This window comes from Pseudoalteromonas sp. SG43-7 (assembly GCF_014164295.1).
Lineage (GTDB): Bacteria > Pseudomonadota > Gammaproteobacteria > Enterobacterales > Alteromonadaceae > Pseudoalteromonas > Pseudoalteromonas rhizosphaerae.
In genome coordinates, this window is record NZ_JACJEY010000011.1 from 1 (window position 1) to 115,343 (window position 115,343).

At 40.2% G+C, this 115,343-nt stretch carries 90 protein-coding genes and 1 other RNA gene (1 of these 91 running past the window's edge); 29 read left to right on the top strand and 62 right to left on the bottom strand.

Features of this window, described 5'->3' with window-relative positions; all coding sequences use genetic code 11:
• From H5200_RS06800 to H5200_RS06845, 10 genes are all read right to left on the bottom strand, one after another.
• A partial coding sequence (locus tag H5200_RS06800) for an Ig-like domain-containing protein (protein ID WP_182761205.1) occupies positions 1 to 9,368 on the bottom strand: 9,368 nt, incomplete at its 3' end.
• A gap of 5 nt (positions 9,369 to 9,373) precedes the next feature.
• Entirely contained in the window at positions 9,374 to 10,522 is a 1,149-nt protein-coding gene (locus tag H5200_RS06805; RefSeq protein WP_259398577.1) for a TIGR03032 family protein, read from the bottom strand.
• The gene (locus tag H5200_RS06810; protein WP_259398578.1) at positions 10,512 to 11,603 is read right to left on the bottom strand and encodes a S8/S53 family peptidase; all 1,092 of its coding nucleotides are present in this window, start codon (positions 11,601 to 11,603) and stop codon (positions 10,512 to 10,514) included. Before H5200_RS06810 ends, H5200_RS06805 begins: the two co-directional genes overlap by 11 nt.
• A gap of 277 nt (positions 11,604 to 11,880) precedes the next feature.
• On the bottom strand, positions 11,881 to 12,417 hold the full coding sequence (locus H5200_RS06815; RefSeq protein WP_054205193.1) for a phage tail protein: 537 nt from the start codon (positions 12,415 to 12,417) through the stop codon (positions 11,881 to 11,883).
• A gap of 12 nt (positions 12,418 to 12,429) precedes the next feature.
• Positions 12,430 to 12,960: a phage tail protein gene (locus H5200_RS06820; protein WP_054205192.1), complete on the bottom strand. Its 531-nt coding sequence runs from the start codon at positions 12,958 to 12,960 to the stop codon at positions 12,430 to 12,432.
• 14 nt (positions 12,961 to 12,974) lie between these two features.
• A complete protein-coding gene (locus tag H5200_RS06825; RefSeq protein WP_145242941.1) occupies positions 12,975 to 13,520 on the bottom strand; it encodes a phage tail protein in 546 nt (181 codons plus the stop codon).
• Between the two features lie 58 nt (positions 13,521 to 13,578).
• Positions 13,579 to 13,860 (bottom strand): DUF6916 family protein, encoded by a 282-nt coding sequence (locus H5200_RS06830; protein ID WP_054205190.1) that lies wholly within the window; start codon positions 13,858 to 13,860, stop codon positions 13,579 to 13,581.
• Between the two features lie 29 nt (positions 13,861 to 13,889).
• On the bottom strand, positions 13,890 to 14,399 hold the full coding sequence (locus tag H5200_RS06835) for a GNAT family N-acetyltransferase (protein WP_182759879.1): 510 nt from the start codon (positions 14,397 to 14,399) through the stop codon (positions 13,890 to 13,892).
• A gap of 7 nt (positions 14,400 to 14,406) precedes the next feature.
• The gene (locus H5200_RS06840) at positions 14,407 to 15,081 is read right to left on the bottom strand and encodes an aspartyl/asparaginyl beta-hydroxylase domain-containing protein (RefSeq protein ID WP_182761206.1); all 675 of its coding nucleotides are present in this window, start codon (positions 15,079 to 15,081) and stop codon (positions 14,407 to 14,409) included.
• Positions 15,082 to 15,632: 551 nt separating this feature from the next.
• Positions 15,633 to 16,688 (bottom strand): phytanoyl-CoA dioxygenase family protein, encoded by a 1,056-nt coding sequence (locus H5200_RS06845; protein WP_145242935.1) that lies wholly within the window; start codon positions 16,686 to 16,688, stop codon positions 15,633 to 15,635.
• A 137-nt stretch (positions 16,689 to 16,825) separates the two neighbouring features.
• Between H5200_RS06845 and H5200_RS06850 the strand changes: the two genes are divergently transcribed.
• Both H5200_RS06850 and H5200_RS06855 read left to right on the top strand, forming a co-directional pair.
• Positions 16,826 to 17,338 (top strand): hypothetical protein, encoded by a 513-nt coding sequence (locus H5200_RS06850; RefSeq protein ID WP_182761207.1) that lies wholly within the window; start codon positions 16,826 to 16,828, stop codon positions 17,336 to 17,338.
• Positions 17,339 to 17,356: 18 nt separating this feature from the next.
• On the top strand, positions 17,357 to 18,154 hold the full coding sequence (locus H5200_RS06855) for a hypothetical protein (RefSeq protein ID WP_182761208.1): 798 nt from the start codon (positions 17,357 to 17,359) through the stop codon (positions 18,152 to 18,154).
• 127 nt (positions 18,155 to 18,281) lie between these two features.
• On the opposite strand, the gene H5200_RS06860 is transcribed toward H5200_RS06855, so the two are convergent.
• Entirely contained in the window at positions 18,282 to 19,034 is a 753-nt protein-coding gene (locus tag H5200_RS06860; RefSeq protein WP_182734375.1) for a sulfite exporter TauE/SafE family protein, read from the bottom strand.
• A gap of 528 nt (positions 19,035 to 19,562) precedes the next feature.
• Here H5200_RS06860 and H5200_RS06865 point away from each other — a divergent pair.
• The gene (locus tag H5200_RS06865) at positions 19,563 to 20,387 is read left to right on the top strand and encodes a hypothetical protein (protein WP_182758906.1); all 825 of its coding nucleotides are present in this window, start codon (positions 19,563 to 19,565) and stop codon (positions 20,385 to 20,387) included.
• 137 nt (positions 20,388 to 20,524) lie between these two features.
• On the opposite strand, the gene H5200_RS06870 is transcribed toward H5200_RS06865, so the two are convergent.
• The 15 genes from H5200_RS06870 to ssrA form a co-directional block, all read right to left on the bottom strand.
• Positions 20,525 to 21,637, bottom strand: a complete 1,113-nt coding sequence (locus tag H5200_RS06870) for a hypothetical protein (protein WP_182758907.1) — start codon at positions 21,635 to 21,637, stop codon at positions 20,525 to 20,527.
• A gap of 266 nt (positions 21,638 to 21,903) precedes the next feature.
• The gene (locus H5200_RS06875) at positions 21,904 to 23,214 is read right to left on the bottom strand and encodes a hypothetical protein (protein WP_182758908.1); all 1,311 of its coding nucleotides are present in this window, start codon (positions 23,212 to 23,214) and stop codon (positions 21,904 to 21,906) included.
• A gap of 16 nt (positions 23,215 to 23,230) precedes the next feature.
• Positions 23,231 to 26,503 (bottom strand): type I restriction endonuclease subunit R, encoded by a 3,273-nt coding sequence (locus H5200_RS06880; RefSeq protein ID WP_182758909.1) that lies wholly within the window; start codon positions 26,501 to 26,503, stop codon positions 23,231 to 23,233.
• Between the two features lie 18 nt (positions 26,504 to 26,521).
• Entirely contained in the window at positions 26,522 to 27,409 is an 888-nt protein-coding gene (locus H5200_RS06885; RefSeq protein ID WP_182758910.1) for a DUF4145 domain-containing protein, read from the bottom strand.
• A gap of 52 nt (positions 27,410 to 27,461) precedes the next feature.
• A complete protein-coding gene (locus H5200_RS06890; RefSeq protein ID WP_182758911.1) occupies positions 27,462 to 28,469 on the bottom strand; it encodes a virulence RhuM family protein in 1,008 nt (335 codons plus the stop codon).
• Complete coding sequence (locus H5200_RS06895) at positions 28,462 to 29,796, bottom strand: restriction endonuclease subunit S (protein ID WP_182758912.1); 1,335 nt, start codon at positions 29,794 to 29,796, stop codon at positions 28,462 to 28,464. Before H5200_RS06895 ends, H5200_RS06890 begins: the two co-directional genes overlap by 8 nt.
• On the bottom strand, positions 29,789 to 29,989 hold the full coding sequence (locus H5200_RS06900; protein WP_182758913.1) for a hypothetical protein: 201 nt from the start codon (positions 29,987 to 29,989) through the stop codon (positions 29,789 to 29,791). Before H5200_RS06900 ends, H5200_RS06895 begins: the two co-directional genes overlap by 8 nt.
• Positions 29,982 to 31,025, bottom strand: coding sequence for an Abi family protein (locus H5200_RS06905; protein WP_182761209.1), 1,044 nt, complete (start codon positions 31,023 to 31,025; stop codon positions 29,982 to 29,984). Before H5200_RS06905 ends, H5200_RS06900 begins: the two co-directional genes overlap by 8 nt.
• A 286-nt stretch (positions 31,026 to 31,311) precedes the next feature.
• Entirely contained in the window at positions 31,312 to 33,759 is a 2,448-nt protein-coding gene (locus tag H5200_RS06910) for a class I SAM-dependent DNA methyltransferase (RefSeq protein ID WP_182761210.1), read from the bottom strand.
• The gene (locus tag H5200_RS06915; protein WP_182758916.1) at positions 33,756 to 36,650 is read right to left on the bottom strand and encodes an N-6 DNA methylase; all 2,895 of its coding nucleotides are present in this window, start codon (positions 36,648 to 36,650) and stop codon (positions 33,756 to 33,758) included. Before H5200_RS06915 ends, H5200_RS06910 begins: the two co-directional genes overlap by 4 nt.
• A 3-nt stretch (positions 36,651 to 36,653) precedes the next feature.
• Complete coding sequence (locus H5200_RS06920; protein ID WP_259399185.1) at positions 36,654 to 37,601, bottom strand: restriction endonuclease; 948 nt, start codon at positions 37,599 to 37,601, stop codon at positions 36,654 to 36,656.
• 528 nt (positions 37,602 to 38,129) lie between these two features.
• Complete coding sequence (locus H5200_RS06925; RefSeq protein ID WP_182758917.1) at positions 38,130 to 39,161, bottom strand: replication initiation factor domain-containing protein; 1,032 nt, start codon at positions 39,159 to 39,161, stop codon at positions 38,130 to 38,132.
• Positions 39,154 to 39,366, bottom strand: a complete 213-nt coding sequence (locus H5200_RS06930; RefSeq protein ID WP_182758918.1) for an AlpA family transcriptional regulator — start codon at positions 39,364 to 39,366, stop codon at positions 39,154 to 39,156. The genes H5200_RS06925 and H5200_RS06930 overlap by 8 nt, the downstream gene beginning before the upstream one ends.
• A gap of 392 nt (positions 39,367 to 39,758) precedes the next feature.
• On the bottom strand, positions 39,759 to 40,952 hold the full coding sequence (locus H5200_RS06935; RefSeq protein ID WP_182758919.1) for an integrase domain-containing protein: 1,194 nt from the start codon (positions 40,950 to 40,952) through the stop codon (positions 39,759 to 39,761).
• 219 nt (positions 40,953 to 41,171) lie between these two features.
• Positions 41,172 to 41,528, bottom strand: a transfer-messenger RNA (tmRNA) gene (ssrA, locus tag H5200_RS06940).
• Positions 41,529 to 41,833: 305 nt separating this feature from the next.
• On the opposite strand from ssrA, the gene H5200_RS06945 reads away from it, so the two are divergent.
• A complete protein-coding gene (locus H5200_RS06945) occupies positions 41,834 to 43,459 on the top strand; it encodes a DUF342 domain-containing protein (protein WP_182761211.1) in 1,626 nt (541 codons plus the stop codon).
• Here H5200_RS06945 and rnt read toward each other — a convergent pair.
• Positions 43,443 to 44,138, bottom strand: coding sequence for a ribonuclease T (gene rnt / locus H5200_RS06950; protein WP_182761212.1), 696 nt, complete (start codon positions 44,136 to 44,138; stop codon positions 43,443 to 43,445). The two genes, H5200_RS06945 and rnt, sit on opposite strands and share 17 nt — an antisense overlap.
• Positions 44,139 to 44,355: 217 nt before the next feature.
• Here rnt and H5200_RS06955 point away from each other — a divergent pair, with 217 nt between their 5' ends.
• On the top strand, positions 44,356 to 45,234 hold the full coding sequence (locus tag H5200_RS06955) for an OmpA family protein (protein WP_145237165.1): 879 nt from the start codon (positions 44,356 to 44,358) through the stop codon (positions 45,232 to 45,234).
• Positions 45,235 to 45,274: 40 nt separating this feature from the next.
• Here the strand turns inward: H5200_RS06955 and H5200_RS06960 are convergent, their stop codons facing one another.
• Positions 45,275 to 46,177 carry a DMT family transporter gene (locus H5200_RS06960; RefSeq protein WP_145237168.1) on the bottom strand — a complete coding sequence of 301 codons (903 nt, stop codon included), beginning with the start codon at positions 46,175 to 46,177 and terminating at the stop codon, positions 45,275 to 45,277.
• Positions 46,178 to 46,564: 387 nt separating this feature from the next.
• Between H5200_RS06960 and H5200_RS06965 the strand changes: the two genes are divergently transcribed.
• Positions 46,565 to 47,764: an aromatic amino acid transport family protein gene (locus H5200_RS06965; protein WP_145237171.1), complete on the top strand. Its 1,200-nt coding sequence runs from the start codon at positions 46,565 to 46,567 to the stop codon at positions 47,762 to 47,764.
• A gap of 71 nt (positions 47,765 to 47,835) precedes the next feature.
• On the opposite strand, the gene H5200_RS06970 is transcribed toward H5200_RS06965, so the two are convergent.
• The gene (locus H5200_RS06970) at positions 47,836 to 50,826 is read right to left on the bottom strand and encodes an EAL domain-containing protein (protein ID WP_182717095.1); all 2,991 of its coding nucleotides are present in this window, start codon (positions 50,824 to 50,826) and stop codon (positions 47,836 to 47,838) included.
• Positions 50,827 to 51,186: 360 nt separating this feature from the next.
• Here H5200_RS06970 and H5200_RS06975 point away from each other — a divergent pair, with 360 nt between their 5' ends.
• Positions 51,187 to 52,344 carry a chorismate mutase gene (locus H5200_RS06975; RefSeq protein WP_149980790.1) on the top strand — a complete coding sequence of 386 codons (1,158 nt, stop codon included), beginning with the start codon at positions 51,187 to 51,189 and terminating at the stop codon, positions 52,342 to 52,344.
• A 71-nt stretch (positions 52,345 to 52,415) separates the two neighbouring features.
• Here H5200_RS06975 and tyrA read toward each other — a convergent pair whose 3' ends face one another.
• The 6 genes from tyrA to ffh form a co-directional block, all read right to left on the bottom strand.
• Entirely contained in the window at positions 52,416 to 53,549 is a 1,134-nt protein-coding gene (gene tyrA / locus H5200_RS06980; RefSeq protein ID WP_145237181.1) for a bifunctional chorismate mutase/prephenate dehydrogenase, read from the bottom strand.
• Between the two features lie 397 nt (positions 53,550 to 53,946).
• A complete protein-coding gene (gene rplS / locus H5200_RS06985; protein ID WP_002962189.1) occupies positions 53,947 to 54,306 on the bottom strand; it encodes a 50S ribosomal protein L19 in 360 nt (119 codons plus the stop codon).
• Between the two features lie 33 nt (positions 54,307 to 54,339).
• Complete coding sequence (gene trmD, locus H5200_RS06990; protein WP_145237185.1) at positions 54,340 to 55,107, bottom strand: tRNA (guanosine(37)-N1)-methyltransferase TrmD; 768 nt, start codon at positions 55,105 to 55,107, stop codon at positions 54,340 to 54,342.
• On the bottom strand, positions 55,107 to 55,643 hold the full coding sequence (gene rimM, locus H5200_RS06995; RefSeq protein WP_145237188.1) for a ribosome maturation factor RimM: 537 nt from the start codon (positions 55,641 to 55,643) through the stop codon (positions 55,107 to 55,109). The genes trmD and rimM overlap by 1 nt, the downstream gene beginning before the upstream one ends.
• A 17-nt stretch (positions 55,644 to 55,660) precedes the next feature.
• On the bottom strand, positions 55,661 to 55,909 hold the full coding sequence (rpsP, locus tag H5200_RS07000) for a 30S ribosomal protein S16 (RefSeq protein WP_145237191.1): 249 nt from the start codon (positions 55,907 to 55,909) through the stop codon (positions 55,661 to 55,663).
• A 261-nt stretch (positions 55,910 to 56,170) separates the two neighbouring features.
• Positions 56,171 to 57,550 carry a signal recognition particle protein gene (gene ffh / locus H5200_RS07005; protein WP_145237194.1) on the bottom strand — a complete coding sequence of 460 codons (1,380 nt, stop codon included), beginning with the start codon at positions 57,548 to 57,550 and terminating at the stop codon, positions 56,171 to 56,173.
• A 273-nt stretch (positions 57,551 to 57,823) separates the two neighbouring features.
• Between ffh and H5200_RS07010 the strand changes: the two genes are divergently transcribed.
• The 3 genes from H5200_RS07010 to H5200_RS07020 all read left to right on the top strand — a co-directional run bounded on the left by H5200_RS07010 (position 57,824) and on the right by H5200_RS07020 (position 60,933).
• On the top strand, positions 57,824 to 58,630 hold the full coding sequence (locus H5200_RS07010) for an inner membrane protein YpjD (RefSeq protein ID WP_145237197.1): 807 nt from the start codon (positions 57,824 to 57,826) through the stop codon (positions 58,628 to 58,630).
• Positions 58,631 to 58,691: 61 nt separating this feature from the next.
• Positions 58,692 to 59,960 (top strand): HlyC/CorC family transporter, encoded by a 1,269-nt coding sequence (locus H5200_RS07015; protein ID WP_145237200.1) that lies wholly within the window; start codon positions 58,692 to 58,694, stop codon positions 59,958 to 59,960.
• Positions 59,961 to 60,096: 136 nt separating this feature from the next.
• A complete protein-coding gene (locus H5200_RS07020; protein ID WP_145237203.1) occupies positions 60,097 to 60,933 on the top strand; it encodes a mechanosensitive ion channel family protein in 837 nt (278 codons plus the stop codon).
• Between the two features lie 55 nt (positions 60,934 to 60,988).
• On the opposite strand, the gene H5200_RS07025 is transcribed toward H5200_RS07020, so the two are convergent.
• The gene (locus H5200_RS07025; RefSeq protein ID WP_145237206.1) at positions 60,989 to 61,597 is read right to left on the bottom strand and encodes a hypothetical protein; all 609 of its coding nucleotides are present in this window, start codon (positions 61,595 to 61,597) and stop codon (positions 60,989 to 60,991) included.
• A 140-nt stretch (positions 61,598 to 61,737) separates the two neighbouring features.
• Positions 61,738 to 63,315 carry a glutamate--cysteine ligase gene (gshA, locus tag H5200_RS07030; protein ID WP_182761213.1) on the bottom strand — a complete coding sequence of 526 codons (1,578 nt, stop codon included), beginning with the start codon at positions 63,313 to 63,315 and terminating at the stop codon, positions 61,738 to 61,740.
• Between the two features lie 485 nt (positions 63,316 to 63,800).
• On the opposite strand from gshA, the gene H5200_RS07035 reads away from it, so the two are divergent.
• Positions 63,801 to 65,348, top strand: coding sequence for a PAS domain-containing methyl-accepting chemotaxis protein (locus tag H5200_RS07035; RefSeq protein WP_182761214.1), 1,548 nt, complete (start codon positions 63,801 to 63,803; stop codon positions 65,346 to 65,348).
• Between the two features lie 111 nt (positions 65,349 to 65,459).
• Here H5200_RS07035 and clpB read toward each other — a convergent pair whose 3' ends face one another.
• The 3 genes from clpB to rluD form a co-directional block, all read right to left on the bottom strand.
• Positions 65,460 to 68,036 carry an ATP-dependent chaperone ClpB gene (gene clpB, locus H5200_RS07040; protein WP_149980795.1) on the bottom strand — a complete coding sequence of 859 codons (2,577 nt, stop codon included), beginning with the start codon at positions 68,034 to 68,036 and terminating at the stop codon, positions 65,460 to 65,462.
• A gap of 97 nt (positions 68,037 to 68,133) precedes the next feature.
• The gene (gene pgeF / locus H5200_RS07045; protein WP_145237218.1) at positions 68,134 to 68,859 is read right to left on the bottom strand and encodes a peptidoglycan editing factor PgeF; all 726 of its coding nucleotides are present in this window, start codon (positions 68,857 to 68,859) and stop codon (positions 68,134 to 68,136) included.
• A gap of 9 nt (positions 68,860 to 68,868) precedes the next feature.
• The gene (rluD, locus tag H5200_RS07050) at positions 68,869 to 69,846 is read right to left on the bottom strand and encodes a 23S rRNA pseudouridine(1911/1915/1917) synthase RluD (RefSeq protein ID WP_145237221.1); all 978 of its coding nucleotides are present in this window, start codon (positions 69,844 to 69,846) and stop codon (positions 68,869 to 68,871) included.
• A 141-nt stretch (positions 69,847 to 69,987) separates the two neighbouring features.
• Here rluD and H5200_RS07055 point away from each other — a divergent pair, with 141 nt between their 5' ends.
• Positions 69,988 to 70,749 (top strand): outer membrane protein assembly factor BamD, encoded by a 762-nt coding sequence (locus H5200_RS07055; protein WP_149980797.1) that lies wholly within the window; start codon positions 69,988 to 69,990, stop codon positions 70,747 to 70,749.
• A gap of 82 nt (positions 70,750 to 70,831) precedes the next feature.
• Here the strand turns inward: H5200_RS07055 and glnB are convergent, their stop codons facing one another.
• On the bottom strand, positions 70,832 to 71,170 hold the full coding sequence (gene glnB / locus H5200_RS07060; protein ID WP_145237227.1) for a nitrogen regulatory protein P-II: 339 nt from the start codon (positions 71,168 to 71,170) through the stop codon (positions 70,832 to 70,834).
• Positions 71,171 to 71,364: 194 nt separating this feature from the next.
• Between glnB and H5200_RS07065 the strand changes: the two genes are divergently transcribed.
• Complete coding sequence (locus H5200_RS07065; RefSeq protein ID WP_182761215.1) at positions 71,365 to 71,940, top strand: Tfp pilus assembly protein FimT/FimU; 576 nt, start codon at positions 71,365 to 71,367, stop codon at positions 71,938 to 71,940.
• Positions 71,941 to 72,018: 78 nt separating this feature from the next.
• Positions 72,019 to 72,546: a GspH/FimT family pseudopilin gene (locus H5200_RS07070; protein ID WP_182761216.1), complete on the top strand. Its 528-nt coding sequence runs from the start codon at positions 72,019 to 72,021 to the stop codon at positions 72,544 to 72,546.
• A 6-nt stretch (positions 72,547 to 72,552) separates the two neighbouring features.
• On the opposite strand, the gene H5200_RS07075 is transcribed toward H5200_RS07070, so the two are convergent.
• The 13 genes from H5200_RS07075 to murJ all read right to left on the bottom strand — a co-directional run bounded on the left by H5200_RS07075 (position 72,553) and on the right by murJ (position 87,511).
• A complete protein-coding gene (locus H5200_RS07075; protein ID WP_182761217.1) occupies positions 72,553 to 72,978 on the bottom strand; it encodes a type IV pilin protein in 426 nt (141 codons plus the stop codon).
• A 10-nt stretch (positions 72,979 to 72,988) separates the two neighbouring features.
• Positions 72,989 to 76,210, bottom strand: a complete 3,222-nt coding sequence (locus H5200_RS07080) for a PilC/PilY family type IV pilus protein (protein ID WP_182761218.1) — start codon at positions 76,208 to 76,210, stop codon at positions 72,989 to 72,991.
• Position 76,211: 1 nt separating this feature from the next.
• Entirely contained in the window at positions 76,212 to 76,724 is a 513-nt protein-coding gene (locus H5200_RS07085) for a pilus assembly protein PilX (RefSeq protein ID WP_182761219.1), read from the bottom strand.
• A complete protein-coding gene (locus H5200_RS07090; RefSeq protein ID WP_182761220.1) occupies positions 76,712 to 77,731 on the bottom strand; it encodes a PilW family protein in 1,020 nt (339 codons plus the stop codon). The genes H5200_RS07085 and H5200_RS07090 overlap by 13 nt, the downstream gene beginning before the upstream one ends.
• Before the next feature lies 1 nt (position 77,732).
• The gene (gene pilV / locus H5200_RS07095) at positions 77,733 to 78,296 is read right to left on the bottom strand and encodes a type IV pilus modification protein PilV (RefSeq protein ID WP_182761221.1); all 564 of its coding nucleotides are present in this window, start codon (positions 78,294 to 78,296) and stop codon (positions 77,733 to 77,735) included.
• Between the two features lie 133 nt (positions 78,297 to 78,429).
• Complete coding sequence (locus tag H5200_RS07100; RefSeq protein ID WP_182761222.1) at positions 78,430 to 79,131, bottom strand: LytTR family DNA-binding domain-containing protein; 702 nt, start codon at positions 79,129 to 79,131, stop codon at positions 78,430 to 78,432.
• Positions 79,128 to 80,168, bottom strand: coding sequence for a sensor histidine kinase (locus tag H5200_RS07105; protein WP_182717084.1), 1,041 nt, complete (start codon positions 80,166 to 80,168; stop codon positions 79,128 to 79,130). The genes H5200_RS07100 and H5200_RS07105 overlap by 4 nt, the downstream gene beginning before the upstream one ends.
• 38 nt (positions 80,169 to 80,206) lie before the next feature.
• Positions 80,207 to 81,136 carry a 4-hydroxy-3-methylbut-2-enyl diphosphate reductase gene (gene ispH / locus H5200_RS07110; protein WP_182717083.1) on the bottom strand — a complete coding sequence of 310 codons (930 nt, stop codon included), beginning with the start codon at positions 81,134 to 81,136 and terminating at the stop codon, positions 80,207 to 80,209.
• Positions 81,136 to 81,576: an FKBP-type peptidyl-prolyl cis-trans isomerase gene (fkpB, locus tag H5200_RS07115; protein ID WP_145237262.1), complete on the bottom strand. Its 441-nt coding sequence runs from the start codon at positions 81,574 to 81,576 to the stop codon at positions 81,136 to 81,138. The genes ispH and fkpB overlap by 1 nt, the downstream gene beginning before the upstream one ends.
• Entirely contained in the window at positions 81,573 to 82,073 is a 501-nt protein-coding gene (gene lspA / locus H5200_RS07120; RefSeq protein WP_145237265.1) for a signal peptidase II, read from the bottom strand. The genes fkpB and lspA overlap by 4 nt, the downstream gene beginning before the upstream one ends.
• Before the next feature lie 9 nt (positions 82,074 to 82,082).
• Positions 82,083 to 84,911 (bottom strand): isoleucine--tRNA ligase, encoded by a 2,829-nt coding sequence (gene ileS / locus H5200_RS07125; protein ID WP_182761223.1) that lies wholly within the window; start codon positions 84,909 to 84,911, stop codon positions 82,083 to 82,085.
• Positions 84,912 to 84,936: 25 nt separating this feature from the next.
• Positions 84,937 to 85,863 carry a bifunctional riboflavin kinase/FAD synthetase gene (gene ribF, locus H5200_RS07130; RefSeq protein ID WP_182717080.1) on the bottom strand — a complete coding sequence of 309 codons (927 nt, stop codon included), beginning with the start codon at positions 85,861 to 85,863 and terminating at the stop codon, positions 84,937 to 84,939.
• Positions 85,864 to 85,972: 109 nt separating this feature from the next.
• Complete coding sequence (gene murJ / locus H5200_RS07135) at positions 85,973 to 87,511, bottom strand: murein biosynthesis integral membrane protein MurJ (RefSeq protein ID WP_338052649.1); 1,539 nt, start codon at positions 87,509 to 87,511, stop codon at positions 85,973 to 85,975.
• A 297-nt stretch (positions 87,512 to 87,808) separates the two neighbouring features.
• On the opposite strand from murJ, the gene rpsT reads away from it, so the two are divergent.
• Positions 87,809 to 88,069 carry a 30S ribosomal protein S20 gene (rpsT, locus tag H5200_RS07140; RefSeq protein ID WP_145237275.1) on the top strand — a complete coding sequence of 87 codons (261 nt, stop codon included), beginning with the start codon at positions 87,809 to 87,811 and terminating at the stop codon, positions 88,067 to 88,069.
• Between the two features lie 92 nt (positions 88,070 to 88,161).
• Here the strand turns inward: rpsT and H5200_RS07145 are convergent, their stop codons facing one another.
• Positions 88,162 to 88,545, bottom strand: a complete 384-nt coding sequence (locus tag H5200_RS07145) for a response regulator (protein ID WP_145237278.1) — start codon at positions 88,543 to 88,545, stop codon at positions 88,162 to 88,164.
• A 109-nt stretch (positions 88,546 to 88,654) separates the two neighbouring features.
• Between H5200_RS07145 and H5200_RS07150 the strand changes: the two genes are divergently transcribed.
• The 3 genes from H5200_RS07150 (at position 88,655) to smrA (ending at position 90,162) form a co-directional block, all read left to right on the top strand.
• Complete coding sequence (locus H5200_RS07150; RefSeq protein ID WP_182717079.1) at positions 88,655 to 89,104, top strand: hypothetical protein; 450 nt, start codon at positions 88,655 to 88,657, stop codon at positions 89,102 to 89,104.
• 99 nt (positions 89,105 to 89,203) lie between these two features.
• Positions 89,204 to 89,449, top strand: a complete 246-nt coding sequence (locus H5200_RS07155; RefSeq protein WP_145237284.1) for a hypothetical protein — start codon at positions 89,204 to 89,206, stop codon at positions 89,447 to 89,449.
• Positions 89,450 to 89,583: 134 nt separating this feature from the next.
• Positions 89,584 to 90,162: a DNA endonuclease SmrA gene (gene smrA / locus H5200_RS07160; protein WP_182734410.1), complete on the top strand. Its 579-nt coding sequence runs from the start codon at positions 89,584 to 89,586 to the stop codon at positions 90,160 to 90,162.
• A gap of 30 nt (positions 90,163 to 90,192) precedes the next feature.
• Here the strand turns inward: smrA and H5200_RS23940 are convergent, their stop codons facing one another.
• Both H5200_RS23940 and H5200_RS07165 read right to left on the bottom strand, forming a co-directional pair.
• The gene (locus H5200_RS23940) at positions 90,193 to 90,324 is read right to left on the bottom strand and encodes a hypothetical protein (RefSeq protein ID WP_257325490.1); all 132 of its coding nucleotides are present in this window, start codon (positions 90,322 to 90,324) and stop codon (positions 90,193 to 90,195) included.
• Positions 90,325 to 90,422: 98 nt separating this feature from the next.
• Positions 90,423 to 91,343 carry a glyoxylate/hydroxypyruvate reductase A gene (locus H5200_RS07165; protein WP_182761224.1) on the bottom strand — a complete coding sequence of 307 codons (921 nt, stop codon included), beginning with the start codon at positions 91,341 to 91,343 and terminating at the stop codon, positions 90,423 to 90,425.
• A 169-nt stretch (positions 91,344 to 91,512) separates the two neighbouring features.
• Between H5200_RS07165 and H5200_RS07170 the strand changes: the two genes are divergently transcribed.
• The 3 genes from H5200_RS07170 to H5200_RS07180 all read left to right on the top strand — a co-directional run bounded on the left by H5200_RS07170 (position 91,513) and on the right by H5200_RS07180 (position 95,729).
• Positions 91,513 to 93,225 (top strand): lysophospholipid acyltransferase family protein, encoded by a 1,713-nt coding sequence (locus H5200_RS07170; protein ID WP_182717076.1) that lies wholly within the window; start codon positions 91,513 to 91,515, stop codon positions 93,223 to 93,225.
• 163 nt (positions 93,226 to 93,388) lie between these two features.
• Positions 93,389 to 95,002 carry an ATP-binding protein gene (locus H5200_RS07175; RefSeq protein ID WP_182761225.1) on the top strand — a complete coding sequence of 538 codons (1,614 nt, stop codon included), beginning with the start codon at positions 93,389 to 93,391 and terminating at the stop codon, positions 95,000 to 95,002.
• A 19-nt stretch (positions 95,003 to 95,021) separates the two neighbouring features.
• A complete protein-coding gene (locus tag H5200_RS07180; RefSeq protein WP_145237300.1) occupies positions 95,022 to 95,729 on the top strand; it encodes a response regulator transcription factor in 708 nt (235 codons plus the stop codon).
• Positions 95,730 to 95,852: 123 nt separating this feature from the next.
• On the opposite strand, the gene H5200_RS07185 is transcribed toward H5200_RS07180, so the two are convergent.
• From H5200_RS07185 to H5200_RS07195, 3 genes are all read right to left on the bottom strand, one after another.
• Entirely contained in the window at positions 95,853 to 96,524 is a 672-nt protein-coding gene (locus H5200_RS07185) for a hypothetical protein (RefSeq protein WP_182717073.1), read from the bottom strand.
• A 227-nt stretch (positions 96,525 to 96,751) separates the two neighbouring features.
• Positions 96,752 to 97,939, bottom strand: a complete 1,188-nt coding sequence (gene dapE, locus H5200_RS07190; protein WP_182717072.1) for a succinyl-diaminopimelate desuccinylase — start codon at positions 97,937 to 97,939, stop codon at positions 96,752 to 96,754.
• Between the two features lie 281 nt (positions 97,940 to 98,220).
• Positions 98,221 to 99,639 (bottom strand): MATE family efflux transporter, encoded by a 1,419-nt coding sequence (locus tag H5200_RS07195; RefSeq protein WP_182761226.1) that lies wholly within the window; start codon positions 99,637 to 99,639, stop codon positions 98,221 to 98,223.
• 238 nt (positions 99,640 to 99,877) lie between these two features.
• Between H5200_RS07195 and H5200_RS07200 the strand changes: the two genes are divergently transcribed.
• Positions 99,878 to 100,531 carry an OmpW family protein gene (locus tag H5200_RS07200; protein WP_149980817.1) on the top strand — a complete coding sequence of 218 codons (654 nt, stop codon included), beginning with the start codon at positions 99,878 to 99,880 and terminating at the stop codon, positions 100,529 to 100,531.
• 47 nt (positions 100,532 to 100,578) lie between these two features.
• On the opposite strand, the gene H5200_RS07205 is transcribed toward H5200_RS07200, so the two are convergent.
• The gene (locus H5200_RS07205; RefSeq protein WP_182717070.1) at positions 100,579 to 101,115 is read right to left on the bottom strand and encodes a thioesterase family protein; all 537 of its coding nucleotides are present in this window, start codon (positions 101,113 to 101,115) and stop codon (positions 100,579 to 100,581) included.
• Between the two features lie 108 nt (positions 101,116 to 101,223).
• Here H5200_RS07205 and H5200_RS07210 point away from each other — a divergent pair, with 108 nt between their 5' ends.
• Positions 101,224 to 101,715, top strand: a complete 492-nt coding sequence (locus tag H5200_RS07210; protein ID WP_404674458.1) for a hypothetical protein — start codon at positions 101,224 to 101,226, stop codon at positions 101,713 to 101,715.
• A gap of 27 nt (positions 101,716 to 101,742) precedes the next feature.
• On the opposite strand, the gene tyrR is transcribed toward H5200_RS07210, so the two are convergent.
• Entirely contained in the window at positions 101,743 to 103,299 is a 1,557-nt protein-coding gene (tyrR, locus tag H5200_RS07215; protein WP_149980819.1) for a transcriptional regulator TyrR, read from the bottom strand.
• Positions 103,300 to 103,551: 252 nt separating this feature from the next.
• Between tyrR and H5200_RS07220 the strand changes: the two genes are divergently transcribed.
• From H5200_RS07220 to H5200_RS07245, 6 genes are all read left to right on the top strand, one after another.
• Complete coding sequence (locus tag H5200_RS07220) at positions 103,552 to 105,777, top strand: CapA family protein (protein WP_220493209.1); 2,226 nt, start codon at positions 103,552 to 103,554, stop codon at positions 105,775 to 105,777.
• 25 nt (positions 105,778 to 105,802) lie between these two features.
• Complete coding sequence (locus tag H5200_RS07225; RefSeq protein ID WP_182717069.1) at positions 105,803 to 107,794, top strand: hypothetical protein; 1,992 nt, start codon at positions 105,803 to 105,805, stop codon at positions 107,792 to 107,794.
• Positions 107,787 to 110,903 (top strand): poly-gamma-glutamate biosynthesis protein PgsC/CapC, encoded by a 3,117-nt coding sequence (locus H5200_RS07230; protein WP_182761227.1) that lies wholly within the window; start codon positions 107,787 to 107,789, stop codon positions 110,901 to 110,903. Before H5200_RS07225 ends, H5200_RS07230 begins: the two co-directional genes overlap by 8 nt.
• On the top strand, positions 110,890 to 113,163 hold the full coding sequence (locus H5200_RS07235) for a hypothetical protein (protein WP_182761228.1): 2,274 nt from the start codon (positions 110,890 to 110,892) through the stop codon (positions 113,161 to 113,163). The genes H5200_RS07230 and H5200_RS07235 overlap by 14 nt, the downstream gene beginning before the upstream one ends.
• Entirely contained in the window at positions 113,147 to 113,917 is a 771-nt protein-coding gene (locus H5200_RS07240; RefSeq protein WP_145237330.1) for a hypothetical protein, read from the top strand. The genes H5200_RS07235 and H5200_RS07240 overlap by 17 nt, the downstream gene beginning before the upstream one ends.
• A 77-nt stretch (positions 113,918 to 113,994) precedes the next feature.
• Positions 113,995 to 115,343, top strand: the beginning of a protein-coding gene (locus tag H5200_RS07245; protein WP_182761229.1) for a hypothetical protein. Its footprint extends 2,899 nt past the window's final position; only the first 1,349 of its 4,248 coding nucleotides appear in the window; the start codon lies at positions 113,995 to 113,997; its stop codon lies off the right edge, out of view.

Here is a 115,343-nt window from a genome sequence, read left to right on the forward strand (position 1 = left end):
CTACCATCACTGTTTAAGCTGACACTACCAAATTGTGGTTGACTGACCAGCTCTGCGCTGAGTGTGTCGCCTGCATCATCATCGCTGGCGTTACTTAATAACCCGTTTGCAAGTGCCACGGTTAATGTCGCGGCTTCATCGAGGTTAAACGCGAAGTTTTGCCCTACCGGCGCATCGTTGGTGTTGGTGACCTCTAATGTAAATGGCGTTAAACTGGCGCTATCAGTACCATCGTTAACACTGATAGTAATAGCCGCGTAGCTGCCTACATCCTCGTTCTGTGGCGTGCCCGCTAATTCGCCCGTGCTGGTGTCAAAGCTCGCCCAGCTTGGCTTATTAATGATGCTAAAGGTATGGGTATCTTGCGTATCGCTGTCTGTAAGGGTGGGTATAAAACTATACGCTGCATCTTCAGCTGTAGTTGTACTTGGTGAACCACTTAACACCGGTACGACGTTGTATTTTTTAGTTACTGTGGCAGTTACTGCTGCGCTGGCATTGCCTGCGGTGTCTGTAACTATTGCTGAGAACGTTAACACTCCCTCAGCCAATGTTGTAACATCAATACCTGTAATTTGCTGCGTAACAGCACTAATTGTTGCGTTACCAGTAACAGCATTACTGCCATCACTAACCTGATAACTAAGCGAACCACTGCCTTCAAGTCCAGTAAAACTAACACTCATTGCGGATTCGTTATCTGCGTTAATTAAGCTTTGATCAACGCTAACTGCATGCCCAGTTGGGCTGGTATTATCTAAAGTAATAGAGCTGGTCGCCGCTGGTGAAGTATTCCCTGCACTGTCAGTTTGCGTTACCGATACTGTTAAAGTGCCGTTATTAAGTGCACTTATATCTAATTCATTGCCGTTAAGCGTCCAATTACCACCACTACCAGCTGTCACAGTGGCATTTACACCGCCAATATCAACATTAACTGCAGCGCCTGATTCTGCCCCAGAGCCGGTGATCAATACACTATCATCTTCACTAGCGTTAACGATGCCATCGACTTCGATTGGCGTATTAATAGTAACAACTGACGGTGCACTGTTATCCAAGGTTATCGTCGTCGTTGCCGCTGGTGAAATATTACCTGCGCTGTCAGTTTGCGTTGCTGATACCGTTAATGTGCCATTATTTAATGCACTGATATCTAACTCATTACCACTGAGAGTCCAATTACCGTTGCTATCAGCAGTCACGGTGGCATTTACACCGCCAACATCAACCTTAACTGCAGCGCCTGATTCAGCCCCAGATCCTACAATTAATAACGCATTATCTTCAGCAGCATTAACAATGCCATCAACAGCAATCGGCGTTGTAATAACCAATGCATTTGGCGCAACATTATCTAAGGTTATAGTGGTTGTCGTTGCAGATGAAATATTTCCTGCGCTATCGGTTTGCGTTGCAGATACTGTTAATGTGCCATTATTTAGAGCGCTAATGTCTAATTCACTGCCGTTAAGTGTCCAGTTACCGCTGCTATCAGCTACCACAGTGGCATTTACGCCGCTAATACCCACTGTCACTGTTGCGCCAGCTTCTGCTCCTGACCCTGTGATCAACACAGCATTGTCTTCAGCCGCATTTACAATACCATCTACTGCAATCGGCGTTGTAATAGCCACCGCATTTGGTGCGATGTTATCTAATGTAATTGAAGTTGAAGTTGATGCAGCCGTTGAGATATTGCCCGCATCGTCGGTTTGTGTTGCCGAAACTGTCAATATGCCATTATTTAGAGCGCTGATATCCAGCTCATTACCTAATAATGTCCAATTACCACTTGAGTCTGCGGTAGTCGTTTTAGTAACCCCAGCGATACTCACAGTGACTGTTGCACCTGACTCTGCTCCCCCGCCTTGGACTAATACATCATTATCCTCCGCAGCGTTAACTTTACCATCCCCCTCAATAGGCGTAATAAAGGTTGGTGCGTTTGGTGCTTGGTTATCCAACGTTATTGTTGTAGTTGCAGCTATTGAGATATTACCTGCGCTATCGGCCTGAGTTGCCGAGACAGTCAGCGTACCATTATTCAGCGCACTGATATCCAGCTCGTTGCCCGACAATGTCCAATTACCACTTGAATCTGCTGTGGTAGTTTTAGATATACCATCAACATTTACTGTAACTGTTGCACCTGACTCTGCGCCAGATCCTTGCACTAGCACATCGTTATCTTCTACAGCATTAACTTTGCCGTCGCCTTCAATTGGCGTAGTAATCGTCAATGCATTTGGCGCTTGATTATCCAACGTAATTACTGCGGTTGCCGTAGTCGAGGTGTTACCCGCCGCATCACTTTGTGTGGCGCTGACGGTGACGGTGCCATTATTAAAGCTGCTGACATCAAACTCACTACCACTGATAGTCCATGCCCCAGAGCCATCAGCCGTTACGGTACGTGATAAGTTATTCGCGCCATCGCTGATAGTCACACTGACACTGGCATTGGCTTCTGCGCCAGAGCCGGTGATCAATACACTGCCATCTTCTACAGCATTGATCCGGCCATCAACCTCAATTGGGGTGGCAATCGTTAAGGCATTCGGTGCTGTATTATCTAAAACCACCGCGGTGCTGACTGCGCTGGAGGTGTTACCCGCCGCATCAGATTGTGTGGCGCTGACGGTGAGCGTGCCATTATTAAAGCTGCTGACATCAAACTCACTACCACTGATAGTCCATGCCCCAGAGCCATCGGCCGTCACAGTGCGCGATTGGTTATTCCCGCCATCGCTGATGGTTACACTGACACTGGCATTGGCTTCTGCCCCGGAGCCGGTGATCAATACACTGCCATCTTCTACAGCATTGATCCGGCCATCAACCTCAATAGGGGTCGTTATGGTCAAGGCATTCGGTGCTGCGTTATCTAAAATCACTGAGGTGCTGGCTGCACTGGAGGTGTTACCCGCCGCATCACTTTGTGTGGCGCTGAGGGTGAGTGTGCCATTATTAAAGCTGCTGACATCAAACTCACTACCACTGATAGTCCATGCCCCAGAGCCATCGGCCGTCACGGTGTGCGATAAGTTATTCGCGCCATCGCTGATGGTCACACTGACACTGGCATTGGCTTCTGCCCCTGAGCCGGTGATCAATACACTGCCATCTTCTACGGCATTGATCCGGCCATCGCCCTCAATCGGGGTGGCGATCGTCAAGGTATTCGGTGCTGTATTATCTAAAACCACCGAGGTGCTGACTGCGCTGGAGGTGTTACCCGCCGCATCACTTTGTGTGGCGCTGACGGTGAGTGTGCCATTATTAAAGCTGCTGACATCAAACTCACTACCACTGATAGTCCATGTACCTGCGCCATCGGCCGTCACGGTGCGCGATTGGTTATTCGCGCCATCGCTGATAGTCACACTGACACTGGCATTGGCTTCTGCGCCAGAGCCGGTGATCAATACACTGCCATCTTCTACAGCATTGATCCGGCCATCAACCTCAATCGGGGTGCTTATCGTCAAGGCATTCGGTGCTGCGTTATCTAAAATCACTGAGGTGCTGGCTGCACTGGAGGTGTTACCCGCCGCATCACTTTGTGTGGCGCTGACGGTGAGCGTGCCATTATTAAAGCTGCTGACATCAAACTCACTACCACTGATAGTCCATGCCCCAGAGCCATAGGCCGTCACAGTCCGTGATAAGTTATTCGCGCCATCGCTGATGGTCACACTTACACTGGCATTGGCTTCTGCCCCGGAGCCGGTGATCAATATACTGCCATCTTCTACAGCATTGATCCGGCCATCAACCTCAATCGGGGTCGTTATGGTCAAGGCATTCGGTGCTGCGTTATCTAAAATCACTGAGGTGCTAGTTGCACTGGAGGTGTTACCCGCCGCATCAGATTGTGTGGCGCTGACGGTGAGCGTGCCATTATTAAAGCTGCTGACATCAAACTCACTACCACTGATAGTCCATGTACCTGCGCCATCAGCCGTCACGGTCCGCGATTGGTTATTCCCGCCATCGCTGATAGTCACACTGACACTGGCATTGGCTTCTGCGCCAGAGCCGGTGATCAATACACTGCCATCTTCTACAGCATTGATCCGGCCATCAACCTCAATCGGGGTGGCAATCGTTAAGGCATTCGGTGCTGTATTATCTAAAATCACCGCGGTGCTGGCTGCGCTTGAAGTATTACCCGCCGCATCGCTTTGTGTGGCGCTGACGGTGAGCGTGCCATCATTAAAGCTGCTGACATCAAACTCACTACCACTGATAGTCCATGCCCCAGAGCCATCGGCCGTCACAGTCCGTGATAAGTTATTCGAACCATCGCTGATGGTCACATTAACCGTAGCGCCAGAGTCAGCGCCGCTACCTTGTATAAGCACATGCGCATCTTCCACAGCATTGATCCGACCATCTACTTCAATCGGGGTGGTAATACTCGGTGCACTCACGTTAGTATCAATGGTTATTGTAGTACTCGTTCCATTGGTAATATTACCAGCAGAGTCCGTCGCGCGTGCCACAATAGTATGCGAGCCACTCGTCATTGCTGAGCCTACGGTGATACTCCACACCCCACCACTAACAACAGTACTGCCTATTGAGCCATCAACACTTGAAATAAGAGTAATAGTGTCGCCTGTGGTGCCTGTACCTGTAAAAGTAGGTGTTGTATTATTGGTTATATTATCTGTACTCGAAGAGCCACTATCACTGGCTGCAGTTAGATCGGCTGCGCTCGGTGCGCTCGGCGCGGTTGTGTCAATTGTCACTGTAAGTGCGCTTGAGCTACTACTTACATTACTTGCTGAGTCTGTTGCTTTTGCTGAAATAGCATGGTCTAAACCGGCAGTTAAAGTGCTAGTGGTAATTTGCCAATTGCCATCGGTCGCTATGCCAGACCCGATTACAGTTGCTCCAGCACCAACTTGGTCGCTGTAAAGACTAACTGTTGAACCACTCTCAGCAGTGCCACTAAATGTTGGCGTGGTATCGTTGGTAATATTATCCGTAGTAGATAACCCTGAATCAGCAGCCGCATTTAAATCAGGGGTAGATGGCGCACTTGGCGCAACATTATCATTTACCGCTATAGTAAACGCTTTTTGAAAAGTTGTTGTTGCATCGTTACTTTGTACGCACACAATGTAACTTCCTGCACTAAGTGCAGCTTGCGTCTGAATTAAGGTGCCACTGATCTGAAAATTGCTATTGTTTGTATCAGCGCTACATGTACCGTTTACACTTGCGCCTGAGCTTACAAACGTATAACTATGACTGTCGGTGGTATCTACATCTGAGGTAGTGAGCGCCCCTATATTAGCACCAGGTCCAGTTGATGATTGATTTATACTTGCCGATGAAAGTGAAATATCCGTTGGGGCATCATTTTGCCCAGTAATATTCACTATCGCTTGATTTGTACCCGCGCTGTTTGCTATCCCATCATTAAAGACATAATCCAAAGTCACTGATGATGATGGAGATTCGGAACTATTTTGATAGGTAATGCTTTGTAAAACTGAGTCAACAATTGCAGATGTAGCATTAGCATTAAAGGTCAGTACCAAGGTACCTGAGGAGTTAGTCGTTACCGTTCCGACTGTGGTCGAATTATAAGTAAACGTATTGCCCTCAATTAGCGCGCCCAATAAGTTATTGTTCGCAAAAACATCTTCAGTACTTGCCCCACCGTTTCGACTAATAGTAAAACTGGCATTATTATAATTACCAATTGCGCCATTAAGGGCATCGAGCTCAGTATCAGCGATAGTCACATCAGAGTCGATAACAATTGCAGAGCCATTTTCAATGAAGGTTGCACCGCCATTCAAACTACTAAATACGGGGGCGCTATTTGGCTCAACAAAAGTTATTATGGTATCGCTACCACTTTCAGCAACGCTAAAAGCTAAACTTGAGCCTGGTGAATTACTTAATGAGAGCGTAAGCTCAGAAATATTAAAATCGGTGGCATCTGTATCAACTTCTAATGTACTCGTGCCATTAAATCGCACATTTGCACTTGAAAGCCCTGTCACGCCAGTAATCGTTAAGGTATCACCTACGGCTAGATCGGTGATGGTATCCCCTGATAATTGTGATGCACTGCCGACAAAATTATCGTTACCTGCATTGCCCGTCATCGAATCAGTACCACCGCCAGGGCGGATGGTATCTGCGCCGCTACCGCCAACAATAGTATCATCACCATTAAAATCGCTGGCTGTAATTGTCAATATGTCACTGGCAAAGGCTGAAGCATTTATTGATAGGGCTGCTGTAATTTCACCGCCACTCGCATTTGACACTGATACTGCTTGACCATTGGCATTAAAGTTGTCAGTTAAGGTTACTGTGGCATTATTGTCAGTTCCTATTGCCACTCCTTCAACAGCAGACACTGAGGTACTGGTGAAGTCAAACGCCCCACCATCCATAAGTTTCAGTGTCTCAGTGCCCGCACTACCCGTTATAGCAGTGCTAAAATTACCAATATTAGCCGCATCAATAGCCACTGTTGCGCCACTAGCTAACGAAAGAGTGCCTATATTTAAAAATCCACCGCCGCTAATGTCTGCACCATCAGTTACTTGTACTTGGTCGGCAACACTATTCTCGCCAATTAGCGTACCCGTGTATGCACTGTTACCAATTGCAAAAATTATGGCGTCGGTTGACGAATCAGCCGTAACATTAGTGGTCCCTGTTGATACGGTGATTGTTCTGGTATTTGTACTGTCATCAGCTACAGCGTAGCTTTCAATGCCAGTTAACGTTGTAAAATCACCATCACCGGTGATAGTAATAGTTTCTGAACCTGGCGCTGTTATGGTGCCCGTAAAACTACTATGCTGGCTGGCCGTCATCGATACTGACGCACCCGAAGCAAGTGTTAAATTACTTACATTACTAATTGTGGCATTACTAATGTTTGCGCCGCTACTCATAGATAATGTATCAGCAACACTATTTTCGCCAGTAATTGTTCCCGTATAAGCTAGTGTGCCAATATCAAACGTAATGGCATCAGTTACCGAGCTAGCTGTTACTGAGTGCCCCGCGGCGCTAATAGATACTGTACGCGCGTTAGTGCTATCGTCATTTAATGTGTAGCTTTCAATTGCTGATACTGTAGCGAAATTACCATCCCCCAAAATATCCAGCGTCTCATTACCACTGCCTGATACAGTGCCTGAGAACAATGCTAGCTGTGATGCAGCAATACTTGCTGAACCGCCACTTGCTACCGTCAAGTTTTCAAAGCCGCTAACCGTGGCGCCAGAAATACTGCCACCACTACTAATAGATAACGTATCAGTGCCGGTGTTGCCCGCTAAAATACCGGTAGCGCTAAGCGAGCCAACATTGAGAGTATCGTCGCCGGTGCTACCCGTAAAATTTTGCCCCGCAGCGCCAAGGGTGAATGTATTTGGTGCAGATAAAACATACGTTTCAATCGCACTGTTGCCTGTTAGTCCATCCGTTGCTGAGCTAATAGTTATCGTTTCTGCGCCTGGAGCTGTAAACGTTGTAAAACCATCGTGCTGTGCTTCAGTCATCAATACACTCGCACCACTGGCAAGTGTTAATGACTCAAAGGCAGATATTGTTGCACCACTAAGATCAGCACCAGTGCCAGCCTGCAATATATCGGTACCCGCAGCGCCATTCAATGTACCTGTTACCGTGAAGGCATTAATATTAACGGTATCATCTGCGCTGCTGCCAGTTACATTTTGCGCTGCGCTACCAAGCGTAAAGGTCATTGCAGCGCCAAGCACATAGGTTTCAATATCAGTGTCGCCAGTGAGCGTTTGATCGCCATTGGCACTAGCGATAGTAAATTGATTTGTACCTGTACCATTTATAGTAGTGAAACTGTCATGCTGCGTTTCACTTAATGTCAATGAACCATTGTTATAAGGCGTTAAGGTTTCAAAACCCGTTAAGCTTGTGAGCCCAGTTAAGTCTACACCCGACACTACAGACAGTGTATCAGTGCCGCCACCGCCATCGGCTGTTGACCCAGTTACGTGGCTAGTATTAGCAATTGTGAGTGTTTCATTCTCGCTAGTAAAAGTAATGCCTGGAGATAAATTTGTGCCGTTTAAGGTACTAAATCCAGCTGCGGTAGAACTCGCAGAAGTAATATTAGCAACCGAAATAGTCGCTGTACGACTTACACTATTTACAGTGCCATCATTAATAACCACCGTCACCGTTCTAGCAGTTTCATCGGGCATATTTGAAGTATTATCGTAAGTGATATTCTGCAAAAAGGTGGCCACTTCAGCGGCTGATGCTGTTGCACCGGTGATTGAGATGGTATCTTGCAGAGTAATGTCTGAGGCACCGGATATACCACCAAGTGCATTTTGTACAGTCGCTGAAACATTAAGCCCTTCTGAGGCGCCATTTTGATCGTTGGTTAATGCAACGGTTATTGTTGTTATTGTATCGCCATCACTATCCTCTGCACTAGCATCGGGCGCAATATTTACAGCACCACTACCTTCGGTAAATGACACTGAACTCCCTGTACCTGGAATCCCACCATTTAAATCAACAACAGGCGCTGAATTTGTAGAAGTACCTGTGGCACTCAAAGACACATTATACATACTCTCATTTGCATCAGTGTTGCTAATTCTTAAATTACCTGATATCCCACCAACTGTTGTCGTTTGTACAGTTACAAGTATCGTACATTGCATACCTGAGCTTAATGTTTGACCATTCGTAGCACATGTACCGCCTGTAATTGAAAAGTCGCTACTTCCACTTGTTATAGAAACAGCCGTAGTCGTTAAATTACCAGTGCCTTCATTTTTTACCGTAAAGGTTTTTGTTGTAGTTGCTACACCATCCGCTGCAACACTGCCAAAGTCTTCGCTTACAGTTGTCGATCCACTTTCTTCAACATCTATTTCTGGCGATGACCCACAAGCGCCAACACTACCACCTCTCAAAGTACAGCTAGAAGAGCTTACAGTGGTGCACGCCCCGCCTGGTAGGGTGCAGTTTGCACTTGCAAACACCTTTCTTATTAGTAAATCACTTTTTACTTGTGTATTATCGCCCTTAACAATACTTACTTTTTGTTCATTCGTTTCAAGTAATCCCTGCTCTTTTAAAAAGCTTAATGTATTATTTATATCTGGGTTTACTAAGTGTGATTGGGCTTTTTGCCCTCGACTAAATGTCGAAAATGGGCTTTTTGACTCTATACCAACTATTTCATCTTCAGTTTCTAGCGCTAACTTTTTTGAAAATTGTTTTAAATCTACAGCTTCATTTACTGTTTCTGCGTAAGCCCCGCTAGCTATTACTGCAGAAATCGCAACCCCTAAAAAAGTTTTATTTAAGCTTAAACGTTCCATGATACTCATCCTCGACAAAATTCAAAAATATGGCTAGACAACGCGTCTGAGCTTTGAAATAGCTCTGGTTTCCTGCTGTTCGGTACAACAGCAATATCGTAAATCTGTTTTACATCACCCGTAAAAGTCAAATTACCTACCACCTCACCTGTATTTACATTCACTAACCATATTGCGCACACACTTTTCCCATCTAATAATCTTGGGTTTGCTTTAAAGCGAATATGCTCTTCTGATTTACGTAATGTACTCGTACCGACAAGCATCAAGTCACCAAAGAACGTCATTCCCCTTGTAAAACCTTGCAACTCACATAAAACTCTATTAGTACCTGACTTTGGATCGTATACATGAATATCGCCATCTCCAGATGCACAATAATACACCTTGCCTGCGTGGCATCTTGGCGAATGTGGCATTGAAATACCTGATTTGATGACCTTATTTTCAACGACATCAATAAGCACCCCTTTATTCCCTAGCTCTTCACGCCAACCTTGTGCTGTATCTGATTCACTAAAGGCTGTAGCATAACGAGGCACACCATCTAACAACGCCATGCCATTTAAATGGCATCTATTTTCCGGCTTCAGTTCTGAAATAAACGACGGCACCCAAGCAGCGACAAAACTATGGTCAGGACTTAACTTACTTAAACAAGAGAACATCGAGTTAACTACCCACAAACCATCATTACCCCAACAAATATCATGGATGTTGATCATACCTGTTGATAAAGTCGCTCTTTCTATAAACAAACTGTCGGCTGCCTTTACACTTTTGACTTGTTCATCCCACTCTTCACGAAATTTGGGGCTATCTCTGAGTTCATTATCTTGTAATTTTTTTGGCAACTCTTCATAACGATCAAGGTTCCCATTAATAACATCAGCATAACCACTTGGTGTTTTTTGAAAGTCGATTACTTGATTTAGTGTTCCAAGCGTGACCCTATTTTCGTCGGCATAAAGTCCCATTGGTCTTGGAAATGCCTTTAATTTTGTTTCTAGCTTGCCATTATTGGAACGCACTAAAATAACACGTTGTGATTGATAACTTGTCGCAATCAACGATACGCCCAACTGAGCCAATATTTTTGGGAAGTTGTCACTGTGGGTGCTACTAAAATCTAACGGTTCCATTTCAGTGCTCATTAATTTCACTACCTTTTGATCTAATCAAAGTTACACTCTTTATATTATTTTTATTAACTACATGTGCAGGCAAAATATTTTCAACCATCGTTAATTTTGTTAACGGGTATTCAACTCCGCATGCTTTTAGCTGTGCCACAACGCCTGAAACAATAGCGGCTGATGATGAGGTGCCACCAAAATTTACATACCCATTAAGTGACGTTGATGCAATTGAAGAAGGGGCGTAATAATCAACACATTGCCCATAATTAGAAAACTCAGCAACATTCCCATTTTTATTTATTGCCCCTATAACAACCACTGAACTTAATGCCGATAGATGATTGACTTCACAAGCTTTCTTACCCGAATTTCCTGCTGAAACAACGATAATAGGTGCATTTGATGCAGATGCAACATTCTCAATTACCAGTGACGTAATACCCGATAATAACGGTAAAACCCAACTACAGTTGATAACATCCGCTTTCATCAACTTAGCGACCTGAAATGCCAATATTATAGAAGATGACCATGTTGAAACTTGCCTGATAGCTATTATTTCACTAGTCGGTGCGAAACCCTCAACCCCTATATTATCTTGCTTTGCAGCAATAACTCCAACAACACGTGTACCATGGTAATCAGTTGGGTTTTTAGCACTGGTTGCCAGTGTTTTTTCATCAGGATCATATTCAAACAATACTGTTAAATCATCAAACTCTGGGTGAGTAAAATCAAAGCCGTCATCAATAATTGCAACCCGCACAGTATTCTCTGGTTTATCGCATAAAGGAGCATTTTGTGACACAAGCACGCTGCTAGTCTGCCTGCTTGTTCCTGACGTAACTAACTTTGTGACAGGTGCAATATCTGGTTCGATCTCTAGCACATCTTGATGTTTGCTTAACGCTAAATAAACATCAAAAAAATATTCGGGTCTAGGTGTTACCCAGTAAACCAATTCACTTCCTATATTAGCGATTACTTGAACTTGTTTTATTTCATCATGTAGCTGTGAGATCTCATCGACTGATAGCAAAGAGAGTATTATTATTTTTTTGTTAAAAGCGTACATCTTCCCTGCATCATCAATCAAAAAATTACTGTCATGCTTGGCAAATACAACACTACCTTTAGAGCTTTTAAATTGCAGCTTGTCTAAACTCGCCTGAGCAGATACATCTCTTGCAAATAAGCACACAACTATAATTAAACAGCTGAAAACAATATGCCAATTAAGGTATTTCAACATAAGTAAATAACAACCAACAGAGCTCTTTCAAACAACATATAACTTACTTCCTGCACAAACATAATGGTTTTTCATCATATGTAGAATACAGATTTCAAACTAAAATCTGTATTCTCACACATCAATTTCTTGGTGGATAAATTCCATCTAGTGCAATGCAAAAGTTTAACGCTAAGCTAGGTTGCATATTTTCATGCCGCTGACTCTTACCTGACGATGCTAAACTGCTGCTACTCATAGCACTTGTATTACTATCCAGTGGCGCAGTATATCGCAGTGCACCACCTGAGGAGGCAACGTCTATTGCAAGTTGATTATCACTTGGTTGGTCAGTATTACCAGCTTGAAATACACCTGAAATAACATGGTCATGCTTAGGTAGCTGTATGGGGGCCAACGCTACTTGGCTAACACCACCAAAGGTAGAAAATGGCCGAGTCGTTAGTCCTATCCCTGATCCCGCATGCATTGGTGCTCTGCCTTGTAAATCAGGGACTCCAAATGTTGTTCGTCCATCACCACCGAAATTAGTTCCCAGCAAACTAAATAGCGCTGTAGATTGTGAAATACTGAGTATTTGCCCTGCGCATTTAGCCCAAGCTCTAGGACTATACGTAAGACCAAATATTCTAATTTCAGCCATAAATGGTTCAGCCATAATATTTCTCCTTTAATTTCTTGATGGGAAGAGGCCGTTGAGGCAAATAATAAAATGTATAGCCAAATAAGGCATCATATTAGTATGCGGCTCATTAGCACCCACAGTTTCAACTGCAGCGTCATTTAGTTGCTGACTTTCTCCCGTGACAGCGCCTGATATATAAGTTGACTCAGTTGCAGGGCTTCTCGCCAAAACATTACCAATGGCTGTAGATGTAGTTGCACGATTATTATTTGCCTGCAAGCTATGGGTGTGTGCTGGCATCTGCTGTGGTAGAAGCGTCACTTTTTCTACGCCAGCCTGACGCGCTATAGGGTAAGGTTGTAATCCTGGGCCTTGCCCAAAATGTACGGGTACACGCCCTCTTAAATCAGGCAGCATAAATGACGAGCGCCCATCACCGCCATATTGTGCGCCAATCAATGCAAATAACACTTGGTTTTGACTTATTGAAAAAGTAGACCCGCTACAAAATGCCCACTGCCTAGGTGAGAATGTAGTAGCAATCATTTTTATTTCACCGACAAATGACTCAGACATGCTAGTTTCCTTTTTTAATTTCTAGCTGGAAAGGTACCTTCCAGTGCAATACAAAAATTAAGTACGAGTAAAGGTTGAAGATTAGTATGTGGCGACCCACTCCCGCTACTACTAACAACATCCTGAGCAAGTTCTGTCAAATCTAACGATGAACCGTATACGAAAGGTTCAGCTGAGGTACCCTTATTATCCTTTGATTCAGAAAATATACGATCTGTAAACGCGGGGCTATTAGCGGCTATGCTAGCCGTAGCTTTTACTGCATGCGTATGCGCTGGCATTTCATCTAACGTTAACCTAACCGTTTCCTCCCCTGAACTATCTCCAGCATAAAAGGGACGGTTTTCAGTGCTCAAAAACCCACTACCGATAGGCGTGCGCCCCCGTAAGTCCGGTAACTTAAAATCACTTGTTCCGTTACCACCAAACTGAGTCCCTAATAGAGCATACAGTGCCCCATTCTGTGTAATTGCGATCACTCCACCATTACAGAATGCCCAATTTTTTGGGGCAAAATCAAACGCAAATGGTCGTATTTCAGATATAAACGGATCAGCCATATAAATCTCCCTACTCACTTTTATTAAACGAATAATTTAGTCTATTAAACACGAAGTACTATTTTTGTGTCGTGATGTATATCTCATACTCAGTTTCGCTATTTGGTGATAGAAACAGCTCTGCATCATTAAATGCATCGTGTGTGAGTCTATATGTGCCTTGTTCTAAAGGTTCATTTGCAGAGCCTTTAAGCAAAACACGAAATGCATCCCATTGTTCCCCATTCAGTTTTGTTCTATCAACTGATGATACCTTTAACTCTACTTCACCATCTTGACCAGCAACCTTAACAATTGACCCTTGTGCTCTTTCAACATTTTCAAACGTAAACTTTTCCATATTCAACTCCTGTGTTTAACTTCGCTTAGTCACACACCACTCATTAATTTCACTGGGTGTGGGTACCACGCCATAAATTCATATGGCGGGCTAATTGATTCAACTTGAAACCCTAAACGCGCATACAACTGCTTAGCAGCAAAATTATATTGCTCAACGGTCAGTGTTAAAGGTGCACCAGATTGTAATGCAGCACTTTGAAACGATTGGATTATCGCTGAGCCAAAACCATGCCCTCTCGCACTTGGTAAAAAGCCAATATCGACGATGCGAATTTCATTTGGGCCAAAATCAATGGTTGCCTTACCGATTGCTTCATGATGTTTTTCAATAATAAAGTACATTGCATTGGGGAACTTATCTCCATACCCTTGGGTTTGAGCTTTAAACTGCATTTCCACAATTGACTCTACAAAATCTTTTTCGCCATCAATTAACTGTAAGTCTTGTCGCATTAAACTATGCAGCTTTTCTAAAAAAGGCTTATCGTTTGCATTTGACGGTCTTATATTTAAGCCCTTAGGAATATTAAGTTTCATTACCTCTTTAGCTCCTTAGCTTACTTTTTTTACTACAATATGTTTTATCTTTAGAGTTCATAATTAAATCCAACAACCACTCATTAACATTACAGTCTATGACAAGGTTGATTCTTGGTGTATCACCAGTATTTATTACAGAATGTTCCGCATCGGCATTTATATACCAACAGCTGCTCTGACTTATTGGAACTTTTAAATCATCCACTAAAAATTCAACATGTTCAGATGTCTCTAAAGAAATATGAATACGTGCCTGGGCTGATAGCTCAATACTCAATCCAAGGTCACGGTGGGGTTTAATCAAAGAGTTGGGCGAAAGGCGCATAAGCCGTGCAGATAAAATATTACATTTAAATTCTGACAATAACTCACTAATAGAAGGTAAATATTGAAGGTGATCGCCATCAATAAAACTTGAGCTAGACTCAATTGCGAAAGATTGCAGAATCACATGCTTATCAGCATGTTCAACAGGCACTCTTAAAGGCAATACATCCCAATCGCCCTGATAACACTGGGTATTAACATGTCTAACCCATTCTAATTTTTTTGCTACAAGCAAATCGGCAGACATCTTTTTTACATTATAAAAAATTTCAAGCTTGGCAAACGAAATGACTGGAGAGACTATATTCTCACCAGCATTAACAACTTCAGGAATAAGTATGTCATCATTCATTATTTGTTCTCAAACGAAGAGAATGAATGAGCAAGTATTTAATCTTAAAACAAAGTGTATACAGGATGGGGGTGAAATCGATTTCTGTATGTATATTGTTGCGGTATGTTGAGCTACTTTCACTCACTATAACGGCTTTAGCACATGACTCTAATTGCATTTTAAGTAAAGACTTTAAATAACAAATTATTGGTTTTGCGCGCCGTAAACGCTTTGTAAGCTGTGAACTTTGTGCTTCCATACTGAAATATTCCTTTGATATCCAATTATCGTGCTAAATTCTATTAGGGAATTAATGCTACATTCAGTTAAGAGCTTAGTTTAAAAGCTATAGGGTACAACTTTAATTTTCATTTATTTTATATAGCTTTAATTTATTTGACTTATATCAAACATCATAAAAAACCATAAAAAAAATAAAAGGCTTAGTAAATGCAGCTTAATTTAAATTATCTTGAGCATGGCACAGGAGTGTTATAAAAAACATTACACGTTATTACATGGCATCATTTTTATTCTTATAAATAACTGCAGGCTTGATTTGCTTAGCTTTATAATGAGCTCATATTTATATATTGCACAATTCGAGGACTATTCGTCCTATTTGGACAACTACCATGCGGCAGTGTATGTTGCCAAACAATTAAACTGCCCGCTTTTGCAGGCAAAGGCGTACTGTGCCATTGTTGGCAATTAAAATGATGTGGATTGGTGTTTTTAGGTAAGCTAGCAAGCCAGCCGTCTATTTTTTTATGAAAACCAGGAACACAACTAAACGCACCTTGATCAGCGGTAACGTCAGTAAGGTACAGTAACCCTTGCGTTGCAAAGGTGAGCGGTTTATTAAAATTAATATCCCAGTGCAGATTTGGCCCGGGAAACTGCCAACTCAATGTCTCTGGCGGGTTAAAACCAACCCTATCAGTACTTACAGTTAAATTACTTTTACCCCACAGTTGCTCAAAAACATCCCGCACCTGAGGCTGCTTCCGAATAGCTTGCATTGTTATATCATTAAAAATTTGTACCATAACTCCTTGTTTAAGATCATGATTTCGGTACCATGAAGCAGGATTGTGTTTATCCATATTCAAACGTTCATAAATCATATTACAAACGTTTTCACATAGCGTTTTTTCCACCAACTCAGGAATAATAACGTAACCATTATCATCCCAGCTTTGCCACTGCTGTGACGTTAAAACATAATGACGAGGCTGATTTAGTAATATTTTTTGTTGTTTTGGGTCTTTTTGCTGAAAAAATGCTGCTACCTTTTCATTTAACTTACTTTTAACTGTATTTGAAATAGCTATGCCATAACGCTGTTCTACCCAGTTTTCGAACGTTAAAAAACTATCCGATGAAAAAATGAATTCTATCGTCGGTGTGAGCCCTAAGCCTAAAGTATCCATGATCATGACATCAAGCGACCATTCGCCTTCTATTATTTTTTTATCCGCACAGCCTTGTTTTTGTAATTGCGCTTTGTGCCACATTCGTTTTAATTGAAATAGACCTAAGCGCCCAGTTTCTTTATAACAAGGTAGTATGCTCTGCGCTGTTGTGTGCAGAGATGGCACTTTTGCTATCAATTCATTTTGCATAATAACTCCTTTTTCTTGCCTGATTTTAGACAAGCAAAACACCTTAAATTGATTTATTAACGCGAACTAAACTTAGTTAGAATAGAGTGCTATATTACTGTAAGCAACAATTGTAATTGCTAAATACAGGGAGTGGTATGAACACTGAGATTGAAAAAATTCTCGCCTTTGTTACTCATATTGGAATAAAGCACAGGTATCAAACGTTAAACGAAAAGACTTTTTTGCCGGGAATTAAAGTAGCCCAGGGAACTTTACTACTTGATTTAGAAAAATGCCTCTACCCTGGTGACATCCTTCATGAAGCAGGGCATATTGCAGTAACCTCAGAGACAAACAGAACCTGTTTAACCGGCGATATGAAAAACCATGATCACCAAGCCGCTGAAGAAATGACCGCGATTGCATGGTCATGGGCCGCAGCATGTTACTTAAATATTGCACCCGATGTTTTATTTCATCAACACGGTTATAGAGGCAGTTCAGCTAGCTTAATAACCGCTTTTAGCAATAATACTGGCTTTGGCTATCCGCTGTTGTATTCATGGTTTATGTGCGAACAACCTGATCACCCCAACGGTTATCCAAACATGTTGAGGTGGCTTAGAGATGACGCCTACACACAAGCTCAACTAAAAAAATTACAATAAATACGATAAGGAATATACGTGCTTGATAATAACTTTTCCTCAGAGCAGCTTACTTTACTATGTGCTGACTTAGCTCAACTAAGATTAATAGCCGATTTGACACTTGCGCCTACTATGCCGTACTTTGCTGAAAAACCTTATCCAATTGGCCGCTGTAGAGAAATAAGAGACGAGGTATTTACATTACTACAAGCACAACTGCCGCACACAAACAAACCTGGGCTTAGCTTATTAAAAGGTCTTATTGCACAGGGCAATCCTTTACAAAAAGCATGGGGTTCACTGCGGGATGAGTATTTTCAAAACGCATTTATTATTGGTCCTTGGTATATTGATGTTTCTAACGACACCGTGAATGCCAATAAACCCAGAGTAGAGATTTTGCCTTTAGCGACATCAAACTTTACCCCAATTAAAGATTTTACTCAGTTTGTAAAAATAGCCCGTAACTATTGGAAAGTTGAGGTGTATAGAAATGATGTATGCCCAGCACTTGCGCCTTATATGCCACTTTTATGTGTTGGCGATAACGGTACTAGCTGGCTAGGAGCCGCAAACGACGACATGCTAAACATCGCAATACACAGCCAATTTACCCAATCAAAAGCAATATTAAAAGTTCTGCCAAGCCCACCAAAAGAAATAATACAGCGCTGGCAATCGCTGTTATTAAACTTCACTCACGACCCTTTATTGATAACAAAAGGAGATGCAATCATCTTTTGTGATGAATACAGTAAAAAGTTACAGCACCCCGATCTAGCACACAGGGATGCCGCTGTGATTGCCTATTCATCGTTACCAAAGTCAGTGTGATTTAGAATATCAGTGCAACACTCATTGTAATGATGTGTAATAGAAAAGCCTGCCCTTGTCCCTGTACTCCTTAGAATTTATAAAGCGCTATGACACCTAGACTTATAGCGCTTTAACAAATTGTTAGCTAAAACGCTTGTAACCCCTGCCATGCCAATTGCAGCGCAAGTAAGGTTAAAACAACCCGAAAAATACGTTTAAACTTAGCCGCAGAAATCCGCTGTAATAACTGTAAACCAAGCCACGTGCCAAGCGCACCACTGATGATCATTGCCGCAACTAAAGGCAACCACTGCCAAAACGAAAAACCTACAAAGCCATACAAAATAGCTTTAAAAGTATGTTGCACACTCATACAAGCGGAAAAAGTAGCGGTATATCTTAGCTTTTCATAATTATTAACATACAAACAACTGCCCACTAACGGGCCACTTGCGCCAACAAACATCGATAAAAATGTTGTCACAGCACCAGCTGTACTGCGCCATAAAGCTGAGGTTTCACGCAACTTTGGCGTCACTCCCCATAATAAATAAAGTACAAACCCTGCCACGACAATTTTCATCAGTTCAAGTGGAATACGGGTCACAATAGACGACGCAGCAAACGCACCAATAAGCCCACCGAGTGAAAAGTACGCAAACATACTTTTATCAAGGTGTTTAAAAGTCAGCATAAACCTATTGGCATTTGAGCCCAGCTGCACTAACCCATGCACCGGAATAACAATACTCATAGGCAATAACGATGCCATCACCACCAACAACATCAACCCGCCACCAGCACCAAAAGCCGCCGAAATCATCGACGTTACAGCCGATAATATAATAAGCCCAATCACGCTGAGCGGCGTTAATAAATCGCCAGCTAAAAATTCCATATAAGATCACTTGGCAAGTAAAAGAGAATAATGACGTTAACATGAGTAAAAATAAGATGCGAGTACCTAAAGCACCAGTAAAATGAAGCGCTTATTTCAATAAAATAAAAATAAGCGATGAGCTATTAAAACAATAAAACACCTCGCCTTAAACATAAAAAACCCACCAACCTGATTGCTCAAATTGGTGGGTTTTTTAGGGTTTTTAAATCAACGAATTTAAAAACCGATATTGGTGGAGCTGGGGGAAGCCCAATCAACCAAATAACCCTATGTTATTAAAGAGATAACGATATTTTAAATTTCATAATATGGTACTGGCTGTGGTACTACCAATTCGCTGTCGGAAAGGGATATGAACCGCCGTCTGAAGCACTTTAACCAAATGAAAAATAACAAATAATACTTTCAGCAGTTGTATATTATCGTGTATGTTCGAAGATTATAGATGCTGTTCCTATTCAAAGCAATATTTATGCTTTTTACAGCAATTTTAAGCCGTGTATTTTTTCATAATGAGGTGTTTTTATGGCAAGTGATCAACCAACTGCAAATGAAATTGAGAGTATTTATATTGATGGTCAACTCGTTCACCCTTTAGATATAGAAAATCCTGATGCCTTTTTTACAAATTTAGTGCGGGATGAACTTGAAAACTATTTAGTAGAGGAAATACAACAACTCGATAATCTAACAGCAGCAACGAACGTCTTTAATAAAATGGTTGATGAATTCATTAATTACGCTGTAACAACTTATCTTGGGCACGTAGAAACTGATTCAATAGTCGTTGTAAAAGAAGAAAGTACCATACTACAAGTTATAGAAGAGTATCGTGAGGCTGACGCAAAGCTAGGTGCAAATGAACTTAACCATAATAACTTAGACATTTTTGATTATGCGGGTGATTTACTAAGAGGGCTGGGAATTCCAAACTTGGGATTGGCTATAAAAGCAAAACGAATTGAAATTATGATTCGCGAGCAAACACAAATTCAACTTGAAAAAATAGGTGGGCTAAAATATTTAAATGCCCAAGCTATTGAACGCGGCAGACAAGGTGGTCAAAACAAAGCTCTTAAACAAAAAGAGCTTGTGTTTTTTGTTTTAAGGGAATACGAAAATAATTATATGAATTCAAAGCATAGCCAAGCGCGTGCTGCAAAAATGATAAAAGATAAATTAAACGAGCACATACAAAACACATCAAAACTGAGGGCACAAAACCAGCCATTTAGCGAAACCTCTGAAGCAGTTTTGAAATGGATCTCTAACTTCAATAGCTACATGACAAACCAAGTTTGGCCGCCAAAAACCTCATCTGCGGTAAAAGAGTATTATGAGTCGAGGTAACAAGTCTTTGTATGGTTTTGGTATTAATGCCGCCTCTCTTTGCTAAATTGCCAATATTACGAAAGTTGCTCTGGTTGAAAAAGGTACGGCTATAAAGCCGTACCCACTATGCCACTATGATATTTACCCTTGGAAAATTAAAGTTTTGATAAATCCATGAACTTAGCATTTTGAGGATTATTGCAGAACCTATGAATTTCCCTATCAACTAACGCTCCAAAATTCAAATGAACCCTATTAGATAATAAGTGACAAGATGATTCTGCTTCTTGTTGACGAGAAAAGTACTGATTTTTCCTTATTGAATGCCGTAACACATGGAACATCGTACTCATTATATTATATTTAGCAGCCAAATAATGAACGTAAAGCTTACCTTTCTCCTTCAATGTATTATGAATAGTGCCGTTTACATGTTCAATAGCGAAATTTTCAAAGTCCATCAAAATATTGTTATTCTGAGGCATGAGAAAACGGCTCATTGGATATATGTTCATATCAACAAATTGCATAAGACATGAGTCAAAGCTTCCATAATCGTCTTTTTTAAGGATTTGACCATTGATTTCATAATGTAACTTAGCTTTTTCTATAGACTTATAAAATGCTAACTTTTGTGCACCTTCAATATTGTCTGTAATAACTGTTATTTTTGCATTATGGTAAGCTTTTAATGATGAAAAAATAGAGTCAAACAGAACCTCAAATTTTTCAATATTTTTATCTCGCTTATTCCTTGACTTGAAATTATACTTTTTATTTAAAACTGTAGCAGAATGGAAATCAAAATTTAGCTTATGTTTTTCTAATGCCTTTGACCACAATATCCATCTTGTTAATGCCTCCATTTTACTTTCTTTAAATTCTTGATCATCATGTATCCAATTACCGCTTCCTTTAATCAACCATTCCTCAGGCTCAAGTTCTGGCCTGAATTTATATTTAAACTGTTTAACGAAACCTGCAATTGCTGAGACAAAACTATTATCAACAAGGACACCACCAACAAATGTCATACTTTTAATAAAACGCTCATCAATATATAAAGTTACCTCTCTATCTACAGTTATGTCAGTAACCAAATGAACATTTGAATTTTGGTAAACTTCATTTGCAAGCCATAAAGTTTGCTGAGGTCTTATCTCATCATGTCTCGGGATATAGTAATTTAAATCCTCTAACTTTAGTTTGTAAGCCATGGCTATCTCTGCGATTAATCGCTCAATTTTGAAGCGGGAAATTTGATTCAATACGGTTTATTTCTAACTAAGCTTCGATATTTTCCTTTCCAATATCAAAATAATGGAACTCTTATGCTGATGCCCTTACTCAGTAGTTTGTTAAACAGCACTGAGTTTAAATTAATAAAAAGCTCTTACCTTTGTCCATTAAGCACTTTTTATCAGAAATTACAATACCGCGTACTTAGTGTTTAGCAAACTATGGGAAGCCCAGTTTTTAACTACTTAATTCTATACTCTGCCAAGAACTCGAAATATTTATAGATAATATGAATTTACTCTCTCCAACTATCGCTCACAGAGGAGCTTACATTTTCAATCTCTGGTTGAGAATACCCATTTCCACCAATAGTTGGATAAAAAGCTAGGCTAAAAACTACATCTATTGAATCACCAGAAAACATCTTATCCTCATTGCTTGTACCTGAAACTGTTGCGCCCATCTTAATAGATACCTCTCCATCTTGTCTTTCTTCAACCCCAATAACATGAACATCTTCAACAAACTCAAACTCAGCATTAGTTTCTGCCATTGACCCTGTAACAGAATCCTCATGTAATAATAAATCATAATTATCTGAATCACCTGCAAACTCACTTGCTAAATCTTTGAACAAATCATCAGACATAAATCTGACAGTATCCATATTTTCAAACATTTGAACCAAGTGATCAAAAACTTCTTCTGCTGTTACGTTTATTCTTGACTTTTTAATGAGCTCAGAAAGAGCTTTGAGAATTGTTGAATTGCTATATGCAACACATGAAAGCTCCTGTAACTGAGATAATGAAAAATCATCATCTACTAATAGCTCGTCACTATTTCTATAACCGAAGCAAATCACTAAACAATCCATCATAAAATCTATAGGCGCATTTACTTCATCTTCAATAAAAGATTCTGATAAATATTTAAGAAAAACGTAAGCGGTCGGGAACCTTGCGTTTAATATCTCTTGGTGGTGATGGGCTTTTGCTCGTTCTTGAGCCAGCTTTTCTCTTTCATCTCGTCTTCTTAAATCTTTGAGTTTTAATTCTTCCTGCTCAGCTTCTAACTCTAATTTCTTTTGTTCTGCTATAGACGCCTTTTTCTGAGCTTCTAGCTCTTCCAGCTTAACCTTTTTACTGTTAGCCTCAGCTCTTTTTGTATCCGCTCTAGCTTCAAGCTCTTTTAACTCGGCTTCTAACTTTTTCCCTAAGTACGGGTTGGCAGGATCTCCTTTGTATATTACTTCGTTCAATTCCGTTTTTTTCTTAGCCTTTATTATATCAATACCAACAACCTCGCTGTGTCGCCATTCTTCCGCTCTTTTAAGTAATTTATGGCTTAAAACATTCAAATACGGTAAACCAAACGCGTATATCAATGCCACTAGCAAAGGCCACAGCCATACGCTTAAGTTTGAAGGTATAATTATCTCTTCGAAAGCTAAAAGCCTAACTTCAAGGTCTCCTTTTCCCCAAAATAATAAGAGAAAGTATTTCCAATTGAATAAAACCCACGCCCCCACAAAAGCGCCTAAAACAGGGCTTGTGATCTTCACTTTATTATCACTAAACCAGCCTTTAATTAAATCCTGTACCATTTCAACTCCTGAAAGCCTATGATTTTTTAAACCCACTCAACATATCAAATATCACTCGCGCAAATTGTTGGTTTCTTGCTGGATCTGACAGCAGCTGCATCATTTGTTCTTGGTGGGCATCACTGCTTCCTAAAATGGCGTCGTCCATTGCTTGAGGGAAATCACCTAGCATGGCTTGATCTGGGCTGTTGTTTGCAATCTGGCTCATTACAGAGGCGTTTTCGCTTAGTTTATCGCGCACTGTAAAGGCATAATTTAGCATGTCTTTATCTGTTAGGTTATCAGTAATAAAAACCTCATTAAGCTTGTCGATTATTTGCGATAAAAACGCCTCTTTTTTATCTTTCGCTTTGGCACTACCCACGTCATTACTTGGCTCTAGCTTGTAATCAGGATCACCTTCTTTTAACTGAATATCCTGCTGGCGTATTTTTGATAGGCGGTAATGGCTCATTACTACGTTGTCTAAATCAAGTTCATCTTCGGTCACTACTTTTTCACGTAACAGTGGCCGTAAATGGCGGGCGAATAAGCTTAGCTTTTCAAGCTCTTTGTCGTCGTACTCCACCAGCTGCGACATAAACTCGTAAAAGCGGGTAAAGCTGCCTAAATCCTTTTTGAATATCTCTAGGCGGTCTTTTTCTTGTTTACACTCTTTAAAGCTTGTTTCTGCGTTAGCTATTAACACTGCGTCTTCAGTCTTTTTGGTGCGCTCAAACATTTCTTTGGCTTTTATATACGCCTCAATTGCTGAGGCGTAACGCTTTTGCCAACGCTCTTTAGCTGGGTGAATAATATTGCTAATTGCCGCATTTGATTTATTTTTAGTGAAAAAAGCCGCACAAAACTGCTCAACCTCAGTCCATAAAAATATGCCGCTAGCACGCAGTTTTTCAAATAAATCAAAAACAATCTGCGGGTCAGTCACATCAGCAAGCTCTGCAGTTTGATAGTAAGGTTGAAATGCCTCTAGTATGTCTTCTGGGGCATTAAAAAAGTCCAGTACAAACGTGCCTGTTTGCGCTTTACTTGGGTAAGTACGGTTTAATCGCGACAGGGTTTGCACACACTCAACACCACCTAGCTTTTTATCTACATACATAGCGCATAACTTTGGTTGGTCGAACCCTGTTTGAAACTTATTAGCCACCAGCATTACTTGGTAATCGTCACTATCAAATGCTTTGCGCATATCGCGGCCTTTAAGCTCAGGGTTCATATTTTTTTCAGTAAACTTTTTATCTAAAAATGCAGCGCTATCGGGGTCACTTTCGGTAAATTCAACTTCGCCTGAAAATGCCACCATAGCGCGTATTGTCGAGTAACCTGTTTTTTGCTCTGCAAGCGCTTCTGCTACATACTTATCAAATGCAAGCTTATAACGTACAGCCTCTTTACGTGAGCCAGTGACTACCATGGCTTTAGCTTGTCCGCCTAATAAACCCATTACGTTATCTTTAAAGTGTTCAATAATCACTTTAACTTTTTGCGATATATTATGGTCGTGTAAGCGCACCCATTGATTAAGCTTTACGGTTGCCTTTTTACTATCAACCTCTTCATCTGCCGCTGCTATTTTTTGAGCAAGTTGGTACATCACCTTATAGTTAGTGTAATTTTTAAGCACATCTAATATAAAGCCTTCCTCTATTGCTTGGCGCATTGAATATATGTGATACGCCACTGGCTTATTTTGTTTTGATGGAGGTAGTTCTGGGTTAGGTAATCGACCAAACAGCTCTATTGTTTTTGCTTTAGGTGTGGCAGTAAACGCATAGTAGTTAAGGTTTGCACTACCTCGGCGGGCTGCAACGGTAGCATCGAGTATATCCTCTGACGATAACTCAACATCATCGTCAATCTCTTCAGTCATCAGCACTTCTTTTAACTGTCGAGCAGTAGAGCCACTTTGTGATGAATGAGCTTCATCGGCAATAACCGCATAGCTGCGCTCTTTTAAGCTGGTGCTGTTCTCTATAGCACGCAATACAAACGGGAAGGTTTGAATGGTTACTATAATAATAGGCTGAGCGTTTTCAAGTGCACTAGCAAGCTTTTCTGATTTCGAACCATCACCTTCTTTATTGTTAATTCGCCCCACTACACCATCTGCATGCTCAAACTGATAAATAGTATCTTGCAGCTGATCATCAAGTACCGTTCGGTCTGTTACAACAATCACTGAATGAAACTGTTTATTACCTTGCTCGTCATACAAGGTAGAAAGCTGGTGGGCTGTCCAAGCAATAGAGTTTGATTTACCTGAGCCTGCACTGTGTTGCACTAAATACTTGTTGCCTGTGCCCTCTTCAATTGCAGCCTCAATAAGCTTACTTACTACATCCCACTGGTGATAGCGCGGGAAAATAAGCGTTTCTTTTTTATCTTTTAGCCCTTCCCAATTTTCAAACTCTTCTATTTGCAAGTGTACAAAGCTACCTAAAATGTTAAGCAGGTTTTTAGGCACTAATACTTCATTCCACAAGTAATCGGTTGCATAACGGTTAGTGTCTTCAGGTATATCATTACCTGCACCACCTTCGCTTGTGCCTTTGTTAAAGGGTAAAAACAAAGTGTCGTCACCCGCAAGCTTAGTGGTCATATACACTTCATACTGGCTTACGGCAAAGTGAACTAATGCACCGCGCTTAAAGGTCAGCAGTGGTTCTGGCTTTTTAGTTGCGGGGTCTTTAGGTAAGCGAGTTTGTTTGTATTGCTTAATCGCATTTTCAACCGCTTGTTTAAATTCTGATTTAAGCTCAAGAGTTGATACAGGTAAGCCGTTTACAAATAACACCAAATCTATGCGCCAGCTCTTGGCTTTGCTACCTGTTGCAGCTAAGTGCTCTGCATTGGCATACGGGCTATACACTAACTCTTGCACTATACGACAAGTGTTTTGCTCGTAACGCGCTAAGGTTTCTGGGTTTAAGTTATGCTCTGGTTTAAATTGGCACAGTTCAAAACGCGCATTACGAATTTTTAAACCATGGCGTAACACACCTAATACACCATATGTGCGTGAGGCTTTATCTGTGGCGTTTATATCTGCTTTTTTAAGCTGTGCCACCAGCGCTTCTAAAAAGTGGCGTTCAGGGTCATTAGGGAATACCTTGCACAGTTTTTGCCACTCTTTTGGTTGGGTGTTTTTAACAAAGGCCAGTGCATCTTGTTCATACAAAGCGGTTTCGCAGTTATAGCCAACACCTTTGCCTTCAACCCAGCCATTTGCAACCATTTGGCTAATTATGTCATCTTGAAAAATACGTTCTTGAGTTACATCATTCATGATTTTATTCTTATTTTGTTATTTAGTATTATCTAATTGTTCAAGCTTGGGGAGCTGCTGTGGCTGCTTCTTTTTCTCATATTTTTTAGCCAACTTGTCATACACATGAGTGAGTTCGTTATAGCGAGCATTTCGATCATAAAGCTCTAAAACAAACTGGAAAACTTGAAAAGCGTATAGCAAATCGAGCTCAGCTACATCAGAGCCATGCGTCCCCTCGTTACCAATCTGTCGCAAGGCATCAAGGTATTTAGCCTCTTCAGGATGGGTTTTCTCCAAACTTTTGATCATTCGCCCAAGGTTATTACCCTCAACCTGCATATCCTTACAAAAGTTTTCAATTGCCCGTCTTAATTTAGAGGCTGACGATGGAGGATCAAAATGAAAGTGTTTAAATGCATCTAGTAACTCTTCAGCTATATGTTTGGGAACATTTTCTGAGATCGGAAATATAAAAATAGATGGAGAAAAATGCTCAACTTTTATTTGTCTAGCCTTTGATGATGACTGACTCATGCCAGTTTGATGCTCCAATAACATTCCTGAAGCACTTATATTCTGTTGACAGTTCGCACACTCAAAAAAACTGTTAAATATAAAAGTATTACCATTTGTAGGCTCAACAGCCTCGGCATAAGCGTTTGTAAAAGTTAGAAGCAATGGGATAAGAAGACCTTCACTTTTGTTACTTACTTCGCGACTTTTATCGATTAAAGCCTGTTTTCTCTCTTTTTCAAATCGGTATTTTCGACTGGTAATAAGTAGGTGTTCTTTATTAACAGGCCGAGATTGAACACTTTCTTTGCTTAACTTTAGTGAATACTGATTACAATGAGGACAAGGCAGCTCAGGGTAACTATCTAAGTCAATAAAGCCTGAAATCCTTTTCCATAATTCTATATCCATTACTTTTCTATCCCTTTGTTATTTTTTACTTTATGTGCAAAATTTATTTAAATTACTTTTCAGGTTTACCCTGCAGCTGTTTGAGTGCATTGGCTAAGTCTAAATCAACCTTTGATGGCTGAGCATCAATAACTCTACGGTACTTATCGTATTCTTGTTTTGCTTTTTCTGTCGCTTGTGCCTGTGAAATATTGCCAGCATGGTTAAGCACTTCATAGTCACTTAAGCGCAAAAAGTCATCAAGCTTGCTTGCCCAGTCTGCCATTTTCATTAGTTTACCGTTACGGGCTTGCAGCTCTGCAAATTCTAAGTAGGAATTAACCAATCTATTTAAAGTATCGAGTTCTTTCTCGTCTAAATAGTTTTTGCCTGTAACCACCTCTTTGCGGGTTGGTTCTGTGCCTGCAAAGCTGGTTAAGCCTAAATGAGGTTTGTCGGCATCAATTCGTTTAAACACGAGCTCTGCTGCGGTATTACCATGTGCAGCCCAATGCATTTTATTTTGCACTTTCGCAAAAAAGTCGACACTGGTTTGTGCTTTGCCATCGTAATCTATGCTGGTGGCGTATATATCGCACACCTTACGCCAGAAAATTTTCTCTGATGAACGTATGTCGCGTATGCGGTTTAACAGCTCATCAAAGTACTGCATGTTATCAGGGTTTTTAAGGCGCTCGTCATCCATTACAAAACCTTTGGTTAGGTACTCTTGTAATGTTCCTGTTGCCCACTGGCGAAATTTAGTGCCTTGCTTAGAGCGCACGCGGTAACCTACTGCAATAATTAACGGCAAATTATAGTGCCTAGTATTATAGTTTTTGCCGTCCTCGGCAGTTATTCGGAATAACCGAACAACTGAATTTTCAGCCAATTCCTGTTCGTTAAATATATTAGTAATGTGCTCGCTGATGGTCGCTTTTGACTTGCCATACAACAGGCATAAATCAGCTTGAGTCAGCCATAACGTCTCGGCCTCAAAACGACATTCAACCTTGGTTTGGCCTTCATCTGTTTCAAATAAAATAAACTGACCAAGCGGCGGCGTAACATTATTAATCATTTGGATGCTCCCAATTACGCACGTCTATTTTGCCTGTAACTGCAGCAGAGATTAAGGCCGTGCGGCGTTCTTGCATCAATTCAATAGCATTAGTTGAATTGTTAATAAGCACATCATATTTCGAAGTTAGCGCTTCTAATTCACTGACTATTAGATCTTGTTCAGATAATGGTGGTATTACGAATGCGAAGTTTCTAATATTATCAACATTTATTCTTTTGAATGTAGAACCAACCATTGCTAGTTCTAATTGCTGACTTATTACACCGGAATGAAGAACATACATAGCAAACAAAGGAAGTAACCCGTTAGATAGTCTGATCAAACAAACATCCTGCCCCATTGCAAATGGGGGAAGCCCTTCGCTTACAATAGCGGCTTCGCCAACAGTTGCATTTCGACTATAAATGATATCTCCAACCTTGGGTTCTCGGCCTCCACCAATAAGTTCATTATAATACTTTTCACTCGTATACTTTGCTGTTGATAAATCTACAAACCATTTTTTAACTTCACTAATACTCGCTAAAGGGATGCCATCATCAAAAAACTCTGCAGTTATATGCTTACAGTCAATAACCTCGCTATAATGTTTTAAAGTTGAAGCAATCCAATGAGCTGGCACCTCACCTAACCACTCGACACCCGAATCTTTCATTGGGGCTTGTGGGTTAAGGCCTTTAGTCACTGCATGGCTTATCACCGCTTGGCGCTTTTCTTTTAATAGCTTAATCAGTTGCTGCTGCTTTTCGATCAAGGTATCGATTTTAGCCGTTTCGTGATCGAGGAAGTTGGCGATTTGGATTTGTTCTTCAAGTGCAGGTACGAGTATTGGTAGTCTTCTAAAGTCTTCAAATTTCATAGACTGGCGTAGGCCTCCACCCATGCCATAAAATACTTTTGTCGTGTCATATGAATGAAGTAACCTGTAAACAAAGCGCGAGTTCAATTCCGACTTTGTTGCAAGTTTTAAATATGCAGATGTGATAATCCCATTTTGCTTAGCCAGACCTACACGAAGGCTTCGCTTGTCATTTTGAAGATCAGTTAATCGTAGAATAATATCCCCTGAATTAACTATTTGATATGTATTAAATGATTCTGGTAATAATCCAAAGTTTTTCTCTACATCACGTTTAACTATTCGGCCGTAGCTAAGTGATAAAACATTAGTTTCTACGCCGTCTAAGTTTTTATGCGCTGTCTGATCAAAAAGAGCAAAAGTTGGCTTTAATTCCCACCCTGACGGAATATCTCTGATCCATTCAACCCCAGAATCCTTATACTCAGGATATGCCTGATATTTTCCAGCTTTTAACTCATTCATGCGAACCTCCAAGTTGAGATTTAAACCAATTGGGCAACAAGTTGTTGCCCAATTGCCCGCACAGGGCTAAAAGCTCGGCATTCACTTTAACAACGGCTTTTTGCTGGCTTAATGCCACTTTATGTTTAAGCTCAGTAAGCCATTGCTTATATTCTGCTGTTTGCTGTGATTTTAGGTGTTTGTTTTTATGCATTCTCATCATCCTTCAAAGCCCAAAATGGATGCGTTGCCCAATTTTCAGGAAACCCCATATTTCTAACGGGTACTTCTGGGTGCTTAACTATTAATTGAACAAGCTTGTCTGTCCATTGACTATCGGGACTTACTTCTTTCATTAGGTGTGCCAGCAATAATAAAACTGAATATAAGCGTTTTGCAGGCTGTATATGGCTATTAGGTAACGCTGTGGGTAGCTGCCATTCTGCGTCTCTTAGTAGCTTAGGTGCAATAGGTAACTCCCTATTCCACAAGCGAGCATGATGCGCGCAACAATTTCTGATAAAGGTAAGAGTATGTAACCAACTCGCAAATTTATCCTGAGGAACATTAAAGCGCTTTGCGATAGCTTTTCTGTCGGAGTCTTTAACTAACCCTTTATATAAATGAGAAAGCTCACCCAGCGTTAGCTCTTCAATTACAGCCCAACATGGTTGTAAATTAGGCTCGTTATAATGGCTCACATAGTATCGGCAATAGTTTTCACGTTGCTTTAGATTAATTAGTTCCGCTTTTTTTTCGGGGGTATGTTGCGGCGAATTATTAATTTTTGCGGTCTCTCTTGCCAAAATGCCACGCTCTTTGTCCTGCTTATCACTTAATGATTTAATTAATCGATTATGATCATAATTGCGATTAAAGTGATTGCGGTCAATGTACCAGTGAGAGCCACTATAAGGCTCATCATCTTTTTGATACTTTGGGCCCATAACATTATTAAACATGGAGCGGGTAGCAACTTCAATGCGCTCAACCGCATCCATAATTAACAGCCTAAGCTCTCGGTCAAAAGCATACAAAGCAACCACTTGTTTAAACTCACTGCCTTCATTAAATGGGTGCTCTTCATCGTGTAACTTTTGAAAAGGCCGCATATAGGCTGATAGTCTAAAAAAGCTAATAACCTCTAAATAATGTTTAGCTCGTTCAGGCTCTTTTATACTTAGCCCACGTTGCTGGAGTAACGCTATTTGCTCATCAAGGCTAATCGAGGGTTTAAAAAATGGGATCACATCAATTCCCTATCAAAACTTTTTACTAGATGGCATGTATGTTTTAAATGGGAGGAAGTTATTAAGGCGTAGAAAAAAGAAAACCCGCACAATTTCAGCATGAATTTTGATAAATCAAAGCACATAGGCTTGGCGGGTATATTACGTATTATATTAGTTTTTAATGACGATAAGGTCAATAACAATAGTAAATTAATAATAGTTATTTGTTGGGTTTTAATCCACCATGAGGTTAGTCTTAGCTGCAAAGTCACTATATTAGATGACTTAAGATCACAATACTTCATTACGAATGCACCTCTTGCAACAATTTCATTATGTCACTACTCACAGCATCTAGCTCTGCATCAATCTCAGCTAAGTTACGTGGTGGCTGGTACTCATAAAAATGGCGGTTAAACGGTATTTCGTAACCCACGATACCTAGCTCACCGTCTTTATCATCACACTTGGTGGCGTTAATCCATGCATCGCTTACGTGCGGGGCTACTTCGCGGTTAAAGTAGTTTTCAACCATCTCTTTGGTCGTCATATTCGGTTGCTGTGCACCCTCAGCATAAGCTTCTTTGAGTGAGACGTTTTCGTTATCGCGTAGGTCGCCATCTTGCTTGAAAGTCACTACTTTACCTTGCCACTTTGTTACATTTCCTTGGTATTGAAATGCGCCGTGTAGTGGGTCTGCTGAACCTTTAAATAATTTATCAACCACGCATTCTGCCGCTGGGTTTTTAAAGGTAATGGCATCAAGCAGCTGTTTTTTCTCTTTGGTTTCGAGCTTAATATCTAAGGCTTTAAGCGCTTGTGTGTAGGTTATATCAAACTGGTTAAAGTCGTCTGATTGCAGCTGCTTACCACCAGCATCGTCACCTAATTGCGTTTGTAGTTGCTTCGCTTTTTCCATGAGTGATTTTTGGAATAACCAAAGTTTAGGCTCTAATACATCTTTAATTTGCTTTTCTTTCAGCTCAGGGAAGTCGGCTTTAATAATGGCTCTGGCTTCAATTTCAACTGCGCTCAAATCGCCGTATTGATTATCACCCGAGCTACCACCTGAATTGTCTGTAGACCACTGTGTGCCAAACTTTTCATACAGCGCCATCATAGCACCACTGTAAGGTTTAGGTGCAAAGCGAAGTGATGCAATGGCTTTATCAGATACTTGAGCTGACAATCTTAATGGGCGCTCTATGGTGATACGGCGATAACCAAACTCATAGGTATTAAATATTTTACTGGCAAAGGTCTTTGCTACATCGGCTTTAGGGTTAGCCGCTTGGCGACCTCGGCTACTTTTAGCTTCGGTTGGTTTGGCTAAGCCTAGCTCTTCAAGTGTTTTTGTTTCTACTTGTTCAAAGTTACCAAAGCTGCGAGTGATAACTTTAATGTCGTCTTCGCTCATTATATTACGTTTAGAGCCAAGAGATTTACGCATTTTACCGCATAAGTTAGCGCCATTAATTAACTGAACCTTATTTTTACGCTCAGCGCTTTGCTGCTGCGACTTTTTATTCGACAACACCCATACATAGGTAGCAATACCTGTGTTGTAAAACATATCAGTAGGTAAGGCTATAATTGCCTCAAGTAAATCGGACTCTAAAATATAGCGACGAATCTCACTTTCGCCACTGCCTGCGCCGCCCGTAAATAAAGGTGAGCCATTTAGAATAATACCGATACGCCCGCCGTTGTCTGAGGCATCGCGCATTTTACTAATAAGGTGCATTAAAAATAATAGCGAACCGTCAGACACTCTTGGTAAGCCTGCGCCAAAGCGACCACCGAAGCCCTTAATTGTATGCTCGTCTTTAATATCGCCTTCAATCTTTTTCCAATCTACCCCGAATGGCGGGTTAGACAGCATGTAATCAAACTTATCTACTGCTAGCTGATCATTCGATAAGGTATTACCTAGTTTGATGCGGCTTACGTCTTGCCCTTTAATAAGCATATCGGCTTTACAAATAGCGTAAGACTCAGGGTTGAGCTCTTGGCCAAATGCGCGCATAACCGCATTAGGGTTAAGCTCATGTACGTACTCCATGCCTGATGATAAAAAGCCGCCAGTACCCGCTGTTGGGTCGTAAATGGTACGAATAATACCTTCTTTGGTTAGGGCGTCGTCGTCTTCCATAAACACCAGTGAGGTAGTTAAACGCACGATATCGCGCGGGGTAAAGTGCTCCCCTGCAGTCTCGTTAGAGCTTTCAGCAAAGCGACGTATTAGCTCTTCAAACACTAAACCCATATCGTGATTAGATATAGCTTGCGGGCTTAAGTCGGTCGTTGCGAATTTTTTAACTACTTTAAAAAGTAAATTGGCGTCATCTAATAGCCCTATAAACTCATCAAACTTAAAATGTTCAAATATCTCGCGGGCATCGGCTGAAAAGCATTGAATATAACGTTCAAGGTTGGCTTTAATATCACCTTGCCCCATTTTGCCTAAATCCATAGGCGAGGTATTAAAAAAGGTTAAGCCTTTGTCATCATCTGGCGTTTTAGTTGCTTTTAATAAAAACTTTTCTTGAACTTCTTCAGCCAAGTTTAATGGTTTAATACGTTCAAATTCAGCGACTACTGCATTTTTAGTTGGTTCAAGTACACATTCAAGGCGGCGTAATAAAGTAAAAGGTAAAATAACACGGCCATACTGAGACTGTTTAAAATCACCACGCAGGAGATCGGCGACTGACCAGATAAAAGCAGCTTGGTTATTTGAAGTAGTATTCATGAGTAGATAGCCTCTATGCAGTTAGCTGAGTGTAATTGTTTTTGTTTATGTACTTGCTGGTGTGAAATAAATAGGAAATCATAAGTATTACTAGCATCATTTTCTTGTACTTTACTATAAAAATAAAACGCCTCCAGCCCTGAGTCTTCCTCAAGATCAATAAGTCGTACAAAGGGAAAAACCTTTAATTTATCCTCATTATTTTGTGATGAAACAAAATAGAGCTCTTCATTAACGAATGGCGTTTTTGATGATAGTGTTTTCAATCCAAAAGGATAGCAGCCCAAGCCACTATACTCTTCTAATTCATATGCATGATCATTTCCATCCCAAACACCTGAAATTGGACGAACTAAACAGTAATCGTTGAACACATCATAAAACATATCTAAAAAATCGAGATAGAGATTATCCACTAACTTAAAGGTATCTCTTGCGGCAGATTTTGTTGGGTAACTACCATGACCCGATGTTTCATTTCTAATAATAACAGCGTCATCAAACAGCTTCGCAAGTTTTTCACTGAATATGATATTTATCAGTAAGCTTTCTTGAGGTAAGTTTTCAGCTTTTGTTTTTAAGAGCTTTAGTAAATTATTCCAATTACCAAACGTTGCGTTTTTAAGATAGCGTTTTTGTGTTTTCAAGATACTCAGGACCGCATCTTGGTTAAGCTCTTTTTCTATAAAGCCTAAAGCTAATGAATTTGAAAAAATAGCTAAGCATTCAAATAACTTCAGTAGTAACTCATATCGGGCTTTATAATCCGACTCACTGATACTCCCATAATGATGCATTATATTAGCAAGCGGATAAGGTGCGACATCTAAAACTCTTGAATGTAATCCCTTATCAACAGGTAATCTGTAACGTTCAAAACGATAATCACTCTTTTCTTCTCTCCATAAGTCTTGCTCTAAAGTAATTAATTTTTTTCTCCATTTTGAACTTTCATTCAAAATTAAAGCTATTTCTTGCTGTTCTTTTAAATCTGGGAAGTTGATAACTTTTCTTAAAGTAGAATACTTTTGAGGAGAGCTCGCAACTCCATTTGTTCTATATGTTACTAACCACAGTTTCCATTTTTCGCTTTGAAAAAAAAGTTTGAGATAATCAATATCAAAATTGACATTAAATTTGAAAAAATTGTATTTGCTTTTATCAATTGAGATAGATGCGCCATAGTCATTAAATACAACTTGATGCCATCTTTTAGAAATTGCAATATCCCAACCTATATCATCTGCATCAGTTTCTTGAAAAAAATATCTAAACTCTCTTCCTTGAATACTTATGTCACTACTCAACAAATCAAATGAGAATTCTACGCCCAGCTTTCCCATTTGACCGTCTTTTGAATCAATATAACTTCTATCTATTTCATAGCCTTCATGGATATCATCTAGGGTTGACAGTAAATAAGTATCAATTTCAGTGTTTAAAGGAACTCTTTCATATTCAAACTTGCGACTACTCAGCCCTACCTTAACTTGCCTGTAACAGAAGTCGTCATTACTTAGAACTTTGCAGTTTTCTCCACCTTTAAAAGAGTCGTATTTTTCTAGTAAGTCCGTGATAGACTTTGTGTCTAAATAGGTATTTTTCATACCTACTCTTTTTCTTGAGTTTAAACCCATCACACTACCATCAATCAATTGGACTTTATTTTTTCGATTAATCGCTTTCTTGTTGGTCAAGACTAAAATATAAGGCTGAACGGATGTATTAAAAAACATATTTTCAGGTAATGCGATGATTGCTTCTAATAAATCGTCATCTAATATAGCTCGCCTGATTGCACTATCACCGCTATTTGCATCACCTGTAAATAAACAAGAACTATTGACCACAACACATGCTCTACCACCGCCATCAGCTTTAGGTCTGAGTTTACTAATGACATGCATTATGAACAACAGTGTTGAGTCACTACCTCTAGGTAGCCCGGCTTTAAACCTATTTGTACTATTTAAAGATTTGTTCTCAATCTCAATTGAGCCTTTAAAAGGTTGCCACGATAAACCAAAGGGAGGGTTAGATATTATATAGTCAAAATTAGCACTGCTAAACTGATCATGTGTGAGTGTATTTCCTAACTTTATATTATTGGGCTCTTGACCGCTAAGTAATATACGAGCTTTTGCGATGGCACAAGATTCGGAGGAGACATCTTGCCCATAAGTAGATAGTAACTGATGCGGATTTATTGAGTTTGTATGTTCAATAGCAGCAGATAAAAAGCTCCCAGAGCCGACTGTAGGATCATATAAGCTCCTTATTAACTTACTTGAGGATAGTTGATCTTCCTCTCCTGAGAACAACAGAGATGTAGTTAGTTTAACTATATCCTGTGGAGTTAATCGTTCATTTGCCCCCTCTAAAGAGCTTTCTAGAGAACGGTGACTAAGTTCAGAAAAAACAACTCCCATTACCTGATTGCTAACTTCATCCAGACCTAAATCTATACTTGCGAAACGCTCAGATACATCAATAAGTTGATTACTTAAATTAAGTTTTTGTATAGTATTAAAAAAGTCGAAAGACTTAAATATATCTAAAACATTTTTACTGAATGATTGAATGTAAAACTCTAAATCATTAACTCTATTCTCGTAACTGAGTTGATTTAAATTCATTTCAGAAGTGTTATAAAAGCTTAGTCCCGTTATTTGAAAGAGAAAATCATCTTCGGCACATTCAAACTTTGCTTCTTTATATTCAGAAAGAACCTCTAATTTAGTGCTTTCCAATAAGCAATCTAATCGCCTCAATAGTGTAAAGGGAAGAATAACACTACCGTATTGAGATTGTTTAAAACCTCCTGAGCGAAGCAAATCAGTTACTGACCAAAGTTTTGCAGCAATTGCATTTGATCTTCCATTTTTTTCCATAAACTAATCTTCCATAAAGTAATCGCTATCAAGCGCTTTTACTTCAAATATGTGTTTAGTGCTTACACCTAAATTATGAGTAAGCATGAGTTCGGTTAGTTGTGCGCCATCCACCAGCACTATTCGTTTTTCTATCATGCTTACGTATTCGAGGGCATCTTTACTAAAACTGCTGGTGGTGATGAATACGCCCTTTTTAGCGCGGTGCATATCAAGCGCACCCGCAAAGGCTTGTATATCTGGGCGACCAACTGTTTTATTGGTGTAGCGTTTGGCTTGCAAGTATATCATTTCGAGGCCGAGCTTATCTTCTTTGATCACCCCATCAATACCACCATCTTGCGTGTATTGCGTGGCTTGCCCTGCATCTTTGCGCGAACCGCCATAACCCATAGCTAGCATTAAATCGACAACTAAGTTTTCAAAAAATACGGGGGATGCTGCTAATATCGCTTTTAGTATTTCGTCAGTTAAATTGGTATTGAGGGTATCTATCGCGGCTTCAATCAGTTCTTCTGGGGTTTTGTCTGAGTTATTGCTTACTATGCTGGTGGAATTTGCTTGTGCAGGTTCACTTTCGTCTTTAGAACGTGTTTTAAAATCAATAAAAGCTGCAAACTTACTTAAGTATTGATTATTGATTGGCTCACCAGACTCGATAGCCACTAGCCCTTTTTGAGTGATCTTACAAAAGGCTCTTTTCGGTTGCTCAATTAAACCCGCTTGTACTAAATAAGTTTTAGCCCAGCCTAAACGATGATAGGCATAGGTTTGTTTACCACTGGGGATACGTTGTTTTAACTCTTGCACTGTTAATTGTAACAATGAATAAACTTGGCTATCAATTTCACTAAGCTTTAATGATTGTGGGTAATGCAATTTAAGCACCTGTAGTAAAGGCTGCATAAACGCTTGATAGTTAGGTACTGTCATATTTCCTTTTGCCAGCATTGCTGGATCCCTCAAAAACTAAACAACTGCATGTTATGTAATTTACTTATGTAGGGCAATTGTTTGCGGTAAATGAGTCAACTTCCTCCCCTCTTTTAGTCTCATCTTTGCGTGCCAGCGACTATTTCGATGATTTAACCACATTTGTCGTTATGACAAACTTTGCCAAATGACAAAAACTTTGTCATTTTAATTAGCTAATTATTCACTCTATGAATAATTTAAAATAATAGTATTCAAATAGTTAAACCTACAGAGTGAATAAACACGCCAAACGGATTCATTTTAAACGCGAAGTGGAATTACTAGTTTTAGCGTACCAAATCCTATGAATAATGGTCTTATACGAGCTGAAATTTGCCCCTTAAAACACCTTAAATATACAAAAATGGCAAACTCTATCTATAAGATTGTCATAAATCACCTCTGAGCCCTTTATACACAAGGGCTCTAACAGGCATGAACAAAGCGCCAATCTAACGAGGATCTAACATTTATCAGCAGAAAAAACGGCTAAAAAACTGTCTTTTATTTTTGAAGTAGTGCAATTGGTAACGATGGTTGATTACTTTTACTACATCGTGCAACGGAGCTTATAATTTCCGTCTCTGTCATTGTTTGATTTGCAAGAATAATTGTAGGCCCATACTGGTTACGTAAGTGTGAAAGCCGCTTATCAAGCGTTACTTTACAACGTGCTTTTACTTCTCGAACAATCGCTCTTGGCTCAACACTCTTGAGCATGCGGCTATATGCCTTTGGGTATGCTGCAACAAAATAGCTGTCTGGTGATGTAAAAATATCAAGCGGTATCGGTTGAGCCCGCTTACCTTGTAAACGTAATTCGTGACGCGTCCAATCTTTGTAAAAAGGCTCATTTACAGGTAGTTTGAGTTGCTTACCCTTTTCATAAATAACCATCTTTTTATGAGAGCTATTGGCCCCTATGTAAATTGTTCTCCCCTCGTTTGATTTGAGATCCCGTCGAGTCGGCGCAGTACCGGACTTAGGCGAGTAGTCACCTTTACTAAACGACTTTTGAACATGACGTATGTTGTATTTACCGCTTAAATCATCGAGCGCTAAATCAATTCGCCTAATGTCCAACTTAGCAAATTGCTCGAGTTGTAATAGCGGAAAAAAATAGCGGTCATCTAAATTGATTAACTCACATGCAAAACCTGTTAGCTCTAATCGAATACTTGTTTTATTGTTAGGCCATTTAATTGCACCGCAACTTTGTTTAACCACATCAAAACTGTGAAGTAATTGCCCATCATCAAAGTGTTTTAACTTAGGCTTAAACTGACTGATTTTAATCAATAGTGACTTTAGCCAGTCTTTGAGCTTTTGCATAACCTCATCAAATTGGTCCTTACAAACAAGTACTAAATTAATAGTTACATAATCAATTCGTGTTTTAATATTATTGTTTACTAAAAAAAGACCATCTGTCTTTGTTAATGACTCTTTATAAGACACTGTAAGCATATTGTTTTTACTTACTTTATTGGAATTAATTGTCGGTGTTAATGCCCCTTTTATGATCTTATTATCCATTAATGCATGCCTCCATCCAGTTTAAAATGTCGGATAATCGCCATGCTGTCGTTCTTTTATTTAATTGAATTCGCTTTGGAAACGTACCCGCCTGCTCCATCTCATAACGTGATGTACGTGATAGCCCTGTAATATGCTGGCATTCTTTTTCTCTAACAAAACGGTCAATACTAAGTGTTTGCTGTTCACAGTGATCTTTATTCATGTAAATTTCTCTATTTTTAATTTCGATTCGATCGAGTGTGATCGCATCAGTTCGAGAGCTATTAAATAGAAAAATTAAAAGTCTGAGAATCGAGCCTAGCTGCTAGGCTCAGACTTTTTTAAATTGAACAAATCGAAAAACGACTTCTTTGGCATAAAAACATAACAGCAAGCAATTGATTTTAAATAACTAATAATAAGAAATGGAGTAACTCATACAAACCGTGGATTTACATGGAGATTTATTTAAACGTAGGCTAAACAATTACTATTGATAATAATGAGGTATAAGTAGGATGTTCAAGGCCTCTTTTTTGTCAAAAGGTAGCCTTGATTATATGGCATGATTTAAAGGGTTTTACTCGCTCAGATTTTTTCCATCTGAGCTAACTATTAACTCGCTTTTGCTATGTGTTCGCTCCACCAGTCCATCATTTCTCGTCTGCGGTCGATATACTGTGCACGGTTATAAGCGCGTCTGACTTCGTTTTTTTCTATGTGTGCTAAAGCAGTTTCTATTAAGTCTGGATCAAACCCTTGCTCATTTAAAATGGTGCTAGCAAGCGCACGCATACCATGGGCCACCAGCGCACCTTCAAGCCCCATCCTTTTTATTGCCGCATTAGCTGTTTGCGCATTTGTATGACTTCGAGGATTTCTATCAGCAGGAAAAATATACTCTCTGTGGCCACTAACTGGTTTCATTAATTCCAGTAAATGAAGCGTTTGTTTAGTCAAAGGTACTTTGTGCTCCTTCCTCATTTTCATCCGCTCGGCAGGAATTATCCATAACCCGTCATCAAAGTTGACTTCAGACCATTTAGCCGCTGCGGCTTCCATTGGTCGGCACATTGTGTGTAACTGCCACTCAATCAAACATCGAGTCGTGTATTTTATGCTCGCACGATTCAGCATTGTCATTAATTCAGGCAACCTTTCTGGCTCAATCGTACTCATGTGAGTTCGTTTTGGTGATTGAAATGCACTGCGAATACCTGCCAACGGGTTTGATTGGATCAAGCCCACGTTAACAGCATAAGTCATGACTTCATTTACTCGTTGACTTAATCGCCTAATTTGCTCAAGCACACCTTTTGATGCAAGCGGTTTCATTACAGCTATCACCATGGGCGCTGTTAATGTATTAATCGGTCTGTTTGCTAATTGTGGAAATAAGTGATTTTCAAACGAACGCCAAATATCTTCAGCATATCCTTCACTGACTGATGCACGCTTTACATCAAACCATTGCTCAGAAACATATTTAAATGTATTTTGAGTTTCGTTAAGTACATCGGTTTTTTCTTGCTCGGCCTGCTCTTTCGGATCAATGCTTTTTGCAAGGAGCGCACGTGCTTGCTCTCTTAATACTCTAGCTTCTTGAAGTGTGATTGTAGGATATGCACCCAAAACCATATTATTACGCTTTTTAGTGTAGGGGCGATAGTAACGGAATATCCAAGATTTATTACCTGAGACGCGTATTCTTAAATAAAGACCGTTGCCATCTGCAAGTTCATAATCTTTATCTTTTGCCTTTGCGCGCTTTAATTGGGTGTCGCTGAGAGGTTTGATCAATTTTGCCATTAGTTACCTTCTTAAACTTAGCTACAATCAACTGAAATTTATAGTAAAAATGCTTTTTGGTACCACAAGTTTATTCTCAGCGGTTTATGGTACTTGCAATGGTACTTAGTGTTCCGAATAGTACCATACATCTTCGAACCATTTAGAAACAAAAAAGCCCTTAACTCATTAAAAGTTAAGGGCTTTTTGAACGTATTCGGCACTTGCCGAACACTATATTGGTGGAGCTGGGGGGATTTGAACCCCCGTCCGAAAAGCCTCGACCGTCGGTACTACATGTTTAGTATTGTCATTTAATTAACCTTTAAGTCCCGGACAAACACGGTAAGTAAAGGCGAGGCCGCTTAGTTTTAGCGCTTCAACCCCGGCCAGGGTTTCCGTCGCGATCAGGTGTTAGGGTGACACTCCAAAATCCAGTCCACAAGAATACATGGAAGGAGCGCTAGCTAGCCTAAGCTGCTAGAGAGTAGTTATCGTCGTTTGCGATTACTTTAAGTTGCGGCTTTTTAACGAGGCAAACCGCACCTCGACATGCACCTTGGGCTTCTTGAATTCCGTCGAATCCTAATCAGCCCCTGAATTAGTAAACTCATTCAGAGCGTGCAGCCAGTATAACCGAGTAACGCGCTGATACTCAAGGCCCTTTTATGCTTTATTTTATATTGCTATGTAGTTGCGGATTAAACACGCAACAAAATGTTACTATTCTCTCCTAGAACAAGCAAAGCAGTAACATTTACTTAACAATATTTGAAAGTTATGTTCAAATGGTCTGCTACTTTGAAAATGCCTGACTATGGGTTTTAGCCGAGCGGCATATAAATAAAAAACATCTACATCCAAAATAATAAAAACAGGCATATTACATAGGAAATTAATAAATGTCGTTGTTTATACATAACCCTGTAACGGGTTTTGTGTCACTGCTTGAGCACCCTAAAAATAGCGGTTTCCCAGTGACAAGTTCGCAACTTATTGAGTTAATCGAACAGTCTCCGTTTGCTGATTTTGCTATAGTCAGTGCAAATATTGGTAAGTTATTCTCACCGAGCAAAAACTATCAGGATGATTCTTTAATTGTTGCTCGTGCACTCGATGCGTCGATATTCATTCAAGTTGATGAAAAAAATATGGTCGCTGAAGCCACATTAACCACGGCTAAAGGTGGGGCCTTAATGTCGATTGACAAGGCTCGCGAAGCACTCGTTAATGCTGGCGTATTACATGGCATTAGCACTCGTGCACTGGACAATTTTTTAGGTCAGCAATTTGACAAGCCTGCGGGTGTTTCCTATAGAGCGATTGTTGCTCATGGTCGTAGACCAAAAGAAGGCAGCGACGCTAAATTTGTACGTTTGTGCGCTACAGCACAAGATCGTGTATTGAGTCCACAAGCAAAAGAAGGTGGTAAGGTCGATATGCGCAATTTAGGCGCGATCATCACTGTAAAACCGGGCACTCCTCTAATGCAGCGTGTTGCTGCAACTCCTGGGGAAGATGGTTATACGGTATTTGGTGATGTGCTGCCCGCCATACCAGGTAAAGATCTACCATTGCAACCATTTGAAGGCACTAAACTCGATCCAACTAATCCCAATGTACTGATTGCAGATTGTAAAGGTGTGCCTGTCGCCCTCCCTCGTGGTATGCGCGTTGATGACGTGTTGTGTTTTGATAATGTTGATATTGGCACCGGTCATGTTGATTTTGACGGCAGCGTAATTATCAGTGGCGATATAAAAGATGGTATGCACGTGCGTGCCAGTGGTGATATCACGGTATTGGGATTTGTTGAATCAGGCCAGATCGAAAGTGCCAGTGCGGTCACAATTATGCTTGGTGCAATTGGTCGTAAGCGTGAAAATGACGAAGCGTTTACTTGCAAAATTAAAGCCGCTCGGACTATTTCAATTGGCTATGCCCAGTATTGCCATATTCATAGCGAACACGATCTCTTTATTGAACGACAAGCATTACATTGTGACTTGAGTGCTCGGCGGTTGATCCGCGTTGGTAAAGCAAATAATCCGCGCGGTAAAATTATTGGCGGCAATATTTTAGATGCCATGCGAATTGAAACCGGAGAGCTAGGTGCCCCATCGGGCACAAAAACGCGAGTTTTCATCGCGCAGTATTGGCATGACTTGAGACAAAAACAATTGCAAATTGCCGATTTTGAAAAACTGTTAGCCACTAAATCCGCAGCATTAAAGCAAGCACGTAAAAAAGCAGTTAAAATTCCAGCACCAGCAAAACGACAATTATTTTTAGAAAAAATTAGTGCCAGCGAGCAACAAATTAATATTCGTATTGCCAACACCAAACGTAAAAAACATTTAGTAAAACAAAAAATAGCTCAGCTTTTAGCTACTAGCCGTTTAAAAATTAATGAGTTAATGCATCCCGGTGTGGAGCTAAAAATCGCAAAAGATTCAAAACAATTTTCGCGTATTTATCCGCCCCACTTAGTTAAAATGAGCGAAGGTAAAATTACTCAGTCGTTTTAACGGCTGAGTCTTCGTTGTCACCAGCTTGCTCTGCATCTTCTGGCACTTCTTCAGCTAAAGGCCAGCCACCCAGCTGTTGCCAACGATTAACTATCAAACAATATAGCTCTGCCGTACGTTCGGTGTCATATAATGCTGAATGAGCCTGTTTGTTGTCAAATTCAATGCCAGCTGCACGACATGCTTTAGCAAGTACCGTTTGACCAAGTGCCAAACCCGCTAATGAGGTTGTGTCAAAACTAACAAACGGATGAAATGGCGTACGCTTAATATTATTACGTTCTATTGCTGCATTTAAAAAACCATGGTCGAACGCCGCATTATGAGCAACAACCACAGAACGCTGACACCCCGCTGCTTTTTGAGCTTTACGTACCACTTTACAAATTTCTTTGATCGCTTCCTCTTCAGATACTGCGCCACGTAATGGCGAGAAAGGATCAATACCATTAAAATCAATAGCGGCTTGTTCAATGTTTGCGCCTTCAAATGGCTCAACATGAAAATGCACAGTATGATCAATACTGAGTAGGCCTTCATCATCCATTTTTAATACTGACACCGCAATTTCTAACAGTGCATCGGTTACTTTATTAAAGCCTGCAGTTTCAACATCAATAACCACCGGGAAAAAGCCACGAAAGCGTTTTGCGAAAAGAGTTTGTTCAGTATTTGCCATAGTATTCTTGGTTTGCCAGAGTAAGCTGGCTATTATGTCAAAAATCATAGTGGCTAGGCTAGCGCTTTACAGATTAAATTAACACTTACATTTAGGCATATAACTTGCTTTACTTAACTAGAACTAGAGCTAGCTAACGACACTTTGATGACTGTTAGCCTCTGTAAATGCAGCTTTTGCCAAGATATTGGCGTAATAAATTGTTGGAGATCCCGTAATGAAGCTTTCAATGCTGTTTATCAGTCTAAGCATTGCAACTGCATGCCTTTCAGATACGGCCAGCGCTGCAATGCGCCAGTACACAGCCACGGCAGATAACTCACAATGGGAAGTTGTAAAAACAACTCGCTTACAATGCCAATTAAATCATGAAGTTCCATATTATGGCGAAGCTATTTTCAGCGCTACCGCGAGCAAAAATAAAGACCTGCTATTTAACTTGGATATGGTTGTCCGTCCTGACAATTACAGTATTGCTGGTTTAAAAGCAGTCCCGCCAATCTGGCGAGCAGGTTTACCAGCACGTGATATTGCTGACATGAAATTACTACGAAAATTTGACGGCGAACTGGGTAACAAAACGGCATGGGAAATGTTGACCGAGCTTGAAAAAGGCTACCAACCTACTTTTTATTACCAAGACTGGCAAAATAGTGCCGATAAAATTGCCGTTGGCTTATCGAACATTAATTTTAAACAAGCCTATTGGGCATTTTTACAATGCCGCGATGAATTACTGCCATACAGCTTTGAAGATATTTCCTTCACGATTATGAATTATCAACCAAATACCAGTAAACTTACTAAATCATCAAAACAACGTTTAGATAAAATTGCTGAGTATTTAAAGTACGATACGACGATTGCGGCTATTTCGATTGACTCATACACAGATAGCTACGGTGGTCGTTGGAACAACTTAGAGCTGTCTAAAAAACGAGCTCAAGCGATCAAAGAATATATGGTGAGCCTAGGAATTGATGAAACTAAAGTTGAAACGCAAGGCTTTGGTGAAAAACGTCACGTAGCGACTAACGATAATATTTTGGGCCGCGATAAAAACCGCCGCTTAGTGATACAAATTGAGAAAATGTAGCTAAAAGAAGTAATGCCTTTTAGCTACATGACGACTGTTGTTAAGGGTTAAGCTTTTTAAACGTGGCTCTTTTTTTCAACCAACCATCACCAAACTGAAACACCGCTAAGCTCAGTAATATGATGGCAGCGCCAATAAGTAATTGTTGATCAATTGCTTCATTATTTAACCAGCCCCCTAAGCCAATCGCAAAGCTTGGTGTGATCAAGGTGGTTAGCGCCACGGTACTAGCTGGTAATTTTTGTAACACATGAAAATAAGCAAGCGAACCAACCAATGAGCCAAACACGCCCAAATACACAATTGACCACAGTGATTTTACTGTCCACGTACTCGTATTGAGCTCACCATCGAACAACCACCAAGTAATAAAAAATAAGGGCGTAACAAATACTAATGCACCAAATGTGGTCGCCATTGGATGAATAGCAATTTTTATTCGCTTGATCATCACCCCACTTAAACTAAAAAAGCACACAGCCATAAATACGTAAGCTAAACCCTGCATTTGCATCAATGAGCCTTGCATGTGTTTTTCACTTACCAAAAATAACCCCAATAGCGCAAATGCTAACGCAATTAGTTTAACAACGCTGAATTTTGGCTCGTTGAGTAATCGCTGTGCTAATAAACCAGATAAAATTGGTGCCAGACCAAACATTAATGATATCAGCCCTGATGGAACTGTTTTAGCTGCCATATAACTCAACAGCATGCCACCATATATGCCGATACTCGAATAACCATACAAAAAACACGCACGACGGTGCCAAGGGACACGAATATTAGCAATCGCCACAACTAATGCAGCCAGCACTAATCCTATCGACATCCGTAACAATACCGCGAGCGTTGGTGTAACAGACTCACTGCTCCAAACAATTCCCAAAGGCGTTGTTGACCAAATTAAGACCATTAAAAAATATGATGCTTTAACGCTCACAAGCGGATCCTTTTAGCAAAGTGGCGATAACAAAGAGGAAGGAGATACAGCACTAACCGCTTTGAAATCGCGGTTAGTAAAAAACAACTTAACCGCAGCGCAGCAATGGGCGCACAACTGGTAGATTCAGCCATGGGCGCATGGTTAGGGCTCGGTTAACTTGTTGCATGTAAATAGTATTCTTAATAATAAATTGAATTTATAGAAATAGCAGAACTGGTTAATAAGTCAACTGCTAGAGTGGTTTTTATACCAAAAACTGACTTCACAATGATGGCTTGTAAATCATAAGTTACATTTAATTTCTTTGATTTGTAACAAAACTATTTAAGTTTGTGCCAACTAGTTATATCTTGCCTGCCTCTCACGATGTTTTAGGGGCAAAAAGTGCTTAAAAATAAAACAATAGGCAGCATGTTAATTGTTGCAGGTACCACTATCGGCGCAGGGATGTTGGCGCTACCAATCGCTTCTGCGGGACTTGGCTTTACAACCGCATTAGCATTAATTATTTCAATATGGGCGTTAATGACTTATACCGCATTATTAATGCTCGAATTACATCAACATGCTGATCGCGATGCCACGCTAAATACGTTAGCAAAATCATGGTTAGGTAAACGCGGCCAATATCTGGCTAATTTTTCGGTGATGTTTTTATTCTATGCGCTTTGCTCAGCTTACATTGCAGGTGGTGGTGCGCAACTACAAGAAAAAATAAATAACGGCTTTAGCCTCGATATTGCTCCGCAAGTAGGTTCAATCATTCTAGCGATTGTAATAGGCACAGTTGTTACCTTAGGCACCAGTAAGGTCGATAAGCTAAACCGAGTGTTATTTAGCATCAAAATTGTGGTACTGGCGAGCTTATTTTATATGTTAACCCCGTATGTTCATGGCCAACATTTACTCGAAATGCCCATTGAACAAGGCCTTATTTTATCAGCTATTCCTGTGGTATTTACCTCTTTTGGTTTTCATGGTTCGATCCCATCGATCGTTAAATATGTTGGTTTAGATATTAAAACCTTACGCCGTGTCATGATTGCCGGAGCAGCTTTACCGCTGGTTATTTACATTTTTTGGCAGTTGATCAGCCAAGGTATGATGAGTCAAGCTGAATTACTAAAAAGCTCTGGCTTACCAGGCTTTGTGGCAAGTATTGCCAGTATCGCTAATAACGCAGCTGTTGCCACTGCAGTTAACCTATTTGCAGACTTAGCACTGGCAACCTCATTTTTAGGGGTGAGCCTAGGATTATTTGATTTCTTTGCTGATGCCTTTAAAAAAGGAGATGGTAATAAAGATCGGATAAAAACAGCCCTCATTACTTTTATCCCGCCATTAGGATTTGCATTGTTTTACCCACAAGGTTTTATTATGGCGCTTGGCTATGCAGCTATCGCTTTAGTCGTACTAGCAGTGTTTTTACCCGTAGCAATGGTTTATAAGCAGCGTAGCAGCGATAAAGGCGGCTATACAGTGCGTGGTGGTAATTTTGGTCTGGCAGTAGCGGCGCTTTGCGGCGTGCTTATTATCAGCGCCCAAGGGCTGCAGATGGCAGGTTTAATCCCCGCGATAGGTTAATGCAAAAAGGCACCTAAATGGTGCCTTTTGGTATTTTAACTAACTTGAGTTAGATTAAACATGTGTTTAACTCAATCATCAAGCTTTGCAAATAGCTTTGGCAAATCTTGCTCTGCTATAGGCGGGCTATAATAATAGCCTTGCACTATAAAGCAGTTATTGTTTTGTAAAAACTCCACTTGTTCTATGGTCTCAACGCCTTCGGCTACCACATTCAATTTTAACTTTTGTGCCATCGCTATAATTGCCGCAGTGATCTCCATGTCATTTGGATCATCCGGTATATCTTTAACAAACGAGCGGTCAACTTTTAAAATATCAACTGGGAAACGTTTTAAGTAGCTCAATGACGAATAACCCGTGCCAAAGTCGTCTATCGATATTGACACGCCAAGCGCTTTTAGCTGATGTAATTGCGTAATTGCCGCTTCCACATTACCCATTAGCATACTTTCGGTTAATTCCAGATGTAACCGCTTAGCCGACACCTTGGTTTTCTTAATAATCGATGCCAATAATGGCACTAACTTAGCATCTTTAAACTGACGAGCAGAGAGATTAATCGAAATATTATTTTCTCGCCCTTGCGCTGCTAATCTTGCTGCAAACTCACACGCTTCTTGTAGCACCCAAGCACCTAACTCAACTATTAAACCTGTTGCTTCAGCTATTGGGATAAACTTGGTAGGTGGGATCATCCCTTCAGTTGGGTGGAACCAGCGGATCAAGGCTTCATAACCGACCACATGCTGAGTGCGACTATCAACTTGTGGTTGATAGAAAATCACAAATTGCCGTGCTTTGATTGCTAAACGCAGTTCGTTTTCAATAAACAGTCGCTCATTTGCTGCAGCATCTAATTCTTGGCTATAAAAGTGATAAGTATTACGCCCTTTTGCTTTAGCCTCATACATAGCTAAATCAGCGTGTTTTAATAACTGGTCTTCTTCTTTGCTATCATATGGTGCCATAGTAATGCCAATACTAGCACTAATAATGACCTCGTTATTGCCAAGCATTATTGGCACATTCAATGTTTTTTGAATCGTGTTAGCAACATCCATTGCATGCTCTTGACGCTCAATTCCACTGAGTAAAACTGCAAACTCATCGCCACCTAAACGGGCAATTGTATCTTCCGCTCGCAGTCGTTTTTTCAAACGGTTAGCAACCTCAACGAGTAGCTGATCGCCTGCATCATGACCAAGTGTATCGTTAATACGCTTAAACTCATCTAAATCAAAATAGAATAAAGCAAACGCATAATGGCCACGCTCTGCAAGCGCCATTGACTTACGTAATTGCATTCTAAAGAAGGTACGGTTAGCCAGCCCTGTTAAGGTGTCGAAATAAGCCAATTGCTCCATTTTCCGCTGGCTTTCTTTAACAAACGAAATATCCTGTGCTGAGGCAACATAACTGGTGATGCTGCCACCGTCTTCGCGAATTGGTGAGATACTGAGCGACACCCAGATTGGCTTTTTATCTAGACCTTGGATCAAAGTATCGCCACGCCAATAATTTCGGCTGCGTAAATCAATATCAATGTCATCAACCAAAATAGCCATTTCTTTGGCGATAATACTTAATAGCGGTGACTGCATAAAGTGATTTTCTTCAAATCCGGTCATTTCTAACATTTTTGGATTGACGTATTCAATCACGAAGTTTTGATCGGTGATGACCACTGCAGTGCCAGAAAAAGCAACCGCTTTAGATAATCGATTTGCGGCTTTTTCGGCAATCTCTTTTTCTGTAATACGCTGATTCAGACCATCAATAAGCTTACGAATTTCAATAGCCATATCGCGAAAAGAGCCATTTAAAGTACCAATTTCGTCTTTATTTTCTTTTGGAAATTCAATTTGTAAGTGCCCTTTGCCAAAGCTGGTTACCGCATGTACTAATGAATGAATACGACGTAACACCAGTTGGTAAAGTGCTTGATGTAATAACAGTGCGACTAAAATGGCATATAAAATAAACAACCCAAAAAACTTCACTTTTAGCTCTTCAAGTGCTGAAAGTGCTGATGAACGTTTTTTGTAAATTCCTATATACCAGTCTAAATTATCAACTTTACGAATATTAATGATGTGCGTTTCACCATCTTGTACAAAAGAGTCTGCGTATTCTGGTAAATGCATTTTGATAGTTTGATTGATCAGCTCTTGTAGATCGCCATTAACAAAATCATGAGTGCGTAGTGGTTTGCCTGCTTTACCGTAGGTTTCGTAAAGATTTTTATTCAGATCAGGATGAGCAAGTAATTGCCCTTGGCTATCAAAAACAAATAAGTGCTGCTCCTTGTCACCGATCGGTAATTGCGAAATAAGCGTATCGAGTGCTAAATCGCTGCCAGTAACACCTAAAAATTCATTTTCAAGATAAACTGGCACCAGTAAACTCACCACCCATTTATGCCAAATTTTATCGTAGTAAACTTTAGACCACACAGCCGAGCGGGTTGGGTTAAGCGCTTCTTTTGCGTAATTAAAACTTTGATTATCAATAAACTGATGAGAGCCTGCAACATTCAGAGCCCAATTAGGTGGCGCAATACGGATAAAATTATCTTTGGTGATTAAATAAAAGTTAAAGAAATCTTGGATCAAGGTAGGCGCTACAATTTTCCATAGCGATTCAGAATCATTAATGAGTTTTTTATAAAAAGGTGAGTACTTATCTTGTGGCATAAAAGCCGCAGATAAACCATCATCAGAGGCACTGCGAATACTGCCATCGGGGTCAAAGCTGAGCTGCGCACTTTGGCTACTGAGCAATTGCGAGGAATTATAAAATAATTGGCTAGAGACGACATTATTCGCTTGCTCCGCAATATTAATTTTGGTTTTCACCAGAGTATTAAACTGACGGATCAGACGTTCGCTGGAATGCTTGAGAACTTCATGTTCTTCAAATACCAATTGTTTTTCTTCTGATTTTAGCATTAACACCGCTGCACAGATCCCAGCAATTAAACAAATTGCCGAAATTAACAGCGAAAGCTTCATACTCAACGAATTTACACCAAAGCGTGATGGTGGGCGTCTATACACCACAGGACAACCTTATTTTTAATAATTATTTTTATTTAAATTCACCTAAATAAATATACCAGATCCCTATTTAGATTTATAAATTTTTCGTTGAAATTACTGAAAAAATCCCATATCAAAAATAAACTATCCTTTGGCGGCGATAAAACCCGCTAGAGTGTTGACTTTATAGCCCACTCTCCATACATTAAGAGTATGAATATAATATTTTCGCAATTACATTTTTCGTTTTTTAGCTTCTTTAGATAGAAGAGGCTTACCTGTTTGCGAGATTAAATCAACCGAATAGCAAAGCCTCCCAATTGGGAGGCTTTTTTGTTTTTATTACCCAAAAGGTAATTTTTTGGAATGAGGAACCCAAAAATGACTAATGATGTACTTAATTCACTTAGACACGATATCAATGAAATTGATTCTGACCTATTAGTGCTATTAGCAAAACGTCGCCGTATTAGCCACGGCGTTGTAGAATATAAGATTGCTAATAATAAACCGATACGTGATGAGGCCCGTGAACTTGCCTTGTTAGAAAAACTCATCGGTTATGGTAAGTCTCTTGGTTTGGACGCTTATTATGTGAATAACGTTTTCCAAACAATTTTAGAAGATTCAGTACTTAATCAACAAGCCATGTTACAGAAGAACTTAAACCCAGATGCTATGAGTGAAACACACCGTGTTGCTTATTTAGGTGGTCAAGGTTCTTACAGCCAACTTGCTTGTCATAAATATTTTAGCCGTCGCCCAGGTAAACTTGTTGAAATGGGCTGCTCTAGCTTTGAACAGATCACTGGTAAAGTTGAAAATGGTCAAGCAGATTTTGGCTTATTACCCATTGAAAACACCAGCTCTGGCAGTATTAACGAAGTGTTTGATTTACTGCAACACGCACAAGTCTCCATCGTTGGTGAAGTAACCCACAGTGTTGAACATTGTTTATTGGTCACACCGGGTACTGAGCTTAGTCAGATCAGTAAGATTTTTGCTCACCCGCAACCATTCGCTCAATGTAGTCGCTTTTTACAAGGCTTAGGAGATATTCAACATGAAACATGCGATTCAACCTCAAGCGCTCTACAATTAGCATTAGATACCCCTAATAGCGCAGCAATTGGTTCAGCTCAAGCGGGTAAGAATGTGGGTTTAGAAGTGATTAAATCAGGCCTTGCGAATCAACGTGAAAATCATAGCCGTTTTATTGTAGTTGCCCGTAAGCCTCTTTATGTATCAAAACAGATCCCGACTAAAACCAGTTTAATTATGGCAACTAAACAACAAGCAGGTTCTTTGGCTGATGCGTTGATGATTTTCAAAGAACATAATATCAACTTAGTAAAACTAGAATCACGCCCTGTGCCGGGTAACCCATGGGAAGAAGTATTCTATGTGGATTTAGAAGCAAACCTGGTTGATAACCATGTTAAGCAAGCACTTGAAGAACTTAAAGAACACACCCAATATGTACGCGTACTGGGCTGTTACCAAAGTGAATCGCTGCAAGCTGTTAGTATAGAAAGTTAAGCGCTAAGTAAAATATAAAAAAGGGGCTAAAATTAGCCCTTTTTTATTATCTGTTTTTCACACAGCGGTTATCAATCAAGTACTTTCGCATCATTAGCTTTGTTTAACAGGCTGCGACTTTGCGTTAAAAAATGCGCAGTAGCATCTGAAAAATACGCTTTAGCATCCGCAAATGAATCAATTAAAGCGGCCTTATCACCGGCTTTTAATTTTGCCAAGGTACTTGCAAACGTATCTTGATATTGTGCAAGTAAAGGCTCTACGTTATCAAATTGCGCTAGCATAATGTCTGAATAAAGCTCTGGTGATTGTGCGAATAAGCGCCCTACCATCATCAACTCTAATTGGTAAATCGGTGACGAACAACTGCGGAGCTCTTCGAGGGTATGACCTTGTTTTGCTAAAAACTGGCCGTATACAAAAGTGGTTAAATGGCGCATAACCTGAATAATTTGCATAGCTTCATCGTGCTTTTGCGCATCGAGTTCAACAAGTTGACAGCCCCACACTTGCAGTTGCGATAATAAACCTTGGGCAATCTCATGGTTACGGCCTTCGCAAACCACCACTGTTTGCTTTACCCAATGAGAAATATCAGGACCAAACATTGGATGTAAACCGACTACAGGACCGCTATGCACTGCTTTTAATACTTTTAACGGTGCTTGCTTAACTGAAGTAATATCAACTAATAAACAATCATCATCGAGCTTAGGTAAGGCAGTGACCACTGTTTCTAAGGCATTAATTGGCACACTGATCATCACCAGTTTTGCACCCGCTAATATTTCTTGCGCGTTACTTTGCTGTTCTTTGTCGAGTATTCTAACTTCATACCCTGAGCGGATAAATTGCTGAGCAAACAATTGCCCCATAGCGCCTTGACCACCAACAATCACAATAGGTGATAACTGTGGCGCGCTACATGCTAATTTAGCCTGTTGATTTTGGTAAGCTTCGCGCATCATACGGCGTAGGATATCTTCCACCAATTCAGGATTAACACCTTGGTTAATCGCTTCTTGGCGACGAGCAGCTAATAAAGTAGCTTCACGATCAGGCGCATGCAGTGGCGCACCCGTTTGTTGTTTGATTGCGCCGATCTGCTCGGTAATACTATTACGTCTAGCCAGCAGTGCAACCAACTGGGCATCACATTCATCGATCCCCTCTCTTAACTTATCTAACTCTTTTATATCCGCCACGCGACTACCACCTTAGAAACTGCAATTTCGTACATTTAAATTTACATAAAAGTAAACTAATCAATACGATAAATACTAACAGGATCGCTTAGTTGTTAAAAGGCTAAATAAGCAAAAGAATGAGGGTTTAAGCGTTAAGCCATAAGTTATAAGTTGGCCGAGTTGTATTTGATTTATGAGTAATTCTTGGATGGGTATTTTTTTACTGAACTTCTCTGCGCTCTAATCAAGTTATGGTGATCACTTTAACGTTGAGCAATCTTAATCTTTTAACTTTACCCTCACTAGCCTTCTAATTCGATAACTTTACCCTAACTAACTTACTATCTCTAAAAACCAAAACGGGTTGCAGCCCGAAGGTTGCAACCCGTTTTTTTGCGTTGATAAACAGCGCGTATTAGTTAAGTTTTTCTCTAATACGTGCAGATTTACCAGAACGCTCACGTAGATAGTAAAGTTTCGCACGGCGAACTGCACCGCGACGCTTAACTGCTACGCTATCGATAAGAGGGCTGTGCGTTTGGAATACACGCTCAACACCTTCACCGTTCGAAATTTTACGAACTGTGAATGCTGAGTGAAGACCACGGTTACGCTTAGCGATTACAACACCTTCAAAGGCCTGTAGACGCTCTTTAGCACCTTCTTTTACTTTTACCTGTACAACCACTGTATCACCAGGGCCAAATGCAGGTACGTCTGTTTTAAGCTGCTCATCTTCAAGCGCTTTAATAATATTTTGGTTTACTTTTGCCATTATGTTTCTCACTTTCCTAGGTGTAACTGTCTTCTAGCCACAAGCTTTTTGGTACTCTTGCTGAAATTTCGCGAGTAATACCGCTTGCTCCTCAGTCAGAGCTAGGTTATGCAACAAGTCAGGACGGCGTAACCAAGTTCTGCCTAATGACTGCATCAGCCGCCATTTTGCTATCTCTTGGTGGTTTCCGCTGAGTAATACAGCAGGCACCTGTTTGTCGTCCAATGTTTCTGGCCGTGTATAGTGAGGACAATCCAGCAAGCCATCCGAAAATGAGTCTTGCTCTGCTGACTGGTTGTGTCCTAATACGCCCGGCACTAATCGCGCTACTGCGTCAATTAATGTCATGGCTGGTAGTTCACCACCACTCAAAATAAAATCACCAATTGACCATTCTTCGTCAACGTATGATTCTATTATTCTCTCGTCTATACCTTCATAGCGACCGGCAATTAAAATCAGTTTTTTAGAGCTTGCGAGTTCGCTTGCCCCTTGCTGATCTAATTTGCGCCCTTGCGGGGACATATAAATTACTTTTGCACCATCTCCTGCCGCCTGTTTGGCGTCAAGAATGGCTTGCTTTAGTGGTTCAACCATCATTAACATACCTGGACCGCCCCCGTAAGGACGATCATCCACGGTCCTATGCTTATCAATAGCATAATCTCGTGGGTTCCAGCAGTTAAAGTCGATCAGACCATTTTTTACTGCTCGACCAGTTACACCTTGCGTTGTAATGGCATCAAACATGTCCGGGAAAAGGCTGATAACCCCTACCCACAACGAACTCGTTTGACTCATTAAAAGCCAGGATCCCAGTCTACTGTAATTTCTTTTACATCGTGCTTAATCTCTTTGATAACTGAATCAGTTAAAAACGGAATTAAACGCTCTGCTTGGCCAAATGCATCTTTATTGTTTGCTTTCACAACCAATACGTCATTTGAGCCTGTCTCCATCAGGTCATCAACTATGCCTAAGTCATAACCTTTATCGGTTACAACAGACATGCCAATGAGATCTCGCCAATAGAACTCACCTTGCGGGAGTTCTGGTAATTGCGCTGCATCCATTGAGATTTCTGCATGGGTATAAGCCATTGCTTCGTCTCGATCGTTTACTTGCGCAAATTTAGCGATAAAGCCTTTGTTGTGGCGACGCCAGTCGACCACTTCTAAGGTCTGCCATTTACCTTGCTGCCCTATCAACCACGGGCTGAAATCGAAGATCCCTATGGGATCATCAGTAAATGAATGTACCTTAAGCCAGCCCTTTATACCATATGGGGCACCGAGCTTTCCTACGACAATTATTGATGAGGTGTTCTCTTGACTCATGGTTACACTTACGCCTATTAAGCCGCTTTACGAGCGTCTTTAACTAACTTATTTACGCGATCTGAAAGAGATGCGCCCTGACCTACCCAGTGTTCTACACGAGATAAATCTAAACGTACTTTTTCTTCTTGACCACTAGCAATTGGGTTAAAAAAGCCTACTTTCTCGATGAAGCGACCGTCACGCGAGAAACGGCTATCCGCAACCACAATTTGATAGAAAGGGCGTTTTTTAGCGCCACCACGTTGCAAACGAATAGTTACCATACCGTCCTCTAAATAGATTGACTGTTTTCATTAATAAGATTTACTCCCCAGTATGGGGAGCTGGGGAATTGTACGAGTTTTTAGCAACAATGCAAGTAAGAAGTGACTCGAAATGACTGTTAAGTTGATTAAACTATGATCTACGCGTTAAATCAGGCTATATAGAACTTTCAACGCATAATTTATCTACAAAAAAAGAGGCTATTTGCCTCTCTTTTTAGTTAACTGATTAGCTACATCTGCATGGCGTCAGTTAAAACATTAAAATTTAGGGCCACCGCCACCCATCATTCCTGGTGGTAACATGCCTTTCATGCCGCGCATCATTTTCATCATGCCGCCTTTACCTTTCATTTTTTTCATCATTTTTTGCATCTGCGTAAACTGTTTTAACAGCTTATTGATCTCTTGTACTTGCGTACCAGAGCCCGCTGCAATACGCTTTTTACGAGAGCCTTTAATGATCTCTGGACGTGCACGCTCTTTTTTCGTCATTGAGCTGATGATCGCTTCCATCTGAATAAAGGTTTTATCACCCATCTGACCTTTCACTGCATCAGGCAGGTTTTGCATACCAGGTAATTTATCAAGCATTGACATCATGCCGCCCATGCTTTTCATTTGCTTTAATTGATCAGCAAAATCATCAAGAGTAAAGCCATCACCTTTAAAAACTTTTTCAGCAACTTTTGCAGCTTGCTCTTTATCGACTTTCATTTCGACTTCTTCGATCAATGAAAGTACATCCCCCATACCAAGTATACGCGATGCGATACGATCTGGATGGAAAGGCTCAAGCGCATCAGTGCGCTCACCAACACCCATAAACTTAATAGGCTTGCCGGTAATATGGCGGATTGATAGTGCAGCACCACCGCGCGCATCACCATCGGTCTTGGTTAGTATCACACCGGTCAGAGGTAATGCTTCATCAAACGCTTTGGCAGTATTGGCAGCATCTTGACCCGTCATGGCATCAACCACAAACAAGGTTTCGATTGGGTTAATAGCATGATGAAGATTTTTAATCTCGTCCATCATGTCATTATCAACATGCAAACGACCTGCGGTATCAACTAATACAACATCGATAAATTTCTTTTTCGCATGAGAAATAGCTGCCTTCGCAATATCAACCGGCTGTTGTGAAATGTCACTTGGGAAAAACTCAACACCTACTTCATCGGCCAGTGTTTCCAACTGTTTAATAGCCGCAGGACGATAAACGTCGGCACTGACTACTAATACTGATTTCTTTTTACGTTCTTTTAAGAATTTGGCAAGCTTAGCAACACTGGTCGTTTTACCCGCACCTTGCAGACCCGCCATCATTACAACGGCTGGCGGTTGTGCGTTTAGGCTCAACTCTTCGTTTGCTTCACCCATGGCTTTTTCAAGCTCTTCGCGAACGATTTTAATGAACACTTGCCCAGGACTTAGGCTCTTAGTTACTTCAATACCTACCGCGCGCTCTTTAACTTGTTTAACAAACTCACGAACAACGGGTAAAGCGACGTCGGCTTCTAAAAAAGCCATACGCACTTCGCGTAGTGTATCTTTTATATTGTCTTCAGTAAGGCGTCCACGGCCGCTGATATTCTTTAAGGTTTTACCTAATCGTTCTTGGAGGTTCTCAAACATGTAAAGGTTCCGATCAAACGTGATATACCAATTTCCCAACCAACGTTATTGCCGCAAGTTTAGCACTTACTATTAATAGCGCTGATTTCATATAATCAGTATTATTAAAATTTTAATTAAAAACAGTATACCGTAAATGGTGGCGCACAATACAGTGTTCAAGTGAGCTGTTTGAGTTTCTTTTTACAAACTCTATGCATTTGCCTCACTATAAAATACAATGCCATTACTCTAACAAGGAATATTTGACTCAAATTGAGTGGCCCAAGCACTATGCTGATTATTAGTTTAACTATTATTGCCAGTTTATTTTATATCTTCGCGACGTCTCACGTGCTGTCTCGGTTATTTCACCAACAAGGTCCGAGCCAAAAGCTGACGGTTATCCTCAGCACGGTGGCAATTTTAGCGCACATGTTATTACTGGTGAATTCAGTGTTTCGCGCCGATGGCCAAGATTTAAGTATTGTTAATGTATCACTATTAACCTGCTGGGTGATTGTGGTCTCTGTCACTACAGTGTCATTAAAATTCCCTGCCACATTATTACTGCCTGTTGTCTATGGCTTTGCTGCTTTGCTAACAATTGCCAGCTTATTTATCCCGCATCATATTTTATTGCAAAGTATTGATGTTGAAATAGGTTTAGTCACTCATATTTCGCTTTCCCTGCTTGCATACTGTGTGTTAATTATTGCCACTTTATATGGCGTACAGTTTTACTTTATTGATAAACGCTTAAAACGAAAAGACTTAGCGATTGTGCATAGCCATTTACCGCCATTAATGGTGGTTGAACGCCAACTCTATCACTTATTAACGCTAGGCACGGTTTTGTTAACCTTAGCGTTATTATCTGGTTTTATTTTTCTTGATGGCATGTTTGCTAGTGAATTTATTCATAAAACTGTTTTATCATTAATTGCTTGGGCTATGTTTGCAACGGTGACAATTGGTCACTTAAAGCAAGGCTGGCGTGGGAAACCGGTCGTACTAGCTATCATGGCTGCTGCTTTTGTTTTAACGCTGGCTTATTTTGGCAGTCGTTTTGTGCAAGAGGTGATCCTGAATAAGTTTTAACTTGACTCAGGCAGCTCACTCCCGCTTAATACGCATTGGTTAAATAAAAAAGGATCCTTCTTTGGACGACATCTCTACAAGTGTTTTGTTTATAATACTTGGAATACTCATACTTTGTTCTGCATATTTTTCTGGTTCTGAAACGGGCATTATGTCAATTAACAGAATCCGCTTACGCCACCTTGCTAAAGAAAATCACCGCGCAGCAAAGCGTGTCAACAAACTTTTGAGCCGTCCTGATAGACTTATTGGCCTTATCCTTATCGGTAATAACTTGGTGAATATTGCTGCCGCGCAGGTTGCAACCATTATCGGTATTCGTTTATATGGTGATTTAGGTATCGCTATTGCCACTGGCGCACTAACTTTAGTCGTGCTTATATTTGCAGAAGTAACGCCTAAAACGCTAGCTGCGCTTTACCCTGAAAAAGTTGCCTTTCCTAGTTCGGTGATACTCAAAGGGTTACTAAAAATTCTCTTTCCATTTGTCGTCGTCGTTAACTGGATGACCAATGGTATATTACGCCTATTTGGTATTAGTGCTGCACAAATAGATGAGCACAGCATGAGTAAAGAAGAATTAAAAACGGTGCTGAATGAATCGGGTGCGCTGATCCCCGCGCGTCACCAAAGTATGTTGACCTCCATTTTAGATTTAGAGCAAGTCACTGTCGAAGATATTATGATCCCGCGCAACGAAATTGTTGCCATTGATATCAATGATGACTGGAAACTAATTAGTAAACAGCTTACCCATGCACAACACACGCGAGTACTTTTATATCGCGACCAAATTGATGATGCGGTAGGCTTTATTCACTCACGGGATGCACTGCGGTTATTAACAAAAGAGCAATTTGATAAACCATCATTGCTTCGCGCAGTTCGTGAGATTTATTTTATTCCTGAAGGTACGTCGCTCAATACTCAGCTATTTAAATTTCAGCAATCAAAAGAGCGTATCGGTTTAGTAGTTGATGAATATGGTGATATTCAAGGATTAGTTACCCTCGAAGATATTCTTGAAGAAGTGGTCGGTGACTTTACCACTACGCAAACACGTACTCCAAGTGAAGAAGTTGTGTCACAAGATGATGGCTCATTTTTAGTTGATGGCGGTGCTAACGTACGCGATCTAAACAAAGAAATGGATTGGGAGTTCCCTCTTGATGGCCCGAAAACATTAAGTGGCTTAATTGTCGAATACTTAGAAGACATTCCTGATGCCAACTTGAGTTTGCGTATTGCAGGCTATCCGATTGAAGTTGTTGAAGTAAAAGAGAACATGATCAAACTGGTGCGCATTCAAGCGAACAAGCGCAAAATATAAGCAATATCTGTAGAGTAACCTATGGTTACTCTACTCCCTCAGCTCATCCCCGCAACAAATTTTTTGTTCATTATTCTCTATAAAGTGTTAATTATTAGGCTATTATATTTGTAACTTTATAGATGTGGAAAATGCAATGGAAGATATCTCTATCGAGACCCTGTACACCAAAGCGATTGAAATGCTAATGACCTATGGCCCTCGATTTTTATTGGCAATCTTTGTTTTAATTGTTGGTTGGTGGTTTGTTGGCCGTATTGCCAGTATGGCTGAAAAATCAATGGCAAAGGTAAAATTTGAAGCCGGATTAAGTCATTTTTTGGTCTCCTTCTTATCGGTTATTTTAAAGTTGCTATTACTGATCTCAGTCGCATCAATGATTGGTATAGAAACAACCTCGTTCATTGCTATGCTCGGTGCTGCAGGCTTAGCGGTCGGTATGGCATTACAAGGCAGCCTAGCGAATTTCGCCGGTGGTGTGCTGATCTTATTTTTTAAACCATTTAAAATTGGTGATGTCATTGAAGCCCAAGGCTATATGGGTAAAGTGGTTGAAATTCAAATATTTGTTACCGTACTACTCACTTATGATAATGAAAAAATTATTATCCCAAATGGTGCACTTTCTAATGGCTGTGTAAAAAACAAGTTTGCAGAACCAACTCGCCGCGTCGATATTGAGTTTGGTATTAGCTACAGTGATGATGTGCTTAAAGCGCGAGAAGTACTAATGGGCGTGTTAAATAGCTACGAGTTAGTACTCAAAGATGAAGCAAAACAACCGGTTGTGCATGTAAGTCAGCATGGCGATAGCCATATCGGCATGTTGGTCTGGGCATGGGTTGATTCTGAAAATTACTGGCCAGTGTATTTTGGTTTATACGAACGCGTTAAAATTGCCTTCGATAAAGAAAATATTACCATTCCATTCCCACAGCGCGATGTACATATTCATCAATTCCCAGGGAAATAAACTAATACTAAAAAGCCCGCTGTGCGGGCTTTTTAAAATCTTGAATCTTGTCAGATCAGCTAAATAACCTTTCTAACCACCCTTTATCTAAATCGTCTTCACAACGTTTAAGCTGAGCCGCATAGCGACTTGCACGATTTTTTACTTTATTAGCCACTGCCATTAACCACTTTTTATTTTTATAGGTGCCGCGTTTATAACCGCCCCAGCCTTCGTGGTAATTTAGGTATTGCGCGTAGGCATCCCATTTCGAGATGCCATTAACTTTATGAGTCTTATAAACAAACCAGCCCATAAAGTCGATAGCGTCATCAAAATCATCGCGATCTGCGCCGCTATTACCCGTTTCACGAATATAATCAGACCAGGTGGGAGTTTTTGCTTGTGAGTAGCCGTAAGCTGAACTTGCTCGCCCTGTGGGAATAACCCACAAAAAGTATTCCATTGGCGGTGCAGCATCGTGTTTAAAGGAGCTTTCTTGATACATCATGCTCATTAGTACATGTTTAGGTGAGCCCCATTTTTCTTGGGCATCTTTTGCGTCATAGTACCAATCGCTTTTTTCTTCAAAAATTTTACATATATCATTAGGTTGCTTTGGAGGGGCTGTTGCGCAACCAGTTAACAGAGCCCCCAGCGATAAAATAATTAAACTATTTTTCATTTTTTTTGTTGCTCGCTGAACTTTTTATAAAAGTATAAGTCTTATTTTATGAATGCGCAGTTTAGCATTGTTTATCCCTGAAGAATCTTTACGCAGCCAACTTGGGCTGCGTTTTTTTGCCTGCTTATTTAGCTACAAACTTACTTAGTGGCAAAATAATCATCTAAAAATGCATTAAATGTTTGATTATCAGCGGCTTTCAACTCGCGTTCAGCAATAACTGACTGTTCTGCTTGTTGTTTTAAATAGCTGTCTGAATACACTTTATATGGCGTATCTTGATGTTGTTGCTGGTAACTTTTTGCCAACGATAAGGCAAAATAACCATTATCAATACCAGACCCTTTCAGTTGACTAACGTAGCGCCCTGAGTATGTTAATTCAGGATCTGCTATCCATTGGCTTAATCGAGTAATCGTTTCGCTGTAATAGCTAACGCCGTAAGCATTATCCATATAGGCTGCAACTTGTTGTAACTGTACGAAGATCTCTGCTCCCCACGTTGCTAGACTGCGTAAACTACCAGAGCGATTTAGCATCACTTCTAAAGCGCGACCTTGGCTTACAACCGTATCTAAATTTTCGGTGCTCCGCTGTTGCGAATCCCAATCCATTGTTGGAGAATCTTTCAATAAGCAATAAGTTAGAAAAACATCTAGGAAATGAATTTGCTCAATATCAATTCCCGTTGCTGCAAATGGATTTACATCTAGAGCCCGGATTTCAATATACTCAATACCGCCACGTAACAGTGCGTCAGTCGGTGTTTCACCACTTTTAGCATTGCGCTTAGGACGAATTGGCGAATAAAATTCGTTTTCAATCTGCAATACATTTTTATTCAATTGTTTAGGCTGGGCATCTTTATAATCAGCAAGCTGACCATAAATATCTGACGGTGAATGAATCGCACTTTTTAATCCTGCTACATATTCATCTAGTGAGTTATACAGTACTTTTAGTGATGACTGAGCACTGTTGGTATAACCCAAATTACCTAAGCGCAAAGCTGTACCCACTTCAAGATAAAGCGTACCTTTACCTAGCTTTTTAAAAGGAAGATCCGTACTGCGCCCTTGTAAAAATGAATTACACAGCGCTGGCGATGCACCAAATAAATAACTGATCAACCATAGTTCTCGTTTGAAGTTACGGATCAGTCCTAAATAACCAGCCGAAATAAACTCTTGTAATGAGCCAGTATCGCCTTTAATCGTTTTTAAACTCTGCCAAAATGACTCTGGAAACGATATATTAAAGTGCACACCGGCAATCGCTTGCATCATGCTGCCATAACGATTTTTAAGACCTTCGCGGTACAAGGTTTTCATGCGTCCAATATTAGAATCACCAAATTGAGCTAATACAATGTCATCTTGATGTTCTATAAAACACGGCATACTGATAGGCCATAATAATTCATCGCCCATCTGTGATAGGGTAAACTTTTGTAAGTCTTGCAGCTGATTTAACGTTTCTTCAACAGATTCACTAACGGGTGTTATAAACTCTAGTAAAGACTCAGAAAAATCAGTTGTGATATGCCCGTTAGTTAACGCACAACCAACCCCTTTTGGATGACCTTGCTGTGAAATTACACCGTTTGGCTTGATCCGCAACGCTTCTCTTTCAATACCGCGTTGAATGCCTTTAATTGCGTATTTATGCTGTTCTGGGGCTAGCGCTGCTAACGCTTTAGTTAAATCATGTGTAGTCAAAAATGCTTCCTCGAGCCACGTGGCCTAATCATAAGTCAATGGGGGCAAATTGATAATACTCAAGGTTTAATAGTGGCATAACTCTAATTTCCACTATTTTCCAAGAAGGTCACCGTATGTTTGTAAAGCAAACTTGCTGCGGGCAGCCAAGCTATAATAGCCAAATATTTACTAATCTTGCCATTGTAAGAGCTAATATACAATTGCTTTAATGACACCACAGTAATGCAAGATACTGACTAATTAAATGTTTGCTTATTATGTGCAACTCATTGCTGACATTTACTCATTGCTCGTACTAGAGCAATGATATCTATTTATATATTAAGCTATTACCCGCGCACTTTTTGCAAGTTTCTTTGTTTTAGATCATTAAAAAGCTATTTAATAGCTATTTTACTCCTGTGATCACTGAACCTGCTATCATTACATTTGTATGAACTTTATAATCATCACTAATAATAAAGCATGTTTAAGGACTACCTATGCGTCGGGGTCAGCAGTTAATAAACGAAGAAGTCACCTTTTCAGATCACCAGGAGCTCGTCTCCACTACAGATGTACGTGGAGTGATAACCTATGCGAATAAAGAATTTTGCAATATCGCTGGCTTCAACCTTGAAGAACTCATTGGCAAAAATCATAATATTGTTCGCCACCCAGATATGCCCAAAGCGGCATTTAAAGAAATGTGGGAAAAACTTAAACAAGGCCATTCATGGCGCGGGATGGTAAAGAATCGCTGCAAGGATGGCCGCTATTATTGGGTTGATGCATTTGTTACTCCTATTTTTGAACATGGTCAACTCGTTGGCTATCAATCAGTACGAACAAAACCGAGCGAACAACTAAAACGACGAGCACAAAGCCTATACACTAAAATAAATGCCGGTAAATCATTGTCTTCTTGGCGTGAATGGGTCGGTGTTCGCCAAAGTGCAGCCCTACTGATTGGCTTAATTGGTTTAGTACTATTAGCAGCTTTTGTATCTATTTCTGTTGCACTGATAACCGCGCTATTTAGTTTACTAATTATGCTATTAAATTATGATGAATTAGTTTTCACACCAGCAGTACTGAAACAGCTCAAGGTAGATAATGATTCTGTATCCCGCTATGTCTATGTCGGCCATTATCCATTTAGTATTAGTGAATATAACCAGCAAATGCTTAATGCTAAATTACGTACCGTATTAGGACGAGTAAAAGATACGACTGTCACGTTTACCGGTATTGCGGCTAATCTAGACCAACAATCAGCATTAACTGAAAAAGGCATTGCCGCACAAGGACAACGCCTTGGTCAAATAGCCACCGCCATGTCACAAATGAGCGCAACCATAGGTGAAATATCGGGCAACACTCATCATACCGCTGAAAAAGTAAATATTACTTACCAAAGCTGCACTGATATAAAACTACACATTGCAGACAATAGTGCCATGGTGTCTGATCTTGCTTTACAAGTTGAACAAGCGGCAAGTACCGCAAATTCCCTTGCAACCGAGGCGGATAAAATAGGTCAAGTAATGACTGAAATCGAAGGCATTGCAGAGCAAACCAATTTGCTGGCATTAAATGCTGCAATTGAAGCCGCGCGTGCTGGTGAACATGGCCGAGGCTTTGCGGTAGTTGCCGATGAAGTGCGTGCATTATCTTCTCGTACTCAACGTGCTACTGCACAAATTCATAGCTCTATTAAAGAAATTCAAGATACCCTGTTTAGCTGGTCCACGGTCATGAAAAACACCAAGGCGCAAGCCGATGAATGTGTAAATACCACCGGACATACCCAAGTTGAACTGGATAGCATCTTCGCGCAAATAAGTGAAATATCGCAACTAGCGACACAAATATCTGCTGCCGCCGAGCAACAACAAACTGTCAGCCTCGATATTAGCGACAACATTACACAAATAAAAGGTTACAGTGACGAGAACTTAACGTTGAGCTTTAATGTCGCTAAAGGTGCTGCACAGCTTGTCGAAGGCTCACGTAAAGTTAACGATATTTTACTGACTTTTAAGGTTTAATTAAGCGCGGCTAAATGATAGGGGTTTATCTTTAATATTTACTTTATAACTTTTTATTCGCAGCGAGTTTAAGGCCAGCATATTCACTGGCCTTAAAACTCAGTTAATCAGTTAGCGTGATGAGAACACTAAACCATTTTCGTCAGCATCAATTACTATCATGTCACCACTTTGATATTCACCTGCGAGTAACTTCTGCGATAATGGGTTTTCAATGGTATGTTGAATAGCCCGTTTGAGTGGTCGTGCACCATAAACCGGATCAAAACCACTGGCTGCAATTCGATCAAGAGCTGCATCACTTATTTGTAACAAGTAACCCATTCCTGTTAGGCGCTCACGTAACTTGCTTAACTGAATATCTGCAATCTCTTTGATATGTTCATTAGCAAGTGGGTGGAATACTACGGTTTCATCAATACGATTAATAAATTCAGGTCTAAACTCATTAACCAAAACCCCCATCACTTTTTCTTTTAACGCTGCATAATCGTTGTTACCGGTTTGCTCTTGAATAATATCTGAGCCTAAATTTGAGGTCATGATGATCACTGTATTTTTAAAATCAACAGTACGACCTTGGCCATCCGTTAAACGACCATCATCTAACACTTGCAGCAGAATATTAAATACATCAGGATGTGCCTTTTCGATTTCATCAAGCAAAATTACAGAATATGGACGACGACGAACAGCTTCTGTTAAGTAGCCACCTTCTTCATAACCAACATAGCCCGGAGGCGCGCCAACTAAGCGAGCAACTGAGTGCTTTTCCATAAACTCAGACATATCAATTCGCACCATCGCGCTTTCAGTATCAAACATATATCCAGCTAACGCTTTAGTCAGCTCAGTTTTACCGACCCCGGTTGGGCCTAAAAATAAAAACGAACCGATTGGCCTATTTGGATCTGCAAGCCCTGCCCGTGAACGACGAATCGCATTCGCCACTGCGACTACGGCTTCGTCTTGACCGATCACTTTATGGTGTAAATGTTCTTCCATTTGCAGCAGTTTTTCACGCTCACCTTGAAGCATGCGCGATACAGGAATGCCAGTCCAACGTGAAAGTATCTCAGCAATTTCATCTTCACCCACTTGGTTTTTAAGTAAGCTCATTTCTTGCATTTCAGCTTGTGAAGCTAAGTCGAGTTTACGTTCCAACTCTGGAATGCGGCCGTATTGCAACTCTGACATACGTTGTAGATCAGTGGCACGACGAGCAACATCTAAGTCTAATCGCGCTTGCTCAAGTTCAGCCTTAATTACTTGAGTACCTTGCAAAGAGGCTTTCTCAGCTGTCCATACTTCATCAAGTTCACGGTACTGGGCTTCAAGATCGGTGATCAGCTCCTGCATCTCAGAACGACGCTTTTGACTGGCGTCATCTTTCTCTTTAGCAAGTGCATTATCTTCGAGTTTTAGCTGGATGATACGGCGCTCTAATTTATCTAATGATTCTGGTTTTGAATCGATTTGTAGGCGAATAGACGAACCCGCTTCATCAATTAAATCAATGGCTTTATCCGGTAGCTGGCGATCGCTAATGTAGCGGTGCGATAAATGCGCTGCGGCAACAATGGCTGGATCGGTAATTTCAACACAGTGATGTAACTCGTAACGCTCTTTCAAGCCTCGAAGAATCGCTATGGTATCTTCTACTGATGGTTCTTCAACAAGCACCTTTTGAAAACGACGTTCTAAAGCGGCATCTTTTTCAATATATTTACGATACTCATCAAGGGTTGTAGCACCGACACAATGCAGTTCACCTCGAGCCAATGCAGGTTTGAGCATATTACCCGCATCCATTGCACCATCAGATTTACCGGCGCCCACCATAGTATGAATTTCGTCAATAAACAGAATCACTTGGCCTTCTTCTTTAGCCAATTCATTAAGCACTGACTTTAAACGTTCTTCAAACTCACCACGGTATTTTGCACCGGCCACCAAGGCTCCTAAATCAAGCGATAACACACGTTTGTTTTTCAAGCCTTCAGGCACTTCGCCATTTATAATACGCTGCGCGAGCCCTTCAGCTATAGCGGTTTTACCGACACCGGGTTCGCCAATCAACACGGGGTTATTTTTAGTACGCCGTTGTAATACTTGAATGGTGCGGCGAATTTCATCATCGCGGCCAATAACAGGATCAAGTTTACCTTGCTCTGCACGCTCAGTTAAATCGATAGTAAACTTTTTCAGCGCTTGACGGGTATCTTCAGCATTCGGATCATCAACTTTTTGACCACCGCGAATAGCTTGTATTGCTGCTTCTATTTTAGTGCTGGTCATATTTAAAGCGCGGAAGATATCACCCAATGGCCCTTTATCATCACACGCTGCTAATACAAATAACTCACTGGAGATGTATTTATCTTTACGCTTTTGCGCGTACTTATCGCATAAGTTGATCAGTGAAACCATGTTATTTGACAACTGCACGTCGCCGCCAACACCTTCCACTTTAAATAGCTTTTCTATCTCTTGTGATAACTTAGTATTAAGTTCATCGGCACTCACACTGGCTTGGGCTAATAACGCACGCACACTTGAGCCACTTTGCTGCAAGAGTGAATACATTAAATGTACTGGTTCAATAAATTGATGATCACGACCAAGCGCTAATGACTGAGCGTCAGAGAGCGCAGATTGAAATTTACTGGTAAATCGATCTAAACGCATAAGGGGTTACCTATTAAAAAAACTAATTACTTAATTAATGGGTATGCTCGGCACTTTGATCAAGGCTTAGGAGAAAATATACTCACTGAATAGACTATTACTTGCGCCAGATCAAAGAAGCCATACGGCCTGTTTGACCATCTCGACGGTATGAGAAGAATTGTTCGCTATTGCTAACTGTACAGTACTCACCACCACTAATATTTCTTATGCCTAGATTAATAAGCTGTGTGGTTGCGAGCAGATAAATATCCGCTAAATATTTACCATCCGCCTGCGCCACAAATGCAGTGTGATGAGATGCTGATTGTTCACAGAAAAGCGCTTTTACTTCACTGCCAACCTCAAACTTTGCAGCACCTATGGCAGGACCTAACCACGCTATAATTTGTTCTGCAGGGCTGCTAAAGTGACGCAAAGTATTAGCGATAATACCCGCATGCAAACCGCGCCAGCCACCATGAATAGCAGCCACCTCATCACCACTTTCACTGGTAAGTAAAACCGGCAAGCAATCTGCTGTCATAATTGCCAGTGGTTGATTTTTTAATCGGGTATACAGCGCATCCGCATCATAATTAGCCTGTGGGTCAAAATACTCATCCACAACAACGACTTCACTGCTATGGATCTGATTAAGCCACACCGGTGCTTTAGGAAGCTGAGCAGCTAAAAGTGCGCGATTCGTTAATACCGCTTGCTGATCATCGCCCACATGTAGGCCTAAGTTTAAACTCATAAAAGGCGCATGCGATACACCGCCCTGACGAGTTGTACTGAGAGCACCTACATTGGTTGGCGCTGTCCAATTAGGATAAAGCATTAAAGCAGCTTAAAAATCGATATTTGGATTAGCTTTGGTGTCTTCACGAAGTACATGCGTCATGGCAACCATGTCATCAGGAATTGGCGCCTGCCAAGTCATCATTTCACCCGTAATTGGGTGTGCGATACTTAGCTTTACTGCGTGCAAAGCTTGACGATTAAATTCACGTAACATTTGGAACAATTCAGGTGTTGCACCTTTTGGTGGACGTGGACGACCGCCATAGGCTTTATCACCAATCAATGGATGATTGATAAATGCCATATGCACACGAATTTGGTGAGTTCGGCCAGTTTCTAAACGAAGACGTAATCGCGTATGCGCACGGAATTTTTCAGCGACACGAAAATGCGTAATTGCTGGTTTGCCCTGCTCATGCACAGCCATGTGTGTACGCTGCGTAGGATGGCGACCAATTGGTTTTTCAACCATACCACCTGCGGTCATGGTGCCATTACAAATTGCTTCATATTCACGCGTGAAGTTTTCACGCTTTTGTAATGCTTTAACTAAATGTGTTTGCGCCTGAATTGTTTTAGCTACCACCATCAAACCGGTAGTATCTTTATCTAGACGATGCACAATACCTGCGCGCGGAACATTAATGATATCTGGATAATGATGCAACAATGCATTGAGCACTGTGCCATCAGGATTACCGGCACCAGGGTGCACAACTAAACCCATAGGTTTGTTGATAACCAAAATATCATCATCTTCATAAACGATGTTTAATTTGATATCTTGCGCTAGATATTCACGTGGGGCTTCAATGCTAGTTTCAACATTGACTGTTTCACCACCAAAGAGTTTTTCTCTCGGGGTGTTTAAAATTTCACCATCCACGGTGATTTTATCATCCAAAATCCACGTTTTTATACGTGAACGTGAATAATCAGGGAACAATTGCGCCAATACTTGGTCTAGACGTTTACCGCCTAACTCAGTTGGCACCTCGGCTTGAAGAGAAATTTGCTCTGACATTAGTAACTTTACCCAATTTACCAGTGCAAGCTGTGCTCGACTGGGTTAGAATCGCTTTTAATAAAAGCATTATATAATAAGCATAGTTTACTCGGTTTTACCCACTTGGCCTAGCCGAAGACATCGAAGGTAACAAATAAAATGATAAATAGAATAGGGAAACGTGCATTCGCCATTGTTTTTACAGTTTCATTACTTGGTTTAGGTGCCTGTTCGTCAGCACCTGATGCAGAAGATATCCAACGCGTTCCTAATAAATCAGCGCAAGCGTTGTATGATGATGCCAAACAAACACTTGATTCAGGCTTATACGCGCGTGCAATTGAGCTTTTGAGTGCGATTGATTCACGCTATCCGTTTGGCCCTATGTCAAAACAAGTACAAATGGATTTAGTCTACGCCCATTATCAAGCGGGTAATACTGAACAAGCGCTTGCAACAATTGACCGTTTTATTCGCCTAAATCCAAACCACAAAGATTTAGACTATATGTACTACATGCGTGGTTTAGTAAATATTAAAGCCGATAAAAACGCATTCCAAGAGTATTTTGGTGTTGATAGAGCCGACCGTGATGCTAATCGTACCCGTGTTGCCTTTACTGATTTATCAACCTTAGTCAATCGCTTCCCTGACAGTGGCTATGCCCCTGAAGCAAAAAGACGTTTAGTTTGGTTACTCAACAAAATGGCACGTTACGAGTTGAAAGTTGCTGATTACTACTATGAACGTGAAGCTTACTTAGCAGCAGCAAATCGCGGTAAGTACGTCGTAGAGCATTATTCTCAAAGTAGTTACTTAGATAATGCACTGGAAATGATGGAAAAAAGCTACAACAAGCTTGGTTTACCAGAATTAAGTAAACACGCTAAAATGACCCGTGAGTTAAATAAAAAGAAATAAATTAACATATACAAAAAAGGCGCTACTGATTGTTTATAAGTAGCGCCTTTTTTATGTCTGACTTTTAATCTCAGATAATAAATTAAATCGCGTCTTCATCTTCTTCAGCAGTACGAATACGTACCACACGCTCAACGTCAGTGACGAAAATCTTACCATCGCCAATTTTACCTGTTTGTGCTGTTTTAACGATCACTTCAATAGCACGGTCAACATCGTCATCACCAAGGACAATATCAAGTTTTACTTTTGGTAAAAAATCAACCATGTATTCAGCACCACGATAAAGCTCAGTATGCCCTTTTTGACGGCCAAAACCTTTCACTTCACTGACGGTCATGCCAGTAATACCTACATCAGACAACGCTTCACGAACATCATCAAGTTTAAATGGTTTAATTATTGCTTCAATTTTCTTCATTATTAGTCGCTACTCTTATATTGCCAATTGAGTCGATTTTAGACAATCCTGCACTTCATAGCAAACAAAGCAATTGAATTACGGTGATTTAATCGTCAGCAATGGTATGATTATTAAAAAACCTAGCAACTATACTCACAATATGATTTTTTAGTATCACTATTTTGTGAGTTACCTAATACCTTAGGATGTATATGAATAAGTTACAACGTGGTTTTACACTTTTAGAATTAATGGTCACTATCGCTATTGTCGGTATTGTTGCTACGATAGCTTTATGGGATAGCAGTGACATGCTTGAAGAAAATAGGGCCGAAAATTTTTTACTCGATCTCAAGCGCAATATTAGCTTTGCCCGTTCACAAGCCGCAAGCACTGATGAAATAGTTATAATATGTCCAGTTTCATATAAAGATTTCAAAAACAAAAATGACTCTTTTGAATGTAAAGAAACATGGGACGGAGATACAACTATTGTTATTTTCATTGATAAACTAACTACTAAAAATGATCGAGAAGATAAAAAAGCGACATACCTGGCATCAGAAGATTCATTAATTAGTGTTATTGAACGAATAAGTCATAATGACAAACTCAAGTTCACGGGCAATGAAAGAATGTTACGCTTTGATACCAGTGGTTTGATATCTTATAACCCCGGAGATTTTATTTACTGTCCAAACAGTGATAATAAAAATAATAAAGCGTTAACAGTATCTCAATCAGGCACATCATTTTATGTTGGTGAAACATTAACAAAGTGCGATTAAAAAAACACCGACCAACTTGGACATATTTTTGTTATTTACTAAACTGAGTTGATAGCTTATTAATTCGGGACTTCAAGGATGAAGTTATTATTAAAAAATAAAGGTCTAACGCTAATAGCGCTTATGGTCACTGTGGCCATTGTCAGTATCATTAGTCAGCTTTCGATGTGGTTTTATCCTGACTTTTTAGCTAATAACCGCTTGAATAATCATATAAACTTACTCTATCGAAATATTAATTATGGCCGTTTATATGCAATTGAAAATGACACTTACGTCACTCTTTGCGCACTCAAAAAGAGCAAATGCATTAAGGACGAGTGGCAAGGGCAAGTGTCTCTATTTATCGATAAAGATAAGTCAACTACATTAGATGATGACGAACTATTATTAAGTATATTTGAAAAAGTAAATGAGGCAGATAGTTTAGAGTATCCTCGTAGTGCAATTACGTTTCGACCCGATGGTTCGTTAAATGGTTTTCAAAATGGCACTTTTATATATTGCCCTAATAGCGATAAAGCCAATCTTGAAGGATTAGCTTTATCTGTAAGTCAAACTGGCAGAATTCGCATTAAATCAACTGACAAATGCCAAGAAGAATAACCTTAATTACCTTCCCCAGCAGTAATCAATATCTTCCCCGTCGTTTGTTTTAGCGCCTTTAGCACCTTTAAGACCTGTATCAGTTATGAAAAGCTCAGTGCAATCACCGTCTCCTTTTACCGGCCCCGCTATAGGTTTAGCTGTGATTGTGAAGGTGTTTTTATCAACCACTTTAATAGTTAATTCAAAATGTTTATTCTCTGTCTTACTTTGAACCCCTACATCACTCAGTAATTCTGTATACTCTCTATTATCTACAAAATACTGCTCTTCTTTATTTGCAGCGTCTAATAATGCTGCTACAGCCTCTGCGCGCGAAGCACGCTTTACGTATTCACTATAATTAGGTAAAGCGACTGCAGCTAGAATCCCGACAATTGCAACAGCAATCATTAATTCAATTAAGGTAAACCCATGTTGCTTTTTTATCATTTGAATCTCCTTAATTGTTAACTTCATCATTCTCTTCGCGTTTATAAATATATGTTTGCCGAGTTTTAAAGCCAAAACCTAACGCCTTATCACTTACTAATTGTACTTTATTATTTACAACGTTCAAGCCTGGGCCAGTAATTTCCAGTGGTTGCAGTGGGTTTTTAGCATTATCGCCTTTTATGCCCGGTCCAATTAAATAGAATTGGCTTTTAGGTAATTTTGAAGAACCATCATCGCACTTTCCATTACTATCGACGCAAGTAGAGCCAAAATAAAGCTGCGGTGTATCAGGTACCTCAGTACTAGTTGCAAACTTTAAATCATCATAAACTTTAGTACCGTAATGTAAATGAAAAGCATAAAGCGAACCGCCGCCACCACTTAGTGAGCATTGATTTTTAGTCGATGACTCTGAAGCAGGTGTGAAAGATGTAAAATATGCAACGCCGCCAATTACTGTTGCCGCTGCTAATGATTTTTCCCCTGCCGCTAATCTATATCGCCACCCTTTAAACTCTGCCCCAAGCTTTGCTTCTAATTCAATAAAGCCAGTTACGTTATTTAACGCATTACCAAATGGATCATCATTCATTACCATTAAATTATCTGGTTTTATTACGTCTGGTTTTTTATCTGAAAATGATTGTGTAACTGTATTTTCATCTCTTATCATAAATAATTGATCTGCTGTTTCAGCGTCATTAGGGTTTGTTCTTTTCCCACTGCCGATAACAATCGCATCAAATGGGGTGTCTAGTCGAGTGGTAACACCTTCCTTTATTGTAACTTTACTAAATAGCGTTCGTGCAACCATTGGTTTATAAAAAAAGCGCCTATCAACACTCCCGCCTAGTTCAGCTAATTTATGGTAAGTAAACTCTGTTTCTTTATCACCAGGCATATCAATACGCCAGATATTACCGCCGGTATCTGCCGCGTATATTCTATCAATAAAGCCATCATAATCAGAATCAAGCAATGTAACGTCTGCGGCAATACTATGCGTACCTTCAAAACTATTATCATCCAATAGTGACCAAAGTCTTTTTCCTGTGGTTGCATCAACAATGTAAACATTATTACCTACTGAGTCTTCACCAGAACTGGTATCTTTATTTTCATCGTACCCGCCTCCAAAAACTAATACAGGTTTATCAACAAATGCTTTTATAAAAGCCACTTGCGGCTTTGACCAAGTTTGACCAAGCTTCGCAAATTCTCCTTTACCACCTTGGATAGTCCACTTTAATTCGGGTGAGTCAGGGTCAGTAATATCAAAACCATAATAATTACGACCACCACGTCGCATGCCTGCAAACGCCCATACTTTATCGCCTGCTGTGGCATCTATAATACCATCGTTTATAGTTTCTGAAGTTTCATCACCATTTTCATCAACTTTAGTGACTAAACTTTCATTTTTAGAGTACACGCTTATTGGCCCATCCATGCCATACTTTTTGCCTGACTCTTTATTTCGAAGTGGTTTAAGTATATTAAAAAGTGCTGAAGGTATAAATGCCCAACTTTCTTCTACTTCATTTTTTACATCATCATCTTTAAACATATGTAAAAAGCCAGCGTTTGTGCCAATTAATATACGTATATCGTCATTACCATAATCGATGGCAACGGGTTTTGAATGCAATGGATCACCAAAAATATCATTGCGAACTGGTGAAGATGAATTCTCATTATCAACGTCATCACCACGAGTCCAGTTAATTGTATCTTCCACTTCTGACTGTTCGACACTAAAAGCAGTAGCAGTATTCTTTTTATTACCATACGCTTTTTTCAGAATATCAAAGTCAAACTTAATTAGCCCTCCACTATTTGCATCCGTAAAAATTTTACGCGTTTTGGTTCTTTTTAAAAGAGCCGCATTTACACCACCACTTTTCACTGAGTTCCCATCAGATGGTTTATCTTCGTCCCAAAATGTAGCTGCATCTGTACTTATTAACCCATCTCTATCAAGTGCAGCATTGCTCTTTGCATCAATAATTGTATTACCAGACACTTTTAATTTTTTTAAATTACCTCGCCAACGTGTACTTAAATCCGGGTAAAACATAGCAAGGTAAATAGCATCTCTACTGCGTGTTTGATCAACACTGTTGCTTGCAAAAGACGGGGATGTAAATGTACTATTTTCACGTCTGATATCTGAAACAGCTTGATTTAAGGCTTCTGTCAACTTTTCAGGGGTTGATGCAGGTATGTTTTTCCCTCCACCCAGCGTAGCCGCTTCTTTTAATAAGTTTTGACCTTGTTCTGTCATGCCAGAGCCAAAGCCAATAGTATACAAACGTCCTGTTTCATTAATATCTGGCGTTTGAGGATATAAATCTTCCCTACCATGAATAATTTTAGCTAGTTGATGCAGGTAATTATCATAATTTCTGTCACTATCTTTTAATAAATTTCCAAAAAAAGTATTGTGTTCAATACTGATTTCATTATCTCTCCCATTATCATTCTGCGGGTTAAAATTATTGTCATTATCATACCTCTTAGAGGGATCACCATCAGTCATGTAAATTATATTAACTGAATTATCACACCGATTAGCTTCAGCAGCACTAGTTGAAAATGGTGAAATATATGAATAGCTAGAAACCCACTCATCATTACATATCCATCGCCATTGATAGCCCCACCTATATCCAGTCCAGATAGATTGATAAGAACATTTTTCTATGATTTGTCCCCCGGTTGCTCTTTTTTCGACTTTCTTATCTCTAGTATTTCTGTCTACATATAAACCGTAGAATACTTTTTTTCCTGTCAAATATAAATAAGCTTCCCAAAGAGTCTCGGCTAACGGTGTTCCACCGTCAGCAGTAAGCTCATCAATTGAGTTTTTAATACTACCTTGATTATCACCAATACCATTTAAAATATAACCACCGTCAGTGCCATTAAAGCGCATTAAGCCAAAATCAATGTTTTCATTAGCATTTATTACACCTTTCATAGCACTTTTAGCAGCTTCTAGTCGGCTATCAGGGCATAATTTACGATTTTCGGATCTATCTGTGCATTCTTTACCAGTACTTGATGAGAAAGCCATACTGCCAGAGGTATCAAAAATTAATAGCACTCGCGGTTTTTCATCAAGTTCTATATCTCTATTTACGTACAGTTCGATATCTTCTGCCATAACAGGTAACGCAATAGTACACCCTAATATCAAAGCGAATATATTTTTAAACGTGAATTTCATCTTAAATCCCCTTGCCTATACTCGCCATTTCTTGCGCTATACCTGTAACAATCGTTAATGAATGCTTACTTTTTGAACCATATTCAATAGTAGTGGAAACTTGCACCATATTGCATGAAACCCCAGCCGTATAGCTATAGGTACGCGGGCAGTTTAATTCTAGCTGGCCGTTGTTCAGGTTGTTAAGAATACTTTTCATATCACTACCAGATAATGATATGTCTTTTTCTTTTATAGTAATGACAGAGGTATCATCAGTTTTTGTTTCATTTGGTGTAAGAAAAAAGCTGCTTGCAGCTCCTTTTGCTGCCTCTGTTGCAATTACTTTTTGCACTTCGCCTACTAATTCATTTTCAGCAACTTCTCGCTCTTGTGCGGCATTGGTAATTTTAATATCAATAGTACTGCTACTCATCAAAGTAACGGCAATACCGGTTACGGCAACAACCATGATCAATGCTACAATTAACACCACTCCTTGCTGCCTATTTTGTAACATATTTAAATTTTCCATAGATTGCCCCCAACGTTACTTAAACGAATAGTAGTGGTGAATACGGTGCGTCTGTAATTATCATCAAATGTTAATTCTCGCTTACCCGAACCTTCTCCAAGTATATATTTTTGATTATTAATTTTAATGCCAGGGTCGGGTTGCAGTGTTCTTACCAATAAAAATAGTTGTACGGTTAAAATTCCTTTACGATTCTCCCAATCAGTCGGTGTCATATCTGCGATACTTTTATAGGTATCAACTCGGCTATCGTGTGTAGTATCTAGACCAAACATAAAGCGCATATTTTCAATGCCTTCCATGATAGTTTCTGTATTCATAGAACCAGCCTTTTCTGGATTCATAGAACCAGCCACTAAACGTTTTCGCATTAGTGCAGGTACAGTAATACTTCTATTATTTACTGTATAAGTTTGCTCGGAAATATAATAAACATGATGGCTATAAGGCCATATTGTGGCATTACCGTTGGTAGGGGTGTACTTACCTGTTACAAACATGGCATTTTCTTGCTCTGCAACAAAGTAATTAACCTTGTCTATCGTTTTATTACTGTTATTAGCAGCATTATACTGGGGATCTCCCTGTAAAAATTTAAGTTGTAGAATATCAGAATCTTTAGCTGCATCGCGGATGCAATTTAGCTCATTGTTACTTTTGGCTGTTTTTGCGTAAATGGAGCGAAAGTTACTGCTGCTGTTTAAATCTGGGAAACTGCCATTATTTAATCCTTCACGACAGTCAGGGGCTTTGACAGCTGAACTAACGACTGTATTTGCTGAAGTAAACGAATCATCGTAAAATGTTCCCCAAAACCCAACTTGCTCAATATCTCGTTGCATAATATTTATAGCTAATCGGCCAGACTCTTGTAACTCCCCTATAGCCATAGTGTCTTTAGTGGTAACTTTCATACCAATATAAGTAAACATAACACCACCAAGTATAAGCCCACCAATGAACAAGGAAATCATCACCTCTATAAGCGTAAAACCTGTTTGTTTCATGTTAGCTCCTCACATAAATATAGCTGGTAATGACCACTAAGCGACGCCTTTTATCAGCTGTACCACACGCAACACTCTCTGTATCTTTATTTGCGGTAAACTCTTGGCGTCCTTGCCAAGTAATGATCACTTCTAAATTAAACCCTTTCCCTCCAGTGCCAGCGACTGCCTCAGGATTAATACATACTGTTGCATTATCTAAAGAACCAGTATTTTCTCGTGCACGTATTGCGCGTTTCCATTGTTCAATGTCATGGTTTGCAATCTCCCCTGCATCGCAACTGCCACTAAAACAAGTTGTCGATGAGTTTGCCTCAGCTTCACTACTTCTAAAATCTTTTTTATAAAGTTTTACTAACTGAGGTGTATCATTTGCTCGTATCCGTTGAATAATGTCATTACCTAAAGCAACTGCTGCTGCTCGTTGCATAGAGTCGAAGCTGGCTTGTTTTGCTTTTGCTTGTAGTGCGACCGCACCGAGCAAGCCAAAGCTTAAAATCACAAACGCAATTAAAACCTCAATTAACGTAAAACCATGTTGCGATGTATGCTTGATGGACCTCATAGTACACCCAATATAAAACTATCTGATTATAAGGATATGCTAATAATATGTAGATACAAGATGGGTTAGGATGAACGGTTATATTTGTTGATGAATGGTTAACTATGCATTTTTGCTGCAAAATTTAATGTGTTTAAAGATGCTCTTTTACTGATTTATAGGCGCGTCTACTTACTGGTAATAAACAACTACAACCTTCTAATAAAACCACATGACTGCCATCTTCAGCTTTTTTTAGAGCGATTAGCCGGGACAGATTGATCACTATCTTGCGGTGAATTCGTAATAACTGTGTAGGATAATCCTGCTCGAGTTGTTTTAAGCTTTGATCAAGCAATGCCTCACCGTTAGTAAAAACTAAACGCGTGTATTTCTCTTCCGCTATGACATAACACACATCCTCTAATGCCACACTGCGTGTCACCCCCGCAAGCTGATAACTGATTGCCGCTGGACGTTGCTTTTGTAGATGGGCGCGCGTTAAACGGCCTAGTTGATCTATTGCTTTTGCTAAATTTTGCTCCGTCACAGGTTTTACTAAATAACCCGCAGCACTGAGTTGCAATGCTTCTAAGGCATGCTCAGGATGAGCGGTGACGAAAATAATAGCTGGAGGGACAGACAACTTATTCAATTGTGTTGCAACTTCTAAACCGCTCATAGCAGGCATATCAACATCCAGAAATACAATATCAGGAGCCTGCAGCTTCACTTGTTGCAAAGCCTCGTTGCCATTACTTGCTTGTGCTGCATGGTTATAGTCTGGGTAATGAGCAAGTAATCGCTGTAAGCGAGCACGTGCTAATGGCTCATCATCAACTATGAGTACCTTCATGCTTGCTCCTTGGCATTATTAATAGCCAGGGGCAGCACTAACTTGACCCGAAAAATATCACCTCGTGTTGTCATTGTCAGCTTTGCATGACCTTGATAATAAAGATCTAACCGCTGGCGAATATTATTCAGTGCCATACCATTTCCTGAGCGTTTTTGCTGCTGCGACGAGATTGGGTTTTCAACTAAAATGACTAACGAGCGTTTACTAATATGTAACTCGACATAAATTATAGCGCCAGTCAATGAAGGCTCAACACCGTGACAAACAGCATTCTCTAGCAGTGGTTGTAATGTTAAGCACGGAATAGTTATCTCTGGCAATTGCTCCGGTAATTGCCAGTTGACTTGTAAACGATCAGCAAACCGCCAACTTTCAAGCGCAATATATTGCTGAGTCAGTGCTATTTCATCACTTAGTGCAGTCTCTTTCCCCACTCGCATTGCCGCTTGAGATAATGCCGCGAGCGCTAAAATCGCTTGCTCTGCAGCTTGAGGATCATAATGTGTAAGCTCCGCTGCGGTATTGAGGCTGTTGTATAAAAAATGCGGACGAATACGTGCCTGTAAGGCATCTAGCTCTGCGCGAGCCAACGCATTAGTTTGCTGGTCTTTTTCAAAATGAATAGTTAAAAATTGAATAAATAATGCGGTGACTAAAAAAGCGACTAATAAGTTTCTTAAAATAAACTGATAAGTATGTTGTTGTGCAATAAAGTCGCCTCCATAGGCCACTAACAATCCGCTGAAAACCGCCGTTGTAAGTAGTAATGAAGCCATTAAAGCACTTAATTGCCAAGGCTGACTCAAGTATGCAAGTGGTTTACGTAGTAAGTAAAGCCAAGTTAGACTAGACAAAAATGTGAGATGTAAAAACAGGCTGATCCCGCCGAGGCGGATCCAAATATCATCCGCAGTTGCAGGAGCGAAAGCTAGTATAGTGGCGATAACTTGCGCAACGACTAAGGTAGCAAGTACGCCGCGTTCTTTAAACAGCGCCGCAAAAAGCAAAGTATTGGTTTGCACCGACTTGCTCATTGCGCGCTCCTTAAAAATGTCCTGTCAGTACGCTAAGGTTAGCGTAGCTCAACGGGTACAGCAAATACGATATTTTCTACTTCGCCTGGGTTTTCAATAACCTGTTTACCGCCTAATTCTTTAAGGCGGTTAATCACTTGTTGTACAAGCACTTCAGGGGCTGATGCACCCGCGGTAACACCAACCGCATTGACATTAGTAAACCATTGATCTTCAACATTACTGGCGTCATCAATTAAGTAAGCAACAGTACCCATTTTATCAGCAAGTTCACGTAACCGATTTGAATTTGAGCTATTTTTAGCACCAACAACTAATAACACATCTACTTTATCAGCTAGGTCACGTACCGCATCTTGGCGATTTTGTGTGGCGTAACAAATATCGTCTTTACGTGGGCCATCAATCGCTGGAAACTTACTTCTTAAGCCATCTATAACATCTGCGGTATCATCTACCGATAATGTAGTTTGGCTACAATAAAATAAGTTATTTGGATTTTTCACGTTTAGTTTGGCAACATCTTCAGGCGTTTCAACTAAATAAATACCACCTTTAGCGTTATCGTATTGCCCCATGGTGCCTTCAACTTCAGGGTGACCATGATGACCAATTAAAATACACTCGATACCTTTACGACTAGCGCGGGTCACTTCCATATGCACTTTAGTGACCAATGGACATGTTGCATCAAATACTTTTAAATCTCGACGCTTAGCTTCACTGCGTACAGCTTGTGACACGCCATGGGCACTAAAAATAACAATGCTGTCGTCTGGCACTTGATCCAATTCTTCAACAAACACCGCACCACGTCTTTTCAAACCATCTACCACGTAGCGGTTATGGACAACTTCATGGCGCACATAGATCGGTTTTTCAAAGATATCTAACGCACGTTCAACGATACTAATCGCACGGTCGACTCCCGCACAAAAACCGCGCGGATTTGCCAATAAAATTTCCATTACCCGTTCACCTCTAAAATATCAACTTCAAAAGTTAAACGTTGACCTGCAAGCGGATGATTAAAATCGATGGTCACAGACTCACCCTGCACTTCACGAACAACTCCTGGTAATTCGGTACCATCAGGTTGAGTAAACGCAATAATAGAGCCAATTTTTGCCGGCGTTTCTGGGCCAAACTTACTACGGTCTACATAGTAAATATTATCTGGGTTTGGTTGACCAAAAGCATCTTCTGGCTCAAGTTCAAATGACTTGCTGTCACCAGACGCTAAACCAAATAAGCATTTTTCAAAGTTAGCCGTTAGACTACCATCACCCATCGTTAATTTTGCAGGCTTATTATGCACTTTGGTTGAATCTGCCGCAGAGCCATCCGATAGCTTAATTGAGAAATGAAAAATAACCTCTGATTTTTCACCTATAACTGCTTGGCTCATGCTTTTTGCTCCTTAGGACTTTCGCCAGTAAAGGCATCAAATAATAATAATGCGGCACCAATACAAATCGCACTGTCGGCAATATTGAACGCAGGGAAATTCCAGCTTTCATAATAAAAGTGTAGAAAGTCAATCACATAACCATGGCTGATACGGTCATATAAGTTGCCAATTGCGCCCGCTAATACTAACGAATAAGCACTGCATAAAATTTTATTAGTGGCAGGTAAACGCTTTAGCCACCAGATCAATAATACGCTGATTGAAATAGCAATAACGCTTAAAAACCAACGTTGCCAACCACCCGCTTCACTTAAAAAACTAAAAGCTGCGCCATAGTTATGAACATAGGTTAGATTGAAAAATGGCAATATATCAATTGATTCGCGTAAATTCATGGTTTTAACAACCAGTGTTTTACTGGCAAAGTCTGCTACTAAAAGTAGCAAACTTAACCAAAGCCACACTAAACCACTTTTTTGGGCTAGTTTGCTCACTTCCTACTCCTATGCGAATTGGCGTGTTTCGCCTTCGCCATCTACGTTGCTAACACAACGACCACAAATTTCTGGATGCGCAGGATTTGCACCTACATCATCACAGTAATGCCAACAACGTTCGCACTTTTGTGCGTCGGTAGCTGATACGCTGATGTATAAGCCATCAATTTCAGTTGTTTGAGTTGCATCTGGTTGTGCATCAACAGCTGTAACAGTAACGTTAGATGTTAAGAATACAAAGCGAAGCTCATCACCCAAAGCTGCTAATTTAGCTGCAAGCTCTGCATTGGCAAAAATATTCACATTAGCTTGTAGTGTCGCACCGATCACGTCTTCTTTACGTGCACCTTCTAACACACGGTTTACTTCAACACGCACGTTTAGAATCGTTAACCAATCGTCATTACTAAACTGGCCTTCGCCAACCGCTTTTAAGCCATCATACCAAACTGAGGTAAACACATATTGGTCACGCTCACCTGGCAGTGCTTGCCAAATCTCTTGCGCGGTAAAGCTCATGATTGGCGCCATCCAGCGGGTCATAGCTTCGGCAATATGATATAGAGCTGTTTGACATGAACGACGGGCATGACTATCGCTTTTCGCTGTGTATTGACGGTCTTTGATCACATCTAAATAGAATGAACCAAGCTCACCAGTACAGAAGTTCATTAGCTTTTGCGTTACTTGGAGCATTTGGTAACTTTCGTAAGCCGCCAAAATTTCATCTTGTAATTGCGCCGCACGGCCAACAATCCAACGATCAAGTTCAACCATGTCATCAATAGCTACTTGGTCAGTTTTAGGATCAAAACCACTTAAGTTAGCGAGTAAGTAACGGCTAGTGTTACGAATACGACGGTAGCGATCCGCAGAACGGTTGAAGATTTCATCTGATACGGTCATTTCTGCAGTGTAATCAGTTGAAGCAACCCACAAGCGTAAAATATCTGCACCGAGTTTATTCATCACATTCTGTGGTGAAATAACGTTACCTAGCGATTTTGACATCTTACGGCCGTTTTCATCAACAGTGAAACCGTGAGTTAGCACTTGACGATATGGTGCATGACCATTAATTGCCACTGACGTCATCATTGATGACATAAACCAACCGCGGTGTTGATCTGAGCCTTCTAAGTATAAATCAGCTGGACCAACTAAATCTTCGCGAGCATCAACCACACAGGCGTGCGTTACACCAGAATCAAACCATACATCTAATGTATCTTGCACTTTCATGTATTGCTGAGCATCAGCTTCACCAAGTAAAGTTGCAGGCTCTAAGTCATACCATGCTTGAATACCGGATTTTTCAACCAGCAAGGCTGCTTTTTCAATCAAAGCTTGAGTATCAGGATGAAGAGCACCGGTGTCTTTATCAACAAACAGTGCAATTGGAACACCCCAGGTACGTTGACGCGAAATACACCAATCTGGGCGACCTTCAACCATGTTTGCTATGCGGCTTTCGCCCCATTCTGGCAACCACTGAGTGTTTTTAATCTCTTTTAATGAATCTTGGCGCAAATTAGCTTGATCCATACTAATGAACCACTGCGGCGTTGCACGGAAAATAATTGGCGTTTTATGACGCCAGCAATGCGGGTAACTGTGCGTTAAGGCATGGTGATGCATAAGCGCATTACGCTCAGTCAGCACATCAACTACACTCGCATTGGCTTTGAATACATGTTGACCTGCAAAAAGCTCAGTGTCAGGTAAATAAACACCATTTGCACCAACCGGGTTAGCCACTTCTAAGCCGTATTGTAGACCTGCCACGAAATCTTCTTGACCGTGGCCAGGTGCTGTATGCACGATACCCGTACCAGAGTCAGTAGTAACATGATCGGCCACAATCACTGGTACATTAAAATCGTAAAATGGATGTGCCACTTGTAAATTTTCAAGTGCTGAACCCGTTACATAACCTAATACGTGAAAGTGCTTAAAGCCGTAGCGATCCATTGCATCTTTAACTAGCTCTGACCCTATAATCAAACGCTGCTGCGCGCCGTCATCATCAACTTGCACTAAGGCATATTCTAGTTCAGCATGCACGGCAACCGCACGGTTAGCTGGCAGTGTCCATGGTGTAGTTGTCCAGATCACTGTACTGACAGTACCTTTACCTTCATGATCGGCTTTTAAATCAAAGGCACTAACAACGGCTGCTTGATCAACAAACTCAAAACGCACATCAATCGCTGGTGATTGCTTATCTTGATATTCAACCTCAGCCTCGGCCAAAGCAGAACCACAATCAGTACACCAATGCACAGGCTTTGCGCCTTTGTGTAAATGGCCTTTTTCGATGATACGTCCAAGCACACGAATTGCGTTTGCTTCGAAGTCAAAATTCATGGTTAAGTAAGGCTTATCCCAATCAGCAAATACGCCTAAACGTTTAAAATCAACTTTTTGGCCTTCAACTTGTTTTTTAGCGTATTCACGACATTTCTCACGGAATTCTGCAGCCGTGACTTTCACGCCTGGCTTACCCACTTTTTTCTCTACCATTAATTCAATCGGTAGACCATGGCAATCCCAACCAGGTACGTAAGGCGCATCAAAATCAGATAAGGTTTTTGATTTAACAATAATATCTTTTAGAATTTTATTTACTGAATGACCTAAATGGATATCGCCGTTCGCATACGGAGGGCCGTCATGCAAAATAAAGGTTTTTTTACCTTTCTTAGCGTTGCGAATTTGACCGTACAGGTCGTCTTCATACCATGTCTTAAGCATTTTTGGCTCACGTTGTGCCAAATTGCCGCGCATTGGAAACGTCGTTTCCGGTAAATTCAAAGTATGCTTGTAGTCGCTCATTAATCCTAGTTTCCGTATCGGCTACCTAATTTAAACCAAAACACTGTTTAGCGGCAGCAACATCAGTTGCTATTTGTGCCGTCAATTGTGTTAATGTCTCGAATTTTTTCTCATCGCGAAGCTTTTTAATTAACTCCACGTGCATAAACTGTCCATAAATATCTTGCGCAAAGTCGAACAGATGAACTTCTAATAATGCGCGTGTTCCATTAAATGTGGGTTTGTTGCCAATATTTGCAACCCCATACACTGTTTTATCGTTTAACGTTACTTGTACCGCAAACACCCCATTTACAGGGCATACTTGCCGCTTTAACGCAATATTTGCAGTCCTAAACCCTAATTCACGACCGCGTTTCCAGCCATGAATCACTCGCCCTGATATTGCGTAATCATGACCTAGCATCGCTTTGGCTTGCGCTAACTGACCTTCAGCTAATGCTTGGCGGATCAAGGTGCTGCTTACTCTAGCATTTAATTGCCGAAAACTCGCGGTGCTTTTTACATCCATATGAGCCGCGAGGCCCATTTTTTTTAGTAAATTAAAGTCACCTTGACGTCTTTTACCAAAGCGAAAATCATCACCTACGGTTAGCGCTTTGACACCCAACTTGTTGATCAGTATCTCTGTTACAAATTGCTCTGCTTCCATATTGGCAAATTGCTGATTAAAACTAATACAAATTACCCGTTCAACGCCTAACTTTGCTAACAGACCTAGCTTATCGCGTAACCGCGTTAATCGAGCTGGCGCATTATCTTTGGCAAAAAACTCTTGTGGCTGAGGCTCAAATAACATTACCGTACTCGGTAAGTTATATTTTTTAGCGTCATTGAGTAATCCATTGAGTACTTCACCATGACCTAAGTGCACACCATCAAAATTACCAATGGTCAACACACAACCATAATGCTGTGTGCGAATATTGTGGATACCTCTAATTAACTCCATGCCACCTAATGCCTTTGTAAGCGTTATGTACCGAGTAAAATTTCACTTGGGTTACAGAATCACCGATTATACCCAAACCACCTCAAGATGCGAGTTTCAGTTGATTTTTTTAGTCTGATTGAGCACTAACAACGTTTTTTATGGTATTTAGTCTTACCCCGAGTAAAAACAACACTAAAAAGTACACCCCCCCTGCCAGAGCGAGTAAACCTATCAATAAAACAACTTGCTCACTAAAATGCCACTGACGCCATAAAAACTGTGTCGCAGCGTACCAAACTACAGCCCCCATCAATAAAGCGGCGAGCAAACATTTGCAGGTAAACAATAAACTAAAACGCGAAAACTGATAAACCTGCTCTTTGCTTAATTGACGATAAAGCAGATACGCATTACAACTGGCCGACATTGAAGTCGCAAGCGCCAATCCTAAGTAACCTATAAACGGTGCTAACATAATATTAAAAACCATGTTCAACACCAGCGTAATAATGCCAATACGCACCGGAGTTTTAGTGTCTTGACGTGCATAAAATCCCGGCGCTAAAACTTTGATCAACATAAAACTGACAAGCCCAACAGAGTAAGCCATCACCCCTAAACTCACGGCCTGAACATGATCGACATCACCTTGACTAAACGCGCCATGATCAAATAGCACAGAGATGATTAACGGGCTAATGATCATCAAACCAATCATCGCAGGTAAGCCTAAAAAGATCACAAACCGCACTCCCCAGTCTAAGGTGTGCTGAAAATCGCTGCTTTTTTCGCTGCTATGTAATTTAGATAGCGCAGGTAAAATAACCGTCGCGATACCAATGCCAAATAACCCCAGTGGAAATTCGATTAGCCGGTCAGAATAATATAACCAAGCAATTGACCCTGTCATTAACAATGACGCTATCATGGTATCAAGCAGTAGATTAATTTGACTAATAGATACCCCAAACAACGCCGGTAACATTAACTTACGGACTTTTTTTACATTTTCGTCCTGCCAGGCCCAACGTGGTTTACTGAGCATTTTCGCTCGGTACAGAAACGGCAATTGAAACAATAACTGCACCACTCCACCGACAAACACACCAATGGCTAGCGAATAAGCACCAACCGAGAATTTATCGTGTAATAAGATTGCACAGGCAATAATCGAAATATTCAACAGCACTGGCGTAAAGGCCGCAACAGCAAAACGATTATAAACATTCATCACCGCGCCACTGAGTGCAACAAGACTTACAAAAAATAAATAAGGGAACGTTAGCTTAAGTAAACTACTGGCTAATACAAATTTTTCACCGTCTGGGCCACCTTGCCACCACTCAATAAACCACCCAGTACCAAATAGTGCTGCAATAACTGGCGATGCAATTACACCGATAATAGTTACAACCAGTAAAATAGTACCAAGTGTGCCAGCGGCTTGAGCAACAAACAGCCTGACTTTGTCGTCTCCTTGTTGCTGTTTAATTTCCGACAAAACGGGCACAAATGCTTGCGCAAATGCCCCTTCAGCAAATAAGCGGCGTAAAAAGTTGGGAATGCGATTAGCAAATAAAAAAACGTCGGCGGCAGCACCTGCGCCAAGTAAATTTGCGACAACAGCATCTCGCACTAATCCTAAAACACGCGATATCATTGTCATTGCACTTACAATCATACCGGAACGAAATAATCCTTTTGCCACACTAAACCTGCTTTAAAACCAACGATAAAACCAATTATGCCACAGTCTTTTTTATAAATCGCTCTAAAGCACTAGGCTGAACTCACCGCCTTTGTTACAATAGCGGTATTAACTGTGCTAGAGCGGCAAATTGATGTTCGTTATATAGGAGCAGTTTTTCTTGGTATGTCAAATTTTTATTGACATTCACGATTAAAAAAGGCATATTCCACGGCCTTTAAATTAAGCTTATTTTAAGATTGTTAGGAGCAAACCTTGGCTAACATCAAGTCTGCAAAAAAACGCGCTATCACTAGCGAAAAAAACCGTCAGCATAACGCAAGCCGTCGTTCAATGATGCGTACATACTTCAAAAAAGTAGTTGTTGCTATTGAAGCGGGCGACAAGGAAGCTGCACAGCAAGCTTTCGCAGTTGCTACACCTATTTTAGACCGTTATGCAACTAAAGGTCTAATTCACAAAAACAAAGCAGCTCGTCATAAGAGCCGCATAGCAGCTAAGATCAAAGCGCTATAATTTGTTTTTGCTAGAATATAAAAAACCGGTCTTGACCGGTTTTTTTATATCTATCATTTAACGCTTAAAATTATTTAAACACTGTTGTTGCGTTAAACAACGTCTAATTCTGGATAAAACTTTTTCAACATTGCCGCTATTTTCTTCGGTGTAAATGGTTTTACCACAAATCCTTTAGCCCCTTTATCGATTGCATCTTTAACATTCTCAACCGTTGAGTGAGCCGATACCATAACGACATTAGTTTGTGGGTTTATTTCATTGATCTGCGCGATAATCTCTTTACCATCACCGTCTGGCAACTCAATATCTAAAAAAATAATATTATAATCGGCCGCTTGGCAAGCACTTATACATTGCGCAGCTGTCGACGCTTCTCTAACATTTTCAATACCTAAGTGCATTAATGTTTGATGGAGAAAGCTGCGCACTGTTCCCACATCATCCACTATTAAAATTGAAAGCTGCGTATTCATTGTTGATCCCCGTAGGTTATGAACTAGGTTTAAGTTATTATGCTTAATAACTTTTCTAATTTAATAATCTCATTATAGAGAGCTCTGCTTAAAAGGCCAGATTTGCTTTATGTCAAATAATATAAAAAAACAATCCTTGCTAGGAAAAACGCCTCAACGAAAAAAACCAACGGCACCAACTAACAAGCGAAAAGCGCCTGCTCAGGCAAACGTCACGCAAGCACAAACACAAACTGCTAGTAGTGAATTAGCTGAAACAAAAAAAAGCCGCACAGGCATTATTGTAGCGGGTGTTATTGTGTTTGCTATTTTAGTTATCCCCAAACCACAGTTATTAACCTATGAAAAATTAGGATTAGTAACGCAAAGTGTATATTGGCCGGGACTGTTTGGTTATGGCGCCATGTTATTTGACTCAAATTTGCAGCCAAATGCCGATTTAGCGCGTAATAGCCTTTATTTATGTCAAAACAATAAGCAACCAGATACTTGTCAAAAATATCGAGTAACCGAACAAGCCGGCTTTTTTTCTGCATTACAAAAATTAATTTTGGATTAAAAAAACTAATCTGAAAATATAAAATTACTTGGTTGAAAGGTGCGCAAAATATCAACATAATGGCGCTCCTTTTTTCAACACTTGAACAACGATACAACCATGCTAAACGAGCTAGATTGGCTTTTAAATATTATCCTGTTAGCCCTAGGATTAGGGGCGTTTTTTATCAATCAATTAACAATACTGCGTGTAGCGGCGATCAGCGCCTGTGCTTTACTGTTTTTGTCATTTAGCTTGGATTTAATGTCGTCGAGTGTTATTTCAAACATGAGTTTAGTGTTGATAAACACGTTTTACTTGTTCAAGGTTTATACCTTTGGGCAATTAAATGTGCCGCAAAATTAATATCTCTCCCTAGATAATTTTATGTACCCTACCGGGCTTTGCTCGGTAGGGTATTTTTTTGCGCGAATAGAACTTGGGCAGCAAAATGAACTAAGTTAAAATCATCGGCGTATTATGCTACTTTGGGTATCACTATGCCTTTAACTGACTCTGATTTATTTTTAACGTCTATGGAAGACGTTGCTCGCCTAGATCACGATACGATCGAACCATCACAACACTTAACTGGCCCCTCTTTAGCCCAGCAACAAAAACGCAAAGCCGCAGAATTAAATTTAAACATCGATGAAAATTATCTACGTAGTGAATTAGTCGAGCTATTAGAGCCTAATGCACTATTGAGTTATAAAAATGCGGGAGTGCAAGATGCTGTATTTAAAAATCTTCGATTAGCTAAGTATCAGCTTGATGCGACACTTGACTTACATGGCCAAACACTAAAAAACGCACGCCAAGCCTTATTTGAATTTATAACTGATTGCCAAAAAAGTAATATTCGTGTGGTAGTGATCCGCCACGGCACTGGTATCAAAAACAAAAAGACCCCTGGGGTGTTAAAAAGTTATACCAATAAATGGCTACAAGAAATTGACTGCGTATTAGCCTTTCATAGTGCACTTAGGCATCATGGTGGCAGTGGTGCAAGCTATGTGTTAATTAAAAAAAGTGATGAGAAGAAGAGTGAGAACCGGGAGCGTCATAGTAAACGCTAACCCGGCTTCGTTATCAATTGTTGGTTCTATTTATTCTGTTTGGCTTTGTAAAACGGGGGCTTGTTCACTTGCATTAGCTTGATTAAACCATGCAGACACACCCATTAAGACCACTGAAATAACGATAATACTAAATTTAACGCCTGTTTGATGCTGTTTCATTGTACACCTTATTATTATTGTTAGTGTTTTTTGAGTTAACTAGACTAACTAAAATTACAGATGTTAACAAGATGTACTACGCTATTGTCGCTGAACTTTTAATAACCTTTTGTTCTATCAACCTGATTATTTAATTTAAGGCCTGTTTTCATACGTTGTACATTATTAGCAATCTGCTGCGTTACAGTTTCCAGATCAGACAATGCCGCGCAATGGGGAGTCATTGTAACCGCTGAATGATGCCAAAAAGGATGCTCTGCAGCTAATGGCTCTTGTGCAAAAACATCCAATGTTGCTCCTCTTATAATTTGATTATCTAATGCCCAAAGTAAATCGTCTGCAACGACGTGCTGGCCTCGCGCTACATTGATGAGCACGGCATGACTTGGTAGCTGCATTAATAAGTTGCGATTAATAAAGCCCTTCGTTTGCGTGGTTAGTGGTAATAAACACACGAGATAATCAGCCTGTGCTAACAAACTTGGTAATTCACTTACTTGATGAATACAATTTACTTCGGGTATATTTTTAGGGCTTTGTGAAAATGCACTTACGGTAAAATTATTAGCCAGTAAACGTTTAGCGCAGCTTTGTCCTAACTCACCAAAACCTAAAATCACAACATGATTATGACTATAAGCGCGTTTTGGCAGCCATTGTCGTTGTTGTTGCTTAATCACATAGTCTTTAAGCCTTAACTTATGCGCTAAAATATGGGTAAGCACATACTCTGCCATATCATGAGCTAAATTTTCATCAACGATGCGTGTCACAATGACATTGTCAGGGAGTAAGTTTAAATCAATGCTATCGACCCCTGCGCCAAATGAAGAAACTACTTTTAAATTCGGTAGTTGTGCCCACATATCTGCAGGTGCCAGCCAAGCAAGCACAAATTCAACATCCTCTAAGTTATCACAGTCTGGCCACTGTGAAATTTTTACATCGGGTAATTTAGTCGCTAACGCAGTAATAATTTTACTGCAATCACGTCCACTAATCGCAACGAGTACGCTCATGTTATGCCTATAGAGTTGTTGATTTGCAAAGAGTATAACCTTTGTTAAAACATTTAATCTAATCGAATTACTGCTCGGCTCTTTAAAAAGTCACACAACTGCAACCTAATTGTCATGGCAAGCTTTTACTCTGGCGATATATTGATCACCATATGCAAACGAGGTAATTATGATCAGTGTTGATAAAGTAATCGCAGCAAATCTACCACAATTAGAAAACTCACCTAAAGTAAAAAGTTTAGTTAAAAAAGGGTTAGGTTATTTGCTTCACGAACAAGAATTTGTTGCATTTGGTGATGCCTACCCGCACTTACAAGGCATTGAGTTTGTTGAGCAAGTGTTGGATGAACTAGATTTTGATACTCGCTACAAGCCAAAGCAGATTGAGAATATTCCTAGTGAGGGTAAGTTAGTTATTGTTGCTAACCACCCTATTGGCTCTTTAGATGCACTGGCATTAATTAAAGTATTATCAAGTGTTCGTAAGGATTTAAAGGTCGTTGCCAATCGCATGTTAATGTCAGTTACGCCAATGCACTCATTATTACTGCCGGTCGATAATTTATCGGGTGACAGTAAAAAGCAAGAACTCAATAATATCCACCAGCACCTTAAAGAAGCTGGGGCCATTCTCATTTTCCCAGCAGGTGAAGTGTCGCGTTTAAGCCCTACCGGAATTAAAGATTGCAAGTGGAATAGTGGTTTTTTACGGATCGCAAAAAAAGCCAATGCGCCAATTTTACCGATTTTTATTAAAGCCAAAAATAGCCCACTTTTTTATGGCACATCGATGATTTACAAGCCTTTAGCGAGTTTATTACTGGTTAAAGAAATGTTTAAACAACGACAAAAATCATTAGAGTTTGAAATAGGCGCATCGATACCCCCAGAGTCTTATTTAATTGAAAACCTCAAAGACAAAGAAGTAGTCAATCTGATCCGTAAGCAGCTTTATGCACTTACCTCAAAGAAAACCTTACCGCTTAAAACACAAGCACCCATCGCTTCCTCAGAATGCCGCAAGGAACTAAAAAAAGCCATCGAACAATGTGAGCTATTAGGCACAACTCAAGACGGCATGCAGATATACCTTTATCAATATCAAGGCAGCTCAGCGATTTTCAGAGAGCTTGGCCGGTTACGAGAGATTTCGTTTCGCACTGTTGGTGAAGGCAGTGGTAAGCGTCGTGATATTGATAAGTACGATATGGATTATCAGCACTTGGTTTTATGGGACGGCTCACAACTTGAATTGGTTGGCGCATACCGACTTGCTTGTGCTCAAGCTATTATTGATAAACACGGCCGCAAAGGTTTATATACTGATAGCTTATTTTCTTACAGTGATGCAATGACTCCTTACTTTGCTGCAGGTATTGAACTGGGTCGCAGCTTTGTACAACCTAAATACTGGGGTCGTAAAAGTCTTGATTATTTATGGTATGGGATTGGCGCGTTTGTGAAAAATTATCCTCAGTATCGCTACCTCTACGGCGCAGTCAGTGTCTCGAACGCGTTGCCAGAACCTGCCAAAGCCATGTTAGTTCATTATTATCAGCATTATTACGGCGCTAAGCAGGTTATTGCTACACCTAATAATGAGTTCAAACTCACAGAGCAGCAACTCATACAGTGCGCAAATCTATTTAGCGGTAATGATGTCAAAGAAGACTTTGTTGAGCTCAAACATGTGCTCGCAAACATGGGTGCCCAAGTACCCACTTTATTTAAACAATACACCGAACTATGTGAGCCTGGCGGCGTACAGTTTTTAAGTTTTAGTGTTGATCCTGATTTCAATAATTGTATTGATGGCTTAGTGCTTGTTGATCTTGAAAAAGTAAAAGCAGGCAAAGCAAAAAGATATTTAGGAAAGAACTAAGAACGCAAAGGTGTATAAAATAACAGCGACCAGCCATCTAGCTTATTTACTAAACCTACTTTTGATCCGTAACGTGAATTTACGCTCGCAGTATGCTATCAAAAGTAGTTTTTATGTGCAGATATGATAAAGTGGTTGTACACAAATTGTTTACAGAACAGCTATGAAAAGGTCCCTGCTATTTTTAGCTTTTATCATTATTTTTTCGGTAGTTAGCATTCAATTATTGGTGATACCTCATTTTGAAAGTAACGTCAGATACCCTACTGAAAAATGGGCTTTAGAGTTTTTAACATCAGGCTCTACGGATCTTCTTGCACAACAATTACAATCCATACCTAAACACCAGAGAATGGCCTACTTACAAAACATACAAGCTAATTTTGGCTTTGAACTTACTTTACAAGACTATCAACAAAATGATTTTTCAAGTGAGCAACAATCTTGGCTCGCAGAGGATAAAATTTGGGGTGATCCGCAAACAGATTTAGCATATCGAAAAATAGATGACGAACAGCTATTAGTAATTGTAAAACCCAATACGGTTCCTAAGCATCTGATCAACGAAGCGCAACGTTGGATGATGGGCTCTTTTTACCTACTGAATAATATGCTGATGCAACACCCACAGCAGAGCTGGCCGTCGATAATTGATTCGCTCAGTGATGATTTTACATATCCCGTTGCACTGATGACATTGAGTGAGTTAACTTACACAGAGCAACAAATAGCCCAATTAAAAACAGGAGCTATTGTGACCATATCAACTGCGGATTCTGATTTTATTGGCTATCCCGCCGACATTGCCGTACAGCGCATCAAAAATAGCGATAAAGTAATTGTACTTGGCCCTTTTAGCCCTCAACTAAAGGGCAAAGTGGTGTACATGTTAAGTATCTTTTATTTTATATTCGGCTTTTTTCTGCTTATACCAATTATAATATGGTTAATTCCTGGCTGGCGCTCTATGTTATCGCTCAATAAAGTGGCGATATTACTTGGACAAGGTAAATTTGATGCTCGCGCTAAGCTAATTCGTTTTAGCCATCTAAACCACTTGTCCAAAACGTTTAATACCATGGCCGAAAAAATACAACGCCTTATCTCTTCTCATAAAACTCTGATCAATGCTGTATCACATGAATTGCGAACTCCCATCGCACGCATTGAATTCAATGTTGAATTACTTAGAAATAGTACAACCAATGACTATCAACTAGGGCAACTAGAGCGGATTGAATTATCTTTGAATGAACTAAATTCATTAGTGTCAGAAATGCTTACACATGCTCGATTTGAGCGCGAAATACCCACTCTTACATTTGCAACCGTTGAACTTAATCATTGGATAAAACAAGAGTTAATCTGTTGGCAAGAAGCCAACCCTGATACTGAGATTGTTTTACTTGAACAAGGCGCTTGCCATGCAATGATTGATAAGTTTTATATGAGCCGTGCATTAAGTAATTTAATGCGCAATGCCATAGCGTATGGAAGAAACCATATTCAAGTAAGCTATGAACAAACCGCAAAAGGCTGGCTGATTTGTGTTGCTGATAACGGTGATGGTATTCCTTTACCCTGTGCTGAGAAGGTATTTGAACCATTCTATCGAGAAGATCAAAGTCGTAATTTGCAAGTCGGTGGAACCGGACTAGGCCTTGCAATCGTTAAACAAATTTTAGGCTGGCATGAAGGAACCGCGAGTGTTGAGCCATCCAGCTTAGGTGGTGCATGTTTCATACTAAATTGGCCAGCCAAACGCACACATCGATAATCCACATAGAGAACAAGAAATGAAAACAAAGATTTTAGTGGTAGAAGATGATTTACCGCTTGCTGAGTCAATTCAAGAGTATTTAACGATTGAAGGCTATCAGGTTGAAATAGAATCAAATGGCGAGCATGCGGTCTCCCGTATTCTTCAGTGGCAGCCAGCTCTGGTGCTGCTTGACGTTATGTTACCGAACAAGGATGGCTTAACGGTATGCCGCGAAGTAAGGCAGTCATACAGCGGCTATATTTTGATGTTTACTGCACGAGAAGAAGAAATTGATCAGGTTGTAGGGCTTGAAATTGGTGCCGACGATTATTTATTAAAGCCGGTGAAACCTCGCTTACTACTGGCAAAAATTAAAGCTTTTTTAAGACGTGGACATCCCACAGATCCACTCGCCATAAAGCCACAAACGAAAGAGTCTATAACGTTTGGGCAATTAATCATTAATACGCACAACCGAACTGTCTCTTTAGCAACGCAACATATCCAGCTCACAGACGGCGAATATGACGTACTGCTACTGCTTGCTAAAAATGCAGGAGTTATTCTGTCACGTAGTGACATTGTTGAAAAAATAAAAGGTTATCACTATGATGGAATTGAACGTGGTGTTGATAATCATATTAGCCAGTTACGCAAGAAGCTCGGTGATAATGCGCGTAACCCAATAAAAATTAAGACTATCCGTTCCAAAGGCTACTTATTTGTAGTTAGTGCGTGGTAGTTCTAGGTGGATATGGCGCTATATCTCCAACATGGGAGTAGCGCCTTTGAGAGACTTGAACTGTGGATAATACATCTATCTCAGCAACTATTTCACACTAACCAGAGGAGTTTTAATCTAAAGTTATTCTTCAGCCATTACTCGTTTACCATTACTATCGACAACTAATAAATATGAAGCGCCAAAATTACCCGCACATAAATCGATAGCCTGATTGGCAACTTTTAGGCCATTAGCACAATTACTCACCGCTAAGAACGCTGTGACACTGCCCTTTTTTGTAGTTAATACTTTTTTATCATCAATTGACACATCATACTCGCCGTTGGCAAATAAACGCACATTAAATACATCTGCAGTATTGTTTTGTTTTTTATCAATGACAGACAAAGCCCGCTTACCTGAAGATTGCCAAGCAATTACCCATAAATCGTCGTTATTACTCAAAGTTGTATTTATGCGTTCCTCTTTATTCGCATTGATACTATCTTTAACTCCCAAGTTAATCATGTTATTGATTACTTTATAACTGTAGTTATAGCGACTACCCACAGCATTGGCCTCTACATCGCCCGCAGCGATGTTATCACTATCGAATAAACCACTGTAGCCGGTGCTAATACTCCTTTTTTTGACATGAAAGTCAGCCATATAATCCAATGAATTTATGAAAGACATATTTGCTTGATGGGTTAATTTATCATCTAATTCATCCGTGCTTTCACCACATCCACTTAAAGCAGCTGCCACACCAAACAACAGTGCAATACTAAATCCTTTATTACTGGTGCTCATAACAATCTCCATAATGTTTAATTTTATCAACGCTAAAAACCGCACTAAACGCTGTTATTACTTTAATAATTTTTTATTAATCAATTACTAAGTATTTTATTTCGAATAGCGAAATTTACTGAAAAAATGTTAGCATATCCTTTACGAGACATCTCTCAGCGCTTGTCGGACATTGTCAGAAATTGTCTGTTTATAATGAACAGTTTAATGATGGCCTTGCGTTATAGTCAGCTGATACGGCTAAATACCTGCTCTAAAAGCTGTGTATATATTTTCTCAATTTTTAGTAAGTCATTAATAGGCACATGCTCGTTAACTTGGTGGATGGTATTATTTCGTACCCCGCATTCAATCACTTGGGTGTAGTCATTGGCAAAAAACCGCCCATCAGAAGTTCCGCCACTGGTACTTAATAAAGGATAACTGCCTGTCACATTAAAAATAGCTTGTTCAACTTGAGTCAATAAACAGCGACGCGTTTGATGACTCGTATAAAAAGGCTCACACGGACGCTCCCATTCCACACTCAGCAAAGCTTGTAAATCGTCTAACGCGAATTGAATCTCATTTTTTATATCACTGCTTTTATAACCATGGCTATAACGAATATTAAATGTCATTTCACATCGTGCTGGCACCATATTATCGACCACATTTGCAATATTAATCCCGGTTATTTGCAAGCTCGTATGTGAACTTGGCTCGTCACGCTGCCAAGTTATGCTAGTCAAGCGCTTGATTACTTCTGCACTAAGATGAGCTGCATTGATGGTGTTTTCTGGATAAGCAACATGCCCTGCTTTGCCGTTGATCACTAACCGCGCAGAGAGTGCACCTCGACGGCCATTTTTGATTGTATCACCAACATGCAAATGACTGGTTGGCTCGCCGACAATGCAGCCGTCAAGTTGGATGCCCTGTTGCGCTAAACGCTCGGCAATCAGTAGTGAACCATATTCCGCCTCCCCTTCTTCATCAGAGGTGATCAACCAGTAAAAAGTACCTTTTTTTGCAGCTACGTTAGCTAGTAATGCACGACTGGCACATAACATGGCGGCAACGCCCCCTTTCATATCAGCAGCGCCTCGGCCATAAATCGCGCCATCAATAATATCACCTGAAAATGGTTCTGCTCGCCACGCCCCTCCAGATGCGGGGACCACATCAATATGCCCCGAAAAAGCATAGCGTGGCCCATCACCAAAGCTTACTTTAGCTATTAAGTTAGTAACATTATTAAAGGTAAACTGTTCACAGTTAAAGCCAAAGTCTGTTAACTGCTTTGCTAACCAGTCTATTGCCCCGGCTTGCTGTGGTGTAACAGATTTAAATTGGATCAGCTTTTGAAGGTAACTGACCACAGTATCAGTGTGGATTGCATCATTCGTGGTGTGAGATTGGATAGCTAAAGTCATAATTAACACCCTTATTAAGAGAGAGTGTATTCATTACAACCTGAATTTATGACCGCTTTATGAAACACGGATTATACTAATCGTTTTAAGTTACTGACCATTTATAGCGACAGAAAAATACAGTGATAACAAGGCAGAGATTTTGACATGTAGTTGTTCTCGGCAATTGCTCCTGCATTGCTCTACCTCTTGCATCCATGCAGTCTTAAATGAAAAATTACTAACGCAGTTAGCGCTTTATTTAGCGCGCTAGAATGGTTAAATATTTAAGTCGATTGGTATTAGTGTGCACCTTCTTCGATGAATGCTTCTTGGCTAACTTTAGCGATATCTTTATCATCTTTGGTCAATTTTGTTTGTTGCCAACGACCACGACAAAACAACAAATACGATAGCGATGCGACGATCACATTGGTGACAGCAAACGAGTACCAAATGCCGTGATCGCCCAGATGTGTGTGTTTTGACAAAATATACGCCACCGGAAACTGTACTACGCATTGAGAAAACAGCGCCAACAACATCGCATTAAGCATGTTCCCTGATGCTCTAAATGCAGCCACCACACATAATTGCACGCCTATTCCGCCCCAAGTTAAGCACATAACACGAATAAACTGTGCGCCTTTGGCTATCACACCTTGATCATCGGGGATAAAAAATGCCACTAAGTAAGGTGCAAATATAAATGCAATCGCCCCAATAAAAGACAAACCACATAATCCCCAAAGTACCGCCAACTTAGTAATTTGCTCTGCTCGTTGCGGGTTACCTGCGCCCATGTTTTGTCCGACCAAGGTCGACACAGCCATCGAGAGTCCCATAGCCGGGATCATCACCATCTGTAATATATTTGAACCAACACCATAAGAAGCAATGGTTTGAGTGCCAAAACTAGCCACTAAAAAAGACATGATAATCAAACCAAATGCACGCGCTGACAACTCTACAGAGCCTGGTGCACCTAAATAAAACGCTTGTTTGATATAACTGTAATCAGGAATGAAACTTGATAATTTTAGCTTAATACCATGGCGACCACGCATAAAAATAACAATGCCAGCAATGGCTGCCAAACTTTGTGTCACCAATGTAGCCAGCGCTGCCCCCATCACCCCAAGACCTGTAAAGCTGCCATAACCAAAAATAAATAATGGATCGAGTACAAAGTTTAGCAACACGGTTACGGAAACAATGATCAATGGCACCTTGGTTTGGCCAATACCCCGCATTAAGGCTTGAAACATGGCATAAATAAATACAAATACCACCCCCACAAATGACACATGTATAAATTTTAAAGCATCGTTATAAACGGCATCTTCAACACCCAGTAAATGTAAAAAGTAAGGCGATAGCAAATAACCGATAACTCCTAAAAAAATGGCTGTCACAGTCACCATTAACACTGTTTGCGCGGCCACATGGTTTACTTTATCTTGTTGGCCAGCCCCCATATATTGCGCTGACAAAATTGCCCCCGCCATCGCAAGTCCAGAGCCAATCGCAATCACTAAAAAAGTCACCGGCATACTTACTGACACCGCTGCAACTTGTGCCGCCCCTAAGCGACCAACCCAAAACGCATCGGTTAATTGATAGGCAGATTGTAAAATGTTGATAAGAATAATAGGAACTGCAAGTTTTAACAGTGCTTTGCTAATAGAGCCAGACAGAAAAAGATGGTTGGTTTCGTTCATTGTATACCCTTGCTTTAAGCAGCAATTATAACTTATTTTCCTGACCTATTGATGAATAGCAATAAAAAAGAGTGCACTGTCAATCGATTTTAAACGTCAATTAAGTAAACCTTAATCTAAATCAAACAAACGCTGCGCCGTTTTATACCCTGTTATAAAGCTTGATCTAGAACAGTTTTATATTTTTTTTTTGGCTGATAATAGCGTCAATTCAAAAAAGTAGTTCTCGGAGAACAGCATGAAAAAACAACTTAGCGCAGCGTTACTCACCTCACTTTTAATCGCGTCTCCTTTCGCCAGTGCAAACTTAAGCGTTAATGTCGGTGCTATTAATGTTAACCCTGACAATAGCAGCTCAGCGATCAATGAAGATCCAAGTTTAGGCTTAAAAGGTAGCTCGGATACACAACTAGGTATTACAGTTGACTATGCATTTAACGATCAGTGGGTTCTAGAATTGGTTGCTGCAACACCCTTTTCTCATGAAGTTAATGGCGCAGGTGGTTTAGCTGGCAATAAAATAGCAGATATTAAGCAATTACCGCCGTCACTAATCGCTCAGTATCACTTTTTAGAAAGCACTTCAGCATTTCGTCCGTTCGTTGGTGTGGGTATTAACTACACAGTGTTTTTTGATGAGCAACCTTCAGCCGCACTAAAAACAGTACTGGGTACCGATAACGTTGAAGTCAAGCTTGATAATTCATTTGGTTTTGTAGCCCAAGCAGGCTTCAATTACATGCTAGATCAAAACTGGGGCGTACACGCAATGGTATCAATCATGGATATTGAAACCGATGCAACTGTGTATGCCGGTGGCAAGCAAGCCCTCACTTCAACAGTAAAAATTGACCCTGTAGTTGCCATGTTAGGGGTTAAATACGCTTTTTAAGCATGCTCTAAAAAGGCCTGATGGCCTTTTTATCTGTGTGTGTAAAATCAGCTGGGAAGATTTGTTATTTTTTTCTGCTCTAACATTTCTTTCCAGTGTATAATTTCCGCTGGTAATATAGGCACAACACCGTCGAAGTTTACCGCCTCTAGCATTTCTTCTACACTGACGACACCTCGCTTGCGCTTAAACACACCTCTTACATAGGCGATCGCATGCAAGCCACGCTCGGAATGAAATTTTTGCTCAATATAAAAATACTTATGATCCCAACCCACTAAGCGCGTGCTAATGGTATAGCGTTGCATTGGCTTAATATCACGAATATAAGTAATGGCTGTGGCGTTAACGATAGGAAACCAACGTTTTTTCATAATCGTTTCAAGCAAGCCAACTCGCTCAGTCATCCAAGTGCGAGCTAAATCCATCATTGCTAAATAACGAGAGTTAGTAAGATGTAAATTGATATCACAATCACTTGGCAGCGCTTTGTAATCTATATCCACAGTGTCTAACAATGATTGATAATCACGGTTACGTTTGATTTTAAAAAATAATAATAAAAGACGAAAATATAAGTTCACAATAAAGGTCTTACCAGTTAACAATTTTGTGAGTGTAGCATAGCGTATTGCATTGGAGAATATTCTGCTCTACTCTGAAATTCTCTGATTATAAATAATAGTAGAAAAATGATGAAAAAATCAGTTTCTTATTTAAGTGTGGTATTAGCATTGATGAGTACCAGCGCGATGGCCGACTTTAACTATCCAGGCGAAGGAAACGTACGTTATCCAACTGGGGTTGAAAAGCCGTTTCAATTTGGGTTTGCTTGGCAGCAACAAAATAGCAAGTTTACTATAGGTAAAAAAAGCTATGATATGCAATTACCTGAATCCTATTCCATTGCTATTACTTTAGCAAAAGACGAGCAACAAGTGTGGGTGCAAGAATTTAATAATGGCTTTATTGAAGGATTCAGCTGGGAAATTGGCGAACACACAATCAAACTTGAAAAACGTCAATATAAAGGCGCGGTAAAAGGGGATTATGTTATCAGTTTAGATAACAAAGATTACTTTTTTGCCCGTAATAACATCAGTATCTTAATTAAGTTCACCGCTGAGGGTATCGATACTGTCGCTATTGACGGTGTAACCAAAGATATGGGTACTAAGCAATAGTACCCAACACTGTTGATTTGAGTCAGTTTACACTTTTACCGTTTTACGATTAATGCCGTAATCACGTAGCTTATTTGCAACTGCGGTATGACTTAACCCTAAACGCTTAGCCAACTGTCTCGAACTTGGGTAAGCAGGGTACAACTTACGTAATAATGTAGCCTCAAAACGCTTTACAGCTTGATCGAGCGAGCCCTCAAAATCAGACTCCAAGTACCCTAAATCATGGGTAAATGTAGGTAATTGTAAATGCTCAACACGCAGCTCGTTATCATCTAATAACGAGACCGCACGGTATATCGCATTTTCTAATTGGCGGACATTGCCCGGCCAAGGATAATCTTGTAAAAACGACAAACATTCTGCAGATAGTTCCGGAATTGCATGACCATTTTGCTGCGCATATTTTTGAATAAAATGTTCTGCAAGTGGCCCTACATCAGCTTTACGATCACGTAATGGAGCAATTTCTAAAGTCAGTACATTGATCCGATAATATAAATCTTCTCTAAACGTACCCTCTTGTACCATCGCGGGTAAATCTTTTTGCGTGGCGGCGATAATGCGTACATTTACTTTTACTTCGTTCTCATCGCCAACTTTGCGAAATGTCCCATCTTGTAAAAAGCGCAGTAACTTAGTTTGAAGTTGGGTAGACATTTCACCCACTTCATCTAAAAATACCGTGCCACCATCCGCTTGCTCTAATACGCCGCGTTTTGGCGCTGCATTTTCTTCATAACCGGCATAACCAAATAATTCAGACTCAGCAACATCATCAGGCAGTGAAGCGCACGATAAAGCGATAAAAGGTTTCACAGAACGATTAGATGCATAGTGACAAGCGCGTGCCAGTAACTCTTTGCCGGTACCGGTTTCACCAGTGATAAGTATCGGAGCTTCAAGTTGCGCCATTTTACGCGCTTCACGAACCACACGACGCATCGCAGTGCTAAAGTTGTGAATAGTTGCAAAGCTTTCTTGACCATAACGACGAAACGCACTTACCTGCTGACCTAAACGGCTTTGTGATTTGATGTTGATCACCGCACCGGCTAATACATCACCTTCGTTGCCTTGTGGTACTGCGATTGGCAAGATATCCGCGATAAAATCTTCACCAGCCACCTCAACCCGGGTTGTTTGTCCCAGTACTTCTTTGCCTTCTAACCAACGGGTAAAGTTAAAGCCTTTCAATAGATTATTAATATTTGAACCAATAACTTCTTTTTCAGTTAACTGTAAGTCTTTACATGCAGCATCGTTGCAAAGCCTTACCCAACCTTTGGCATCAATTGAGATCACACCATCTGGTAGCGCACGCAACAATGTGTTGAGCTCATTATGCTCACGCTCAGAAGGTAAAAAAGCGGTGGTACGTACATCCTGCACACCATCAATTAATCGAATTGAGGGCATGATTTTTTGAAACTGCTCAAATTCAATCGGTGGAAAACTCACATACATACGACAGTTAATTGAATCAACTTCAATACCTTTTAAATCAACGCGATAGTTGACTAAAATATTGAGTATTTCTTGAGCAATACCGATGCGGTCTGCACAATGGATATCTAAACGCATTTCACCCTCAAAAAGAGAAAACCTACTATGTCGCAAATAATACGCTAACTACCCATCGCTGGGTAGTCTATTGTAAAGATTTTTGGACAAATGATACTAACCATTATTGCAAAGACTTTTTATGGCAACTGACTATAATTTAGTATGAATGATATTAGAAAAATTCAAATACTTGGCTAATATCATTTCCACAAAAAATCCGTATAATGAAAACATATTAAAAAATGTAACTAAAGTGATAACGAGGCTTGTTTGAAAATTAAAAAATATAAACTCTTTTCTATTCTCTGCTTAGCCCTAATTATCGCTGGCTGTAAGGTTGAAGACCCCTATGATACAGGCGAAACACAAGCCCAAAAGAGCGATGCACAACTGCGCGATGATTATTTAAAAAAAACGTTTAATGGTGTAATCACAATAACCGATCAGCAAGCTAATAGTGTGGCTGGCATCATGGTTGAGTTTGCAGGACAGCAGTATCAAACAAATGCCAGTGGGCAAATTAATTACTCAGGTATTACAACAGGTAACCATCGGTTAATGATCGCTGATGAAAGTTACTTCCCTGCTGTCGCTACAGTCAAAATTACTGCTGATAACGCTCAGCAACAGCTGACCCTAACAGCTAAGAGTAGTAACTCGGTTAGCCTGCTATTTGCTGGCGATACTATGTTTGCACGACGCTTTTTAGATCCCTCTTTGGCAACTATGACGGCTGCGATCCCTGATGTCGCAGGGGCACTTATTCGTCCAGCAACAGCCAGTGAAAATGCTCAAGCATTAACACATTTTGTCGCACCATTTTTTCAAGCTGCTGATTTTTCATCAGTAAACTTAGAGACACCGATAACAAGTAGTCCTGAAGCAGCACATCCAACAAAAGAGTTTAGCTTTTTTTCATTACCTGAGACGCTAGATGGGATCAAAGCCATTGGTATTGATTACGTCGCACTAGGAAATAATCATGTGTATGACTTTTTAGAAGATGGCCTCAATGATACTTTGCTTGAAGTAGATAGCGCTGGCCTTGCTCACAGTGGCGCAGGGAAAAACATAGCCAGTGCTTACCAAGCAAAGTTCATGGATGTGGGAACACTCACGTTAGGACTTTTTTCAGCGACCTCCATTACAGGTAAAGAACATGCAATTACCTATGTTACCGATGCCACAAAAGGCGGTGCCGCAGATTTAACAGAAACAGAATTAGTCTCCAACTATCTTAATGATGCAGTGCAAAATAGTGATTATGTAATTGCCCAAATGCATGGTGGTGATGAATACACTTATCAACCCAGCGGTTACATTAAAGGCAGGTTTAATTCTTTATCCAAACAACAAACCAATTTATTAGTTGCTCATCATCCGCATATTGCCCAAGGCTTTGCAGTTTTTAATGGCGTACCTGCCATTTTAGGCTTAGGCAATTTTGTGTTTGACCAAGACCGCTTAGAAACGCTGCTTGGTGTTGCGGTGTTAGTAAATGTAGACAAAGATGCATCTCCTATGACGAAGCGCGCTTTTGCTTACCCTATTTATGTTGAAGGGTATCAGCCTAAATTTACCAATGGTTTTTTGAGTGATTATTTATTACGACGTCTGGCTGAGTTTTCTGATAATAACATTACCTTGATCCCACGAGATGGTTATGCCGATGTATTTTTCACCGCAGATCAAGCGACTGTTTCTCAGCACACGGAAACAGTTACAGTTACCCCAAATCAAAGCATTCTAGACTTACGCAACTTTGCTCCATCAACAAAAGCATTTTTATCTAAACTTGAAATCATTGACGGATCGCCAAGTGATGTCACTTTAGGGCGCGATTTAATGATTTTCGGTGACTTTGAAGATTGGGATAACGATGATGAACAACTAGAAGTTGCTCGTTGGGATCACACCGGCGACAGCGTAACGCCTTGCTTAAGTGGTGCTCGTTCAGGCGCGCAAGGCTTATGCTCTGCTCGCACCCAGTTTGATAACACGCCATCGCTGCTCCCATTTAGACAAACCATTCGTGCAATGGAATTACCTAATGATGATGGCTCAATTGATGTCTTCAAGGAGTTTAGTTTGTTTGGTTACAGTAAAGCTGAAAACGCCGGAAAACTAGACGCAAAAATAGTTTATACCACCGCTGAGGATGGCCTTGAATTTTCTACTCAATTGGTCGATATTGAACCGGCTGGTAACCATGACTGGCAAGCCTTAAACTATGACTTTTCACTGCCTTCTGACGACTTAACACTTGGCCCAGAACAGTTACCACCGCGCGGTATTAAAGTTACCTTGCGTCACTTTGCGCCAAATAGTGGCGAAGCAAGCTTGGCGTTGGATGATATGGCAATGATTTCATGGCAACAAAAAGTAAACTTCACTGATACGATGTGGCGCACGGATAAAATCCATGGATTTGACTTTTTACGTTTAAATGCAACGTCTTCTGTTACGTTTAAACTAACGTATAGCACCTTTAATTAATCTCTATTCTATTTTGGATCTAATCGTGGCTTTTAAACAACAGTTTTTTTTACTTAAACGCCAGCGTTCTTTTTGGCTTACTATTTGCCTGTTTATCATTGTGGTGATCTCAAATTCATTATCACTGTTTAATTCATCAAATGCCTTTTTCTATAGCCGTTTAGCAAATCTTACACAAAGCCAGCAAAGCAATGTTGTGATCATTGAAAGTGAGCATTTAAGTCGCGAACATAATGAACTAGTACAACAACTATTAAGCTATCAACCAAAAGCAGTATTGGTTTTTGCTAATGAACAACTAACAGTAAATAAAACCTTGACGGACATGGCACAAAACACTGTTTTTTACCCACACCCTAAAAATGACTACTGCCTACCACATATAAACGATTGGTCTGGCTACAATGTTGAATTAGCCGCTATGGCTGACAGCTCATGTCTGGCAATTTGGCCGACACTGTTTAACGACCTTGATAGTAGCAAAAGTGTATTGCTTAACTTCGCTTTAGCCCCTTCTGCACTGCCAAAGTTTTCAGCTGAACGGCTGATGACAATGGACATTATGGCCAGCCAGTTACAAAACAAAATCATTATTCTCGGTCAACATAATGCTGGTTTAGGGGTAAAACTTAATGCGCCTAAATTAACCCAGACATCAAACTATTTATTACTTACTGCTTATATTGCCGATACACTTGATAAGCAAAGCAGCATATCGCTACTGACACTATGGCAAAGCACCCTACTGCTGCTTAGTATTTCTTTACTACTGCTGTTCGCTTTTCAAAAATTATCAATTAGTTACAGTATCGTAATTGCAGTGCTAACAAGTATATGTTGGTTTGGCTTAGGGTATTTTATTTTAGTGTTTCAGCATTTATTTTTACCCGTTGGCCAGATGACCATTTTTACCTTTATTACACTAGTGTGGGTAATATTGGTTAGAAAACTCAACGAAGACAGGGAGCTCACTAGCCTAATTGGGAATATTCAACAGAAAATGGCTGGGCGCTATTTACCAAAGTCATTTATTTCTCAAAGCTCGCCTTGGGATGCGATTATTCGCTTGGTAACTCAACAACTTGCTTTGAATAAATCGATATTTTTAGCGCGTAAAGAAGGCGATCACCGACTAACCGAAATAAGAGCCGTCAATTGCCACCTTAGTGATATTAAAGAAATGCGCCGCGATTATAAGCGCGCGCCATATTCAGATGCTTTAAAAGAATTTGGTGTTGTGCCAATTTTGCGCCCATTTTTTAATGAGCTAAGTGACGGTGAGCTGCAATATATCGTGCCATTGATCTATGCCGGTGATGTGCGTGGTTTTTGGGCAATGACAGTAATGCCTGATGCACAATTTAACAAACAAGCATTTGAGCGCAATGTAAATGCCTTTGCCGGACAAGTGGGTGAATTACTGTTCCATTATCGAATTATTGAATCACAAAATAATGCTAATGATAGCGCCCTATCTCAACTACTCACTTTGAAATTACAAGAACCGCTCAGCCAGCAAGTGAAAACGTCGATAGCGGAAATGGAACAAAAGCTAACGACCTTAGAGCATGTGTTTAATAATGTTCGCTCTGCGACTGTATTATTTAATTTATTTGGTCAAGTGGTGCAAATAAACAAATCGTTAGAAAAACTAGCTGCGCAGCATCAATTCTCTATTTTTGATATGACAGCATTGGATTTGCTCTGCTTAGTTACTGATTTAGATACTGAAACCGCGAAAGGTAAATTACGCTTTATCACCTTACAAAAAGGCGATATTTATCTTCAAGCTAAGCTTGATGAAAATACCTATATACTCAATGTTCGAGCAATGGATGCAAGTCATCTACAAAATGCATCTGGCGAGCCATTTCAGGTTTCAGGTATTTTATTTGAGTTTATTGATATTGCGTTTTTTATTGAGCAAATGCCCAACAGCAAACAACTGTGTGATTCATTATGCAAACAACAGCAATTTTACGCTCAAAACTTGATGGAGCCATCAACTAGTGGGTGATTTTATTTTACAATTGTTTCCAGCAGGTGGTGGCTTAGGTCAATCGGTGATCACCACTGTATGGATAGGCATTACTGTTGTTTGTTTGTTAAATTTACGATTTGGTTTTCCGCTTACTGGGCTTGTTGTGCCTGGTTATTTAGTGCCACTACTTATTGTTAGCCCAACCTCAGCCGCCGTTATCTTAATTGAAGCGGTAGTAGTGTATGGCTTAATGCTCTTTAGCGCTAAGTACGTAATGCAAAGATTTGGCTACGCCGAGATGTTTGGTCGTGACCGCTTTTTTGCCATTATCTTGATCAGTATTTTAGTGCGTGTAGTCATGGATACTTTGTTTTGGCCATTGATTGCTAACGTGCTCAGCGGTTGGGATATAACCTTTGATTATTCATCACAGCTTTATTCCCTGGGGTTAGTTATTATCGCCCTCACTGCCAACGTGATGTGGAATGGTGGCTTTAAGTACGGCATGAAAGTTACCATTGTTCAGCTACTAATTACTTTCTTATTAGTTCGTTTTGCACTCATGCCAATGACTAACTTTAGCATCGCCAATTTAGCAATTATGTATGAAGCGGTTGCCGCATCAATTATAGCGGCACCAAAAGCCTATATTATTTTGGTGATCACTGCGTTTATTGCGTCGCGTGCCAATATTAAATATGGCTGGGAATTTAATGGCATTATGCTACCCGCATTATTGGCGCTGCAGCTTATGCAGCCAACTAAATTGCTCACATCCTTTGCAGAAACAGCCATTATACTGATCATTGGTGCTTCGCTATTAAACTTTACGCGGTTACGTAATGCCAATATTGAAGGTGCAAGATTATTGCTATTTTTCTTCAATATCGGTTTTATCTATAAGTTATTTTTAAATTATTTTGTGGTGCACTACTACCCTGAAATAAAAGTTACCGATACCTTTGCTTTTGGTTATATGCTGTCTACGCTTTTAGCATTAAAAATATATCAAAAAAGCGCACTAGGCTTAGTGATCCGAGCCACCTTTCAAACTTCAATCCTAGGCGGTGCGTTAGCCATTGTGATCGGCTTTATTATCATGTTTATCCCTTCTTTATTTGTTACAACTGACATTAAAGAATTGCAAAGCACAAACAAAGTCAGCGCTCTTGGTCAACAGATCAGTGAATATAAAAGCTACCTTTATACGAGCAATAAAGGACAACTAGACATCAGCAGTTATCAAGCTAGTCAGGACAAAAATAACTTTAAACAAGCGATTTATGAAATTAATAAAGCCCCTAATTCAATAGAAAACTTACTGCTGAATAAACAGCGCTTAGCTAAACTTGATTTTCAATTGCAATTTGATGATAGTTATATTTACATTCGCGATGCTAGAAAAACCTCGCAACGCGGGTTATTTGTTATTTCTCGAAAACCAAGCGCAGATTTCATAGTCACGGTACCATTTCCCACTTCAGAAAGTTTAGCGAGCGACTCTGCGGGGCTTATATTTTCACACTTTGACAGTCGTGCCTTAGTATTTGGTACCAGTGCTACACCAACGACGGAATTAACTCATAATAATAAACAAAGTCCTTATTATTTAGCATTTATTGAAGCGCTGGGGCTTGAGCAACTATTTCAAGTACGGGAAGTTAACAATCGCACAAATCGTTTGTTAATCAAAACCCCTGTCGGCGCAACAAGTCAGTATTGGATTTACAATCAGTTACCAAGCTCACTCAGCCAACGTTTGATCCAACAGCTATTAGGACATCAAGAGACTTTTTTTGGTCAAGCAACCAATAGCTCTTTACCTGCAGCAAATTTTAATGGCCAGCTGTTTGAAGTGTTTTTAAATAGTGATAACTACACTACGTTATTAGCTAACATATCTCGTGATGAAAGTAATAACGAGGACAACGCAATTAGCTATGCAACGCAGAGCCTGAATGAAGTGATTGAGCTATTTGCTGACAACATTACCGCTAAAGGCAGTGGCGCTTATAAACCATTAACGGCAAATCAAGCCGCCTTGTGGGAATTTGAAATATTACACCCTCTATACCGTTTAAAAACTAAGCTGACGGATCAAGATGTAGATGAGAATATAATCAATCAACTAAATCAAATTAATGCCACAGCCAGACTAATGGGCTATCAGCTAACATTACTCAATAACGCGCAAGGTCGCTTTTTACTTATCGCCCCTTTCGTTGATGGGGCTGCAATAGCCTATGGTCAAGGTTTCTATGTCATCAATCTGACATCAAGTACCCAACTTAATATTGAAGTACCGCGACCATTATTTGAAAGTAATACCTTAAAGTTTGCCACTGAACTATTTGTAAATAGCCGGGCAGAGCATTTACTGATCGCCGGTGCCCATCCTTATGCGCATCCACAAGCGAATGTATTATTACCCAATAACGTTGATTCATTATTTAATGTGGTTCATCAAAGCTATTTACGGTTTGCACAAAATAATGCCATTTTAAACTTACAAATTCGTAGTCACAGTGCACCATCATGGATCAGACCCACCGCCCTGGCTTTTGAATATACGCAATCAAATAACGCCCACCAGCATCTTTTACAAACACTTAATCACAGTTTGCAAGATTTGGCTGTTGATTACCAAGCTGTGCAAGGCCAAACCGCGACAAGAGGTTTAGAGCTTGGTACGTCGCCGCAATCTGGCTATCAAATATTTGCTCCCCACAGCGAACTAGCAACCCTGTGGCTTGCATCTGATTTTAAACAGCAATTTTCTGTTAACCAGCAAAGTCTTTTACAACGCTTGCTCGCGATTTCAGCGCAACCAACAATTAAAGTAATGAATATAACCACATTATCGCCTGCCAATTGGCAAGCTGTAAGTTCACAGCAGCAAAGTCATTTTTTAAAAACGATTGAGCATTATGCCAGCACGCAACGCTTGACGGCACTGGCACAACTATGTAAACCATTCGCTAACTGTGAATTACAAACAATTGAATTTGAAGGCCGCCAAGAGTATGCCCTCGCGATCAGACAAAAAGGTAAGCTGTTGGCAATTTTTAATCCGATAACAAACCGTCTCACTGACCAAAACCGTTTTAACACTATGATGATTGAGGGATCGTATGCAATTTATTAAACGACTCTTAAAAATACTCATATTGCTCCTAATACTTACTGGGCTTAGTTTTGCGCTGTTTAGTTTTTATCTGTGGATACAGTCAGCTGAACCTATAACTAGCCGTTCGGATGAAGAGACACGCTCTAACGTTCAATGGCTAAGCACTGAAAAACCATTGATTTTTTCGTTTTCTAGCACTAGAACACACTCGATCCGAGTATTATCAAATGCGATATTTTCTGAACCACAGGATTTAGATAAACCGATAAACTATGCCATTGAATACGCATTCTTAAATGAAAAAAAACAAGTAATTAGTAGTCATGTCTATCACCATGCGTCAAAACTAACACCTCCCGACAATGAGCAACAAATAAAGCAAATTATTGAAAATCGGCAAGCTTTACAGGTCTCATCTGGGCAATCTTTTTATATCAGCCCAGAACAATTAAAGAACGTTACCAGCGTATCATTAAAGTTAATTAGCGAAGATAGCCAAGTTATGGGAGTTGTAGTGCGAGTCCATGCTAAAACACATAACGATAATGATGATAAATACAGCTCGTGGCTCAAGTTACCATTAGAGCGAAGAGAGCGAAGCAGCGCATATCACAGTATTGGGGTTAATGCGTTATCAACCACAGAAATAAACAATGCAGTTACCTATTCATGGCTAAAACTTGCTCCACAAGGTATTCCTGGGATCGACTTTAAAGCCGACATTTTATATGAAACGCTGCCCTACAATGTTGTTACTTATGACTTTGCGCAGCAACAACTTAATTTAAATGACTATTACACCGATGCGACACTGTGTGCGAGCATTGAACTAAAACAGCCAGATTCGCTTATTTTCAGTCTGGACAAATCAGCTGAAATCAATTTAACTTGGTATGATTTAAGTCAGTTTATTGCACCACATACTGTGCTTTATCGCGCAAATACAGCGCAGCCACTGAGCTTTATTACCGAGCCATTAGATATTGGTTTAGTAACTATATGCAGCACCGAGCCACTGTTAAGTAATTGGTCTTTTAGCTCACTACAACCGTTAACGACCGCACAAGATGGTTACTATCAAATAAGTAACTTATTAAATGCTCGCTTCACACTTGAAGGAAGTAGCGATATTAACATCGATCTCAGATCATCTAGTCGAGGTCATGCTACTGTGATTGTTTATGATCAAAATAATCAGCCAATTGATACCTTTACTATTTCTTATGACGATGAATTATCTGAATTTGATCGAGTTATTCTAGATTCCACACAACGAGAAAAAATCCCTAAAGCAAATAGCTTTTATTTACGTCTTAACGAACGTGCAGCGGCATTGGTAATTACAACTGAGCAACCGACTCTTGTACGTGTCAAATCACGTAATAGCCAGTTTAACTATCAACGTACGGTATGCCATACGCAATGTATTGAAGATCCAAACTTTCATGATATTGCCGCTTGGTATGAGCAACAAGCTGATAACCATTACGACTTTACTGAACAAGATAGTTACGTCAATATCCGAGTTTTCCAAGAGCCACCAGAGATCCTAATTAAAGACAGTTTCTATCAATCAAGAGAGCTGTTTAAACAATTACCGATCTCTAATGTCGCATTGGTCAATAGCCCAACAAAATATTTTACCCCAGTTACTGAGCCCAGCCCTTATAACTTTGCACCATTGCAAAATAAGCATCTGCTGCAAGCGGCGACTAATGCGCCAAGTACAGATCCAGGCAGTGTGGTTTATCAACTAAACAACAAAACAGCCAGAGAAGTAAATTTAGTAGACACTGACTTTGAACAACTGGCAAGTATTGAAAAAAATGCCCAACACATTTATCAAAACTGGCAAGGGCAACGCCCGTGGCTCAAACAACGGTTGTATAAACTTACGGCAAATACGCCACTAAAATTAGCATATCCAACGCAACGCCCTTACAGTGTGGTATTAAAAGCGTACAGCCATTATGCTGAGCAGAGCATTATCCTCGATATTGCTCAACGTGCTAAATACCAAAGTGGCTTAACCCATGATTATAGTATTGCAAACAAGCGCTATGGACTTCAGCCGAGCCGCTTAAGTGATGCCTTTTTGATCCATCCAAAAGACAGTCAACTATTTGCTTACCCGGCAATTACTCAACAGCTCAATGCTGATGTTCGTGCGCTCAACAGTTTAACCATTACAAGCAATAAAACCGTCTGGATCGCAGTATTAGAAGAGTACGCTAACGAAGAAGTAAAAATAAGGTGGTGGAATGATGATGCAAGCTAAACGGTTACTTGCGATAATATTACTGTTATTAACTAGCGCAAGTTACGCTAGTTCGTCATCACAAAATGGTGCCTATGCGGTTACAAAAGCCCAACTAGCGCAATGGCTGAGCACGCAAACAAACTTGGCGCAAGGCAACGAACTAACATCAGCGTTAACTTTAGTAACGAAAGATGAACACGTTATAGCAGGAGAAATAAAATACCAGTCGAGTGGCAGTCAGTGTATTGCCTATGCTCCGCACCGCTATTTTGACAAACACAGCTACCCTATTGCGATGGCTCTATTTACTGAATGCCAGGTTTTCTTAGCCAATACCATACATCGCAATACACTTGCAGCTGATGGACAAAAAAGTGATCTAGGTAAATACCACTACAGTGTTACCAATGCGTTTATTCAAAGCTACGCCAACACAGTCGATCAGTTCGTTATTTATCAGATACACGGCTTTGATCCAAAAAAACGACACACTAAAAAAGCACGCAATAGTGATGTAATAATCAGTCATGGTGCCAAGCCAGCTACAGCTAAATTACAGCAAATAAGCCAGTGTTTAACTGACAAATTACAACTTGCCAGTTATGTATATCCGTTAGAAGTTACAGAGCTTGGCGGCACAAAAAATATTTTAAATAAAATTCTGCCAAGCAATGGCGAATTTTTCCATATTGAATTAAGTGATATATTACGCGCGCAACTTGTTCAACAGCCTACTTTGATGAGTCAATTTAAAATATGCATTACGCTATAACTGCTATTATTTTCAGCCTATTGCTTACTTTGAGCCCACACGGCTTAGCCAGTAATGACAATATTTTGAGTTCGCCTATGTGGCTAAATGTGACACCTAACGTGCATTTAGATAAATCTCAGCAAGCGATGTATTTTGAAGCTAAACAAAGTCGTTATCTTTGGCTGGCAAAAGGTCAATGGCTGGAGCTGGATAGTACAACATTTAATTCGTTTATTTACAGCTCGGGTACCAGTCACCTTGCCCAGCAGAGACTCAATGTGAGTCGCGATTTTATCTGTGAACAAGCCAAGTGTCAGTTACCGATTGCATCATATAACCGCATTTTAAAAATCACCAATCACCTTGATGAAGGTGTAACCTTAACGGCAATGGTCGGTGAAACAAACCGTCACCGTGATAGCTTCCGTCGCGCCGTAAAGCTACCACGAGCGGTAACTCGTTTACAATATGGTCAAAATATTGAGCATTATTATCACTTTAAAGCGGGCGAAAAAGTAAAACTGTACTTTCAACACGCTAAAAAATTAAAACTAACTGTGCGCAAAGATTTACTAAATAAAGATATTAACGGCAAAGTCTATACCTATGTAAATGAGCAACCGATCAGTGTGCTCGGTGTTATTGCCAGTCGCGCCAGCGAGTATAGTGACCAACACATTGGTTTGGCCAATACCGATTACTTAGCAATAGATAAAGGTGAATACCTAACTATACGTAGTGAAACAGACGCTTATATTAAACTTGAGCAAAATCACAGAGCAATTTTTGATGATCAAGCAATGGATAAGCAACAAGAACGTTTGTTTCAACCATATTGGGTTAATAATTTAGACAACACGCTGCGTACTATCTACTCTCAACACGACTTATCACAGCTAAACAATTCACCTTATCAAAGTGGTGAATTACTTTCGCAACGTCGTTATCAAGATTTACTTAGCACAATTTCATCTCGCGATTTTCTTGTTCCGAAGTCGCAGGATAAAGCGTACTTTAATAGTCAATTTAAGCAGTTTGATAGCTTTAGCGGACTGCGGATGGTTGATGATACTGGCTACCCTGTACTATCAGAGCACTATGCGCAAATACATCAATTAGGCCAGCAACAGCATCAATTTTCTCTAAACAATAAACAGCGCGTGAGAACGACGATAACACTGCATGCGCGCAGCATTGTCGATAGCCAATTGTTAGTTCGCAGTGGTAACTTAAAATGGCATTTAACCTTGCTAAAAAGCGAAAATTTTGCCGCTTTTGAGTTAAACGTGCCTTTAACAACAACTCAATTAAGCATTCAGAATCTTCAGCAACAGCGCCAACCAATTGAATACGTAATGCAAAGTGATCAATTACTAGATTTACCAAATAATGAATTGCTCTATGCACAAGCAGGTACGCTAAAAGAAAAAAGTAATCTTATTCA

What these genes read in the sequence shown, in the direction of transcription:
- H5200_RS23940 (WP_257325490.1), bottom strand. Translation starts at nt 90,324, where the DNA reads ATGAAACAGCATCAAACAGGCGTTAAATTTAGTATTATCGTTATTTCA.
- H5200_RS07010 (WP_145237197.1), top strand. Translation starts at nt 57,824, where the DNA reads ATGCTGATTATTAGTTTAACTATTATTGCCAGTTTATTTTATATCTTC.
- murJ (WP_338052649.1), bottom strand. Translation starts at nt 87,511, where the DNA reads ATGACAATGATATCGCGTGTTTTAGGATTAGTGCGAGATGCTGTTGTC.
- H5200_RS06820 (WP_054205192.1), bottom strand. Translation starts at nt 12,960, where the DNA reads ATGTCTGAGTCATTTGTCGGTGAAATAAAAATGATTGCTACTACATTC.
- H5200_RS07145 (WP_145237278.1), bottom strand. Translation starts at nt 88,545, where the DNA reads ATGAATACGCAGCTTTCAATTTTAATAGTGGATGATGTGGGAACAGTG.
- H5200_RS06860 (WP_182734375.1), bottom strand. Translation starts at nt 19,034, where the DNA reads ATGGAATTTTTAGCTGGCGATTTATTAACGCCGCTCAGCGTGATTGGG.
- ileS (WP_182761223.1), bottom strand. Translation starts at nt 84,911, where the DNA reads ATGAGCGACTACAAGCATACTTTGAATTTACCGGAAACGACGTTTCCA.
- H5200_RS07085 (WP_182761219.1), bottom strand. Translation starts at nt 76,724, where the DNA reads ATGGAAAATTTAAATATGTTACAAAATAGGCAGCAAGGAGTGGTGTTA.
- H5200_RS06885 (WP_182758910.1), bottom strand. Translation starts at nt 27,409, where the DNA reads ATGGATATAGAATTATGGAAAAGGATTTCAGGCTTTATTGACTTAGAT.
- H5200_RS06955 (WP_145237165.1), top strand. Translation starts at nt 44,356, where the DNA reads ATGAAGCTTTCAATGCTGTTTATCAGTCTAAGCATTGCAACTGCATGC.
- rplS (WP_002962189.1), bottom strand. Translation starts at nt 54,306, where the DNA reads ATGGCAAAAGTAAACCAAAATATTATTAAAGCGCTTGAAGATGAGCAG.
- H5200_RS06930 (WP_182758918.1), bottom strand. Translation starts at nt 39,366, where the DNA reads ATGAATAAAGATCACTGTGAACAGCAAACACTTAGTATTGACCGTTTT.
- clpB (WP_149980795.1), bottom strand. Translation starts at nt 68,036, where the DNA reads ATGCGTTTAGATCGATTTACCAGTAAATTTCAATCTGCGCTCTCTGAC.
- ffh (WP_145237194.1), bottom strand. Translation starts at nt 57,550, where the DNA reads ATGTTTGAGAACCTCCAAGAACGATTAGGTAAAACCTTAAAGAATATC.
- H5200_RS06830 (WP_054205190.1), bottom strand. Translation starts at nt 13,860, where the DNA reads ATGGAAAAGTTTACGTTTGAAAATGTTGAAAGAGCACAAGGGTCAATT.
- H5200_RS07065 (WP_182761215.1), top strand. Translation starts at nt 71,365, where the DNA reads ATGAATAAGTTACAACGTGGTTTTACACTTTTAGAATTAATGGTCACT.
- H5200_RS07235 (WP_182761228.1), top strand. Translation starts at nt 110,890, where the DNA reads ATGCAATTTATTAAACGACTCTTAAAAATACTCATATTGCTCCTAATA.
- H5200_RS06840 (WP_182761206.1), bottom strand. Translation starts at nt 15,081, where the DNA reads ATGAATGATGACATACTTATTCCTGAAGTTGTTAATGCTGGTGAGAAT.
- H5200_RS07025 (WP_145237206.1), bottom strand. Translation starts at nt 61,597, where the DNA reads ATGAAAAATAGTTTAATTATTTTATCGCTGGGGGCTCTGTTAACTGGT.
- rnt (WP_182761212.1), bottom strand. Translation starts at nt 44,138, where the DNA reads ATGGCAAATACTGAACAAACTCTTTTCGCAAAACGCTTTCGTGGCTTT.
- H5200_RS07020 (WP_145237203.1), top strand. Translation starts at nt 60,097, where the DNA reads ATGGAAGATATCTCTATCGAGACCCTGTACACCAAAGCGATTGAAATG.
- H5200_RS07055 (WP_149980797.1), top strand. Translation starts at nt 69,988, where the DNA reads ATGATAAATAGAATAGGGAAACGTGCATTCGCCATTGTTTTTACAGTT.
- H5200_RS07200 (WP_149980817.1), top strand. Translation starts at nt 99,878, where the DNA reads ATGAAAAAACAACTTAGCGCAGCGTTACTCACCTCACTTTTAATCGCG.
- H5200_RS07090 (WP_182761220.1), bottom strand. Translation starts at nt 77,731, where the DNA reads ATGAAACAAACAGGTTTTACGCTTATAGAGGTGATGATTTCCTTGTTC.
- H5200_RS07195 (WP_182761226.1), bottom strand. Translation starts at nt 99,639, where the DNA reads ATGAACGAAACCAACCATCTTTTTCTGTCTGGCTCTATTAGCAAAGCA.
- H5200_RS06945 (WP_182761211.1), top strand. Translation starts at nt 41,834, where the DNA reads ATGTCGTTGTTTATACATAACCCTGTAACGGGTTTTGTGTCACTGCTT.
- H5200_RS06935 (WP_182758919.1), bottom strand. Translation starts at nt 40,952, where the DNA reads ATGGCAAAATTGATCAAACCTCTCAGCGACACCCAATTAAAGCGCGCA.
- H5200_RS07070 (WP_182761216.1), top strand. Translation starts at nt 72,019, where the DNA reads ATGAAGTTATTATTAAAAAATAAAGGTCTAACGCTAATAGCGCTTATG.
- H5200_RS06825 (WP_145242941.1), bottom strand. Translation starts at nt 13,520, where the DNA reads ATGGCTGATCCGTTTATATCTGAAATACGACCATTTGCGTTTGATTTT.
- trmD (WP_145237185.1), bottom strand. Translation starts at nt 55,107, where the DNA reads ATGAGTCAAACGAGTTCGTTGTGGGTAGGGGTTATCAGCCTTTTCCCG.
- H5200_RS06845 (WP_145242935.1), bottom strand. Translation starts at nt 16,688, where the DNA reads ATGCAAAATGAATTGATAGCAAAAGTGCCATCTCTGCACACAACAGCG.
- H5200_RS06895 (WP_182758912.1), bottom strand. Translation starts at nt 29,796, where the DNA reads ATGAATGAGTTAAAAGCTGGAAAATATCAGGCATATCCTGAGTATAAG.
- H5200_RS06875 (WP_182758908.1), bottom strand. Translation starts at nt 23,214, where the DNA reads ATGGTACAGGATTTAATTAAAGGCTGGTTTAGTGATAATAAAGTGAAG.
- H5200_RS07185 (WP_182717073.1), bottom strand. Translation starts at nt 96,524, where the DNA reads ATGAGCACCAGTAATAAAGGATTTAGTATTGCACTGTTGTTTGGTGTG.
- H5200_RS06925 (WP_182758917.1), bottom strand. Translation starts at nt 39,161, where the DNA reads ATGGATAATAAGATCATAAAAGGGGCATTAACACCGACAATTAATTCC.
- H5200_RS06805 (WP_259398577.1), bottom strand. Translation starts at nt 10,522, where the DNA reads ATGAGCACTGAAATGGAACCGTTAGATTTTAGTAGCACCCACAGTGAC.
- H5200_RS07100 (WP_182761222.1), bottom strand. Translation starts at nt 79,131, where the DNA reads ATGAAGGTACTCATAGTTGATGATGAGCCATTAGCACGTGCTCGCTTA.
- glnB (WP_145237227.1), bottom strand. Translation starts at nt 71,170, where the DNA reads ATGAAGAAAATTGAAGCAATAATTAAACCATTTAAACTTGATGATGTT.
- H5200_RS07035 (WP_182761214.1), top strand. Translation starts at nt 63,801, where the DNA reads ATGCGTCGGGGTCAGCAGTTAATAAACGAAGAAGTCACCTTTTCAGAT.
- ispH (WP_182717083.1), bottom strand. Translation starts at nt 81,136, where the DNA reads ATGGAAATTTTATTGGCAAATCCGCGCGGTTTTTGTGCGGGAGTCGAC.
- H5200_RS06835 (WP_182759879.1), bottom strand. Translation starts at nt 14,399, where the DNA reads ATGAAACTTAATATTCCTAAGGGCTTAAATATAAGACCGTCAAATGCA.
- H5200_RS07180 (WP_145237300.1), top strand. Translation starts at nt 95,022, where the DNA reads ATGAAAACAAAGATTTTAGTGGTAGAAGATGATTTACCGCTTGCTGAG.
- H5200_RS07105 (WP_182717084.1), bottom strand. Translation starts at nt 80,168, where the DNA reads ATGAGCAAGTCGGTGCAAACCAATACTTTGCTTTTTGCGGCGCTGTTT.
- smrA (WP_182734410.1), top strand. Translation starts at nt 89,584, where the DNA reads ATGCCTTTAACTGACTCTGATTTATTTTTAACGTCTATGGAAGACGTT.
- H5200_RS07170 (WP_182717076.1), top strand. Translation starts at nt 91,513, where the DNA reads ATGATCAGTGTTGATAAAGTAATCGCAGCAAATCTACCACAATTAGAA.
- H5200_RS06890 (WP_182758911.1), bottom strand. Translation starts at nt 28,469, where the DNA reads ATGATTAATAATGTTACGCCGCCGCTTGGTCAGTTTATTTTATTTGAA.
- H5200_RS07165 (WP_182761224.1), bottom strand. Translation starts at nt 91,343, where the DNA reads ATGAGCGTACTCGTTGCGATTAGTGGACGTGATTGCAGTAAAATTATT.
- H5200_RS07150 (WP_182717079.1), top strand. Translation starts at nt 88,655, where the DNA reads ATGTCAAATAATATAAAAAAACAATCCTTGCTAGGAAAAACGCCTCAA.
- H5200_RS07175 (WP_182761225.1), top strand. Translation starts at nt 93,389, where the DNA reads ATGAAAAGGTCCCTGCTATTTTTAGCTTTTATCATTATTTTTTCGGTA.
- H5200_RS07075 (WP_182761217.1), bottom strand. Translation starts at nt 72,978, where the DNA reads ATGATAAAAAAGCAACATGGGTTTACCTTAATTGAATTAATGATTGCT.
- H5200_RS06975 (WP_149980790.1), top strand. Translation starts at nt 51,187, where the DNA reads ATGACTAATGATGTACTTAATTCACTTAGACACGATATCAATGAAATT.
- tyrR (WP_149980819.1), bottom strand. Translation starts at nt 103,299, where the DNA reads ATGCGTTTAGATATCCATTGTGCAGACCGCATCGGTATTGCTCAAGAA.
- rpsP (WP_145237191.1), bottom strand. Translation starts at nt 55,909, where the DNA reads ATGGTAACTATTCGTTTGCAACGTGGTGGCGCTAAAAAACGCCCTTTC.
- H5200_RS06920 (WP_259399185.1), bottom strand. Translation starts at nt 37,601, where the DNA reads ATGCTGGCAAAAGGAAATATGACAGTACCTAACTATCAAGCGTTTATG.
- H5200_RS06910 (WP_182761210.1), bottom strand. Translation starts at nt 33,759, where the DNA reads ATGAATACTACTTCAAATAACCAAGCTGCTTTTATCTGGTCAGTCGCC.
- ribF (WP_182717080.1), bottom strand. Translation starts at nt 85,863, where the DNA reads ATGGAGTTAATTAGAGGTATCCACAATATTCGCACACAGCATTATGGT.
- H5200_RS07155 (WP_145237284.1), top strand. Translation starts at nt 89,204, where the DNA reads ATGCTAAACGAGCTAGATTGGCTTTTAAATATTATCCTGTTAGCCCTA.
- H5200_RS06880 (WP_182758909.1), bottom strand. Translation starts at nt 26,503, where the DNA reads ATGAATGATGTAACTCAAGAACGTATTTTTCAAGATGACATAATTAGC.
- H5200_RS06900 (WP_182758913.1), bottom strand. Translation starts at nt 29,989, where the DNA reads ATGCATAAAAACAAACACCTAAAATCACAGCAAACAGCAGAATATAAG.
- pgeF (WP_145237218.1), bottom strand. Translation starts at nt 68,859, where the DNA reads ATGCTTTATCCTAATTGGACAGCGCCAACCAATGTAGGTGCTCTCAGT.
- fkpB (WP_145237262.1), bottom strand. Translation starts at nt 81,576, where the DNA reads ATGAGCCAAGCAGTTATAGGTGAAAAATCAGAGGTTATTTTTCATTTC.
- dapE (WP_182717072.1), bottom strand. Translation starts at nt 97,939, where the DNA reads ATGACTTTAGCTATCCAATCTCACACCACGAATGATGCAATCCACACT.
- H5200_RS07080 (WP_182761218.1), bottom strand. Translation starts at nt 76,210, where the DNA reads ATGAAATTCACGTTTAAAAATATATTCGCTTTGATATTAGGGTGTACT.
- H5200_RS06850 (WP_182761207.1), top strand. Translation starts at nt 16,826, where the DNA reads ATGAACACTGAGATTGAAAAAATTCTCGCCTTTGTTACTCATATTGGA.
- rimM (WP_145237188.1), bottom strand. Translation starts at nt 55,643, where the DNA reads ATGAGTCAAGAGAACACCTCATCAATAATTGTCGTAGGAAAGCTCGGT.
- H5200_RS07240 (WP_145237330.1), top strand. Translation starts at nt 113,147, where the DNA reads ATGATGATGCAAGCTAAACGGTTACTTGCGATAATATTACTGTTATTA.
- H5200_RS06865 (WP_182758906.1), top strand. Translation starts at nt 19,563, where the DNA reads ATGGCAAGTGATCAACCAACTGCAAATGAAATTGAGAGTATTTATATT.
- H5200_RS06815 (WP_054205193.1), bottom strand. Translation starts at nt 12,417, where the DNA reads ATGGCTGAACCATTTATGGCTGAAATTAGAATATTTGGTCTTACGTAT.
- rluD (WP_145237221.1), bottom strand. Translation starts at nt 69,846, where the DNA reads ATGTCAGAGCAAATTTCTCTTCAAGCCGAGGTGCCAACTGAGTTAGGC.
- pilV (WP_182761221.1), bottom strand. Translation starts at nt 78,296, where the DNA reads ATGAGGTCCATCAAGCATACATCGCAACATGGTTTTACGTTAATTGAG.
- H5200_RS06915 (WP_182758916.1), bottom strand. Translation starts at nt 36,650, where the DNA reads ATGGAAAAAAATGGAAGATCAAATGCAATTGCTGCAAAACTTTGGTCA.
- H5200_RS07210 (WP_404674458.1), top strand. Translation starts at nt 101,224, where the DNA reads ATGATGAAAAAATCAGTTTCTTATTTAAGTGTGGTATTAGCATTGATG.